This is a genomic window from Telluria sp. ZT3P39 (genome assembly GCF_059685935.1).
Genome location: NZ_JCASIH010000019.1, coordinates 1 through 83,185, shown reverse-complemented (window position 1 = coordinate 83,185; position 83,185 = coordinate 1). Strand labels below are relative to the sequence as shown.

The following is an 83,185-nucleotide window of genomic DNA, read 5'->3' as shown; positions in this document are numbered from 1 at the left end:
CCACGACGACCTGATGGCGCGCGAAGGCGCCTACCACCGCCTCTACGAAGCGCAGGCGCGCAACGTGGACCAGGATCCAGACGACAAGGACGACTAAATGACGACCAATTTTCAACTACGCCGCGACAGTTTCGGCAAGCTGGTGCTCACCACGGCTGAAGGTGAAGAGATTGTGGGCGTCATTCCGGTGCGCGCCTTCCCGATCCAGGCGCCGACCCGCGGCATTTCCCTGGTGCGCGACGGCGGCAAGGAAGCGGCCTGGATCGACGACCTCGCCGAGCTGCCGGAACAGATGCGCAGCCTGGTGCAGGAAGAAATCGAGGGCCGCGAATTCATCCCCGAGATTTTGCACATCAAGGACGTGTCGAGCTTCGCCACGCCCTGCACCTGGTATGTGAAGACCGACCGCGGCGACACCGAGTTCGTGCTGAAAGTGGACGAAGACATCCGCCGCGTCGGCGAAGCTTCGCTGCTGGTGTCGGACAGCCACGGCATCAACTTCCTGGTGCGCGACATGTTCCACATCGACAAGCACACGCGCAAGATCCTCGACCGCTTCCTGTAGCCGCTTGCGGCGGCGCGAATGTTCGCGGTCCCACAGACGCGCCGCCCGATCGCCGCTAGAGTCCTCCCATCGGCCACACCGGCCAGGGGAGACATCATGGATTCAATCAACCGCAACCAGCCCGAACTCAACCGCCGCGACCTGCATGGCGTCGATGCCGTCGAATGTCTCAAGGACATCGTCGACGACGCCAAATCCTGCTTCTTCACCACCCAGGGCGGCATCGGCCCGAGCCGCGGCATGCGCCCGATGAGCGTGCGCGAGATCGACGACGCCGGCCAGTTGTGGTTCCTGAGCGCCAGCGACAGCCACAAGAACGCCGAAATCGCCGCCAACCCGGCAGTGAAGCTCTATTTCCAGAAATGCACGCATTCCGGTTTCGTCGAAGTCGACGGCTATGCCGAGGTGCTGACCGACCGCGCGCGCATCAAGGAACTGTGGAACTTCATGCTCAAGACCTGGTTCACCGAAGGCGAGGACGATCCGCGCATCACCGCGATCCGCGTGATTCCACGCCAGGGCTACTACTGGGACAACAAGCACGGCGATGCGGTTGCCGGCGCCAAGATCGTGGTCGGCGCGGTGCTCGGCAAGACGCTGGACGATTCGATTGAAGGCAGGCTGAGTTTCTAAGCGGCGACATCGCCCCATGAACGCGCCGCCGCTTCACTTCGTGGTGGTCACCATCGGCTCGGCGGGCGACCTGTTCCCCTTCATGCGGATGGCGCTGGCATTGGGCGAGGCCGGGCAGCGCGTCACCCTGCTGGGGGCCGAGCAGCACGCCCCCTATGTGGCGCAGGCCGGGCTGGCCTTCCACGGCCTGCCGGCGGACGAAGCGGTGCTCGACCATCCCGACCTGTGGCATCCGACGCGCGGCCTGGCCGTCGTCTGGCGTGCGACGCGCCCGGCCATGGCGCAGCTCCCGGCCTTCATCGCCGGTTTGCCGCCCGGCGAACGCGTGGTGCTGCTGGTCCATCCACTGGCCCTGCCGGAAGCGGACCTGTGCCGCACACTGCGGCCCGGTCTGAAAATCGCGGCGGCCTACCTGGCGCCCTCGAACCTGCCGACGGTGCACGATCCGCTCATGCTCGGCCCCTGGCCGGTGCCGCGCTGGGTGCCGCTGGGTGCGCGCCGCTGGCTGTGGCGCCGCATCGGCAATGCGCTCATCAACCCGGTGGCGCTGCCAGATGTGAACGCGGCGCGCAGTCGGCATGGCCTGGCGCCCGTAAGCGACCTGATCGGCCACATCGTGGCCGTGCCCGACCTGTCGCTCACCCTGTTCCCCGAATGGTTCGCCCCGACCCAGCCGGATTGGCCGCAGCCTTTGGTTCGCGGCGACTTTCCCCTGTACGACCCGGCGCCGGATGCGCAGCTCGCCCCCGGGATCGCCCGCTTCATCGAAGAGGGCGCACCGCCGGTCGTCTTCACGCCGGGTACCGGCAACCGCCAGGCCGCGCATTACTTCCGCTGTGCGCTGGAGGCCTCGGCCAGGCTCGGTCTGCGGGCGATCTGCTTGAGCCCGCACCGCGCGCAGCTGCCGGCCCACCTGCCGTCGCCGGTGATGTGGCAGGACTACGTGCCGCTGCGCGTGCTGCTGCCGCACGTGGCCGCGCTGGTGCATCACGGCGGCATCGGCACCATGGCCGAAGCCCTGCGCGCCGGCACGCCCCAGCTGGTCGTGCCGCTGGCGCACGACCAGTTCGACAACGCGGCGCGGGCGGAAAGGCTCGGCGTCGGCGCCAGCCTGCACGCGGCGCGCCTGAATCCGGCACGCCTGGCGGCGGCGCTGCGCCGGGTGACCGGGGCGGACGTCGCCGTGCGGGCAAAGGAGGCCAGCGCCCGGTTTCGCGGGCCGGACGGCGTCGCTCAGGTGCGCGACCGCCTGCTGGCCCTCGCAGGAGCGCCATAGCGCTACTGTTCGTGAGCGCACCGTCAGCGTGGCTGGAGGGCACCACAATGGCCCATCGACCATGAGGATGGGATGGCATGCGCAACAAAGACAAAGGGCTGCCCGCCACCGGCGAAGGCCAGAATGGCTACGTCCGGGTGCGCGGCGCCAGAGAACACAACCTGAAGAACGTCGACGTCGACATCCCGCGCGGCGCGCTGGTGGTGTTCACCGGCGTGTCCGGCTCCGGTAAATCCTCGCTGGCCTTCGGCACGCTGTACGCGGAAGCCCAGCGGCGCTACCTCGAATCGGTCTCGCCCTATGCGCGCCGGCTGTTCCACCAGATGCCGGTGCCGGAAGTCGACGAGATCGAAGGCCTGCCGCCGGCCGTCGCCCTGCAGCAGCAGCGCGGCTCGCCCACCGCCCGCTCCTCGGTCGGCAGCGTCAGCACCTTGTCGAACTCCCTGCGCATGCTGTACTCGCGCGCCGGCGACTATCCGCCGGGGCAAGAGCTGCTGTACGCCGAGTCGTTCTCGCCGAATACCCCGGAAGGCGCCTGCACCCAGTGCTCGGGCCTGGGCCGCGTCTACGAAGTCACCGAGCAGTCGCTGGTGCCGGACGATACCCTCACCATCCGCGAGCGCGCCGTGGCGGCCTGGCCGCCAGCCTGGCATGGCCAGAACCTGCGCGACATCCTGGTGACGATGGGCTATGACGTCGATACCCCCTGGCGCGAGCTGCCGAAAAAGGACCGCGACTGGATTTTGTTTACCGACGAGACGCCGTCCGTTCCCGTGTACGCCGGCCTCACGCCCAAGGAAACCAAGGCGGCGCTCCGGCGCAAGGAGACGCCCAGCTACCAGGGCACCTTCACCGGCGCGCGCCGCTACGTGCTGCAGACCTTTGCCAATACCGAGAGCGCGTCCATGAAAAAGCGCGTCGCGCGCTACATGGTCAGTACAGAATGTCCGCTCTGCCGCGGCAAGCGGCTGCGCCAGGAAGCGCTGTCGGTCACCTTTGCCGGCATGGACATCACCGAGCTGTCGCGCACGCCGCTGGCGCGGCTGAGTGAACTCATGCAGCCGTATGCCGCCGGCGAGGCCCTGAAGGACAAGCGCCGCGCCAAGGAGCATCCCGAGCAGATGATCGTCACCCAGCGCATTGCGCAAGACCTGTGCGCGAGACTTGGGGTGCTGCTCGACCTGGGCCTGGGCTACCTGGCGCTGGAGCGCAGCACGCCGACCCTGTCGCCGGGCGAGCTGCAACGCCTGCGCCTGGCCACCCAGGTGCGCTCGAACCTGTTCGGCGTCGTGTACGTGCTGGACGAGCCCTCGGCCGGCCTGCACCCGGCCGACACCGAGGCCTTGCTCGACGCGCTGGCCCAGTTGAAAAGCGCGGGCAACTCGCTGTTCGTGGTCGAGCATGCGCTGGACGTGATCCGCCAGGCCGACTGGATCGTCGATGTCGGCCCGGCCGCGGGCGAGAAGGGCGGCCAGGTGTTATATAGCGGCGCACCGGCCGGCCTGAAACAGGTGGCCGCCTCGCAGACGCGCAGCTACCTGTTCGACGAATTGCCGCTGGCGCCGCGCACCCCGCGCGAGCCCACCGGCTGGCTGCGGCTGGAAGGCGTCACGCGCAACAACCTCAACCAGCTCGACGCCGAGTTTCCGCTCGGGGTATTGAGCGCGGTGACGGGCGTATCCGGCTCCGGCAAATCGAGCCTGGTCAGCCAGGTGCTGGTCGAGCTGGTGGCCCAGGCACTTGGCCATCCCGCACCCGACCAGGATGCGGGCGAGGGCGAGGAGCCCGGGCTGGAGCAAGAGGCGGCGCTGCCGCTGGAAGGCCGCATCGTCTCTGGCATGGAAGGCGTGCGCCGCATGGTGCGGGTCGACCAGAAGCCCATCGGCCGCACCCCGCGCTCGAACCTGGCCACCTATACCGGCCTGTTCGACGGCGTGCGCAAGCTGTTCGCGGCCACGCCGGATGCCAAAAAACGCCGCTACGACGCCGGGCGCTTCTCGTTCAATGTGGCCAAGGGCCGCTGCGAGCACTGCGCCGGCGAAGGTTTCGTGATGGTCGAGCTGCTGTTCCTGCCCAGCGTGTATGCGCCATGCCCGACCTGCGAAGGGGCGCGCTACAACGCGAAGACGCTGGAAGTGACCTACCGCGGCCGCAACATCGCTCAGGTGCTGGGCATGACCGTGGGGGAGGCGATCGACTTCTTCGAAGGCGAACCGCTGGTCGGGCGCGCGCTCGAAGTGCTGCGCGAAGTCGGGCTCGACTACCTGCGCCTGGGCCAGCCGGCCACCGAGCTGTCGGGCGGCGAGGCGCAGCGCATCAAGCTGGCCTCCGAGTTGCAGCGGGCCGGCCGCGGCAACACCTTGTACGTGCTGGACGAGCCGACCACCGGCCTGCATCCGCGCGATGCCGACCGCCTGGTGGTGCAGCTCAACCGCCTGGTCGACGCGGGCAACACGGTCATCGTGGTCGAGCACACGATGCGGGTGGTGGCGGGCTGCGACTGGGTGATCGACGTGGGGCCGGGGGCGGGCGACATGGGCGGCACCGTGGTCTGCGCCGGGCCGCCGGCCGAAGTGGCTGCCTGCAAGGCGAGCCGGACGGCGCCTTATCTTGCGGCCCACCTGGCGGCGCGGCCCAAAGGAAAGCAGGCCCCGCAGGTGGCAAGGAAATGATTTTCATAATGACAATATCTGTGTCAGATTAACATTCAATTGTGCGAATGGAATTTCAGCAATGCATTAGACTTAGGATATTTTTCTCCTAACATTCCCTACGCATGCCCGGCTCATCCATCGATAATTCGCAGTTCCGCCGCATCCTGACGCGCAACGTCGCCTTGCCCCTGGCAATGAGCGTCGTCACGGCCGTGGTGTTCGTAGGCATCATCGCCTACCTGATCAATGTCCTGAACTGGGTCGAGCACTCGGAACGCGTGATCGGCAACGCCCAGGAGGTGAGCAAGCTGTCCGCCGAGATGGAGACGGGCCTGCGCGGCTACCTGATCGCCAACGACGAGGCATTCCTGTCTCCCTACATGCTGGCGCGCCGCCGCATGCAGGACGGCTTGCAGGACTTGGCGCGGCTCGTCTCGGACAATCAGGTGCAGACCGATCGAGTGCGTCGGATCCAGTCGGTGCAGACCCAGTGGGACCAGTTCGCCACCGAGATGATCGCCCTGCGGCGCGAGGACGGCGATTTCGTCGGGCCTGTGCGCGCCGGACGCGGCAAGACCCTCACCGACGACGTGCGCCGCACCTTCGAGCAGTTCCTCGATCTCGAACGCCGCCTGCTGCAGGAGCGTAACGAGCAGGCGCGCCGCGTCACGACCTGGTCGGTGGTCAGCTTCCTGGCGCTCAGCCTCCTGGTCGGCATCGGCCTGGCCCTGTTCGGCCGCCGCCAGCTGGTGTCCCTGTCGGATTCGTACCAGGAGACGCTCGAGCACGAGGCCGAGCATAACGCCCAACTGCGCCATCAGGACTGGCTGCGCTCCGGCCAGGCCGAGCTGGCAGCGCTGAGCACCGGCATCCACACGCTCGAGCCGCTGGCCGACGTGGTATTGCGGCATGTGACCGGCTACCTGGACGGCGTCGTGGCAGCCATGTATTCGCATGGCGAGGACGGCGTGCTGCGCCGGATCGGCGCCTATGGCTTCGCCTACGATGCAGCCGACGACGCGCAGGTGCTGATGCTGCGCGATTCGCTGGCCGGCCGCGCCGTGCTGGAAAACCGCATCCTGGTCGTGAAGGACCTGCCGGCCGGTTACATCAAGGTGGCAACGAGCCTGGGCGAGTCCGCGCCGCGCGAACTGCTGATCGCGCCGGTCCACAACCACGGCAAGATCAAGGGCGTGATCGAGATCGGCTTCCTGCATCCGGTGGGAGCGCGCGACCGCGAGTTCATGGAACTGGTCGCCCCGGCGATCGGCGCCTCGGTGGCCTCGGTGCTGTACCGCCTGCGCCTGCAGCATGCGCTGGAAGAAACCCAGACCCTGAACGAGGAACTGCAGGTGCAGCAGGAAGAGCTGCGCACCGCCAACGAGGAACTCGAAGAGCAGTCGCGCGCGCTGGAAGAATCGCAGTCGGCGCTGGAGAACCAGCAGTCGGAACTGCGCGCCACCAACGACCAGCTGGCCGAGCAGGCGCTCAACCTGGACATGAAGAACGCTTCCTTGAGCAGCGCCCAGGAGCAGCTGCGCGAGCGCGCGCTGGAACTGGAGCGCGCCAGCCGTTATAAATCCGAGTTCCTCGCCAATATGTCGCACGAGCTGCGCACGCCGCTCAACAGCTCGCTGATCCTGGCCAAGCTCCTGTCCGACAACGTACCGGGCAACCTGAACGAGGAGCAGGTGCGCTTCGCCCAGACCATCTACTCGGCCGGCAACGACCTGCTGCACCTGATTAACGACATTCTCGACATCTCGAAGGTCGAAGCCGGCAAGCTCGAACTGGTGCCGGAAGACGTGCCGCTGCGCCGCATGGTCGAGGGCATGGCCCGCACCTTCGAGGCGCTGGCGCGCCAGAAGGCGCTCGACTTCTCCGTGACGGTCGAGGCCAGCGTGCCGGCGACCATCGTCACCGACCGCCAGCGCGTCGAGCAGATCCTGAAGAACCTGATGTCGAACGCGGTGAAGTTCACCGACGCCGGCGCCGTCAACATGCTTGTCTCGGTCACGCCCGAAGGCTGGGTGCAGTTCGCCGTGCGCGATTCCGGCATCGGCATTCCGCAAGAACAGCAGGACAAGATTTTCGACGCCTTCCACCAGGCCGACGGCACCACCAGCCGCCGCTTCGGCGGCACCGGCCTGGGACTGTCGATCTCGCGCGACCTGACCAACCTGCTGGGCGGCAGCCTGACGGTGGCAAGCGTGCCGGGCGAGGGCAGCCTGTTTACCCTGAGCCTGCCGCGCAACGGCACTGTAGCGGCCAGCCCGCCGCCGCCCACGGTGCAGGCGCCGCAGGCCTTCCAGCCGGTGCAGCAGGCGCCCGCACCGTCCGCTCCGGCAGCCGATGGAGCGCCGGCCGCAAGCTTCGCGGACGATCGCGACCAGCCCACCGAGGGCGCGCGTACCGTGCTGGTGGTCGAGGACGACCCCGAGTTCGCCCGCATCCTGTTCGAACTGGCGCACGAACTCGATTACCGCTGCCTGGTGGCGCTGACCGCCGGCGAAGGCCTGGCGCTGGCCGCCAGCCAGAAACCGGACGCCGTGCTGCTCGACATCCGCCTGCCGGACGGCTCGGGCCTGTCGGTGCTGCAGCAACTGAAGGACAACCCGGCCACCCGCCACATCCCGGTGCACATCGTGTCGAGCATCGAGAACGGTGGCGAAGCCCTGCACCTGGGCGCGATCGGCTATGCGCTCAAGCCTACCTCGCGCGAGCAGCTCGAGGAAGTGTTCCGCAAGCTGCAGGAAAAGTCGTCGCAGAAGATCAAGCGCGTGCTGCTGGTGGAGGACGACGAGCGCCAGCGCGACAGCGTGGTCAAGCTCATCGCCGATGCCGACGTCGAGATCAATGCGGTCGGCACCGGCGGCGAAGCCCTCGAGCTGCTGCACAAGCAGATCTACGACTGCATGATCATCGACCTGAAGCTGCCCGACATGCAGGGCAGGGAGCTGCTCGAGCGCATGTCGCACGAAGAGCTGTGCTCCTTCCCGCCGGTGATCGTCTACACCGGGCGCAACCTGACGCGCGACGAGGAGACCGAGCTGCTCAAGTATTCGCGCTCGATCATCATCAAGGGCGCGCGCTCGCCCGAGCGCCTGCTCGACGAAGTCACGCTGTTCCTGCACAAGGTGGAAAGCGAGCTGTCGTCCGAGCGCCAGAGCATGCTGAAAACCGTGCGTGGGCGCGACCGCGTGTTCGAAGGCCGCACCATCCTGCTGGTGGACGACGACGTGCGCAACGTGTTTGCGCTCACCAGCGCGCTGGAGTCGCGCGGCGCCAAGGTCGAAGTAGGCCGCAACGGCTTCGAAGCGATCGCCAGGCTCGACGAAGTGCCGGGCATCGACCTGGTGCTGATGGACGTGATGATGCCCGGGATGGACGGGCTGGAAGCGACGGGTCGCATCCGCGCGGACGGGCGTTTCGACCGCCTGCCGATCATCGCGATCACGGCCAAGGCCATGAAGGACGACCAGGAGCAGTGCCTGGCCGCCGGAGCGAACGATTACCTGGCCAAGCCGATCGACCTGAGCCGCCTGTATTCGCTGCTGCGGGTGTGGATGCCGGCACTGGAGCGGATTTGAGTATTTCCGACAACCTGCCGGCGACGCCGCCGGACGATTTCGACATCGAGCTGAAAATGCTGGTGGAAGCGGTCTACCTGAAGTACAACTACGACTTCCGGGACTACACCGGCGCCTCGCAGAAGCGCCGCATCCTGGTGGCGATGCGCGAGATGGATTGCGCGACCGTATCAAGTCTTCAGGCGAAGGTGATGCACGAGCCGGACGGCTTTGCCCAGCTGCTGCAATACCTGACCATTCCCGTGACCGAGATGTTCCGCGACCCGGACTACTGGACCGCCATCCGCGAGCAGGTCGTGCCCTTCCTCAAGACCTACCCGTCGCTCAAGCTCTGGGTGGCCGGCTGCAGCACCGGCGAAGAGGTGTATTCGCTGGCGATTTTGCTGCAGGAAGAAGGCCTGCTCGAGCGCGCCATCATCTACGCCACCGACATCAACCCGGAATCGCTGGAAGCGGCGCGGCGCGGGGTGTTCGCGCTCGATCGCATGCGCCTGTACACCGTGAACTACCAGAAGGCCGGCGGCAAGCAGGCCTTCTCGGATTACTACACGGCCGCCTACGACGGCGCCCTGTTCAACCGCGTGCTGATCGAGAACGTGACCTTCGCCGACCACAGCCTGGCCACCGACAGCGTGTTTTCGGAAACCCATTTCGTCAGCTGCCGCAACGTGCTGATCTACTTCAACCGCCGCCTGCAGGACCGCGTGCTGGGGCTGTTCCACGATTCGCTGTGCTACCGCGGCTTCCTGGGCCTGGGCAGCAAGGAGAGCATCGATTTCTCGGCCTATGCCGACCGTTTCGACGTGCTGGCCAAGCGCGAGCGCCTGTTCCGCAAGGGGATGCTGTGAGCGTCTCCGAACAGGTGAGGAAAGCGCTGGCCGGGCGCCGCATCGAACTGGTGGTGATCGGCGGCTCGGCCGGCGGCGTCGATGCCCTGGTCGGGCTGCTGCCGGCGCTGACCGAGCGCTTTCGTTCGGCGGTGGTATGCATCCTGCACGTGCCGGCCGACCGCGAGAGCCGGCTGGCCGAGCTGTTCGACCTGCGCACGGGCCTGCCGGCGCGCGAGGCGCGCGACAAGGAAACGGTCGAACCCGGCGTCATCTTCTTCGCCGGTTCGGGCTATCATCTGTCGGTGGAACGCGATCGGACCTTTTCCCTGAGCTGTGAACCCCCGGTGCAGTTCGCGCGCCCGGCGATCGACCTCTTGATGGAATCGGCCGCCGATGCCTATGGTCCGGCGCTGGCCGGCATCCTGCTCACCGGCGCCAACCACGATGGCGCCGAGGGCATGCGCCGGATCCGTGAGCGCGGCGGGCTGACGGTGGTGCAGGACCCGGGCGAGGCCCAGGCCAGCGCCATGCCGGTCGAGGCCATCCGGCGCTGCGCGCCGCATCTCGTGCTGCCCCTGTCCGGTATCCGGGCATTGCTTCCCCTGTTGGAGACCCCATGAGCGTCCATGACCCTAGCAAACTCCTGATCGTCGACGACCTTCCGGAAAACCTGCGCGCCCTCGACGCCCTGATCCGCGGCGAAGAGCGCCTCACGTTCCAGGCCTCGTCCGGCGAGGCGGCGCTGGCGCTGATGCTCGAGCACGAGTTCGCGCTGGCCATCCTCGACGTGCAGATGCCGGACATGGACGGCTTCGAGCTGGCCGAAATGATGCGCTCGACCTCGCGCACCCGCGACATCCCGATCGTGTTCGTCTCGGCCGCGGGGCGCGAACTCAATTACGCTTTCAAGGGCTACGAGACCGGCGCGGTGGATTTCCTGTACAAGCCGCTCGACCCGGACGCCGTGCGCAGCAAGGTGAACGTGTTCGTCACGCTCGACCAGCAGCGCCGCGAGATGCGGCGCCAGATGGCCGCGCTCGAGCGCAGCCGCCAGGAGCAGGAAACCCTGTTGCGCGAACTGAACCAGACCCAGGAAGAACTGCAGCGCTCGCTGCGCATGCGCGACGAATTCATGTCGCTGGTCGCGCACGAGCTGCGCACGCCTCTGAACACCCTGTTCCTGGAAGCGCAGATGCGCAGCCTGCAGCTCAAGCGCGGCACGCTGGCCACCATCGGGCCCGAGCAGTTCGACGCCATGATCAAACGCGACGAGCGCCAGATCAAGGCCATGATCCGCCTGATCGACGACATGCTCGACGTCTCGCGCATGCGCAGCGGCCAGCTCTCGATCCGCCCCAACCAGGTCGAGCTCATGGACCTGCTCGGGCGTATCGTCAGCGACCTGTCGCTGCAGGCCGCCGCCACCGGCAGCACGCTGTCGCTGCGCGAGCACCATCCGGTGCAGGGCTGCTGGGACGAGTTCCGCATCGAGCAGGTGGTGGTCAACCTGCTGACCAATGCCATGCGCTATGGCGGCGGCGGACCGGTCGAGGTCAGCGTGCAGTACAGCGGCGACGTGGTGCGCATCGACGTGCGTGACGAGGGCAAGGGCATCTCCCCCGGCGACCTGGATCGCATTTTCGAGCCGTATGAGCGCGGTGCGCGCAATGGCGAGCCGAAGGGGCTGGGCCTGGGGCTGTACATCTCGCGCCAGCTGGCCATGTCGCATGGGGGCGAGCTGCGGGTCACTAGCCGGCCGGGCGAGGGATCGACGTTTACGCTGGTGCTGCCGTGTTGTGAGCAGACGGAAGCGGCAACCGCTTGACTTCGTAGGGTGGCCGGCTTCGCCGGCCGCGCGTTCAACAGGCTCATGATCTGCCGCGACGACTACTCCCCCGTGATTTGAACGCGCGGGCAAGGTAGTTCAGGCCAATGGCCTGAACTACGAATTGCCCACCCTACGAGCAGCAGGCCAATCGGCCTATCGAAGCACCGGCTTGCACCCCGCTGTCAATTCGTCCACACTGCTCGCCTATGTTTGTTATGACTTCGGTCAAACCTGTCTGATAGTCAAAATCTATAACGAGCATCGAATCAATCAATTTCACAATAGACGAGCAGGGCAGTACACTGGCGTCTATCAAATTCAACCCCAAACAGGAGATTACATGTCCCTCATCAATACCCAGATCAAGCCATTCAAGGCAACCGCATTCGCCAACGGCAAGTTCATCGATCTGACCGAAGAAAACTTCAAGGGCACTTGGTCGGTTGTCATGTTCTACCCGGCTGACTTCACCTTCGTTTGCCCGACCGAACTCGAAGACCTGGCTGCATTCCAGCCTGAATTCGCCAAGATGGGCGTGAACGTGTACGGCGTGTCGACCGACAGCCACTTCGCGCACAAGGCATGGTTCGACACCTCGGAAGCCATCAAGAAGGTCAACTACCCGCTGATCGGCGACCCGACCGGCGCCATGTCGCGCAATTTCGAAGTCATGATCGAAGAAGAAGGCATGGCGCTGCGCGGTACCTTCGTGATCAATCCGGAAGGCCAGATCAAGATCATGGAAGTGCACGACAACGGCATCGGCCGCGACGCATCGGAACTGATGCGCAAAGTGAAGGCTGCCCAGTACGTCGCTTCGCACCCAGGCGAAGTCTGCCCGGCCAAGTGGACCGAAGGCGCCGAAACCCTGACCCCGTCGCTGGACCTGGTCGGCAAGATCTAAATCAGTAGTCGGGTAGTACCTGCCGGGCCGCTGCGGCGGCCCGCTTGTTTTCCAACGTCCTATTCACCGCCAATCAAGGAAAAACACCATGCTGGACGCAACCCTCAAGAAGCAGTTGCAAGCCTATCTGGAAAAAGTGGTGCAGCCGATTGAGCTCGTTGCATCGCTGGATGATTCGCCGAAAGCGCGCGAAATGGATGAACTGCTCCGCGAAATCGCCGCGTTGAGCGACAAGATCACCGTGCGCGAAAGCAGCGATGCGAACGAGCGCAAGCCGTCCTTCGCCATCAACCGCGTCGGCACCGATATCGGCGTGCGTTTCGCCGGCATCCCGCTCGGCCACGAATTCTCGTCGCTGGTGCTGGCCCTGCTGCAGGTGGGCGGCCACCCGATCAAGCTGGACGCCGCTGTCATCGAGCAGATCAGGAACCTGGAAGGCGACTACGTCTTCGAGACCTTCATCTCGCTGTCCTGTCACAACTGCCCGGAAGTCGTCCAGGCGCTGAACTCGATGGCGGTGATCAACCCGCGCATCAAGGTCGTCGCCATCGATGGCGGCGTGTTCAAGGGCGAAGTCGAAGCGCGCCAGATCATGGCGGTACCGATGATGTTCCTGAACGGCCAGCACTTCGGCCAGGGCCGCACCAGCGTGGAAGAGATCCTGGCCAGGATCGACACCAATGCCGGCGCCCGCAAGGCTGCCGAACTGAATAAAAAAGACCCGTTCGACGTGCTGATCGTCGGCGGCGGGCCTGCCGGCGCGGCCGCGGCCATCTATGCCGCCCGCAAGGGCATCCGCACCGGCGTGCTGTCCGACCGCTTCGGCGGCCAGGTGCTGGACACCCTCGCCATCGAGAACTTCGTCTCGATGAAGGAAACCGACGGCCCGAAATTTGCCGTCGCCCTGGAAGAACACGTCAAGCACTACGAAGTCGACATCATGAATACCCAGCGCGCCACCAGGCTGGTCGAGGGCAAGCTGATCGAAGTGCATACCGAAAGCGGTGCGGTGCTGCAGTCGAAGTCGGTGATCATCGCCACCGGCGCCCGCTGGCGCGAAATCAACGTGCCGGGCGAGAAGGAATACCGCAACCACGGAGTGGCCTACTGCCCGCACTGCGACGGTCCGCTGTTCAAGGGCAAGCGCGTGGCCGTGATCGGCGGCGGCAATTCGGGCGTGGAAGCGGCGATCGACCTCGCCGGCATTGTCAAGGAAGTCACCCTGATCGAGTTCGGCGCCGAGCTGCGCGCCGATGCCGTCCTGCAGCGCAAGTTGTACTCGCTGAAGAACGTCACCGTGATCAAGTCGGCCCAGACCCTCGAGGTGCATGGCGACGGCAAGATCGTGGGCGGCCTGTCCTACAAGGACCGCAACAGCGGCGAGGTCAAGCGGATCGACCTGGAAGGCGTCTTCGTGCAGATCGGCCTGGTGCCGAACGCGGAGTGGCTCAAGGGGACGATGGAGCTGTCGGCGCACGGCGAGATCGAAGTGGACGTGCGCGGCATGACCTCGATCCCGGGCGTATTTGCCGCGGGCGACGTCACTACGGTGCCGTTCAAGCAGATCGTGATCGCGGTGGGCGAGGGCGCCAAGGCTTCGCTGGCGGCTTTTGATTACCTGATGCGTCAGCCGGTGGAAGAAGAAACCCGGGAAGCGAAAGCTGCCTGATCGGAGGCGGGCCGCCTGGCCCGCGTTCCAGGAACGACAAAACGCCATCCTCGTCGCCGGGGATGGCGTTTTTTATTGCGACGGTGTGCGCGGCACATAGCGCCGCACGGGGCCGATCAATGGAAAGCCACCATCATCGCGCCGCTCAGCGCTTCGGTTTCAAGCAGCAACCAGGTCGCTACGCTGGCCAGCGCCAGGTGGACTGCGGTCCACGTCATTGGATTGTGGCGGGCCATGATGTTCTCCTGATCGGTAAGATACGTTGTTGATGGAGTCATCTTACGTCCCCGACCCGAGGGTAACTATCGGTCAATACTCCTTAGATCTGTAGGAATTGATGCTGTGACATTTTCGCCACGTTGAAAAGTTGAGCTCCTACGGGAGAGCTAGGCAGTGTCCTATAGTGTGTGCAAGGCGCCGCACATACAGTTGGCGTCACCATGACACGACACGAACCTACTCTCCTGCACCGCGGCCTGATGGCCGTGCGCCGCAATACCATCCGCCGCCTGCTGCGTTCGACCTTCGGGATCGAGCAACTGCGCGACGGCCAGAAACTCATCATCGACAGCGTCCTCGACGGAAAGGACACGCTGGCCATCATGCCCACCGGCGGCGGCAAGTCGCTGTGCTACCAGATCCCCGCCAAGATGCTCGAGGGGATGACCATCGTCGTGTCCCCCCTGATTTCGCTGATGAAGGACCAGCTCGAGAAGCTGGAAGAGCTCGGCATCCGCTCGGTGCAGGTCAACAGCACCCTGAATGCGGAAGAAGAAGCGGCTGCGCTCGAGGCGATTTCCCTGGAGGCCTGCGAGATCGTGTTCTGCACGCCCGAACGGCTGGTGTCGCCGGAGTTCATCGCGCTGCTCAAGACGGTTACCCTGGACATCGTCGTGATCGACGAAGCGCACTGCATCTCGCAGTGGGGCCACGATTTCCGCACCGCCTACATCGGCCTGGGCGCCGCCATCGATGCCCTCGGCAAGCCGCCGGTACTGGCGCTGACGGCCACCGCGACCGACGAGGTGATTGCCGACATCGGCAAGCAGCTGGGCCGCAAGCTCAACGTGATCAATACCGGCATCTACCGGCCCAATCTTCACTACAACGTGGTGCAGGTGACCAATCACGGCGAAAAACTGGCCCAGGCACTGCGCCTGGTGCAGCAGTCCAGCGGCGTCGGCATCGTGTATGCCGCCACCGTCAAGGTGGCCGAGGAGATGCTGGCCGTGCTGGAAGAAGCCGGCGAATCGGTCACCATCTACCATGGCAAGCTGGCGGCGGGCGAGCGCAAGTTGAACCAGGACATGTTCATGAACGGCGAGCGCCGCGTCATGGTCGCCACCAATGCCTTCGGCATGGGAATCGACAAGAGCGACACCCGCTTCGTGATTCACCTGCAGATCCCGGCCAACCTCGAATCGTATTACCAGGAATCGGGCCGCGCCGGCCGCGACGGGCTCGATGCCCAGTGCACGCTGCTGTTCCTGCAGGGCGACAAGCGGATCCAGCAATTCTTCCTGGTGAAGCACTATCCGGCGGCGGCCGAGCTGCAGACCGTGTACACGGTGGTGCGCGAGCTGGCCGAAGACGGCGCCGTCATCTCCGGGCGCCTGGAAGCGGCGCTCGAAGAAGCCGGCGAAGCCAAACTGAAGGTCTGCCTCAAGCTGCTCAAGGACGGCAAGTTGCTGCGCCAGAACCGCAAGCTCGAATTCCTGGTGTCGAACAAGGAGCCGGCGCCCGGCATCTTCGAGCGCCTGGCCGAGGTGTACGTCCAGAAGTCCGAACGGGACCGCGAGGCGCTCGAGCAGATGGTAGGCTATGCCGTGAGTGGCTTTTGCCGCTGGAAACTGCTGCTGGACTATTTCGGCGACGAGGTCGACGGCTTCGAGAAGTGCTGCAAGTGCGACAACTGCCTGAACCCGCCGGCGCTGTCGCTGACCGAGGATATCGAGATCCGCGACGACGAGTTCGACCGCGAGCCTGCGCCGGCGCCGAGCGGGCCGCAATACGAAGTCGGCGGGCGCGCCAAGGCTGCCAAGTACGGCGAAGGCACGGTGCTTGCCGTTGCCGGCGACCAGGTGACGCTGTCCTTCCCGGGCCAGGAGGAACCGCATACCTTCCTGGCGCAATTCCTGGCGCCGGTCTCGCCACAACAAGCGCCAACGCCGGCCTGAGCCAGAAAGGATCCCATGGGAGACATGGTAGTCGTGCGCAAGGAGGGCCTGTATTGCGTGCCCGGCCAGTTCTATATCGACCCCTGGCGTCCGGTCGACCGGGCCGTGATCACGCACGCCCATGGCGACCATGCGCGGGTCGGCCACGGGCACTACCTGTCCACCAGCGCCGGCGTGAACGTGCTGCGTTCGCGCCTGGGTAGCGACATCAATATCGACGGCATCGAATACGGCGAGACGGTCACGCACAACGGCGTGGCCATCTCGCTGCACCCGGCCGGCCACGTGCTCGGCTCGGCGCAGGTGCGCATGGAATGCGGCGGCGAGGTCTGGGTCGCCTCGGGCGACTACAAGGTCGAAGCCGACAAGACCTGCACACCCTTCGAGCCGGTTGTCTGCGACACCTTCATCACCGAATCCACGTTCGGGCTGCCGATCTACCGCTGGGAACCGGAGCAGCAGACCATCGACGAGATCAACGCCTGGTGGCGCAAGAACGCAGACGAAGGCCGCTGCAGCGTGGTGTTCGCCTACGCCTTCGGCAAGGCCCAGCGCATCCTGTCGCGCCTGGACGCGTCGATTGGCCCGATCGTCTGCCATGGCGCGGTCGAACCCTTGAACCGCGTCTACCGCGCCGGCGGCGTGGCGCTGCCCGAGACGGTGATGGTCAGCGAGATCGACAAGGCGGCATTGCGCCGCGCCATTGTCATCGCCCCGCCGTCGGCCGGCGGCTCGCCCTGGATGAAGCGCTTCGGCGACTACAGCGACGCGTTTGCCAGCGGCTGGATGCTGCTGCGCGGCGCGCGCCGCCGCCGCGGCGTGGACCGCGGCTTCGTGCTGTCCGACCATGCCGACTGGCCCGGCCTGATGAGCGCCATCAAGGCGACCGAGGCCGAACGCGTCATCGTCACCCACGGGTCGATTCCGACCATGGTGCGCTGGCTGTGCCAGAACGGGCTCGATGCCAAGGGTTTCGACACCGAATACGGCGACGAAAAAGAGGACGAGTCGGCGGAGCCCGCGGGAGAGCCCGATGCGTGAATTCGCCCGCCTGTACGCAGAACTCGACGAAACCACCTCCACCACCCGCAAGCTCGACGCCCTGCAGCAGTATTTTACCCAGGCAGCGCCCGAAAACGCCGCCTGGGCCGTCTACTTCCTGGCCGGCGGCAAGCCGCGCCAGGCGGTGCCGACCAAGCTGCTGCGCCAGTACGCGATCGAATACGCGGGGCTGGACGAATGGCTGTTCGACGAGTCCTACCACGCGGTCGGCGACATGGCCGAGACCATTGCCCACATCCTGCCGGCGCCCAGCCGGCGCAGCGACATCGGACTGGCGCAGTGGATGGAAGAACGCATCGGCCCCTTGCGCGGCGCCGATCCCGGCACCATCCGCGAGGCGCTGTTCGCGGCCTGGGATGAACTGGATTGGCGCGAGCGTTTCCTGTTCGTGAAACTCATCGGCGGCGGCTTCCGGGTCGGGGTCTCGCGCCTCCTGGTGACGCGCGCGCTGGCGGCGATCGCCGCCGTGGACAGCAAGCTGATTGCCCAGCGTTTGATGGGCTGGACCGACAATTCGGTGCGGCCGACCGCCACCAGCTTCCTGCAGCTGATCGCCGAGCAATCCGATGAAGAGCACAAGCTGCGCGGCGGCCAGCCTTACCCCTTCTTTTTGGCGCACCAGTTGCAGGGCGACCCGGCTGCCTTGGGCGAAGTCGACGACTGGCAAGTGGAGTGGAAATACGACGGCATCCGCGCCCAGCTGGTGCGGCGCGGCGGCCAGAACTACCTGTGGTCGCGCGGCGAAGATTTGATTACCGAGCGCTTTCCCGAACTGGCGAGCGTGCGCATCCCCGAAGGCACGGTGCTGGACGGCGAAGTGCTGATCTGGCAGGCAGGCAGCGATGCCCCGGCGCCGTTCGCCGACCTGCAAAAGCGCATCGGCCGCAAGACCTTGAGCGCCAAGCTGCTGGGCGAGCTGCCGGCGGTGCTGTGCTGCTACGACCTGCTCGAATTCGGCGGCGTCGACCTGCGCGCGCTGCCCCAGCACGAACGGCGCGCGCTGATGGAAACCGAGGTGGCCGCCGCCGCGACCCCGCAGCTGCGCACTTCGCCCGTCATCCACGCCGACAGCTGGGTCGAGCTGGCTACCCTGCGCGAAGAGTCGCGCCGGCGCGGCGTCGAGGGCATGATGCTCAAGGCGCGCAGCGCGCAGTATGGCGTGGGCCGCACCAAGGATGTCGGCACCTGGTGGAAGTGGAAGGTCGATCCGTACACGGTGGATGCGGTGCTGATCTACGCCCAGGCCGGCAGCGGACGCCGTGCCTCGCTCTACACCGACTACACCTTCGCGGTCTGGGATGGCGAAGGCGAGGAGCGCAAGCTGGTGCCCTTTGCCAAAGCCTATTCCGGCCTGACCGATGCCGAGATCGCGCAGGTGGACAATGCCGTGCGCAAGACCACTATCGAGAAATTCGGGCCGGTGCGTTCGGTGAAACCCACCATGGTGTTCGAGCTCGGCTTCGAAGGCATTGCGCTGTCGACCCGGCACAAGGCCGGCGTGGCGGTGCGCTTTCCGCGCATCCTGCGCCGCCGCCAGGACAAGCCGGTGGATGAAGCCGATACCCTCGATACCCTGAAAGGCTTGCTGGCCGCAGCCGGGACATGAGCGCAGCCGCCTAATGCAGGCGGCTGCGCTTGTTGAAATACATCTGTTCGTCTGCCTGCAGCACATAGTCGCCCAGCGTCTGCCGGGCGAGCGGGTCGCACTCCACCAGCCCGGTGCTGATCGACACGGCATAGGGCCGTTCGTGCATCAGGTTGAAGGCACGCAGGTTGGCCGAGATGCGATCGAGGATCGCGCCCGGCTGCTCGTCGTCCAGGGTATAGGCGACGAATTCGTCCCCGCCGAGACGCGACACCACGTCGGCCTGGCGGAACGACTGGCGCAGCACGAAGGCCGCATCGCGGATCAGGCTGTCGCCGGCGTCGTGGCCGAGTGCGTCGTTCACCCGCTTCAGGCCATCGATGTCGGCGAAGATCACGGCGCTGCGCGCGCGCTGGCGCCGCGACACCTTGAAGATCCGTTCCGCCTCCACGAAGAAACCGCGCCGGTTGTACAGGCCGGTCAGCACATCGGTCAGCGACAGCAGGTGCATCTCGGTTTCGGTCTCGTCGCGCCGCGCCAGCTCTGCCGCATGCGCAGAGGACGCGCTGGCGATGTGTTCGCGCTGGTCGCCCACCGTCCGCTCCAGCGCGCTGCGCGCATCGATCTTGCCCAGCGCCGCCGTGGCCAGTTCCAGCAGCAGCGACATGCTCGCCCCATAGTTGTCCTGTGCTGCGGCATCGAGGTCGTGGTCCCATGCGGCGACGAGGGCGGCGACCGCGGAGTGCAGCGGGACCGCGAGGGCCAGCGTGCGCTGCCCGACCTGGCGGCACTGCCAGGCGCCGGGAACGCTGTCGTCCCTGGGACGACCGACGGCCGACAACTGCGCCATCCCGGCCGCGTACATCGGATGGTCCTTTGCGGCGGGCTGCACCTCGCCGTGCCGGTTGAACCCGGTGAGGTCGAGGCGCGCGCCGCGCAGCAGCAACAGTGCGGATTCGGGTTTGATCATGTCGGCCAGGGTCTTCCCGACCAGGCGTAGCGAGCTGCCCGCTTCGTCGGTCTGGAACAGCTCGCGCGACAAGGTCAGCAGCTTGCGCAGTTCCGGCGCGGAGAGCTGGGGCGTCCTGGCATGTTGCTTGCTCATGTGTCGTGTGTCTCCTGCTAGTCGTCGGCAGGGCCGGGAGTCAGGGGGCTGATCGCTTCCGACCGGAGCTGCGCGGCAGTGGGCATGCGGCGCGACGCCGGATGGTCGATCACGCGCTCGATGACCGCTGCGGGGACACGGTGGTAATCCATGTAGTGGCGGGCAACCAGGCTGCCGCGAACGGCCAGGATGTTGAGGCCGCGTGCGACCACGTTCGCTGTAGCGCTATCGGCGCGCTTTTGGCGTAAGTTCATTTTCCAGGGTCTCAACCGGGCCCAGGCATGGGCAAGGTTTGTCGTTATAAAAAACAACAGTACACCCATTACCTGCTGCAATTGCGCTTTATTTTTCCGGGATGTCGAAGGTCAATTGCCCTTGCGCTAGGTTCCGGCGGCGGACGCGGCTGCGGCGTCCGCCTGGACGTGGTCGGCTGCGCCACGCGAAAGTGTCATCTGCTAGACTCGGCCGGCATCCGGCGGTCGCAGCCGCGGCAACTTTGAGCGAACCCGAGCATGAGCACGAATCACAAGCGCAACAGATCGACACGCATTCCCGTCCGGACCATCCGGCCGACCGCGCTCGCGGGTGCATGAGCGGGCCTACGCCTACCGTCGTCAAGGACTGGTTCGCCGCGCGCGGCTGGAAGGTGTTCCCGTTCCAGCGCGCGGTCTGGAAAGCGGCGCTGGCCGGACAATCCGGCCTGCTGCACGCGAACACCGGGGCCGGCAAGACGTTTGCGGTGTGGTTCGCGGCGCTGCAGCGCGGTGCGCTTGCCAAAGGCAGGAAGTCGAGTGGCCTGCGCGTGTTGTGGATCACGCCGATGCGCGCGCTCGCTGCCGACACCCAGCGCGCGCTGGAACAGTCGGCGGCGGAGCTGGCGCCCACATGGACGATCGGCGCGCGCACCGGCGACACCGGATCAGCCGAACGCGCACGCCAGACGCGCAGCATGCCGTCCACCCTGGTGACCACACCGGAAAGCCTGTCGCTGATGCTGAGCCACGCAGCTGCAAGCGAGCAGTTCAAGCACCTCGACATGATCGTCATCGACGAGTGGCACGAACTGATGGGCAGCAAGCGCGGCGTGCAGGTGCAGCTTGCGCTGGCGCGGCTGCGCCACTGGCGCCCGGAACTGCTGGTCTGGGGCGTGTCGGCCACCATGGGCAATCTCGACCTGGCGCGCCAGGTGCTGCTGGGAGGCGACGAGGGCGTGCTGGTCGAGGGCGACATGCGCAAGCAGATCCAGGTCGACTGCCTGATTCCCGAGAACGTGGCGCGCTTTCCCTGGGGCGGGCACATGGGCCTGCAGATGCTGCAGCCGGTGATCAAGGAGATCGAACACTACAACGCGACCCTGGTGTTCACCAATACCCGGGCTCAGTCCGAGATCTGGTACCAGAACATCCTGGAGGCGCGGCCCGACTGGGCCGGCGTGATCGCGCTGCACCACGGCTCGCTCGATCGCGAGGTGCGCGAATGGGTGGAGCAGGGACTCAAGAAGGGCGAACTCAAGGCCGTGATCTGCACCGCCAGCCTGGACCTGGGGGTGGACTTCCTGCCGGTCGAGCGCGTGCTGCAGATCGGCAGCGCCAAGGGCATCGCGCGCCTGCTGCAGCGGGCCGGGCGCAGCGGCCACGCGCCGGGCCGCATCTCGCGCGTGACCCTCGTGCCGACCAACAGCCTGGAACTGCTGGAAGCGGCCGGCGCGAAAAAAGCGGTGGCGGCGCGCCGCATCGAGGGCCGCTACGTGCCGAATAAACCCTTCGACGTGCTGGTGCAGCACCTGGTCACGGTGGCGCTGGGCGGGGGCTTCGTGTCGAAAGAGCTGTACGAGGAAGTGCGCCGGGCCTGGTCCTACCGCAACCTGGATGAGGAAGAATGGCAGTGGGCGCTCGATTTTGTCGCGCGCGGCGGCCAGAGCCTGACGGTGTACCCGGAATACCGGCGCGTGCTGCCGGACGAAGAGGGCGTCTACCGCGTGCCCGACAGCGCCATCGGGCGGCGCCATCGCATGGGCATCGGCACCATCGTGTCGGACGCCTCGATCTCGGTGAAATACATGAGCGGAGGCCGCATCGGCAGCGTCGAGGAATCCTTCATCTCGCGCATGAAGCAGGGCGACCACTTCCTGTTCGGCGGGCGCATCCTGGAATTCATCCGGGTGCACGAAATGACCGCTTTCGTGAAACGCGCCACCGGCAGCCGCGGCGCGATCGCGCGCTGGGGCGGGGCCAAGATGCCGATGTCGTCGGAACTGGCGGCTGCGGCGCTCGAAGAACTGCGGCTGGCATCCATGGGCATCTACGACAGTCCGGAGATGGAATCGATCCGCCCGCTGATCGAGATCCAGTGCCGCTGGTCGGCGCTGCCCACCAACGAGACCCTGGTGCTGGAGCACATGAAGAGCCGCGAAGGCTGGCACCTGTTCGTCTACCCGTTCGCGGGACGCTCGGTGCACATGGGCCTGGCCTCGCTGTTCGCTTACCGCGTCGGGCGCATGCAGCCGTCGACCTTTTCGATCGCGATCAACGATTACGGCTTCGAGCTCATGAGCCCGGAGCCGGTCGACTGGCCGGGCATCTTCGAGGCCGAAGCCGGCGCCGGGGTGGACTTGTTCAGCACCGACTGCCTGCTCGAGGACGTGCTGGGCAGCCTGAACGCGACCCAGCTGTCGCAGCAGCGCTTCCGCGAGGTGGCGCGCATCGCCGGCCTGATCTTCCAGGGCTATCCGGGCCAGCCGAAATCGAACCGCCAGCTGCAGGCTTCGTCCTCGCTGTTCTTCGAAGTCTTCCGCAAGCACGATTCCAGCAACCTGCTGCTCACCCAAGCCCAGCGCGAAGTGCTGGAGCAGGAGCTGGAACTGACCCGCCTGCGCGAGACACTCAGTGAGCTGCACGGGCGGCGCGTGGCCTACCGTGAGGTCAAGCGCGCCACGCCCTTCGGCTTTGCGCTGATGGTCGAGCGCTTCCGCGAGAAGGTCAGCACCGAGAAGCTGTCCGACCGCGTCTCGCGCATGGTGCGCGAACTGGAAAAAGCGGCTGCCGTATGAGCACCATCGCCAAGACCGCCAGCCTGGCGGTGCGCATCGCCGGCGAAACCATGCTGCTGCTGCCCGAGAAGGCGCTGTACTGGCCGGCGGAGAAGATGCTGGTGATTGCCGACATCCACTTCGGCAAGGCGGCGGCGTTTCGCGCGCTCGGGGTGCCGGTGCCGCGCGGGACCACCACCGAGAACCTGGCCGGGCTGGACGCGCTGATCGACGCCCACGGGGCGCGCCAGGTCGCCTTCCTCGGCGACTTCCTGCACGCGCGCGCGGCCCATGCCAGCGCCACCCAGCAGGCGATGCTGGCATGGCGCGAGCGCCGCCGCGAGCTGGACCTGATCCTCGTGCGCGGCAACCATGACCGCCATGCGGGCGATCCGGCCAGGGCGCTCGGTATCGAACTGGTGGACGAGCCGCATGCGCTCGGGCCCTTCGCCTTCTGCCACCATCCGGACCTGGCCACGGCCGGCTACGCCCTGGCCGGCCACATCCACCCGGTCTACGTGCTGGCGACCCGCTTCGATTCGCTGCGCCTGCCGTGTTTCGTGGTCGGGCAGGAGCGCATGATCCTGCCTTCTTTTGGTTCCTTCACCGGCGGCCATGCGATCCGTCCGGAAGCGGGCGACACCATCTACGTCAGCTCCGGCGAGGCCGTCCACTGCGTTCGTTAGCGAACGGACTCTTGTTGAGCTTGGGCGTACCTTGCACGTATTGACGTACAAGCTCGTGCCTGCATTCAAAAACGGAGGAAATACCATGCAATGTCGTAATCTGCTACAAGCCGTCTTCGCCACCATCGTGGCGCTCGGCCCCGTCGCCCTGGGCGGCGCCGCTGCCCAGGCCCAGCAATACCAGGACCGCGATGTCCGCGACAGCCGCGACAGCCGCGACCGCCGCGCCTACGGCCCCGTCATCAATGGTTTCAACGTGGAAGAAGTGCGCCGCCTGACGCCGGGCGTCGAGCTGCATTTCGACCTGTACGGCAGCCCGGGCGGCAACGCCATGCTGCGCATCGACGGCGCCACGCGCAACCTGAACCTGACCGAAGTCGAGCCGGGCCAGTACACCGGCACCTATACCATCGGCACCCGCGACCGCATCAGTGCCAGCAGCGGCGTCACCGCCAACCTGCGCCTGGGTAACCAGGTCGCCACCAGCCTGCTGAGCGAATCGGTGCTCGCATCGAACGCCCAGCGGGGCGAGCGCCGCGGCCAGATCGCCTCGAACCTGGTGATCCAGCGCTTCGACGTGCAGGGCGCACCGGACCTCGGCCCAGGCAACGAGCTGCGCTTCATGGTGGTCGGCACCCCCGGCGCACGCGTCGAAGTGGCGATCGCCGGCACCCGCGGCGTGTTCTTCCTGCCGGAAGTGCGCCCGGGCGAATACGAAGCCATCTACACGGTGCGCAACCGCGACGCCGTCACCCCGAGCAGCCGCGTCACCGCGACCATCCGCGCCAACGGCCGCTACACGACCTCGGTGCTGGCCCGTCCACTGCTGATGGAAACCCGCGGCGAGCAGGCCCGCGTGGCGCGTTATTGCAGCAATTGCGCCACCGTGGAAGCGGTCAACGTGATCGAAGTGTCGGGTAACGGCAACTACCTGGGCACCGTCGGCGGCGCCGTGGTCGGCGGCCTGCTGGGCAACCAGGTCGGCAGCGGCAGCGGCCGTACGGCAGCCTCGGTGGCCGGCGCGGTGGCTGGCGGCCTGGCTGGCCGCAGCATCGAGCGCAACATGAACAAGGCACAGCGCTTCGAGGTCGTGGTGCGCTACGCGAACGGCGGCACCCAGACCCTGCAGTATGAAAACGACCCGGGCTTCCGCCAGGGCGACCGCGTGCGCGTGAACAATGGCGTGCTGGCGCGCGACCAGTAATAGGTAGGGTGGGCGGGTCCTCCCGCCCGCGCGTTCAATCAGAGCTAGAGATGCCCGTTCGTCCGCCTCTGCTCCACCGATCCTTGAACGCGCGGGCGGGAAACCCGCCCACCCTACAAAAAAAGGCCGGCACCTGTGAAGGAGCCGGCCTTTCTATTTGTGGCGGAGGTTCAGGCAGTGGCGAGCACCTGGCTGTCGCCGGCCTGGTCGAGCTCGGCCTTCTTGGCCGCACCCTTGGTGCGCGAGCGCGATGGCGGCAGGCGGCGCAGGGTCTTGAGCGCTTCGGCGTCCTTGATGCCGATGGTGCGCTGGTCGACGGTGATCAGGCCGATTTCGTTGAAGGCCGACAGCGTGCGGCTGACCGTTTCCAGGGTCAGGCCCAGGTAGCTGCCGATCTCGTGGCGGGTCATGCGCAGGTTGAACAGTTTGCTGGAGTAGCCCATCGCGGCGAAGCGGTCGGCCAGCGAGACCAGGAAGCGGGCCACCCGGGCTTCGGCCGACAGGGCGCCGAGCATGCCGATCATGGTCTGCTCGCGCACCAGTTCGCGGCTCATGACGCCGTACATCATGTTTTCGAGTTCGGCGTGCACGCGGCCGAGGGCGGTGAGCTTCTTGAACGGCAGCAGGATCAGGTCGCAGTCCGACAGCGCGACGGCTTCGGAGGCGTAGTGGCGGGTATGGATGCCGTCGACGCCGAGCATGTCGCCCTTCATGGGGAAGCTGAGCACCTGCTCGTTGCCGAACTCGTCGATGAGCACGGTCTTGAGGAAGCCCGAGTTGACGATGTAGAGGGTGTCGAAGGCCTGGCCGATGGTGTGAACGCGCTGGCCGGTCTTGAATTGCACGTGCTGGAACAGCAGTTCTTCCGAGGTGACCGATACGCTGGCGGGGATGCGCAGCAGGTCGCAGACTTCCTTGAGGTTGGACCAGAGACGTCCCTGGCGCTGGCGGCCGGCTTCCATGGGCGAATGCAGGGTGGGCGTGTTGACGTTGCGTTGTTCTGACGTTGGCTGGGACTGCATGCTCATCTCCAGGTGAAAAATCTTGGGTTTCAGGCGGCGACCACAGGGCGGAGACCCAACCGGCACTGTAGAGGCGGACCGCACCGCAGGCTGGCTCACGCTGGGACTTGGATCGCAGGCAAGTCGAAACGTTGAATTCAGTATGCCAACACGAGTCCGGCACGCATATCAGCGGCTACTGAATCTGTAGGTAGGAGGGATGACGGCTTTGTAGGAATCGTCTGACGCTCGACGGCGGCGCCAGAGGGAGAGACAGGGCTGGAACAGGAAATGCGGGGGAGGGCAAGGGCGGGGAGCAGGCGACGGTTTGCGCCAGAGAGTGGCACAAACACCGCAGCCGCTTGTCTAAAGCTGTTTGTCCTACGCTTTCATTGGTGAAAGCAGGCGGTGGGCGACCGCGTATTGCACCATTTCCGACAAGGACGTCATGCCCATTTTTTGCATGATGCGGGTCTTGTGGGTGCTGACGGTCTTGACCGACAGGTGCAGGCCGTTCGCGATTTCCGTGATCGACTTTCCGCCGACGAGTAGCGAAAATACCTCGAATTCGCGGTCTGACAGCTGTTTATGGAGCAATTGTTCATTCGGCGCCATGATGTTCAGCGCCAACTGCTCGGCCACCTCGGTACTAATATAAGGGCGCCCCGAGGCCACCTTGCGGATCGCCCCCACCAGTTGCGTGCCCGCGCTCTCTTTAGTCAGGTAGCCCTGGGCGCCGGCGCGGATCGCGCGCACCGCGTATTGCTCTTCTTCGTGCATGGTCAGGATCAGAACCGCCAGCTTGGGCGCTTCGCTGCGCACCTGGCGGATCAGGTCGACCCCGCTGCGTCCCGGCATCGACAAATCGAGCAGCAGCAGGTCGAAGCCGCCCTGGCGCACCTGGGCCAGCACTTCGAAGCCATTGGTGGCCTCACCGGCAATCTCGATATCGGGCGCGCCGTCGAGGATGCGCTTGAGGCCCTCGCGCATGATGGTGTGGTCGTCGGCAATGACAATTCGGATCATAAATCACCCTTCTAGCGGGAAGCGATAGTAACGAGCGAAGGCTAACACGGAATTACAAGACAAATTGTCATCGAAGCAGATCTGACAGGTTGGCGCCGGCAGCGGGGGGCATGCGGCGGCCGTCATGTGGCGGCCGGCTCGCTGATCAGGCGGTGCACCAGCACCGGCTTGGCCGTGTGCGACAAGACCTTGTTGGTGACGCTGCCCAGCAGCAGCTGGCCCCAGCCGCTGCGGCCGTGCGAGCCCATGAAGATCAGGTCGCAGCCTTCCTGTTCGGCGACGTCGACGATCTTGAGGGCCGCGGTATCGGAGAAGGCGGTCATGCACGCATGCTTGAGGCCGGCATTTTCGGCCGAGCGCATGATCTTGCCCATGTATTCCTCGCCCAGGCGGCGCATCTGGGCGATGTATTCTTCTTCGCTGGGGTAGGACGGCGGAATGATCTCCACGTACACGGGATACTGGTAATCGGGCGCGACGAACAGGGCCAGCACTTCGGCGCCCATCTGTTGCGCGAATTTGACACCGGCGCAGGCCGTGTGCTGCGACACGGCCGAACCGTCGGTAGCGATCAGGATTTTGCGATACATGGTTGACTCCTCCAATGGCCACGCCATTCTGGGCTGTCCGGGACGTGGCGGCTATTGCGGGAACGCAAACTGTTGAGCTCGATCAAACATCAGGCCGCCTCCTCGGCGCACGACAACATGCGGGAAACAAAGGATCGCGATTACGAAAAACAACACCAAGCTTGTGTAAACACTCAGGAATCGTGCATTTTGATTGTCGCGGAATTAAGATTCCTTGTCCATTTTGTTGCGTTGCTTTCGCCGACATTTACCTACGGCAACCACGCTGCTACACTCCCGTGCAGACTCTCACCATCTGTCACATCGCGCCTTCGCGCGGACCGGATGGCCGCAGCACACACCGACGCACACGCACATCGCGAACCAAACACCATGGAGAAGCAGGGATTATGACTGACGCCGCTGACGATTTCGACGCACTATTCGAGGAAGTGGCGGCCCAGCGCGCCAGCGCGCCTGCTGCCGCCCCGGCGCCTGCCGCCGCCGCTCCCGCCATTGACGAAGACGACCTCGAGTCGCTGTTCGACCAGGTGGCCTCCAGCGCCGCTCCCGTAGCCGCCGCACCGGCGGCGCCGGCCCCGGCCCCGGCCGGCGCCGCGAGCGTCTCCGCCGCCGACGGCGAAAACAGCGGCATGTTCGAACGCCTCGGCGGCATCGTGCGCCTGCTGCACGATTCGCTGCGCGAACTGGGCTACGACAAGGCGCTGACCGAAGCCTCGTCGGCCATAGTCGACGCCCAGGACCGTCTGGAATACGTCGCCACCCTGACCGAACAGGCCGCCAACAAGGTGCTCAATACCCTGGACGACGGCATGCCGGCCCAGGACCTGCTGTCGAAGCAGGCCAAGGACATGGAAACGCGCTGGGCCGACCTGTATGCGGGCAAGCTGAGCCTGGACGAATTCAAGGCCCTGGCCGGCGACTCGCGCCAGTTCGCCACCGTCGTGAACGAAGCGACCGAAGCCGAAAAGGCGCGCCTGCTGGAGATCATGATGGCCCAGGACTTCCAGGACATCACCGGCCAGCTGATCAAGAAAGTGGTCAAGATCACCCAGACGGTCGAGCAGGAACTGGCGCAGCTGCTGCGCGACCACGCGCCGGCCGACCTCAAGGAAAAGCTGGCCAAGAAAGAAGCGCCGCCGCCACCGGCGCCGCTGATGTCGGGCCCGTCAGTGCCGGATTCGGCACTGAATCAGGACAACGTTGACGACCTTCTCGCCGATCTGGGGTTCTAATGGACGATATGCTCAAGGACTTCGTCGTCGAGGCGATGGACCTTGCAGTAAATGTTGAAGAACATTTGCTGCGCCTCGAACGCGATCCGGATAACAAGGAAACGCTCAATGCGGTGTTCCGCTCCTTCCACACCATCAAGGGCGGCGCCGGTTTCATGGGCCTGCCCGCGCTGGTCGCCGCCTGCCACCTGACCGAAAACCTGTTCGACGCCTTGCGTACCGGCCAGGCGCCGGTCACGCCGCTGGCGATCGAAGCGGCGCTGGAAGCCTCGGGCTTCGTGGCCGACCAGCTCAATGACCTGAACAACGGCACGCCGCCGGAAGGCCTGGCGCAAATGCCGGCCGCCCTCGAGCGCATCTTGACGGATGCGATCGAAGGCAAGGCTGCCGCCGCACCGGCGCCTGCCGCTGCCGTGCCGGTAGTGGCGGCCCCCGCCGCAGCTCCCGTGGGCGACGATGGCCTGGACTGGACCGCCATGTACAACGCCGTGGTGCCGGCCGGCGCCGCCATCGCCGCCGGTTCGAGCGCCGATGCGGCGCCTGCCGCCGCCCCGGCCGAAGCCGCAGCGCCGGCACGCGCGGGCGGCTGGGATGGCGTCGATCGCCGCAGCGACAAGGTGGCCGATGCACGTGCCGCCGCCGCGCCTGCGAAAGACGAAAGCATCCGTATCGATGCGGTCAAGCTCGACGCGCTGCTGGAAGTGGCGGGCGAATCGGTGCAGGCCGCCAACCAGGCCGCCGTACTGCTCGAGCGCCTGCAGCAGTTCAAGTTCGAAGGTCCGGCCGCCGCCCTGATGGCCACGCTGACCGAAACGCTGGAACGCGCCTCGCGCTATTCGGCCGAACTGCAGCGCGCCACGCTGGCGACCCGCATGCAGCCGGTGGGCCGCCTGTTCCAGAAATTCCCGCGCCTGGTGCGCGAGCTGGCCAAGGACCTCGGCAAGGACGTCGAGCTGACCATCGAAGGCGCCGAGACGGAAGTCGACCGCGTCGTGGTGGACAGCCTGTACGATCCGCTGGTGCACATGCTGCGCAATGCGCTCGACCACGGTGTCGAGTCGCCGGAAGAGCGTGTCGCCAACGGCAAGCCGGCCAAGGCCTTCATCTTGCTGAAAGCCTGGCAGGAAGCCAACAGCGTCATGATCGTGCTGCAGGATGACGGCAAGGGCATGGACCCGATCAAGCTGCGCAAGAAGGCTATCGACAAGGGCCTGATCGGCGAGAACGGCGCCCAGAGCGACGAAGACGCTTATCAGCTCGTGTTCCTGCCGGGCTTCTCGACGAAAGAAGTCGCGTCGTCCGTCTCGGGCCGCGGCGTGGGCATGGATGTCGTGAAAACGGCGGTGGAAAAGAACCGCGGCGCGATCCGCATCGATTCCTCGCTGGGCAACGGCACCAAGTTCGCGATCCGCCTGCCGATCGAACTGTCGATCGTCCCGACCATGCTGGTGTCGACCTCGAGCGCCTCGCTGGCGCTGCCGATGGCCGTCGTCGAGCGCGTGGTCGAGCTGCCGGAAGAGTTCCAGTGCGTCGGCGGCGCCCCGGTGCTGAAAGACCAGGGCCGCCCGCTGCCGGTGCGTTCCCTCGCCATGGCGCTGGGCTACGAAGCCTGCTCGGAACGCGTCGGCATCGTCATCAACGCACCGCAGCCATATATCCTGGCGGTGGAAGCGGTCGATGGCACGGCCGACCTGGTGATCAAGCCGATGACGGCGCTGTCCGTCGAAGGCATCACCGGTACCGCCCGTTCGGCCGAGGGCGAGCTGGTGCTGGTGGTGGGGCTGTCCTTCCTGATGGATGGGTGCCGCAGCAACGTACGACTGGCCGCGTAGGGCGGTCGGCTTCGCCGACCGCGCGTTCAAATCACGTTTGAACAGCGTCGCGGCAAATCTTCAGCCGGTTGAACGCGCGGTCGGCAGAGCCGACCACCCTACGGTGCAGTGCGCAATACGCACTATCCGTGCCTAGCGTGACAAAAGCGCATACAAAAGCCTGTGCAAGCCGCGCAGGCTTTTTTTATTTGCATATTGACTTGTCTATGCAAATTATATTTGTATGAGTTCACGTTGATTGGCAGAAAAATGCGCCGTCCCCTCTTGGTGCGGCACTGCACAATTATGGCATAATCAAAATCCGGCTCCGCGCAAGCGGTGCGCGCTTACGGATTGACCATGCAAAAAACGCTCTACGACAAACTCTGGGATTCGCATGTCGTGCGTGCCGACCCTGACGGCACCACCGTCCTCTACATCGACCGCCACCTGGTACACGAAGTGACCAGCCCCCAGGCCTTCGAAGGCCTGCGCGAAGCGGGACGGGGACTATGGCGCGCATCAAGCAGCCTGGCGGTGGCCGACCACAACGTGCCGACCACCGACCGTGCCCAGGGCATCCTGGATGCGACTTCGCGCCTGCAGGTCGAGACCCTCGACGCCAACGCCCGGAGCTTCGGGCTGACGTATTTCAACATGAACGACAAGCGCCAGGGCATCGTCCACGTGATCGGGCCGGAGCAGGGCGCCACCTTGCCCGGCATGACCGTGGTCTGCGGCGATTCGCATACCTCGACCCACGGCGCCTTCGGCTGCCTGGCCCACGGCATCGGCACTTCGGAAGTCGAGCACGTGCTGGCCACGCAAACCCTGCTGGCCAAGAAATCGAAGGCGATGCTGGTGCAGGTCGACGGCGATCTGCCGCCGGGTGTCACCGCCAAGGACATTGTGCTGGCCGTGATCGGCAAAATCGGCACCGCCGGCGGCACGGGCTACGCCATCGAATTCGGCGGCTCCACCATCCGCGCGCTGTCGATGGAAGGCCGCATGACGGTCTGTAACATGGCAATCGAAGCGGGCGCCCGCGCCGGCATGGTCGCGGTGGACGACACCACGATTCAATACGTGAAAGGCCGCCCGTTCTCGCCCAATGCCGCGCAATGGGAGCAGGCCGTCGCCTACTGGCGCACCCTCCACTCGGACGAAGGCGCTCGTTTTGATACCGTCGTCACCCTGGATGCCTCCGGGATTCGCCCGCAGGTCACCTGGGGCACCTCGCCCGAGATGGTCACCTCGATCGACGGCCGCGTGCCCGACCCGGGCCTGGAAGCGGACGCCGTGCGCCGCGGCGCGATGGAAAAGGCGCTGGCCTACATGGACCTGGCGCCGAACACCCCGATCGGGCAGATTGCGATCGACAAGGTCTTCATCGGCTCCTGCACCAATTCGCGCATCGAAGACCTGCGCGCGGCAGCCGACGTCGTGCGCGGCCGCCGGCGCGCCGCCAGCGTCAAGCTGGCGATGGTGGTGCCGGGCTCGGGCCTGGTGAAAGAGCAGGCCGAGCGCGAAGGGCTGGACCGCATCTTCCTGGACGCCGGTTTCGAGTGGCGCGAGCCAGGCTGCTCGATGTGCCTGGCCATGAACGCCGACCGGCTCGAGCCGGGCGAGCGCTGCGCCTCGACCTCTAACCGCAATTTCGAGGGACGCCAGGGGCAGGGCGGCCGCACCCACCTGGTCTCGCCCGCGATGGCGGCTGCCGCAGGAATCGCTGGCCACTTTGTCGACGTACGCGCACTTTGATACGTTAATACCGTTTTAACCGTTCTATCGAACCACAGGATCATCATGAAAAAAGTCATCGCTCTCGCAGCACTCGCCGCCTTTGTCCTCACCGGCTGCAACACCATCTCGGGCTTCGGCCGCGATGTGCAGAAGGTCGGCCAGGTCGTCACCGGCGCCGGCGGCAAATAAGTCAATCTACCCGCAAGGGGGGCACGATAAGGCAAGGCAGATGGACAAATTCACCGTACACGAAGGACTGGTAGCGCCGCTGGACCGCGCCAATGTCGATACCGACGCCATCATCCCGAAGCAGTTCCTGAAGTCGATCCGCCGCACCGGCTTCGGCCCCAATTTGTTCGACGAGTGGCGCTACCTCGACCACGGCGAGCCGGGCCAGGACTGTAGCAACCGTCCGCTCAACCCGGACTTCGTGCTGAACCAGCCGCGCTATGCCGGCGCCTCGATCCTGCTGGCGCGCAAGAACTTCGGCTGCGGCTCCTCGCGCGAGCACGCGCCCTGGGCCCTGCAGCAGTACGGTTTTCGCGCCATCGTCGCGCCGAGCTTCGCCGACATCTTCTTCAACAACTGCTACAAGAGCGGCCTGCTGCCGATCGTGCTGGCGGAAGACGCGGTCGAGGACTTGTTCCGGGCGGTGGAGCGCACACCGGGTTTCAGCCTGGTCGTCGACCTGGAGCAGCAACGCATTGGCTCGAAGGACGGCAGCCTGTCGTATGGCTTTGCCATCGACGACTTCCGCAAATACTGCCTGCTGAACGGCCTGGACGACATCGGCCTGACCCTGCGCCATGCCGACGAGATCCGCACGTTCGAGCAGAGTCACCTCGCGGCCCAGCCCTGGCTGGCCAACACCATCTGAAAGAGACTGCATGAAAATCGCAATCCTGCCGGGTGACGGCATCGGCCCCGAGATCATGAACGAAGCGGTCAAGGTGCTCGATGCCCTTGGCGAACCGTTCGAGATGGAGACGGCGCAGGTCGGCGGCGCCGGCTACGCGGCCCACGGCCATCCGCTGCCGGAAGGCACCTTGAAGCTGGCGAAACAGGCCGACGCGGTGCTGTTCGGCGCGGTGGGCGACTACCGGTACGATTCGCTCGAGCGCGCGCTGCGCCCGGAGCAGGCCATCCTCGGATTGCGCAAGGAACTTGGTCTGTTCGCCAACCTGCGCCCGGCCATCCTGTATCCGGAGCTTGCAGGCGCCTCCACATTGAGGCCCGAGGTGGTGTCGGGCCTGGACATCCTGATCATCCGCGAGCTCACCGGCGACATCTATTTCGGCAAGCCGCGCGGCGTGCGCGAATGCCCCGACGGCCCGTTCAAGGGCCAGCGCGAAGGCTTCGACACCATGCGCTATGCCGAAGGCGAGATCCGCCGCATCGCCCACGTCGCCTTCCAGGCCGCGCGCAAACGGAGTCGCCGCGTGACCAGCGTCGACAAGGCCAATGTGCTGGAAACCTTCCAGTTCTGGCGCGATATCGTCACCGAGGTCCACAAGGAATACGCGGACGTCGAGCTCGAACACATGTATGTCGATAACGCGGCCATGCAACTGGTGCGCGCACCGAAGAAATTCGACGTCCTCGTCACCGGCAACATGTTCGGCGACATCCTGTCCGATTGCGCCGCCATGCTGACCGGTTCGATCGGCATGCTGCCCTCGGCTTCGCTCGATGCGAACAACAAGGGCCTGTACGAGCCCTCGCACGGTTCGGCGCCGGACATCGCGGGCAAGGGCGTGGCCAATCCGCTGGCGACCATCCTGTCTGCCGCGATGATGCTGCGCTTTACTTTTGGGCGCGTCGAGCAGGCCGAGCGCATCGAGGCCGCCGTCAAGCGCGTGCTGGCCCAGGGCCTGCGCACTCCCGATATTTACGAGGCCGGCACCAAGCGGGTCAGCACCCGCGAGATGGGCGCTGCGGTGGTCGCCGCCCTCCAGTAAAATATTCGCAAATTTTGATACCTGAGAGAAGACAATGACTTTAGTAGGCCTGGTAGGTTGGCGCGGCATGGTGGGTTCGGTCCTGATGCAGCGCATGCAGGAAGAGGGCGATTTCGACCACATCGAGCCGGTGTTCTTCACCACCTCGAACCCGGGTGGCGCCGCGCCAGCCATGGCGAAGAACGAAACCACCTTGAAAAGCGCCAGCGACATCGCTGAACTGGGCAAGTGCGAGATCATCATCTCCTGCCAGGGCGGCGACTACACCAGCGAAGTCTTCCCGCAGCTGCGCGCCAGCGGCTGGAACGGCTACTGGATCGACGCCGCCTCGACCCTGCGCATGAACGAAGACGCGGTCATCGTGCTCGATCCGGTCAACAAGGACGTGATCAAGAACGCCATGGCGCGCGGCGTGAAAAACTACATTGGCGGCAACTGCACGGTGTCCTGCATGCTGATCGGCCTGGGCGGCCTGTTCGAGCAGGGCCTGGTCGAGTGGATGACGTCCATGACCTACCAGGCGGCGTCCGGCGGCGGCGCCCAGCACATGCGCGAGCTGCTGACCCAGTTCGGCACCATCAACGGCGCCGTCAAGCCGCTGCTGGACAACCCGGCCTCGGCCATCCTCGAGATCGACCGCACCGTGCTGGCGACCCAGCATGGCTTGTCAAGCGAAGAGACGAAGCAGTTCGGCGTGCCGCTGGCCGGCAACCTGATCCCGTGGATCGACAAGGACCTGGGCAACGGCCAGTCGAAAGAAGAATGGAAGGCCGGCGCCGAGACCAACAAGATCCTCGGCCGCGGCGAAGGTTTTGGCTCGCGCGCGATTCCGGTGGACGGCCTGTGCGTGCGCATCGGCGCCATGCGCTGCCATTCGCAGGCGCTGACCATCAAGCTCACCCGCGACGTGCCGCTCGACGAGATCAACGACATCATCGCCTCGCACAACCAGTGGGTGAAGGTGGTGCCGAACACGCGCGAAGCCTCGATGCGCGAGCTGTCGCCGGCTGCAGTCACCGGTCGCCTGACGATTCCCGTGGGACGCCTGCGCAAGATGTCGATGGGCGGCGACTACCTGTCGGCCTTCACCGTCGGCGACCAGCTGCTGTGGGGCGCGGCCGAACCGCTGCGCCGCATGCTGCGCATCGTGCTCGACAAATGATGTAGAAGCAGGCGGGCGCAGCCATGCGCCCGTGCCGGGTTCCGCGGCCTTGTCGCGGGACCGTATTGGAACATCATCGGTGGCGGGTTTTTCCGCCAATCTGGCCACACTTCCCCTCTCACGGGAAGGAGTTGTGCGCGGAGAGCTTGCATGCTCCAGAGCATGATGATATGTTGAGACTCCCGGGGACTTTCTTGCCCAGAGCCAACTATTTCACTGCCAATTATGCACCTTCCTCACCGTCCTGCGCTCATGGCGTTTGCGCTGAAAACAGTCACCGCGGCAGTCGCCAGTGCCGTGCTCCTGTCGCCTGCCGCCTCGGCTGCCGGCCTCGGCAAGCTGTCGGTGCTGTCGGCCCTCGGCCAGCCGCTGCGCGCCGAGATCGAACTGACGACCACGGCGGGCGAAGATGCGTCCAGCCTGGCAGTGAAACTGGCCTCGCCGGAAGCCTTCCGCGCGGCCAATATCGAATTCAATCCGGCGCTGCTGTCGCTGCGCTTCAACGTCGAGACCCGCGCCGGCCGCCAGATCATCCGCGTGAGCTCGACCCAGCCGCTCAACGAGCCCTTCGTCGACATGCTGCTCGAGCTGTCCTGGAATAACGGCCGCCTGGTACGCGAATACACCTTCCTGCTCGACCCGGCCGAACTGCGCACCACCCAGCCGGCCCAGGTCGCCGCCGAGGCCCCGCGCCCGGCAGCCGCCACGGCGCCTGCCGCTGCTGCGGCCCAGCCGCGCGCGGCGACGGCGCAGCCGGCCCCGGTGCAGGAGCCGCGCCGCGAGACGGCAGCCCCGAGCCCGCGCGCCGCGCCGGCCGTCGATGCGCCGTCGAGCTATCGCGTGCGCCAGGGCGACACCCTGAGCAAGATCGCGACCAGGCTGAAACCCGCCGACATCTCGCTCGACATGATGCTGGTGTCGCTCTACCGCGCCAATCCGGATGCCTTCATCGGCAACAACATGAACCGCCTGAAGTCGGGTCAGATCCTGTCCGTGCCGGATGCCGGCGCACTGCGCGGCGGCGGCGAGGGCGAGGCCAATGCCGTCGTCGTCGCCCACGCCGCCGATTTCAACGCCTACCGTAACAAGCTCGCCGGCCAGGTGGCCAGCGCCGCGCCTCAGCGCACCCCGCAGGCAGGCCAGAGCGCGACCGGCAAGATCACCGCCAAGGTCGAGGAACGCCCGACCGCGGCCAACGAATCGCAGGACCAGCTGCGCCTGTCGAAGGCGACCCAGGCCGCGGCCGGCGCCGCAGGCGCCACCGCCAGCGCCGAAGACCGCATCGCACGCGAACGCGAACTGGCCCAGGCCCAGGCCAGGGTCACGGAACTCGAACGCAACGTCAGCGAACTGGAAACGCTGATGACGGTGAAGAGCCGTACCGGGACCGACACCCAGAATGCCGCGGCAGCCGGCGCCGCCGGAGCAGCGGCAGGCGCCGCGGCCGGCAAGATCGCAGAAACCACGCCTGTGCCTGCGCCGAAGCCGGCCGACAAGGCCGTGGCCAAGCCGAAGAAAAAAGCCAAGCCTGAGGAAAAGACCCTGGCTGACACGCTGATGGACAACATCAACCTGGTCGCCGCCGGCGCCGCCGTGCTGCTGCTCGGAGCCTTCGGCCTGTCGCGCCGCAAGAAAAAGAAAGACAACGAACGCATCCTGGACGCCGAGCCCTCGGTGCTGGGCGTGCCCACCAAGGCCGCGCACTCGCTGTTCGCGGAAGCGGGCGGCCAGAGCGTCGATACCAGCAACAGCGTGTTCAACTCGAGCTTCGCGCCTTCGGCTTCGCAGCTCGACACCAATGAAGTCGACCCGGTCGCCGAAGCCGACGTGTATATCGCCTATGGCCGCGACGCCCAGGCCGAAGAAATCCTGAAGGAAGCCCTGCGCAACCATCCGGAGCGCCATGCGGTGCGCCTCAAGCTGCTCGAGATCTATGCCGCGCGCAAGGACACGCGCGCGTTTGAAGCCCAGGCCAGCGAACTGTTTGGCATCACGCGCGGGCAGGGCGACGAATGGGCGCAGGCGGTGGCGCTGGGCCAGAGCATCGACCCATCCAACCCGCTGTATGCCAGCGCCAGCGGCGCAGCGCCCGTGGCGCACGTGCCGAGCCCCCAGGAACGCGACCAGCAGTCGCTGCTCTCGCAGCAGCTGGAAGACGCCTTCCGCAGCGGCGGCCCGGGCTCGGCGTTTGGTGCCGGCGCGGCTGCCGGCGCACTGGCCGGTGGTGCGGCTTATGCCGCGATGGACCACGACCAGGATGCAACGGCAGTGCCGGCAGCAAGCAACGTCGCCGAGCAGCGCGCCGACGACAATGCGCTCGACTTCGACCTGGGCGGCCTGAGCTTCGAGCCGGTGAGCAGCAGCGAGCCGATCGCGATGGGCGGACCGTATTCGCCGGAGCAGGACGAGACTGCCGTGCCCGACCTCGATTTCGCGCTCGATCCCGTTACCCCGGCCGACATCACCGCGGCCCCGGCCCCGGCGTCGGAAGAACCCTTTGACCTCGCCTTCGACATGAGCTTCGGCGAGCCGGATGCGCCGCAGGCGCAAGCGGCCCAGGCTTCGAGCAACGCGCCGGGCATGGATGTCGACCTGGCCGGCCTGGCCGCCGACTTCGACCTGCCGCCGCTGCCTGCCGTCACCGAGGACGAGGTGCCGATGGCTGCGCCTTCCGCTGCACCGGCTGCCAACCAGGATCCGCTGTTCGACCTCGACATGATGGACTTCGGCCTGCCCGCCACGCCGGCCGCGCCGGCGGCGGTCGCCGAGGCCACGCCTTTCCACGACGAGCTGCCTGCCATCGTCGCCACGCCTGCAAGCTCCGGGGTGGCGGACGATCCGCTGTTCGACCTCGATACCATGGACTTCGGCAGCCCGTCCGACTATGCCCAGGCGGCACCGGCGCCGACCGAGGCTCACGTCGAACCTTTCGAATTCGACGCGCCACCGGCCGCCGAGCAGCCACGCGTAGCGCCGCAGGCCTTCGGCCAGCAGTTCGCATCCGATGAAGATCCGTTCGCGCTGCCGGACATGCCGATGGCGGCACCCGCCGAGGCCGCGCCATCCTTCGACTTGACCGACATCGACCTCGACCTGCCGGCAACGAGTCAGCCGGCGGTGGCCGATGCCGATTTGCCTGAGCCGGGCGAGGCGCTGGCGCCGGGTGCGATGTCGCCCGAGCACATGGAAATGGAAACCAAGCTTGATCTCGCCATCGCCTACCAGGAAATCGGCGACAAGGAAGGCGCGCGCGAGCTGCTCGATGAAGTCATCAAGGGTGGCAACAGCGAACAGGTGAGCAAGGCCAGCTCGATGCGCACCCTGCTCGCGTGAGGCGCATCGCACTAGGTCTCCAGTACGTCGGCACGGGCTGGAACGGTTACCAGAAACAGCCCGACCGGAACACCGTCCAGGACCGGCTCGAGATCGCACTCGAGAAGTTCGCCTGCACGCCGCTGGCCACGACCTGCGCCGGCCGCACCGACGCCGGCGTGCACGGCCTCGAGCAGGTCATCCACTTCGACACGGAACTCGACCGCGCCACCCAGAGCTGGGTGCGCGGCGTGAACACCTTCCTGCCCGATTCGATCGCGGTGCGCTGGGCCCATGAAACCCAGCCGGAGCTGGACGGCCTGGAATTCCACGCGCGCTTCTCGGCGCGCTCGCGTACCTATCACTACGTGCTCTACAACCATCCGACCCCGTCGGCGCTGCTGGCCGGCCGGGCAGGGTGGGTATTCCGCCCGCTCGACCTGGACGCCATGCGCGAGGCGGCGCGCCACCTGGTCGGCGAACACGATTTTTCGGCCTTCCGCGCGGCCAGCTGCCAGGCCAATACCCCGGTCAAGCTGATGCACGAAGTCGGTATCCAGCGCTACGGCGACGTGATCGTCTTCACCGTGCGCGCCAGCGCCTTCCTGCACCACATGGTGCGCAACATCGTCGGCTCGCTGGTGTATGTAGGCACCGGGCGCCACAAGCCGGAGTGGATGGCCGAGGTGCTGGCCAGCCGCTCGCGCGACGTGGCCGCGCCCACCTTCATGCCGGACGGCCTGTATTTGGCCAAAATCGATTACGATCCACGCTGGGGACTTCCGCAGGAGGCGGTCTCGCCCTTGCCCTGGCTATAGAGCCTTCCTTAGGATCGTTATGCAACGCACCCGTATCAAAATCTGCGGCATCACGCGCGAGGAAGACCTGCGCGCGGCCATCGACGCCGGCGCCGATGCGCTGGGTTTCGTGTTCTACCCGAAGAGCCCGCGCTACGTGACGCCCGAACGGGCAGGGGAGCTGTGCGCCGCGCTGCCGCCTTACGTGAGCGCGGTGGCGCTGTTCGTCAACGCAAGCATCGATGAAGTGCGGGCGGTGGCGGCGAACGGCCCGCTGTCGCTGATCCAGTTCCATGGCGACGAAACGGCCGAGGAATGCGCGGCGGTGGCGGCGGCGGTGCAGCGGCCCTTCGTGCGCGCCTTCAGGGTGCGGCCGGACACGACCCAGGATGAACTGCTAGAATACGAGCGTGCATACCGCGCCGCCAGCACCTGGTTTTCGGGCCTTTTGCTCGACACCTGGGTCGATGCCTACGGCGGCACAGGAAAGGTTTTCGATTGGTCTCTCATCCCAAAAGAGCTCGCGCCTCGGGTCGTTTTGAGTGGTGGCTTGAACGTACAAAACGCGACTGACGCGGTGGTACGTGTTCGTCCCTTCGCGGTCGACGTCAGCAGTGGCGTCGAAGCGCAGAAGGGCATCAAGGATGCCCGCAAGCTCGCCGATTTCATCAAGGCGGTGCGGGCGGCCGACGCTATCCATTCGAGTGAGACATCCCATGAAAGAACTGCCTAGCCGCGGCACTGCCGCCCTGTTCAAGAACACCGCTTACCAGCTGCCCGACACCTCGGGCCATTTCGGCCCCTACGGCGGCAGCTTCGTCGCCGAAACCCTCTCGCATGCCCTGGCCGAGCTGAGCGAAGCCTACGCCCGCTACTCGCAAGATCCCGAATTCCTCGACGAATACCGCTACGAGCTGGCCCATTTCGTCGGCCGTCCCTCGCCCGTGTACCACGCCAAGCGCTGGTCCGAGCAAACCGGCGGCGCGCAGATCTTCTTCAAGCGCGAAGACCTGAACCATACCGGCGCCCACAAGATCAACAACGTGATCGGCCAGGCCCTGCTGGCGCGCCGGATGGGCAAGAAGCGCATCATCGCTGAAACCGGCGCCGGCCAGCACGGCGTGGCCACCGCCACCATCTGCGCCCGTTTCGGCCTGGAGTGCGTGGTCTACATGGGCAGCGAAGACGTCAAGCGCCAGGCCCAGAACGTCTACCGCATGAAACTGCTGGGCGCGACCGTGGTGCCCGTCGAATCGGGCTCCAGGACCCTGAAGGACGCGCTCAACGAAGCGATGCGCGACTGGGTCACCAACATCGAAAACACCTTCTACATCATCGGCACGGTGGCCGGCCCGCATCCTTACCCGATGATGGTGCGCGACTTCCAGTCGGTGATCGGCGAAGAGTGCCGGGTGCAGATGCCGGCCATGACCGGGCGCCAGCCCGACTACGTCATCGCCTGCATCGGCGGCGGCTCCAACGCCATGGGCATCTTCTATCCGTATATCGACGAGCCGGGCGTGAAACTGGTGGGCGTCGAGGCGGCGGGCGAGGGCCTGGACTCGGGCAAGCATGCGGCTTCGCTCACGGCCGGTTTTCCGGGTGTGTTGCACGGTAACCGCACCTATTTGCTGCAGGACGCGAACGGCCAGATCATCGAGACGCATTCGGTGTCGGCAGGCCTGGATTATCCGGGCGTGGGGCCCGAGCACGCATGGCTGAAAGATTCGCTGCGCGCAGAATACGTGTCGATCACCGACGACGAAGCGCTGCAGGCTTTCCACGACTGCTGCCGCATCGAGGGGATCATCCCGGCGCTCGAGTCCTCGCACGCGATCGCGTATGCGGTGAAGCTGGCCGCCACGCTGCCGAAGGACCAGCTCATCCTGGTCAATTTGTCGGGCCGCGGCGACAAGGACATGCACACGGTGGCGCAAAGGATGGGGCTCGATTTCAGCTGACGCGCGTCGGCCGTCGTTCCCCTCCCTTCGTGTAGCTTGAATGAAAGAACCGCATGTCCCGTATCGAATCGACCTTTGCTGCGCTCAAGGCGCAGGACAAGACCGGCCTGGTCACCTTCATCACCGCCGGCGACCCGGCGCCCGAACTGACCGTGCCGCTGATGCACGCCCTGGTGGAGGGCGGCGCCAACGTGCTGGAGCTGGGCGTCCCCTTTTCCGACCCGATGGCCGAAGGCCCGGTCATCCAGCGCGCCTGCGAACGCGCCCTGAAATTCGGCATCGGCCTGCCGGACGTATTTAACTTCGTGCGCGAGTTCCGCCGGAAGGACAGCACCACGCCGGTGGTCCTGATGGGCTACGCCAATCCGATCGAGCGCATGGGTCCCGACAACTTCATCCGCCTCGCCAAGGAAGCCGGCGCCGACGGCGCCATCGTCGTCGACTACCCGCCGGAAGAGTGCGCGTCGTTTGCCGAGGCCATGCGCGCCAACGGCCTGGACCTGATCTTCCTGTTGGCCCCGACCTCGACCACCGCGCGCGTGCAGCAGGTGGCGCGATACGGCAGCGGCTTCAGCTATTACGTCTCGCTCAAGGGCGTGACCGGCGCCGGCACCATCGACACGCAAGACGTGGCGCGCCGCGTCGCCGCCATCCGCGAGCACGTCAAGCTGCCGATCGGCGTGGGCTTCGGCATCCGCGACGGCGCCACCGCCCGGGCCGTGGCCGAAGTGGCCGACGCCGTCGTCATCGGCAGCCGCATCATCCAGGAACTCGAATCGGTGCCGAAAGACCAGGCCGTGGATGCCGTCCGCGCCTTCACCACCACCATCCGCACCGCCCTCGACGCTTGACCCCTGGGGTCAGAGTTGAATTGTTGGACAACTTTCAAAAGTTTCCTGCAATTCGACTCCGACCCTATTTATCAGCAGGCGTACCCAGGCACTAATTAATTAGGGTCAGAGTCGAATTATTGGGAAACTTCACAAAGTTGCTCAACAATTTGACTCTGACCCTCATTATTTTCCGAACCTACTTATAGTTGACTGGTTGTTTTTGCGCAGTGCAACTCTTGCGTTGCGCCGCGTAAAGGTATGGAAAGTTCGCTTACATTGAGGTCGTATTTCCAACCTTCAACTAAAAAGGATACTCAATGAAAATACAAGTCACAAAGGTTTCCGTTGGCCAGTCGGCCAAGGTTATGGCGATGCTGTACTTGTTGTTATCCATACCGATCGTGGCCGTCATCGCTGTATTCGCCCTCGCTGGTGGCCAGGGCAACCTCGTCTTCTTGTTGCTCCTGGCACCTGCGTTCTATGCCGCGGCCGCATTTGTTGGCACAGCTTTTTCGGCCTGGCTTTATAACCTTGCAGCCAAGAAGGTCGGCGGTTTCGAATACACCACTTCCGAGATCGCGGAAGCTTCCTGACCATCGTTCAGCGTCTGGCAAGCAAGAAAGCTAATTAGGGTCAGAGTCGAATTATTGGGAAACATTCTAAAGTTTCCTGTAATTCGACTCTGACCCTAATTATTTTGCAACAGACCTGCTCACCGGCAATTAGGGTCGGAGTCGCATTGTGGGAAATTTCGGGAAATTGCTCAATAATTTGACTCTGACCCCAAGGTGGGGGAGATGATGTCAGGATGCTAATTGGTAGCCAGACATGATTCGACAAGCGGGTTCTGAGCGGCTACACTACCGCCACCTCGAAGAACTGCCGCAAGGAGAAAAAGATGAGTTGGCTAGAAAAACTGCTGCCCCCACGGATCCAGCGCTCCGATGCCGCCAACCGCAAGACCATGCCCGAAGGGCTGTGGGTCAAGTGCCCATCGTGCGAAGCGGTGTTGTACCGGGCCGACCTGGAGTCGAACCTGCACGTGTGCCCGAAGTGCGACCATCACATGCGTATCCGCGCCCGCGAGCGCCTCGACGGGCTGCTCGATGCCGGCGGCCGCTATGAAATCGGCCAGGAAACCCTGCCGGTCGATACGCTGAAGTTCAAGGACAGCAAGAAATACCCGGACCGCCTGAAGTCGGCCATGGAAGCCACCGGCGAGACCGATGCGCTGATCGTCCAGGGCGGCTCGATCATGAGCCTGCCGGTCGTCGTCGCCTGCTTCGAATTCGAATTCATGGGCGGCTCGATGGGCTCGGTCGTAGGCGAGCGGTTCGCTAGAGGCGCCCAGGTGGCGCTCGAGCAGAAGGTGCCCTTCATCTGCATTACCGCCACGGGCGGTGCGCGCATGCAGGAAGGCCTGCTGTCGCTGCTGCAGATGGCCAAGACCACGGCCATGCTGACCAAGCTGTCGGAAAAGAAGCTGCCATTCATCAGCGTACTGACCGACCCGACCATGGGCGGCGTGTCCGCCTCGTTCGCCTTCATGGGCGACGTCGTGATCGCCGAGCCGAAAGCGCTGATCGGCTTTGCCGGCCCGCGCGTGATCGAGAACACCGTGCGCGAAAAGCTGCCGGAAGGCTTCCAGCGCGCCGAATTCCTGGTCCAGAAGGGCGCCGTCGACATGATCGTCGACCGCCGCAAGATGCGCGAAGAAATCGCGCGCCTGCTGGCCCTGCTGCAGAACCAGGCGGTCGAAGTCCTCGCCTGATCCCGTTCGCGGAACGGATGCCACGCATCCGTTCCGCGCATGTGCGCGTCCATCGCGCATGAGTACCGTGCCCCGCACGCACCATCGAAGTCCATCCATGCCCACTACCCCGACCACCTTGCCCGACTGGCTGGCGCTGCTCGAGTCACGCCATGCCGAAACCCATATCGACATGGGACTGGACCGCGTGCGCGCCGTCAAGGAGCGCCTGCAGCTCGCCTTTGCCTGCCCCGTGATCATGGTGGCCGGCACCAACGGCAAGGGCTCGACCTGCGCGATGCTGGAGGCCATGCTGCTGCAATGCGGCTACCGCGTGGGCCTGTACATCAAGCCGCACTTCCTCGACTTTAACGAGCGCGCCCGCATCAATGGTGAGATGGCCTCGAACGAAGCCCTGGTGGCAGCCTTCGATGCGGTGGAAAGCGTGCGCGGCGACGTGTCGCTCACGTACTTCGAATTCACCACGCTGGCGATCATGCACCTGATCTCGCAGTCGAACGTCGACGTGGCCATCCTCGAAGTCGGCCTGGGCGGGCGCCTCGATGCGGTCAACGTGGTCGACGCCGACGTGGCGATCGTCACCAGCGTCGACATCGACCACACCGACTACCTCGGCGACACGCGCGAAAAAATCGGCTTCGAGAAAGCCGGCATTTTCCGCGCCGGCAAAACGGCCATCTGCAGCGACCCGGTACCGCCGCAATCGCTCATCGACCATGCGCAGGCCATCGGCGCCGACCTGTGGCTGCTGGGGCGCGACTTCAACTACCAGGGCGACCAGCAGCAATGGAGCTACGGCGGGCGCGGCCAGCGCCGCAATTCGCTGGCCTATCCGGCCCTGCGCGGCGCCAACCAGCTGCTCAATGCCTCGGCCGCGCTGGCCGCGCTCGAAGTGCTGCGCATGCAGCTGCCCTGCGGCGCCCAGGAAGTGCGCGCCGGCCTGGCGCTGGTCGAGCTGCCGGGACGCTTCCAGGTGCTGCCGGGACGCCCGACCCAGGTGCTCGACGTCGCCCACAATCCGCACGCCGCCGCGACCCTCGCGCAGAACCTCGGCAACATGGGCTTCCACCGCTTTACCTATGCGGTGTTCGGCATCATGGAAGACAAGGACATCGATGCGGTCATCGCGCCGATGGCCCAATACATCGACCACTGGTGCGTGACCGCGCTGCCCTCGCCACGCTCGGCACAGCCTGCACAACTGGCGGAAAAACTGGAAGCATTGAAGCCCGCAGGCGCGAAAACCGACGACTTTTCGGTCGCCACTTTCGCCAATCCTGCCGAGGCGTATGCGAATGCGGTGAGTCGGGCAGGGGAGAATGATAGAATTGTGGTCTTTGGTTCGTTCTACACGGTCGCCGGCGTGATGGCGGCCCGTAAATCCTCTCTACACTGATACCTGAAACGCATGGGCTTGTTCTCGTTAGGCAGCAAAAACAAGCAAGACACCGCCCGCGACAGCGGCCATTTCGTCAAGGATGACGACGCCGCCTATGGGCAGCAGGCCCGCGCCAAGCGCGCGACGCACGCCGGCGAAGGCGCACGGCGCAGCCGCGGCCCGGATCCTGTCCTCCCCGAGAAAAAACGTGCACGCCGCCGCCTGGTCGGCGCGATCGCACTGGCGCTGGCGGCGGCCGTCGGGCTGCCGATGCTGCTCGATTCCGAGCCCAAGCCGCTCGGCACCGACATCGCCATCAACATCCCGGACAAGGAAAAAGCCGCGCCCCTGCCGGTGCCGGCAGCGGCCACCGTGGACAGCGGCGAGGAAATCGTCGAGCCGGTGGATGTGGGCACGCAGCCCGCAGCAGGCGCCGCGATCGCGGTGCCGCCGGCCGACCCGCCGCCGATGCGCACCGTCGACACCGGCCGCGCGGATTCCGTGCCGGCGCTGAAGGCCGAGCCGAAGCTCGAGCCCAAGCTTGACGCGCCCAAGCTTGAACCGAAGCGTGCGCCCGCCATCGATACCGCTCATCCAAAGGCCGCCGACCTGGCCCTGAAGAAGCCCGAGCCAGCCGTCGCCAAGCCCCTGGAAGCCAAGCCGAAGGCCAAGGAAGACGCCGCCCGCGCGATCGCCATCCTCGAGGACAAGCCGGCCGTGAAGGTCGAAGGCCCGTCGCAGAAATACGTGGTGCAGGTCGCCGCGCTGACGACCCCTGAAAAAGTCACCGAGCTGCAGGGCCGCCTGCGCGCCGCCGGCGTGTCCTCGTTCACCGAGAAGTCCGGTGACCTGATCCGCGTGCGGGTAGGACCGTTCAGCAAGGAGGACGCGGACAAGGTACGCTCGAAGCTGATCGGCATCGGCCTGTCGGGCAAGATGGTCCCGCTCTGATGGGCGCTTTCAAGCAGGGCAGCGCGGCGTGACGATTTTCGATTACCTGGTCCTGTTCGTCCTGATTTCGTCGGTCATCATTTCCACCCTGCGCGGCCTGGTGAAAGAAATCCTGTCGCTGCTGGGCTGGGTGGTCGCCTTCGTGGTGGCCAACATGTACGGCGCCAAGCTGGCGCCCATGCTGCCCGACCTGGTTCCCGGCGAGACCGCGCGCCTGATCGCGGCCTTCGTCATCCTTTTCCTCGGTGTGCGCGTATTGATGGGCCTGCTGTCGCTGGCGATCGGCGCCCTGATCACCGCGAGCGGCCTGAGCCTGGCGGACCGGGGGCTGGGCGGATTGTTCGGATTGGGCCGCGGCATTGTATTCGTGCTTGCCGCCGTCATATTGTGTGGGATGACTTCCATCCCGCAACAGGATTTCTGGAGAAATGCGCTGCTCTCGCCAATGGCGGAAACCGGGGCGCGCACGGTCAAGCCTTTCTTGCCTGCAGCACTGGCGCAGCATGTGAAGTATTGAACACATTGAATTCTTTTTTGTAATCAGCAGGCCAGTTTTAGGAGCGCACCATGTGTGGCATCGTCGGCGTCGTCTCGCACAATCCCGTCAACCAGCTCTTGTATGACGCGTTGCTGCTCTTGCAGCACCGCGGCCAGGACGCTGCGGGCATTGCGACCAATCACAGCAGCATGTTTTCGATGTACAAGGCCAATGGCCTGGTCCGTGACGTGTTCCGCACCCGCAACATGCGCTCGCTGCAAGGCAATACCGGTATCGGCCACTGCCGCTACCCGACCGCCGGCTCCTCGAGCGAGGAAGAAGCGCAGCCCTTCTACGTCAACGCGCCCTTCGGCATCACGCTGGCGCACAACGGAAACCTGACCAACCAGGCGGTGCTCAAGGACGAACTGTTCCGCAACGACCGCCGCCACATCAACACCGATTCCGATTCCGAGGTGCTGCTCAACGTGCTGGCCCACGAGATCCAGGAAGCGGCCGACGGCTTCAACCTGAACAAGGAAGCGGTCTTCAAGGCCGTCGCGGCAGTGCACCGCCGCGTGCGCGGGGCGTACGCCGTCGTGGCCCAGATCTCCGGCCACGGCATGCTGGCCTTCCGCGACCCCTTCGGCATCCGTCCGCTGTGTCTGGGCATGAACGAGACCGAAGGCGGTACCGAATACCTCGTCGCCAGCGAATCGGTGGCGCTGGAAGGCCTGGGCTTCCGCTTTGTGCGCGACATCGCGCCGGGCGAAGCGGTCTACATCGATAACGACGGCAATTTGTCGGAACAGCAGTGCGCCGAGAACCCGTCGCTGAATCCATGCGCCTTCGAATACGTCTACCTGGCGCGCCCGGACTCGGTGATCGACGGCGCCTCGGTGTATGCGACCCGCCTGCGCATGGGCGAATACTTGGCCGACAAGGTCCGCGCCGAGATCCCGGACGGCGAGATCGACGTGGTCATGCCGATTCCCGATTCCTCGCGTCCCGCCGCGATCCAGCTCGCGCTGAAGCTGGGCATCGAATACCGCGAAGGCTTCATCAAGAACCGCTACATCGGCCGCACCTTCATCATGCCCGGCCAGGGCATGCGCAAGAAGTCGGTGCGCCAGAAGCTCAACGCCATCGCCTCCGAATTCAAGGACAAGAACGTGCTGCTGGTGGACGACTCGATCGTGCGCGGCACCACCAGCCGCGAGATCGTGCAGATGGCCCGCGAAGCCGGTGCGCGCAAGGTGTTCTTCGCTTCGGCCGCGCCGCCGGTGCTCTACCCGAACGTGTATGGCATCGACATGCCGACCCGCGACGAGCTGATCGCCCACGGCCGCACCACCGAAGAAGTCTGCCGCGAGATCACCGCCGACCGCCTGGTCTACCAGGACGTCGACGCGCTCAAGCGCGCCATCTCGGACGTGAACCCGGCGCTGAAGAACTTCGAGGCGTCGTGCTTCGACGGTATCTACGTGACCGGCGACGTGACCCCGGAATACCTCGACCGCCTGGAGTCGGCACGCCACAAGCCGAGCCCGAAGCGCGACGAGGACGACGTGACCACGCACCTGCACCTCAAGGCCCCGGCCACCGAATAAGCCTGATGGTTCAAGCGAACTCCCATGAGCGATAGCAAGTACGGCTTCACCACCACCATCCTGCACAACGACCGCCGCAAGACGGTCGAGCAGGGCTCGCTGCACAAGCCGGTGCACACCTCGGTGGCCTTCGGCTACAACGATGCGCGCCAGCTGGCGGCGGTCTTCCAGGGCAAGGAGCCGGGCTTCCGCTACGGCCGCCAGGGCAATCCGACGGTCAGCGCGCTCGAGGACAAGATCACCACGATGGAAGACGGTGTCGGCACCATCTGTTTCGCTACCGGCATGGGCGCAATCGGCGCGCTGTTCCAGGCGCTGCTGCGCGCCGGCGACCAGATCGTGTCCTCCTCCTTTTTGTTCGGGAATACGAACAGCCTGTGGCAAACGGTGGCAGCTCAAGGCGTCGATGTCGCTTTTGTCGATGCGACCGATGTGGCGAACGTGGAAGCGGCGCTGACCCCGGCCACCCGCATGGTGTTCGTCGAGACCATCGCCAATCCACGCACGCAAGTGGCCGACCTGGCTAGAATCGGCCAGTTGTGCCGCGAACGCGGCATCCTCTACGTGGTCGACAACACCATGACCACGCCCTACCTGTTCCGCCCGAAGGCGGTCGGCGCGGGCCTGGTGGTCAATTCGCTGACCAAGTCGATCGGCGGGCATGGCAATGCGCTGGGCGGCGCCCTGACCGACACCGGCTTGTTCGACTGGCGCGGCTACCCGCACATCGCGCCGAACTTCCGCAAGCAACCGAGCCAGGCCCAAGGACTGGCCCAGCTGCGCGCGAAAGCGCTGCGCGACTTCGGCGCGGCGCTCGGCCCCGAGGCGGCCCACCATATCGCGGTCGGCGCCGAGACCCTGGCGTTGCGCATGGACCGCACCAGCAGCAATGCGCTGGCGCTGGCCCGGCTGCTGGAAGCGGACGAGCGGGTCAGTGCCGTCCACTATCCGGGCCTGGCTTCGCATCCGCAGCACGCCATCACGCAAGAGCTGTTCCGCGCCGCCGGTTCGCTGCTCAGTTTCGAACTGGTCGATGCGATCGATCCCTTCGATTACCTGAACCGCCTGACGCTCGCCATCCCGGCCAGCAACCTGGGCGACACCCGCACCCTGGTGATCCCGGTGGCGCACACGATCTTCTTCGAGATGGGGGCGGAGCGCCGTGCCAGCATGGGCATCGCCGAGTCCTTGATTCGTGTCTCGGTGGGCATCGAGGACACGGACGACCTGCTCGCGGACTTCCGCCGGGCGCTCGACGCGTAGGCACGATGCCGCTATGATGGGGATTCGATTCCTCATCCGTAAGCGCCCATGAAGACCACGCTGTTCTGCCTCTCCCTCCTGTTCTGCGGCAGCGCCTTTGCCGGCGAGCTGGAAGATGCCCACGCCCTGTTCGCGAAGAAGGACTACGCCCAGGCCATGAAGCTGTACACCAGGCTGGCCAATGGCGGCAATGCCGAGGCGCAGCAGGCGCTGGGCCAGATGTACTGGTATGGCGAAGCAGGGCAGGTTGACGAGGCGAAGGCCGAAGCGCTGTTCAGGAAATCAGCCGCCAAGGGCAACAAGGTGGCCGCCGCCTCGCTCGAGGTGATGGACCAGCGCGTCAAGCGCCGCAAGGAGATCGATTACTGGGTCAGGGGCTATGACGGCGAAGACCTCAAATCGGGCGAGTTCCGCTGCACCGCGCCGCGCATTCCGGCCATGTCGAAGATTAACGCCGACATCGACCGTATCGGCGCGGCCGTCACGAGCTGGCAGGAGTGCTACAACAAGTTCGTCACCAACCTGAACGCGGCCACGCCGCTGACCAAGCGCATTCCCGCGGATATCGCCAAGCTGATGACCAAGGACGAGACGGAGAAGTCGAGCGCCTACCTGACGCAGTTGCAGTCGAACCTGACCGAGGAAGCGAAGGTGAGCTCGCAGCTGGTGCTGGCCGACTTCGCGGCATGGCGCACGGCGACCGAGGCCTATGTGTCCGAGCACAACGCGATGGTGAAGAGTTCTTCGGATGCGAAGAAGTTGAAGTGATGGGGTAGGGTAATGCGAACCTGGATCCCGGCCGGGATCCAATTCGGATGTGCAAGGTTAGCGCAATTAGTGCCAGCTACGCATCAAGCCCACCGCCAGCCCCTCGAGCGCAAACTCGTCTTCGGGGGTGACCTGGATGACCTTGAAGTCCGGGTTTTCCGGCAGCAGTTCGACCACGTTGCCGGTCTTGCGGTAGCGCTTGACCGTGACTTCGTCGCCCAGGCGAGCGACCACGATCTGGCCGTTCTTGGCGCTGTCAATCTTCTTGACCGCCAGGAAGTCGCCGTCGCAGATGCCGGCATCGCGCATCGACCAGCCCTTGACCTTCAGCAGGAAGTCGGGCCTGGCCGAGAACATGGCGGCATCGACGTTATAAGTGGCTTCGACGTGTTCCTGGGCCAGGATCGGCGAACCGGCGGCGACCCGGCCGACCAGCGGCAGCGACATCATGAGCGCGGCAGGCACCAGCGGGACCTGTTCGACGGAAGCGCCGATCAGGCGGATGCCGCGCGAGGTGCCAGGCGAAATCTCGATGGCGCCCTTGCGCGCCAGCGCCTGCAGGTGTTCTTCGGCGGCGTTGGCCGACTTGAAGCCGAGTTCGGCCGCGATTTCGGCGCGGGTCGGGGGAAAACCGGTGTTCTCGATCGCTTCCCTGATCAGGTTCAGGATCTGTTCTTGCCTTGCAGTGAGCTTGAGCATGGGTGTGTTAAGGCAATCCGTTGTGTGAGTAGACTGTATTTTTGTACAGTATTCTTCTGCGCGCAAGGGAAAACACGGGAAATATGTAAAAAAATTGTGCAGCGCGGTCCCGGGCGTGGCAAAAACCGCGCGCTCTGCCGGACTCATCGCGGCAGCGAACCACACCCGGCTTTCCAAACCGGCCAATCTCGGGCTATAATGTCCGGCTTTCCCTTCCCACACTCGTCTTGACGCCGAGGTGGGCATTTGTTTAAACGTCCTTAAGGAGTAATGCATGCGTCATTATGAAATCGTTTTTATCGTCCACCCGGACCAAAGCGAGCAAGTCCCGGCGATGATCGAGCGTTACAAGGCCACGGTGTCGAGCCGCGGCGGTAACATTCATCGCGTGGAAGACTGGGGCCGTCGCCAGATGGCTTACCAGATCCAGAAGCTGCCGAAAGCCCACTACATCTGCCTGAACATCGAGTGCGACAACGAGACCCTGGTCGAGCTGGAAACCGCATTCAAGTTCAACGATGCCGTCCTGCGTCACCTGACCGTCAAGATGAAGAAGGCTGAAACCGCACCGTCGCCGATGATGAAATCGGTCCAGCGCGAAGACGCAGCCAAGAGCCACCGCGCCGAAGCCGCAGCACCAGCTGCCGCTCCAGCCGCAGCGGCCTGATTGTTGAACCGGTTTTTCCAGGGAATCCCGAACACAAGTGAACCAGTAGCGTGAACGAACTGCGGCTCGTGGCGACCATCGCCGAGCGTGACGTGTTGCGTTACACCCCGGCCGGCGTCCCCATCGTGGGCGCCATCCTGATGCACAGTTCGCAGCAGGAAGAGGCAAGGGTAGCGAGACTGGTCGAGTTTGAAGTCACCGCGCTGGCCGCGGGCGAGATTTCAGGCAGGTTTGCCGGCGCCGAACTCGGCGCGGCCTACCAGTTCACCGGATTCCTGGCACGGAAGAACCGCAACAGTAAAGCCCTGGTGTTTCACATCATTGATTTCAGTGCCGCCTGAAGCGGCATTCATTTAGATAGATACAGGAGCCTAAAATGGCATTCGGTAAAAAGTTCGACAAAAACAAAGCCAAAGAAAAACTGAAGCGCAAACAGCAGAACCCGCTGTTCAAGCGCAAGAAGTTCTGCCGCTTCACCGCAGCAAACGTGGAACAGGTCGACTACAAAGACGTCGACACCCTGAAGGACTTCGTCCAGGAAAACGGCAAGATCATGCCGGCACGCCTGACCGGCACCAAGGCGCACTACCAGCGCCAGGTCGACACCGCGATCAAGCGCGCACGCTACCTCGCGCTGCTGCCGTACACCGACCTGCACCACGGTTAATCCGCGGCATACAGATCAGAATTTCTGGAGAAAAATATGCAAGTTATCCTTTTGGAAAAAGTTGTTAACGTCGGCAACCTGGGCGACGTGGTCAAGGTCAAGGACGGTTACGCACGTAACTTCCTGATCCCGCAAAAGATGGCACGCCGTGCTACCCAGGCCGCTGTGGCCGAGTTCGAAGTCAAGCGCGCAGAGCTGGAAAAAGCGGCAGCTGAAAAGCTGTCGGCTGCCCAGGCGCAAGGCGACAAGCTGAGCGGCATGACCGTCACCATCGGCCAGAAGGCCGGCGTTGACGGCCGTCTGTTCGGTTCGGTCACCAACTTCGACATCGCCGAAGCCCTGACCAAGCAAGGCTTCGCGGTCGAGAAGTCGCAGGTTCGCCTGCCGGCCGGCCCGCTGAAGACCACCGGTGAATTCCCGGTTGCAGTCGCCCTGCACACCGACGTCGTGTCGGAAATCACGGTTGCTGTGGTTGGCGAAGCTGCTTAAGTTTCAGCTTCAAGCAGTTGTTGCATAAGTGAAAAAGCCGGGTTCGCCCGGCTTTTTTTTATTGCCAGAATCTACCCAATTATTTCAGCCGCGTGACCGGAAAAGGTATAATGCCCGCCATGAATTCCCCATCCGATCCGCAAGTCGACTCGCTGCGCATCCCCCCGCATTCCATCGAAGCAGAGCAGTCCGTCATCGGCGGCCTCCTGCGCGATAACGCCGCATGGGACCGCATCGCCGACTTCATGCACGCGGACGACTTCTACCGCTACGACCACCGCATCATCTTCGAACAGATGGTCCGCCTGATCAACGGCGGCAAGCCGGCCGATGTGATCACGGTCTACGAGGCGATGGTCTCGCTGGGCAAGGCCGACGATGTGGGCGGCCTGCAATACCTGAACGCGATGGCGCAGAACACGCCGTCGGCGGCCAACATCCGCCGCTATGCCGAGATCGTGCGCGACCGCGGCATCCTGCGCAAACTCATTACCGTCGCCGACGAGATCTCGGGCAATGCCTTCAACCCGCAGGGCAAGGAAGTCAAGCAGATGTTGGATGAGGCCGAGTCGAAGATCTTCGCGATCGCCGAAACCGGCGCCCGCGGCCAGCAGGGCTGGAACCCGATCCAGCCGCTGCTCACGCAAGTGGTCGAGCGCATCGACGAACTGTATTCGCGCGAGAACCAGGGCGAGATCACCGGCGTGCCGACCGGCTTCATCGACCTCGATCGCATGACCTCCGGCCTGCAGCCGGGCGACCTGGTGATCGTGGCCGGCCGTCCGTCGATGGGCAAGACCGCGTTCTCGGTGAACATCGGCGAGAACGTCGCGATCGAAGCGGGCCTGCCGGTGGCGGTGTTCTCGATGGAGATGGGCGGCACCCAGCTGGCCATGCGTATGCTTGGCTCGGTCGGCATGCTCGACCAGCACCGCCTGCGTACCGGCCGCCTGAACGACGAGGACTGGCCGCGCCTGACGCACGCCATCCAGAAGATGAACGACGCCCAGCTCTACATCGACGAGACGCCGGCGCTGAACCCGATCGAGATGCGCGCGCGGGCGCGCCGCCTGGCCCGCCAGTGTGGCAAGCTCGGCCTGATTATCGTCGACTACCTGCAGCTGATGCAGGGTAGCCAGCCGGGCGATAACCGCACCGCCGAGATCTCGGAGATCTCGCGTTCGCTCAAGGGCCTGGCCAAGGAATTGCATTGCCCGGTCATCGCCCTGTCGCAGCTGAACCGCTCGCTGGAGCAGCGCCCGAACAAGCGCCCCGTCATGTCCGACTTGCGCGAATCCGGCGCAATCGAGCAGGATGCGGACGTGATCATTTTCCTGTATCGCGACGAGGTCTATAACCCCGATTCGCCCGATAAAGGAACCGCCGAAATCATCATCGGCAAGCAGCGTAACGGTCCGATCGGGGCGATTCGCCTGACCTGGATCGGCCAATACACCAAGTTTGGTAACTACAGCGGCAACCTCGCCGTCTACCAAGGCGATTAAGCCGATATTGCGCCGCGGCCGGCTTGCCGCGGACCACGCAGACCCTAGAGTTTTACAACGGAGAACTACATGTTTGGACGCCTGATGCCCCAGGAGGGGAAGTTTTTTGACCTGTTCAACCAGCACGCCGCATTGTGCGTGAAGGGTGCGCAGGAGATGGTTGGCCTGATGACCAACTTCGACGACCTGGAAATCCGCACCCACGCGGTCGAAAGCATCGAAAAACAGGCTGACAAGATCACCTACGCCTGCGTCGACCTGCTGCACAAGACCTTCATCACCCCGATCGACCGCGACGACATCCACAAGCTGATCACCCGCATGGACGACATCCTCGACATGATGGAAGACGGCGCCCAGACCGTGTCGCTGTACGACCTGCACGCGGTGACTCCGGAAGCCAAGCGCCTGGCCGAACTGTGCCTGTCGTGCTGCCTGAAGGTGCAGGAAGCCGTCGGCCTGCTGCACGACATGGGCAACGCCCAGAAGATCGTCGCCATCTGCGAAGAGATCGACCGCTTCGAATCCGACGCCGACCACGTGATGCGCGCCGCCATGTCGAAGCTGTTCCGCGACGAGCCGGACGTGCGCAACCTGATCAAGATGAAGGCCATCTACGAGATCCTGGAGACCGTCACCGACCGCTGCGAGGATGTCGCCAACATCATCGAAGGCATCATCGTCGAGAACGCGTAACGCGGTCCCGGAACAAGAACAATCATGGAAACTTTAAACATCAGCATTTGGGTGCTGGGCATGCTGGTGCTGCTGGCACTGGTGTTCGACTTCATGAACGGCTTCCACGATTCGGCGAACTCGATCGCCACCGTCGTGTCGACCGGGGTACTGAAGCCGCAAACCGCGGTGGCGATGGCGGCCTTCTTCAACTTCATCGCGATCTTCGTGGTGAGCATGAAGGTGGCGCAGACCATCGGCAAGGGCACGATCGACCCGCACATCGTCGACCACTACGTCATCTTCGGCGCCCTGGTCGGGGCGATCACGTGGAACGTCATCACCTGGTATTACGGCATCCCGTCCTCGTCCTCGCATGCGCTGATCGGCGGCCTGGTGGGCGCCGCGGTGGCCAAATCCGGCACCGGGGCGCTGATCGCCGGTGGCCTGATCAAGACCGTCGCTTTCATCGTGGTGGCGCCGCTGCTGGGCTTCGTGCTGGGCTCGACGATCATGCTGATGGTGTCGTGGATCTTCGTGAAGTCCACCCCGCGCAAGGTCGACGTCTGGTTCCGCCGCCTGCAACTGGTGTCGGCGGCCGGGTACTCGCTCGGCCACGGCGGTAACGACGCGCAGAAGACGATGGGCATCATCTGGATGCTCCTGATCGCAGCCGGCGTGACCAGCCCGAACGACGCCCTGCCGCCGATCTGGGTGATCATCTCCTGCTACGCGGCGATCGCCTTCGGCACGCTGTTCGGCGGCTGGCGTATCGTCAAGACCATGGGCCAGAAGATCACCAAGCTCAAGCCGGTCGGCGGCTTCTGCGCCGAAACCGGCGGCGCGATGACGCTGTTGATGGCGAGTTTCTTCGGCATCCCGGTGTCGACCACCCACACCATCACCGGCGCCATCGTCGGCGTGGGCGCCTCGCAGAAGGCCTCGGCCGTGCGCTGGGGCGTGGCGGGCAATATCGTGATGGCCTGGGTCGTCACCATTCCGGCATCGGCCTTCATGGCGGCGGTGGCGTGGTGGGTCGGCACCAAGATCATGTAAGCGCATCCCGTCGCCAGGATCGCTCCAGGAAGCCCGGCATTGCCGGGCTTTTTTTCGCGCACTGTCCTTGCCGCCGCGTATATTGATTTGGGGCACTGTTATTACCCGTGTGCGGCCCGAGAAATGCTACAGTTGCCTTCCTATCGCCCCGGAGTCCCCATGTTTAACGATTTGAGCATCAAGAACAAACTGATACTTGGCCTGGGGGCCATCGTCGCCATCATGCTGTTCCTGCTGGCGCTGGCGTACAACAACTCGCAAAAGCTGGCCGACGCCAACAAATGGGACCGCCACGCGCTGGAGGTGCTGGTCCAGTCCAATCACATCGCCACCTCCGTGCTGCAGGTCCAGAGCGCTATCCGCGGCTTCCTCCTGACCGGCGATGAGGGGCTGATCGCGCCCCTGAATGCCGAGTTTGCCGAGGCAAAGCGCCACCTTGCCACCGCTACCTTGCTGGTGGCGGACAATCCGCTTCAGCACGACCGTCTCAAGCAGCTCGCGCCGATGCTCGACGACTGGCTGGCCCAGGCGGTGCTGCCGCAAATTGCCTTGCGCCGGGCCCAGGATGCCGGCGCCAAAACCGCCGGTACGGCCGGCATCGACGCCGCCGTGCTCGCCGGCGCGCGCACGGTGGCGATGATCCGCAAGCAGATCAACGATATCGCGGCCGAGGAAACCCGCCTGATGACCCTGCGCTCGCAGAGCTCCGCCGCGCTCCAGGAAAACATGTCGCTGCTCCTCACGGTCGGCAGCGCCGCCACCATCGCGCTGGCGGTGCTGATCGCCTGGTTGCTGATCCGGGCCCTGCTGGCGCCGCTCAACAGCCTGAACCACACGCTGGGGCGCATTGCCGCCGGCGAGCAGTCGGCCCGCGCGCGCATCGATTCGAACGACGAGCTGGGCAAGGTGGCACGCGAATTCAACCGCATGGCGCAGGCGATCCAGGACAGCCAGGCCAAGGAGCAGGCAGCCAATACCGACCTGCGCGACAAGGTCGATGCGCTGCTGGCCGTGGTCTCGCGGGCCGCCGCCGGCGACCTGGGCGGCCGGATCAGCATCGACGGGACGGATGCCATCGGCCAGCTCGGCCAGGGCTTGTCGACCATGTTCGACAACCTGCGCAGCCACCTCAACAACGTGCAGAAGGCCGGGATCCAGGTCACCACCTCGGCCACCGAGATCGCGGCCTCGTCGAAACAGCAGGAAGCAACCGGCATCGAACAGGCCCAGACCAGTGTCGAGATCCTGTCGACGACCAGGGAAATCTCGGCCAATACCACCCAGCTGCTGCGCACCATGGAGCAGGCCACGGCGGTGGCCGATTTCACCACCAGCGCCACCGCCGAAGCCCAGGGCAACCTCAAGCGCATGGACGCCACCATGCAGCACATGGTCAGCGCGACCGACTCGATCAATGCCAAGCTGGCGGCGCTGTCGGAAAAGGCCGGCAACATCAACAGCGTGCTGGTCACGATCACCAAGGTGGCCGACCAGACCAACATCCTGTCGCTCAATGCCGCGATCGAGGCCGAGAAGGCGGGCGACGCGGGCCGCGGCTTCTCGGTGGTGGCCACCGAAATCCGCCGCCTGGCCGACCAGACCTCGGTATCGACCTGGGACATCGAGCAGATGGTCAAGGAAATGCAGTCGGCCGTGTCGGCCAGCGTCATGGGCATGGACAAGTTTTCGGAAGAGATCCGGCGCAGCGTGGGCGAGGTGCGCCAGGTGGCCGAACAGCTGTCGTCCGTGATGGACCAGGTGCGAAAGCTCGCGCCGCAGTTCGACCTGGTGCTCGAAGGGATGCAGTCGCAGGCGGTGGGCGCCTCCCAGATTTCGGAAACCATGCTGCAGCTGAGCGACGCGACGCAGCAGACGGTCGAGTCCCTGAAGGCGACCAGCGAAGCGGTGCGCCAGCTCCAGTACGCGGCCGGGGACCTGCAGTCCTCGGTCGCCACCTTCTCGGTCAACAGCTGACACGGCCATGAAAGTGCTGGTCTTTCACATCGGCGCCCAGCGCTACGGCTTGCACCTGGCGGGCATCCGCCAGGTGCTGCCGGCGGCGGCGCTCAGGGAGCTGCCGCTGGCGCCGCCCTGTGTGGCCGGCCTGCTCGACCTGCACGGCACGCCGGTACCGGTGATCGACCTGGACCGGCTGGCCGGCATCGGACCGTCGCCGCCGCACTACGATACCCGCATCGTGGTCGCCGACTATGCGCCTGGTGACGGCAGCCTGCGCGCCCTCGGCCTGCTCGCCGCGCGCGTCCAGGGCGTCCAGCAGCTGGCGCCTGGCGTGCTTGCCGATGCCGGGGTGCGCGGCGCGCCCTTCCTGGGCCAGGTGGCGCTGGACGGCGGCGCCATGCTGCAGCTGGTCGAGGTCGACCAGTTGCTGCCGCCCGAAGTGCGCGCCTTGCTGTTTCCCGAGGGGCAGGCATGAGCGCCCGCCGCCTGCTGCACCAGGCCACCGGCCTGAACATCAGCGAGGCCGACGCCGAACGCGCGGTGCGCGAACGGATGGCCCGGCTGGGCGTGGCCGACAGCGGCGCCTACCTGGACGCGCTGCCCGCCGGCGAACTCGACGCGCTGACCGAACTGGTGGTGGTCCCCGAGTCATGGCTGTTCCGCGACGCCGGCGCCTTCCGCGCCGCGACCGGTTTCGTCCAGCGCGCCCTGGCGCTGCAGCCGGCGCGCACCCTGCGCATCCTGTCGCTGCCCTGCGCCGCCGGCGAAGAGCCGTATTCGATGGCGATGGCGCTCGACATGGCGGGGGTGGCGCCGGCATCGGTGCGGATCGACGCGGTCGACCTGTCGCACGCGGCGATCGGGCGCGCCAGGGCCGGGCACTACACGCGCAATGCCTTCCGCGGCGCCGATCTGGCCTTCCGCGCGCGCTACTTCAGGGCCGAGGACGACGGCTACCGCCTGTGCGACGCCATCCGCGCCAGGGTCGGCTTCACGCAGGGCAACCTGTTCGCGCTCGACACGGCGCTGCTGGCCGGCGGCTACGACCTGGTATTTTGCCGCAACCTGCTGATCTACTTCGACGATCGGGCCGCGCATGCGGCGGCGCAGGTCTTGCGCAGCCTGCTGGCGGACGACGGCCTGCTGTTCGCCGGCTACGCCGAGGTGCCGGCCTTGTGCCGCCATGGCTTCGCGGCGCTGCGCCTGCCCGGGGCGTTCGCGCTCGAGAAAACCGCGGCGCTGCCGGCGCTGCCGCTTCCGGCCCTGCGGCGCGCCCTGGCGGTGCGGCCAGTGCCCGCCCTGGCGTCCATCCCCGGTGCGCCGGCGCGCGCCCGGCCGGTAATGCCCGCGGCGGCGGCGCCAGGGGCACTGGCGCAGGCGCGCCACTTGGCCGATGCCGGTGACCATGCGGCGGCGGCGCGGCTCTGCCACGACTGGCTGGCGGCCAACCCGGCCTCGGCCGACGCCTATTTCCTGCTCGGCCTGGTCAGCGAGTGCGCCGGGCAGCTGCAGCCGGCCGCCGATTACTGGCGCCGCTGCGTCTACCTGCAGCCGGACCACTACGAGGCGCTGTGCCACCTCAGCCTGCTGGCCCGGCGCGGGGGCGACACGGGCGGCGCCGATGCCTACCAGGAGCGCGCCGCGCGTGTCTACGGACGCCGCCAGGCCGGGCGGAGGACCGGATGAGCGGGCCAGGCGAACAGGCGGCCACCGGCTGCTGGGCTGAAGTCGGGGTGGCGGGCGACCTGAGTTGCGCGCGCCTGGCCGAGCACGTGCATTGCCGGCATTGCCCCGTGTATGAAGGCGCGGCGCGCCGCATCCTCGAACGCCCGGTCGATGGCGCCTACCGCGCCCACTGGGCGGAGCGCCTGCGCCAGCCGCCCGCGGCGGTCGAGGCGCCGGATGCCTCGGCGCTGGTGTTCCGGGTGGGCGCGGAGTGGCTCGCGGTGGCCGCCGCGATGGTGGAATCGGTCGCTCCCGTGGCCCCGGTGCACCGGGTGCCGCACCGCAGCGGCGGCGCGCTGCTGGGCGTGGTGAACGTGGGTGGCCGCCTGGTGCCGGCGCTGTCGCCGGCAAGCCTGCTCGGCATCGACGAGTCCAGGGGCGCCGCCGTCAGCGGCCGCCATGTGTTCGCCCGGCTCCTGGTGCTCGACTGCGCCGGCCAGCCGTGTGCGTTGCCGGTCGCCGAAATCAAAGGCATGGTGCGCTACACCAGCGCCCACCTGGCGGCGCCGGCCGCCACCATCGACAAGGGCCTGGGACGGCAGCTGGCGGGCGTGCTGTCGCACGACGGGCTGCTGGTGGGCGTGCTCGATCCGGTCCTGCTGGCCGGACATTGCGCGGGATGGCTGCAATGAGCCACGAACCCGACGACCTGAGCCAGTTTTCGCTGCTCGACCTGTTCCGGATGGAAGCCGATGGCCAGGTGCGCCACCTGACCGAAGGCTTGCTGCGTCTGGAAAGCGGCGGCGCCGGCGCCGAGGTGCTCGATGGCCTGATGCGCGCGGCCCACTCGATCAAGGGGGCGGCCGCCATCGTCGGGCTGCAGGTGGTGGTCGAGCTCGCGCATGCGATGGAAGATGCGTTCACCGCGGCCCAAGCCGGAACGCTGGTGCTGGAGCCGGCCGGCATCGACGTGCTGCTGGGCGGCGTGGACCTGGTCGCGCAGGTGGCGGCTGTGACCGAGGCAGGCCTGGAGGACTGGATGCGCGAGCACCGGACCGCCATCGATGCGGCCGTGACGGCCATGCGCGCCCTGGGCGCACCGGCCGTCGCCGCGGGCAAGGCCGCGCACGGTCACGCCGACGGCTTCGCGCAAGCGCCTGCCGCTGCGCCATCGCTTGCCGCCGCACCCGATCCGGGGCCGCCGGCGTCCGCGCCCGCGAGTGCGGCCCGCGCCGCCGGCGCCGCTGCCGACGCATTGCTGGCGCAGGCAAGCCAGACGCGCGTCAATGCCCACAAGCTCGCCGGCTTCAACGCCTCGCTGCAGCGCTTCAAGCGCCAGCAGGCGGCCATGCTGGCCGCGCTGGCGCAGCTGCACGAAGCCGTCGTCGCCCGCGACGACCCTGTGCTGGCCGAGCAGTCGGCGCTGGTGCTGGGGCGCGCGGAACCGCTCAAGCTGCTGCTGCAGCAGCACATGGCCGAAGCCGAAACCCATGAGCGGCGCGCGACGCAGGTCGCCACCCGGCTGGTGGACCAGGTGCTGGCCCTGCGCATGGCCCCGTTCAGCGAAGGCGTGCATGCCTTCCCGCGCATGGTGCGCGACCTGGCGCGCAAGCTCGGCAAGCAGGTGCAGCTGGTCATCGAAGGCAGCACGATACCGGTCGACCGGGCGATCCTGGCGCGCATCGAGAACCCGCTCAACCATCTGCTGCGCAATGCGCTCGACCACGGCATGGAAAGCCCGGAGGAACGCAGTGCGGCGGGCAAGCCGGCGCAGGGCACGATCCGGCTGGCGGCGCGCCACCGCGGCGGCATGCTGGTGATCGACATCAGCGACGACGGCCGCGGCATCGATCCCGAGCGGGTGCGCGGCGCGGTGGTCGAGCGCGGACTGGGCAACGCGGCAATGGCGGCGGCGCTGTCGCCGGCCGAGCTGATGGAATTCCTGTTCCTGCCCGGTTTCAGCCTGAAAGCGGACGTGACCGATATTTCCGGCCGCGGCGTGGGCCTGGACGTGGTGCAGCAGGTGGTGCGCGAGCACAACGGCAGCGTGCGCGTCGACAGCAGGCCGGGCCAGGGCTTGCGCACGTCGATCACGCTGCCGCTGACGCAATCGATCGTGCGCGCGCTGGTGGTGATGGTGGCGGGCGAAGCCTATGCCATCGCGATCGCCAAGGTGCAGCAGGTGCTGCGGGTGGCGCAGGACGCCGTGCACACGCTGGAAAACAAGCAGTTCTTCGAGCTCGGAGGGGTGCATTACGGGCTGGTGGCCGCGGCCCAGGTGCTGGAGCTGGGCCAGCCGGCGCCGGCGGCGGAGCTGGCGGTGGTGGTGCTGGGCGAGGGCGCGGCGCGCTACGCGCTGGTGGTCGACGCCATCGCCGGTGAGCAAAGCCTCACCGTGCAGGCGCTCGATCCGGTGTTCGGCAAGCTGCGCAACGTGGCGGCCGGCGCGCTGCTCGACGACGGCGCGCCGGTGCTGGTGCTGGACGTGGCCGACCTGCTGGTATCGATCGACAGGCTGCTGCATGCCGGCGACCTGCAGCAGCTGCCGCGCCAGGGCGAAGGCGTGGTGCGCGCGGCGCGCCGCGTGCTGGTGGTCGACGATTCGCTGACGGTGCGCGAAATGGAGCGCCAGCTGCTGGCCGCGCGCGGCTACCGGGTCGATACCGCGGTCGACGGCGTGGACGGCTGGAACATGGCGCGCGCCGGCGACTACGACCTCCTGGTGACCGACATCGACATGCCGCGCATGGACGGCATCGAGCTGGTCGGCCTGGTGCGCCAGGATGCGCGCCTGCGCACGCTGCCGGTCATGATCGTCTCCTACAAGGACCGCCCGGAAGACCGCGCGCGCGGGATGGAGGCGGGGGCCGACTATTACCTGGCCAAGGGCAGCTTCCATGACGCGACCCTGCTCGACGCCGTGTTCGACCTGATCGGGCCGGCCGCGCCATGAGGATCGGCATCGCCAACGACGTCGTCCTGGCAGCGGAAGCCTTGCGCCGCGTCGTCACGGCCGGGACCGGGCACCAGGTGGCGTGGATCGCGCGCACCGGCCTGGACGCGGTACGCCTGTGCGCCGAGGACCGCCCGGACCTGGTCCTGATGGACCTGAACATGCCCGGCCTGGACGGGGTCGAGGCCACCCGGCGCATCATGCTCGCGTCGCCGTGCGCCGTCCTGGTGGTCACCGGCCATCCGCAGGACAACGTCGGCCAGGTGTTCCGCGCGCTGGGCGCGGGAGCGCTCGACGTGACCGCCACGCCGGTGCTCGCCGGGGACGGACAGGGCGCGGCGGAACTGCTGGCCAAGATCAAGACCATCGGCAAGCTGATCCGCTTCGACCGGACAACCCCCGCCGCAGCCGGCGCCGGGCCCGGCCACCCGTCCCCGCCCGCGGGGCGGGTGCGGCACCTGCTGGCCATCGGCGCTTCCACCGGCGGCCCGGCTGCCATTGCCGCCGTCCTGGCCGGGTGGCAGGCGCCGCCCGACACGGCGGTCGTGGTGGTGCAGCACATCGACGCCAGCTTCGCCGGGCATTTCGCGCGCTGGCTCGGTGAACAGCTCGCCATGCCGGTGCGGGTGGTCGCCGAAAACGACGCCTTGCAGGGCGGGGTGGTCCAGGTCGCGCAGAGCAACGACCACCTGGCGCTGAGTAACGGCCAGCGCTTCCATTACCGGCCCGAGCCCCGCGATTATCCCTACCGGCCGTCGGTGGACGTGCTGTTCGGCTGCGTTGCGTCGCACTGGGCGGGAACGGCGACCGGCGTGCTGCTGACCGGGATGGGGCGCGACGGCGCCGAAGGCTTGCTGGCGATGCGCCGGGCCGGGCATGCGACCATCGCCCAGGACCAGGCCAGCAGCGCCGTGTACGGCATGCCACGCGCCGCCGCGGAAATCGCCGCCGCGGCGGAAATTTTGCCACTTGGAAACATCAACGCCGCGATCCGCGATAGAATCCGTGCCTGACTTTGGGGTCCAATAAGCACTGACCCTCACTTTTCATTACCAGGTTCACCATGTCTGAAACCGTTTCCATGGAGGTCGACCAGCAAGACCCGTCCCGCCATCGCGTCCGGGTCCTGCTGGTGGACGACCAGCTCATCATCGTCGAAGCGATCCGCCGCATGCTCGTCGCCCAGGCCGATATCGAATTCCACTTCGTGACCGATGCCGCCAGGGCCCATGCGGCCGCGGCCGTGCTGCGGCCGACCGTGATCCTGCAGGACCTGGTGATGCCGGGGACGGACGGGTTCGACGTGATCCGCCAGTACCGCAACGACCTGGCCCTGCGTTCGGTGCCGGTGATCGTCCTGTCGGCCAAGGAAGACCCGAAACTCAAGGCCCACAGCTTCGCCGTCGGCGCCAACGACTACCTGGTCAAGCTGCCCGATGCGCTGGAGCTGCTGGCGCGGATTCGCTACCACTCGGCCGCCTATATCAGCCGGCTCGAACGCGACGAGGCCTTCCGTTTCCTGCGCGAGAGCCAGCAGAAACTTGCCGATGCCAACGTCCAGCTGCAAAAGCTGGCGGCCCTGGACTGCCTGACCGGCATCGGCAACCGCCGGGCGTTCGACGACACCGTGCAGCGTGAATGGCAGCGTGGGCAGCGCACCAGGAAGCCGCTGTCGATGCTGTTGTGCGACGTCGACCATTTCAAGCTGTACAACGACGAGTTCGGCCATCCGGCGGGCGACCTGTGCCTGAAGAAAGTGGCTGCCGTGCTGACCGAGCAGCTCAAGCGTCCGGCCGACCTGGCGGCGCGCTACGGCGGCGAGGAATTTGCCATCGTCCTGCCCGAAACCGACCTGGACGGTGCGTTGAAGCTGGCCGAAGCCTGCCGCGCCCGCCTGGCAGACCTGGCGCTGGAGCATCCCTGCACCGAGGCCGGCGTGGTGACGATCTCGATCGGCGTCGCCTCGCTCGTGCCGGCTCCCGAGCACAAGGCGGAACACCTCATCGCCAGCGCCGACCAGGCCTTGTACGCCGCCAAGGCCGCGGGCCGCAACTGCGTTCGCCAGGGCTGAGCGGGCGCAACTCCGGGGCCGGTCCGGGCCGTCGGTGCCCGGCGGCACGGCCGCCGGTTCGATCCGGCCGATCGCGGCGACGGTTTCTTGTTTTGCGCGCTCCGTACGACGCGGCGCGGCCCGGCGGCAAGCTCGTGGCATACTTTGCCCGTGGCTGCCCATCCCGTGCCGGAGCGTGAATGAACCAGCAGCATGTCGACAAGGCGAACTCCCGCGCCACCCCAATCGGCCTCGGGGTGATCGCCCCCCTGCGACCCTTCCTGGCCTTCCTGCGCCGGCACGTGGCGCTATTGCTGCTGTGGCCGGCGATCGCCCTGGGCGCCGCGGCCGTGCTGTGGAGCGTGGTGCTGTTCGACCTCAAGCACGAACGGCATGACCGCGAGGCCGAGCTCGAACAGCAGGTCGATTCCTATACCCGCAGCCTGATAATCCGCACCCGCCGTTCCATCGGCGACGCCGACCGCCTGTTGCTGCTGTTGCGCCACAACTGGGCCAGTTCCGGCCAGCGCCTCGACCTTACCGGCACCATCGAGGCCGGTATTTTTTCGCAGCAATTCATTTCGGCGGTGGCCCTGATCGACCGCAATGGCATCGTCCTGAGCAGTTCGCATGCCGACGCGCCCCGCCAGGATTTCAGCGGCAAGGCCTATTTCACCGTGCAGCAGCGCGCCAGCGCCGACCAGCTCTACATCAGCGCGCCGCTCCACGGTCAACTGTCGAAACGCGAGATCATCGCCTTCTCGCGCCGCTTGCTGACGCCCGACGGCAGCTTCGACGGCATCGTGCTGGTGTCGGTGTATCCATCCTTCTTCACCCAGCATTACGCCGAGCCTATCCTGCGCGACTACGGCATGGTCGGCTTCATCGGCGAGGACGGGGTGGTGCGCGCCACCCGCACCGGCAACCTGGTGCATTCGGGCCAAACGCCTTTCCTGCGCGCGCCGCTGCCGACTGATCCTCCCGAGGGCGTGGCGCGCTTCGAGGGCAGCCGCTGGTTCGCCGACGGCCGCACCCGCGTGCTCGGCTGGCAGCGCATGCCCGAACACGCCCTGGTCGGCGTGGTGGGGGTGGACGAATATTCGGCCATGGCGCCTTTCCGCGCCCACCGCCAGTCGGCGCTCGACAACGCCTGGTGGAACACCGCCTGGCTGGCGCTGGCGGCGCTGGCTGCCACCACCTTCTACCTGCACGCCAAGTGGAAGCAGCACCAGATCGAGACCATCCGCTCCACCTATCGCCTCGCCACCGAAGAGGCGGGGGAGGGCTTCTTCATCAACCGTCCGCTGCGCGACGCGCACGGGAAGGTGCGCGATTTCGAGGTGGTCGACTGCAACCAGTACGGGGCCGACATGTTCGGCATCGAGCCCGGCCGGCTGATCGGACACCGCCTGTCCGAGTTTTACCAGGGCAAGCTGTTCGAGGCCGCCTGCGCCCGGCTGGTAGAAGCGCTCGACACCGGCCTGCACGACAGCGAGCTGCAGGTGACGGCGGCGAACCAGCGGCTCAAGCCGAAATGGATCCGCTACAAGGCGGTGCGCGCGGGCGACAACCTGGCGGTGACGATCCGCGACATCAGCGAAGCGAAAGCCCACCTGAGCGAGCTCGAACAGCGCAGCAATTCCGATGCGCTGACCGGCCTGCCGAACCGCCACTGGATCCAGCACTACCTGCCGCAGGCGATCGAGGCCGCGCGCTCGGGCAGCCACGGCCTGGCGGTGCTGTTCATCGACCTCGATGGCTTCAAGACCGTCAACGACGCGCTCGGGCATGCGGCCGGCGACGAACTGCTGCGCACCGTCGGCAAGCGCCTGAAGCTGGCGGTGCGCCCGCGTGACCACGTGGTGCGCCTGGGCGGCGACGAATTCGTGGTGGTGCTCGAGCGCGCCGACAGCGCCGCCGACGTCGAGCACGTCGCCGGGCGCGTGCTCGAGTCCTTCCACAACGGCTTTCATTTGCAGCACTCCACCCACGTGCTGGGCGCTTCGATCGGGATCAGCCTGTTTCCCGAACATGGCGACGACGCCCAGACCCTGCTCAAGAATGCGGACATCGCGATGTACTCGGTCAAGACCGAAGGCAAGGGCAGCTTCCGCTTCTTCCAGTCGCGCTTTTTCGAAGCGATCCGCACCCGCTTGGAAACCGAGCTGGAACTGCGGCGCGCGCTCGACCACCACCAGTTCGTGGTGCATTACCAGCCGCGCGTCGACCTCGCCGCCGGTACCGCCTCGAGCATGGAGGCACTGGTGCGCTGGGATCATCCCGACAAGGGGCTCATCGGGCCGGACAGCTTCATCGCCCTGGCCGAAGAGACCGGCCTGATCGTGCGGCTGGGCGAGCAGGTGGTCGACAGCGTCTGCCGCCAGCTGGCCCTGTGGGCAAAGGACGGCGCCGACCTGGTGCCGGTATCGGTGAACATCTCGCCGCGCCAGTTCAGCCAGTGCGACGTGCCGGCGCTGTTCCGCAGCGCCAGCGCGCGCCATGGGATCGACCCTTCGCTGCTCGAAATCGAGGTCACCGAGTCGTCCATGATGCAGGAGGGGATCGGCGAATCCGACGTGTTCCGCCAGCTGCGCGGCCTGGGGATCAAGCTGTGCATCGACGATTTCGGCACCGGCTACTCGTCGCTGTCCCAGCTGCAGAAGCTGCGCTTCGACGTGCTCAAGATCGACCGCGCCTTCGTGCTGCGCATCGAGCAGCCCGAGGGCGACACCCTGATCGCCTCGATGATCGCGATGGCGCATGCGCTGGGCATGCGGGTGGTGGCCGAGGGCGTCGAGAACCGCCGGCAGATGCAGCTTCTCAAGGCGCTCGGCTGCGACGAGGGCCAGGGCTATTTCTTCTCCCGTCCGGTCGCACCTGGCGAGCGCCAGCCGCAGGGCGGCCGCGAATTCCAGCCGGCGATCTCGCCCAGATCCTGACATTGTTGTAATTTAGGCACAGTCAGCATGTCCCTGCTGTTTGTGTACGTGCACGCGCATATTGACGGGTGGTGGTAGTAATATTACATGGTGGCGCTCGCCACCATTGCCGCCGGCGGTCCTTCGCGAGGCGAGCATGCCAATGAAAATAAAGACAAAGGGGACAACATGCGCAACAGACGTAGTTTGACTTCACGGCTGCGCCTCACCGTGGCGGCTTGCGGAACGATGCTGCTGGTGGCGGGCTTTGCCCTGCCGGCCTCCAGCGCCGCTGCCCAGACGGCGGCGGCCAGCGCCGCCGCACCGGTCGCGGCCGGCACCATCCGGGTGCACTTCCGCCGCGTGCAGAACGACACCAGCCAGTGGGGCGTGTATTCGTGGGACGGCCCGGCAAATCCCAGCTCGGCCTGGATCACCGACCGCTTCATGTTCACCCAGGTAGATGCCTTCGGCGGCTATGTCGACATCGCGCTGGCATCTGGCCGGACCGCACTGTGGTTCCTCGTCACCGACGGCAGCGGCAACAAGAACTGCGGCGCCGACCAGGGCGCGCCGCTCAACCCGGACGTCGCTACCCGCGGCCACGAGATCTGGCTGCTCGAGGGCGACTGCACCGTCTACACCGCGCCGCCCGCCATCAGCTTCGGCAACCTGGCCAATGCCAGCGCCCACTGGCTGGCCGCGAAAACCATCGCCTGGCCCGGCGTGCCGGCTGCCGGCAGCTACAAGCTGTACTATGCCGCGAACGGCGGACTGGGTTCCAGCCTGTCCGGCGTGACCGGCGCCGACGGCAGCATGGCGCTCACACCAAGCAGCTTGCCCGAGGCGCTGCGCGAAAAATTCCGTCACCTGGCCGGCGCCACCGGCCTGGCGCTGTCCGGCGCCGATGCCGCCAGGCTCCCAGGCCTGGCCAGCGCGCAGTTCGCCGTGGCCCAGTTCGATGCCGCCGGCCAGCTGGTGCAGGTCACGTCGCTGCAGAACGCCGGCATGCTCGACGAGGTGTTCGCCGAGCGCGCCGCGACCGCCAGATTGGGCGTGAGCTTCAGCGCCCAGGGCGTACCGACGTTCCGCCTGTGGGCGCCGACCGCGAAATCGGTGGCGCTGGACATCTATCCGGATGCGAACGCGGCATCCAGCACCCAGGTGCCGATGCGCCTGGACGCCGCCAGCGGTATCTGGAGCTATACGGCGCCGGATGCCGCCTTGGCCAACCGCGCCTATTACACCTATACCGTGAAGGTGCTGTCGCGCTGGGCCAACAACACCCTGGTGACGAACACCGTCACCGATCCGTATTCGCTGAGCCTGAACGCGAACAGCGGGCGTTCGTTTGTCGCGAACCTCGACAGCCCGGCGCTCAAGCCACGCGGCTGGGACAGCCACCAGATCCCCAAGCTCGAGCACCCGTCCGACATCTCGCTGTACGAGCTGCACGTGCGCGATTTCAGCGCCGGCGACGACTCCGTGGCGCCCGCCAACCGCGGCAAATACCTGGCCTTCACCGAGCGCAATTCGCGTGGCATGCGCCACCTGAAGTCGCTGGAAACGGCGGGCCTGACCCACGTGCACCTGCTGCCGGCCTTCGACTTCGCCAGCGTCAACGAAGCCGGCTGCAGCGCCCCGGTCATTCCGGATGCGGCGCCGGATTCCGATGCGCAGCAGGCGGCGGTGGACGCAAGCCGCGACAGCGACTGCTTCAACTGGGGCTACGACCCGGTGCACTACAACGCGCCGGAAGGCAGCTATGCGTCCAACGCCAACGACGGCGCGGCGCGCATCCGCGAGTTCCGCGCGATGGTGCAGGGGCTGCACGACGCTGGGCTGCGGGTGACGATGGACGTGGTCTACAACCACACCAGCTCGTCCCAGCAAGGCCCGCTGTCGGTGCTCGACAAGATCGTCCCGGCCTACTACTACCGCCTGAACGCCAACGGCGCCAACCTGAACGACAGCTGCTGCGCAGACACCGCCGCCGAACACGCGATGATGGGGAAACTCATGATCGATTCGGTGTCGCTGTGGGCATCCGAGTACAAGGTCGACAGCTTCCGCTTCGATATCATGGGCTTTGCGCCGCTGGACCTGATGAAGCGCCTGAAAACCAGCGTGAACCGCGCCGCGGGCCGCGAGATCTACCTCTACGGCGAAGCCTGGAACTTCGGCGCGGTGGGCAACGACCAGCGCTTCGTGCAGGCGCGCCAGGCCAACATGTTCGGCAGCGGGATCGGCTCGTTCAACGACCGGCTGCGCGACGCGGTGCGCGGAGGCGGCTGCTGCGACGGCGGCGACAACCTGGTCAGCCAGCAGGGCTTCATCAACGGCGTCTGGTACGACCCGAACGCCTTGAGCAACCAGTCGCGCGACGATGCGCTGCGCCTGGCCGACCTGGTGCGCGTGGGCCTGTCGGGCACCTTGCGCGACTACCGCTTCACGGACCGTTTCGGTTCGCTTCGCTCGAACGCCCAGATCGATTACTTCGGCCAGAACGCCGGCTTTTCCGCCAGCCCGGCTGAAACCATCAACTACATCGAGGCGCACGACAACCAGACCCTGTTCGACATCAACGCCTTCCGCCTGCCACAGTCGACCAGCCTGGCCGATCGTGTGCGGGTGCAGAACCTGGGCGCGGCCATCGTGCTGCTGTCGCAGGGCGTGCCCTTCATCCACGCGGGGCAGGAGATCCTGCGCTCCAAGTCGCTCGACCGCGACAGCTATAACGCGGGCGACTGGTTCAATCGCCTGGACTACAGCTACACGTCGAACAACTTCGGCGTCGGCTTGCCGATGGCTGGCCCGAACGGCGACAACTGGGGCCGCATGGCGCCGGTGCTGACCAATCCCTTGATCAAACCGGACACGAAAGCGATCCTGTCGGCCAAGGCGGCGGTCGAAGAGCTGCTGGCGATCCGCAAGGACAGCAGCCTGTTCCGCCTGCGCACGGCGAAGGACGTGAGCGAGCGCTTGGTCTTCCACAACACCGGTCCGGACCAGCAGGCGGGCCTGGTGGTGATGCGCATCGACGGCGATTCGCCTTATCGCTACCCCGACGCGCAGTACCGCAGCGTGGTGGTGCTGTTCAACGTGGACAAGGAAGCAAAAACCATCTCCATCCCGGCGCTCAAGGGTCTCAAGCTCAAGCTGCACAAACTGCAGCGCAAGTCGGACGATCCGGTAGTGACGGCGTCAAACTACCAGGACGCGAGCGGCAGCTTCACGATCCCGGCGCGCACCACGGCGGTCTTCGTGGAAGGCGGCTCGGGCGACTGAGCGGTATCGACGCTGTAAAGGAAAGGCCGGCGACGCGCGACGCGTTGCCGGCCTTTTTGCCGTGCGGGAGCGGGTGCCGGCGGGGGCTTCCAGGTGCCCGTCGGGGTGGGCTGTCCCGAGTCCATGTTGCGCTGGTTCTCGAGATCGTCCTTGTTGACGGTGCCGACGTTGGTGGTTCCCACGCCCTGGCTCTTCTTGCGCGGGATGATGGTCCCGGTCGGGACATAGGCTTCTTCGCGCGCCAGCTGCTGGCCGCCCTGGGTTGGCGTGGACCCGTTCACAGCATCACTTCCAGCCCTTCGTAGGCCAGCTGCACCTGCAGGCTGCCCAGGCGGTCGCGGTGGCGCGCCATCACGCCGGCGAACACGGCTTCGAGGTCGTCGTCGCCGCGGGTCGGCTCGTGGTGGGTGCAGTAGAGGGCGCGCGCGCCGACGCGCAGCGCCATGTGGATGGCGGCGTCGAAGGTGCCGTGGCCCCAGCCGGCCCTGGCCGGATATTCCTCGCGCGTGTACGAGCAGTCGACGATCAGCGCATCGACCCCGCGCATCGCGGCGTCGATCGCGCGCTCGCGCTCGTTCAGGTGCGCCTCATAGGCGTCGAAGGCCGGATCGCCCGGCGGATAGGGGTTATGCCAGGGTTCGTGGTCGCCCGTGAAGAACAGCGCCCGGCCGTTGCAGGCGATGCGGTAGCCCAGGTTGGTCACCGGATGGTTCATGACCACGTTGCCGACGACCGCGTCGCCGACCTCGATCGGCACGCCGATGTCCAGCGTGCGGTATTCGATGGTGGCGTCCATCTGGGTTTCGCTCACCGGAAAATAGCTGTTCTGGAGCTGCACGCCCATCACGTGCTCGATGCCCTGTTTCGTCACCGGGTCGTAGGCGCCGTGCAGGCGCACCCGGCTGCCCTTGATGAACAGCGGGGTGAAGAAGGGCAGGCCGTGGATGTGGTCCCAGTGGCTGTGGGTGATGAAGATGTTGGCGCTGACGGGTGGGCGCTGCGGCTGGGCCAGCAGGTGCTGGGCCAGCGGGAACAGGCCGGTGCCGCCGTCGAGGATGAGCAGGGTGCCGTCGTCCGTGCGCACTTCGATGCAGGTGGTATTCCCGCCGTAGCGCGCGGTACGCGGACCCGGGGACGGTATCGAACCGCGCACTCCCCAAAAGCGGAATTTCATCTCTACTCCCAGCCGGACAGATTGTTATTTTTTGGCGAACATCGAACATGATAACGAAGTTGCATGCCAAACAGTCCAAAATTTGTCATTTATCCGACATGGCGCCGCCGGACGGGGATTGGGCATGTACAGGCAGCCGTAACAAAGCTACACTTCCAATTATTACCACCCGGCAAAACTGCTGGGCCGCGCGTCCCCGGCATGCGCGGCTTGCGTCTCCGAGCGACCACCATGCAAGAGCTGAACCCCTCACAAATCGCGCAACGCCTGCACCAGCTGACGGAAGTGAGCGTCGCGCTCGGGGACATCCATGGCACGCCCGCGCTGCTCGACCGCATCCTGCGCGTGGCCAAGGGCATGACCGACGCCGACGGCGGCACCCTGTACCGCCCGAGCGAGGACAGGCAGAGCCTGTGCTTCCATATCTCGATCAACGACAGCCTGGGGATCTACCAGGGCGGCGTGAGCGGCCAGCCGATCGACATCGCGCCGGTGCCGCTGTACGACGCCGGCGGCGACAAGAACCTCGCCTCGGTGGCGGCCTACGCGGCGAACTGCAACCAGTCGGTGAATATCGAAGACGTGTACCGCGCCGATGCCTTCAATTTCTCGGGCATGCGCAGTTTCGATGCGACCTTCGGCTACCACTCGCAGTCCTTCCTGACGGTGCCGATGACCGACCACGAGGGCGAGCTGGTGGGCGTGCTCCAGCTGATCAACGCCCGCGACCCGGAGACCGGCGCGATCCGCGCCTTCACCCAGACCGACCAGCGCTTCATCGAAGCCCTCGCGGCCCAGGCGGCGTCGGCGCTGACCAAGCAGCTCCTGATCCAGCAGCTCGAGGTCCTGCTCGAGTCCCTGGTCAACCTGATCAACATCGGCATCGACGAAAAATCGCCCTATACCGGGCGCCATTGCCAGTTCGTGCCCGAGCTGACGATGCTGCTGGCCGAGGCGGTGCACCAGACGCTTGATGGCCCGCTGGCGGCCTTCCGCATGACGGACGCCGACCGCAAGGAGCTGTGGCTGGCCGGCCTGCTGCACGACTGCGGCAAGATCACCACCCCGGTGCACATCGTCGACAAGGCCACCAAGCTCGAGACCATTTTCGACCGCATCCACCTGGTCGATACGCGCTTCGAGGTGCTGCTGCGCGACCGCGAGATCCGCGCGCTGCGCGAGAAATGCCGGCCGGGCGCGGACCATGCGGCGATCGATGCGCGCTGCGAGGAAGAGCAGGCGCATATCCGCGCCGACCGCGATTTCCTGCGTCACGCCAACCTGGGCGGCGAGGGCATGTCCGAAAACGACCAGGCCCGGGTGCGCCGCATCGCCCGGATCCGCTGGACCGGGCCAGGCGGCCAGGAACAGGACTTCCTGAGCGAGAACGAGATCCTCAACCTGACGGTGCGCTTCGGGACCCTGACCGAGGCCGAGCGCAAGGTCATCAACAACCACATCGACGTCTCGGTGCGCATGCTCGAGTCGCTGCCCTGGCCCAAGCACCTGAAAAACGTGCCGGAATACGCGGGCGGCCACCACGAGCGCATGGACGGCAAGGGCTATCCGCGCGGATTGATGCGCGACCAGATGTCGGTGCAGGCGCGCATCATGGCGATCGCCGACATCTTCGAAGCGCTGACCGCCGCCGACCGCCCCTACAAGAAGGGCAAGCGGCTGTCCGAGTCGCTCAACATCCTCGGCAAGTTCGCGCTCAACGGCCACATCGACCCGGACCTGTTCGACATTTTTGTCCGCAACAAGGTGTACATGGAGTTCGCGCGCAAGAACATGGACGCGCACCAGATCGACGCCGTGGACGAGTCGGCGATCCCCGGCTACCGGCCGTAGGCCCCGCGGTCATGACACGTCTACGCCAGCTGGTGTCGCGCCATGGCGCGCGCTGGGCGCTCGGACTCTTCCTGACGCTGGCCGCCGTGCTGTACCCGCTCGACTTCTGGACCAGCCACACGATCGCGCGCCAGGACACCATCATCTCCGACCTGCGCATGCGCCTCGAGCCGTTCGAGCTCGATCCGGGCATCGTCATCGTCGACATCGACAGCAAGAGCCTGAACGAGATCGGGCGCTTCCCCTGGAGCCGCAACGTGCTCGCCAGACTGGTCGGGCAGCTCACCACGCATTACGAGGTCGGCGCGGTGGGCTTCGACGTCTCTTTTCCCGAGCCCGATACGAGTTCCGGCTATGAGGTGCTGGCGCGCCTGGCCGGGCGCGAGCTGAAGGACATCCCCAGGCTGCAGCAGCAGCTCGGCTTGCTCAAACCCGCGCTCGACTACGACGGCATGTTCGCGAGCGCGCTGCAGGGACAGCCGGTGGTGCTGGGCTTTAACATCTCGGACGGCCAGGCCAGGGGCCTGCTGCCCGAACCCGCCTTCACGACTGACTTCCTGAACGGGCGCGAAGGCCATGCCTATACCGCCAGGGGCTATGAAGCCAATATCGCGCGGCTGCAGCAGGCCGCCGCCGGCGCCGGCATCTTCACCGCCGTGACGGACGCGGACGGCATCGTGCGCTCCTCGCCGGTGCTGTTCCGCATCAAGGACGGCTATTATCCTTCGCTGTCGCTGGCGACCCTGGCGGCCTTCCTCGACACCGGCTCGATCAAGCCGGTGCTCAGCGGGACCGTCGACACCCTGTCCGAGAACGAGCGCCGGGCTTCGGCCTTCGACACCCTGCAAATGTTCACGAAAAAGGCCGGCCGGGTGGTGTTCCCGGTGGGCGAAGCGATGACGTCGACGGTGCAGTTCCGCGGCCGCGGCGGGCCCGATGGCGGCGCCTTCCGCTATGTGTCGGCGGCCGACGTGCTGGCGGGGCGGGTGGACAAGGACGTCCTGGCGGGCACGATCGTCCTGGTCGGCACCACCGCCCCCGGCCTGCAGGACTTGCGGGCCACGCCGGTGAACGCCGAATACCCGGGTGTCGAGATCCACGCCAACATGATCAAGTCGATGCTCGATGGCCGCTTCAAGACGCGCCACTGGTCGGCCCAGGTGGTCGAGGCGATCCAGCTGCTGGTGGTGGGTGTGGTATTGAGCCTTGCGCTGGCGGTGCTGGCCCCAAGCTGGTCGGTGCTGCTGGCTGCCTGCGCTTTTGTCGCCTGCGGCGCCTTCAACTATTACATGTACAGCCAGCACGACGCCATCCTGAATGTCTTCGCCTGCCTGCTGCTGGTGGCCACGCTCTTCGTGCTGAACCTGGCCTGGGGCTATTTTTTCGAAGTCCGCAAGGGCAGGGCGCTGGTCTCGCGCTTCGGCGAATACGTGGCGCCCGAACTGGTGCAGAAGATGGCCGACAACCCGGAAGCCTACAGCATGGATGGCGAAAGCCGCGAACTGACCGTGATGTTCGTCGACGTGCGCGGCTTCACCACCATCTCCGAGGGCCTGGACCCGAAGGCGCTGCGCGAATACATCAACCTCTACCTGACGGCGATGTCCGAGGACATCCGCTCCAGCCACCAGGGCACGCTCGACAAATACATCGGCGACGCCGTGATGGCCTTCTGGGGCGCGCCGGTGGCGTTTGCCGACCATGCCAGCCGCGCCGTGGCGACCGCGCTGCTGATGCAGCAGAGCGCGGCGCACCTGGATGCGCAGTTCCGCGCGCGCGGCTGGCCTGCCCTGAAGATCGGCATCGGCCTGAACAGCGGCGTCATGCACGTCGGCGACATGGGCTCGGCAATCCGGCGCGCCTATACGGTGATGGGCGACGCCGTGAACCTGGGCGCGCGCCTGGAAGGCATCACCAAGGTCTATGGCGTGGGCATCGCGGTGGGCGCCGCGACGCGCCTGGGCGCGCCCGAATTCGTCTACCGCGAGCTCGACCTGGTGCGCGTGAAAGGCAAGAGCGAGCCGGTCGCGATCTACGAACCGCTCGGCAAGCCGGAGGCGCTCGCGCCTGGATTGATGAACGAACTGGCCGAGTGGGACGCGGCGCTGGCGCTGGTGCGCGGCCGGCAGTGGGAGGCCGCGCAGGCCGCGCTCGAGCGCCTGGCATCAAGCCAGCCGGAGCGCGCGCTGTACCGGCTCTATCTGGAGCGCGTCGCCCGTTTCCGTGCCCAGCCTCCCGGCCCCGACTGGGATGGCGTCACCAGCTTCGACACCAAGTAAGGCCTGGCACGCGGGCCGGTGTGTTGTCCGTACAACGCCGGCTTTGCGCTTTCCCCGGTCCGGTGGACGAAGTTACTTACTTTAATGCAATTTTTCTCCATTGCAACAAAAACCTCGGTAGACTTCGACACTGCAGCGCCGCGGCCTTGCTGCCGCGTGCCGCCAGATCAGAAGACAATCTTATAAAAACAACTACCCGTAAAGCAAATCTAATGAATCAACGTTTCGCACGCCTGCTGCTCGGCTCCGTGCTCGCCATGGCAGTGAGTGCGGCCTGGGCCCAGGATCCGGCGCCAGGCGCGGCGCCCGACGACATCGTCCGTTTCGACATCAGCCGCTTCGAGGTGACCGGCAATAGCCTGCTGCCGGCTCTGGAGGTCGAGCGCGCCGTCGCTCCCTTCACCGGCCCCAAGCGCGACTTCGGCGACGTCCAGCGCGCGCTCGAAGCGCTCGAGGCCCGGTACCACGAGCGCGGCTACAAGGTCGTGACGGTGCAGCTGCCGGAGCAGGAACTCGATGGCGGCGTGGTGCGCCTGAAGGTGGTGCAGGCTACGGTCGGCCAGCTCAGGATCGCGGGCAACCGCCACGCCGGCACCGAGAATATCCGCCGCAGCCTGCCGTCGCTGCGTATAGGCGCCACGCCGAATCTGGAGCAGGTCTCGAGCAACCTGAAACTGGCCAACGAGAACCCGGCGAAGAAGATCAAGCTGAGCCTCGAGAGCGGGCAGGCCGAGGACACAGTGGACGCGCGCGTGGACGTGCTCGATGAGCGTCCCTGGACCGTGATGGCCAACTTCGACAACACGGGCACGCAGGACACCGGCAAGACCCACGCCGGCCTGGTGCTGCAGCATGCCAATCTCTGGGGGCGCGACCACGTCGCCAGCCTGCAGTACACCACCACGGTGGAAGAGCCTTCGCAGGTGGCCGTCTGGGGCATGGGCTACCACGTGCCGTTGTATGCGCAGGGCGCCTCGGTCGACCTGTACGCGAGCTATTCGGACGTCGATTCCGGCCTGGTGACCGCCGGCCTGTTCGACCTGGCCGTCAGCGGCCGCGGCGCGGTCTACGGCGCGCGCTACAACAAGGTGCTGGCCAAGCGCCTGCTGGCCGACCGCGAACTGGAAGGGCGCATCGTCTATGGCGTCGAGGTCAAGGCGTACAAGAACAGCGTCGTGTTCTTCAACCAGGACTTCGGCAACGACGTCACCGTGCGCCCGGTCAGCATCGGCTACCAGGGCCGGGTGGCGCTCGACAACGGCGAAGCGAACTTCACCGCGACCCTGCTGCGCAACGTCTCGGGCGGCTCGCGCGGGGACCAGGCCGCATTCACGGCCGTGCGCGCCGGCGCCAAGGACGGCTATACCGCGCTGCGCTTTGGCGGCGCCTGGGCCCGTGCCCTCGGCAGCGGCGACTGGCAGACCCGCGTGCTGGCCAATGGCCAGTACACGCCGGACGCGCTGGTGCCGGGCGAGCAGTTCGGCGCCGGTGGCTCGACCAGCGTACGCGGCTTCGACGAACGCGAACTGTCCACCGACTCGGGCCTGGGCCTGAACCTCGAACTGTATACCCCGAACCTGTGCGCTGGCAGTGGCTGGCAATGCCGCCTGCTGGCGTTCCATGACACCGCCTGGGGCAAGCGCAATCATGCGCTGCCGGGCGAACTGCGCAGCACCAGCATCGCCAGCGCGGGCCTCGGCCTGCGCGTCGCGATGGGCAGCGCGGTCAGCCTGCAGATCGATTACGGCAATGTGGTGAAAAAAGGCGCCTTGACGGGCGCCGGCAAGGACAAGCTGCACGTGCGCGTCGGCCTGGCCTACTAGGAGAACAAATGAGCAAGATGAGAAACGGATTGATCAGGCTGAGTCGGGCGGCGCTGTGCGTTGCCGGCTGCTTCGCCGTCGCGCATGCCGCACCCACACTGCCGCAGGTCGTGGCGGGGCAGGCCAGCTTCTCCCAGCAGGGCAAGGTGTTCTCGATCACGAACACGCCGGGCACCATCATCAACTGGCAAAGCTTCTCGGTGAATGCGGGCGAGATCACGCGCTTCATCCAGCAAAGCGGCGACAGCGCGGTGCTCAACCGCATCCTGGGGCAGGACCCGAGCCGCATCCTGGGCGCGCTGCAGTCGAACGGCAAGGTCTTCCTGATCAACCCGAACGGCGTGGTGTTCGCCCAAGGCGCGCGGGTCGACGTGGGCGGCCTGGTGGCCTCGACGCTGAATATGAGCGACGCCGATTTCCTGGCCGGGAAGAAGAATTTCACGGCCGGACCGAACGCCGGCGCCGTGCGCAACGAGGGCGCGATCACCACGCCTTCCGGCGGCAAGGTCTTCCTGGTGGCGCCGAACGTCGAGAACACCGGCATCATCAGTGCGCCCAACGGCGAGGTGGTGCTGGCGGCCGGCCGCAGCGTGCGCCTGGTCGATTCGAACAATCCCGACCTGCAGGTGGTGGTGTCGGCGCCGGACGACGGCGCGATCAACCTCGGCCAGGTGGTGGCGCAGGGCGGCCGCATCGGCATCTACGGCGCCCTGGTCAACCAGCGCGGCGTGGTCAACGCCAATAGCGCCGTGGTCGGCCAGGACGGCAGGATCGTCCTGAAGGCGAGCCGCGACACGGTACTCGAAGCGGGCAGCGTCACCAGCGCAGTGGGAGCGGGCAAGGGCGGCGAGGTCCAGCTGCTGGGCGCGCGCGTCGGCCTGGCCGGCAACGCAGTGGTGGACGCCAGCGGCCAGCTCGGTGGCGGCACCGTGCTGGTCGGCGGCGATTATCAAGGCAAGAATGCCGCGCTGCCCAATGCCCAGCAGACCTGGTTCGGCAAGGATGCCAGCATCCGCGCCGATGCGCTCACCGCCGGCGACGGCGGCAAGATCGTGCTGTGGTCGGACGGCGCCACCAGCGCCCACGGCAGCATCTCGGCGCGCGGCGCCGGCAATGGACACGGCGGCCTGGTCGAAACCTCGGGCCACGACCTGGACACCGCCGGCGTCAAGGTGGACGCGGGCGCCGGCAACGGCAAGAGCGGCACCTGGCTGCTCGACCCCTGGAACATCTCCGTGCGCGCCGACGGCACCGCGCCGGCCGCGGCGGTCGACGTGTTCGCCAAGCCGCCCGGCAGCGGCGACACCGTTGTGTCGCCGGCGACGCTGCTGGCGACCAATGCCAACATCGTGCTGCAGGCGCAGAACGACCTGACCTTCAGCGACAACCTCGCCGCGGTCAAGAGCGTGCGCGCCGAGGCGGGCAACAACCTGAACGTCAATGCACAGGTCAGCTCGAGCCAGGGCGACCTCGATTTCCGCGCCGGGAACCGCTTCACCCTCGGTGCGGCCGGTGCGCTGGCCAGCCCGAACTACATCGACCTGAAAGCCGAGCGCATGACGCTGCTCGGGAATATCGGCGGTGTCGCCGGTACCCTGCCGGTCGTCTCGTTCAACACCTTCAACAATACCACCGGCATCGCCGTCAGGGGCCTGGAAGCGGGCGGCATGCTCACGCTCGATCCGGCCCGCCTGGGCGCCTTCGGCGCCTATGGCATCAACATCGGCAACAGCGGCCACGTGGGCGCGGTCAACATCGACGCCGCCCTCACCATGCCGGGGCACCTGCAGATCGACTCGGCCGGCATCGTGAACATCGGCGCGCCGGTGGTCCTGACCGGCAGCACCAGCCAGTTCGGCGGCACCCTGCATCCGCACCTGGGCGGCGGCGCCATCAACGTGACCGGCGCGGGCGCATCGATCACCGCGCCGGGCAAGGTGGCGCTGACCGGTGGCCGCATCGTCGTCGACGGCGCGCTCAAGTCCGGCGCGATCGCGCTTGCCGCCGGCAATGAAGGCATGAAGCTGGGCGGCGTGCTCGAATCGAGCGGCCTGATGACCCTCAGCTCGACGGCCGACATCACCCAGCACAACGGCTCGGTGGTGAAGGCGGCCAGCCTGCTGGTCGATGGCGGCCAGGTGGACATGAAATACGCTAACCAGGTCGGCACGCTCGCGGGCGCGGCGTCAAACGGCAACTTCCGCTTCGGCTGGACCGGCGCCCTGCAGGTCGGCACCGTGGCCGGCGTGTCCGGCATCGCGACGAGTTCCGAACTGGATCTCGCGGGCGGCGCATTCAATGCCAACGCCAATCTGCAAGGCATGGAGATAGTTATCGAGGCCGCTTCGATCTCCGGCAGCGGCACCCTGAGCGCCGATTTCGTCTCGCTGGCATCCGGCGGCGGTATCGGCACCAACAGCGCCCCGCTGCGCACCAACGCACAGGTGCTCAGCGCCACCAACACCGCGGTCGGCAATGCTCCGATCAACATCCTCAGCAGCCGCGCCGTGATCCTGCAGGACGTGGTGCAGGCCGGCCCCGGCAACACCGGCGGCATCACGATCGACAGCGCCGCCGGACTGACCGTTTCCGAGACCGGCGTCGAAGGGCAGGGCGTGAAGACCGGCAGCGGCGCCATCAGCCTGCTGACCCAGGGCCCGCTGACGGTCCAGGGCAAGGTGCGCTCCGGCAGCGGCAACATCCGCCTCGACGCCGGCAACAGCGGCGCGCTGACCGTGACGCCGGGCGCCCAGGTCGCCTCGACCTCGGGCAGCGTCCAGCTCAAGGCCGGCAGCACCGCCATCGCACCGGGCAGCATCGTCGTCGCCAGCCCGGACAAGCTGACCGTCACCACGCCTGCCGGCCCGGCCGAACCGGTACCGCCGGCGCCCGTTCCGGTGCCGACCCTCGAGGTTTGCCTGGCCAACCCGGCCGCCACCGGCTGCGGTCCGGTACTGCAAACCGCGACCCAGGCCTGCATCGTCAACCAGGACGGTCCGAACTGCGGCCAGGTGCTGCCGGCGCCCGCCGCCTGCCGCGCCAACCCGTCGACCAACGGCTGCGCGGTCGTGCTGGAACGCGCGGCGCTGCTGGCCTGTATCGCCGAACCATCCGGCGCCGGCTGCGCCAGCGTTCTGCCTGCGCTGGAAGTCTGCGTGGCCACCCCTGGCAAACTGGGCTGCGTCCCGGTGCTGGCGGCGCGCGCCGCCTTCGAGGCCTGCCTGGCCAACCCGGCCGGCAACGGCTGCCAGGCCGTGCTGCCGTCGCTGGCGGTGTGCAAAGCCACCCCGGGCATCGCAGGCTGCGCCCAGGTGCTGCAATTGACCTTCAATGCCTGCCTGGTGAACCCAGGCGATGCGGCCTGCAGCGGTGTGCTGCCGACCGTGTCGCAATGCGTCGTCAGCCCGACGCTGGCCGGCTGCTCGGTGATGCTGCCGACCCTGGCCCAGTGCGTCGCCAATCCATCCTTGCCAGGCTGCTCGGTCACCTTGCCAACCCTGGCCCAGTGCGTGGGCAGCCCTACGCTGCAGGGCTGCGCGGTCGTGCTGCCGACCCTGGCCCAGTGCGCAGCCTCGCCGACGCTGCCGGGCTGCGTGGCGGTGCTGCCTAGCGTGTCGGCCTGCGTGGCCAATCCATTGCTGCCGGCCTGCCAGGTCATCAATCCCCCTGACGGCGGCGAGACCCAGACGCCCGTATCCCTGGCCCAGCAGACCACGGTCAACCTGATCAACTCGCGCACCCCTGCAGCAAGCCTTGCACCAAGCGTGGCCGCAGGCAGCGGCGAAGGCGGCAAGGGCGGCAGCGATGCGCCTTCGGACAAGACGGAACAGCAGGCCGGTCCTGCAACGGGTACCACCCCAGGAGTGAAGAATGAAAAGCCAGCTGCAAAAATGTACTGCAATTAAAGCGGCGCTGTTCGCGGCGCTATTCATGCTCGGCAGCGCGGCCTGGGCGGCGCAGGTGGCCGGGCTCGTGGCGCGCCTGAGCGGCCCGCTGATGGCGAAGAAGCTCGATGGCAGCGTCAAGGTGCTGGCGCTGCGTTCGGAAATCGAAAGCGGCGACACCCTGGTGTCCGAGAAGAACACCTACGCCCAGATCAAGTTCATCGACAACAGCGAGATCACGCTGCGCCCGGGTACCACCTTCAAGGTCGAGAATTTCGCCTACGACGCCGCCAAGCCGGACGAGGACAACGCGAGCTTCAGCCTGGTGAAAGGCGGCCTGCGCTCGATCACGGGCCTGATGGGCAAGCGCAACAAGGAGAAGTTTTCGCTGAAGACGCCGAGCGCCACCATCGGCATCCGCGGCACCACCTTCGTCGCGCAATACGTTCCGCCGCCGCCTGCGGGGACCAGCGGCTTGAACCTGGCGAACGATGTGACGGGGCTGAACCAGCAGGCGGGCGGCAAGGTCGCGCGCGGTCCGGACGGCCCGCTGGGCATGCCTGGCGCCCCACAGGGCAAGCTGCCATCCCCGAGCGGTGCGACCGGCTTGCCGCCGGGCCTGCACCTGCAGGTCAGCGACGGCATGATCATCGTGACCAACCAGGGCGGCGCATTGAACTTTGCCGCCGGCCAGTTCGGCTATGTGCCCAACGTGACCCAGCCGCCGGTGATCGTGCCGAACAACCCGGGCCTGAAGTTCACGCCGCCTCCGGTCTTCAACCTGAACGGGCCGACCACGCCCAACGGCACCGGCCCGGCCGACGCCAACGCTGTCGACTGCATCGTGCGCTGACCGGCACGGATGCATTGCGCCCCGCACGCCCCTGGGCCTGCGGGGCTTTTTTACGCCCTTTGTGCGCGGGCGCGCGCTTGGCCGCCTTGGCCGTCTTACCTTGTTCAATCAGTGGCGGTGGCGGCGTTCACGAAGGTCCAATCGGGCAAGTAAGGCAGAGGTCGTGTCCGAATGTCAGACCTCGTATATTGAACAAACCGAGTCCCCGACTGATAATGAAGGCGATGCGGCCGGGTGAGGTGACTTCGTTCAGACTGAGTGCCTTGAGCACGTGGGTCAGATAGAT

The 83,185-nt window shown here is 66.2% G+C and carries 65 protein-coding genes; 57 read left to right on the top strand and 8 right to left on the bottom strand.

Annotation, left to right across the window (positions count from 1 at the left end; genetic code table 11):
* The first annotated feature begins 97 nt into the window (after positions 1–97).
* The 13 genes from AC56LR_RS16720 to AC56LR_RS16660 all read left to right on the top strand — a co-directional run bounded on the left by AC56LR_RS16720 (position 98) and on the right by AC56LR_RS16660 (position 18,794).
* Positions 98–565, top strand: coding sequence for a cyanophycin metabolism-associated DUF1854 family protein (locus AC56LR_RS16720; protein ID WP_497131948.1), 468 nt, complete (start codon positions 98–100; stop codon positions 563–565).
* A 96-nt stretch (positions 566–661) separates the two neighbouring features.
* On the top strand, positions 662–1,198 hold the full coding sequence (locus AC56LR_RS16715; protein ID WP_497131947.1) for a pyridoxamine 5'-phosphate oxidase family protein: 537 nt from the start codon (positions 662–664) through the stop codon (positions 1,196–1,198).
* Positions 1,199–1,214: 16 nt separating this feature from the next.
* Positions 1,215–2,474 (top strand): glycosyltransferase, encoded by a 1,260-nt coding sequence (locus tag AC56LR_RS16710; protein WP_497131946.1) that lies wholly within the window; start codon positions 1,215–1,217, stop codon positions 2,472–2,474.
* 77 nt (positions 2,475–2,551) lie between these two features.
* Positions 2,552–5,146, top strand: coding sequence for an excinuclease ABC subunit UvrA (locus AC56LR_RS16705; RefSeq protein WP_497131945.1), 2,595 nt, complete (start codon positions 2,552–2,554; stop codon positions 5,144–5,146).
* A 104-nt stretch (positions 5,147–5,250) separates the two neighbouring features.
* Entirely contained in the window at positions 5,251–8,718 is a 3,468-nt protein-coding gene (locus AC56LR_RS16700) for a response regulator (protein WP_497131944.1), read from the top strand.
* Positions 8,719–8,774: 56 nt separating this feature from the next.
* On the top strand, positions 8,775–9,566 hold the full coding sequence (locus AC56LR_RS16695; RefSeq protein ID WP_497131949.1) for a CheR family methyltransferase: 792 nt from the start codon (positions 8,775–8,777) through the stop codon (positions 9,564–9,566).
* A complete protein-coding gene (locus tag AC56LR_RS16690) occupies positions 9,563–10,168 on the top strand; it encodes a chemotaxis protein CheB (protein WP_497131943.1) in 606 nt (201 codons plus the stop codon). The genes AC56LR_RS16695 and AC56LR_RS16690 overlap by 4 nt, the downstream gene beginning before the upstream one ends.
* Positions 10,165–11,373 (top strand): hybrid sensor histidine kinase/response regulator, encoded by a 1,209-nt coding sequence (locus AC56LR_RS16685; RefSeq protein ID WP_497131942.1) that lies wholly within the window; start codon positions 10,165–10,167, stop codon positions 11,371–11,373. The genes AC56LR_RS16690 and AC56LR_RS16685 overlap by 4 nt, the downstream gene beginning before the upstream one ends.
* Positions 11,374–11,716: 343 nt before the next feature.
* Entirely contained in the window at positions 11,717–12,280 is a 564-nt protein-coding gene (gene ahpC / locus AC56LR_RS16680; protein WP_497131941.1) for an alkyl hydroperoxide reductase subunit C, read from the top strand.
* An 88-nt stretch (positions 12,281–12,368) separates the two neighbouring features.
* On the top strand, positions 12,369–13,949 hold the full coding sequence (gene ahpF / locus AC56LR_RS16675; protein WP_497131940.1) for an alkyl hydroperoxide reductase subunit F: 1,581 nt from the start codon (positions 12,369–12,371) through the stop codon (positions 13,947–13,949).
* Positions 13,950–14,389: 440 nt separating this feature from the next.
* Positions 14,390–16,126 carry a RecQ family ATP-dependent DNA helicase gene (locus AC56LR_RS16670; protein ID WP_497131939.1) on the top strand — a complete coding sequence of 579 codons (1,737 nt, stop codon included), beginning with the start codon at positions 14,390–14,392 and terminating at the stop codon, positions 16,124–16,126.
* A 15-nt stretch (positions 16,127–16,141) separates the two neighbouring features.
* The gene (locus tag AC56LR_RS16665) at positions 16,142–17,167 is read left to right on the top strand and encodes a ligase-associated DNA damage response exonuclease (protein WP_497131938.1); all 1,026 of its coding nucleotides are present in this window, start codon (positions 16,142–16,144) and stop codon (positions 17,165–17,167) included.
* A complete protein-coding gene (locus tag AC56LR_RS16660) occupies positions 17,160–18,794 on the top strand; it encodes an ATP-dependent DNA ligase (protein ID WP_497131937.1) in 1,635 nt (544 codons plus the stop codon). Before AC56LR_RS16665 ends, AC56LR_RS16660 begins: the two co-directional genes overlap by 8 nt.
* A gap of 10 nt (positions 18,795–18,804) precedes the next feature.
* Here the strand turns inward: AC56LR_RS16660 and AC56LR_RS16655 are convergent, their stop codons facing one another.
* Positions 18,805–19,878: a GGDEF domain-containing protein gene (locus tag AC56LR_RS16655; protein WP_497131936.1), complete on the bottom strand. Its 1,074-nt coding sequence runs from the start codon at positions 19,876–19,878 to the stop codon at positions 18,805–18,807.
* Between the two features lie 17 nt (positions 19,879–19,895).
* A complete protein-coding gene (locus tag AC56LR_RS16650; RefSeq protein WP_497131935.1) occupies positions 19,896–20,132 on the bottom strand; it encodes a hypothetical protein in 237 nt (78 codons plus the stop codon).
* Positions 20,133–20,467: 335 nt separating this feature from the next.
* Here AC56LR_RS16650 and AC56LR_RS16645 point away from each other — a divergent pair, with 335 nt between their 5' ends.
* From AC56LR_RS16645 to AC56LR_RS16635, 3 genes are all read left to right on the top strand, one after another.
* Entirely contained in the window at positions 20,468–22,927 is a 2,460-nt protein-coding gene (locus tag AC56LR_RS16645) for a ligase-associated DNA damage response DEXH box helicase (protein WP_497131934.1), read from the top strand.
* Positions 22,924–23,592: a ligase-associated DNA damage response endonuclease PdeM gene (gene pdeM, locus AC56LR_RS16640; protein ID WP_497131933.1), complete on the top strand. Its 669-nt coding sequence runs from the start codon at positions 22,924–22,926 to the stop codon at positions 23,590–23,592. Before AC56LR_RS16645 ends, pdeM begins: the two co-directional genes overlap by 4 nt.
* An 85-nt stretch (positions 23,593–23,677) precedes the next feature.
* Positions 23,678–24,796, top strand: coding sequence for a glycine zipper 2TM domain-containing protein (locus tag AC56LR_RS16635; protein WP_497131932.1), 1,119 nt, complete (start codon positions 23,678–23,680; stop codon positions 24,794–24,796).
* 170 nt (positions 24,797–24,966) lie between these two features.
* On the opposite strand, the gene AC56LR_RS16630 is transcribed toward AC56LR_RS16635, so the two are convergent.
* The 3 genes from AC56LR_RS16630 to AC56LR_RS16620 all read right to left on the bottom strand — a co-directional run bounded on the left by AC56LR_RS16630 (position 24,967) and on the right by AC56LR_RS16620 (position 27,413).
* Entirely contained in the window at positions 24,967–25,758 is a 792-nt protein-coding gene (locus tag AC56LR_RS16630) for a Crp/Fnr family transcriptional regulator (RefSeq protein ID WP_489873594.1), read from the bottom strand.
* Between the two features lie 420 nt (positions 25,759–26,178).
* The gene (locus AC56LR_RS16625; RefSeq protein WP_497131931.1) at positions 26,179–26,823 is read right to left on the bottom strand and encodes a response regulator; all 645 of its coding nucleotides are present in this window, start codon (positions 26,821–26,823) and stop codon (positions 26,179–26,181) included.
* A 122-nt stretch (positions 26,824–26,945) separates the two neighbouring features.
* Entirely contained in the window at positions 26,946–27,413 is a 468-nt protein-coding gene (locus AC56LR_RS16620; protein ID WP_497131930.1) for a universal stress protein, read from the bottom strand.
* Between the two features lie 389 nt (positions 27,414–27,802).
* On the opposite strand from AC56LR_RS16620, the gene AC56LR_RS16615 reads away from it, so the two are divergent.
* The 20 genes from AC56LR_RS16615 to AC56LR_RS16520 all read left to right on the top strand — a co-directional run bounded on the left by AC56LR_RS16615 (position 27,803) and on the right by AC56LR_RS16520 (position 50,444).
* Positions 27,803–28,648, top strand: coding sequence for a protein phosphatase CheZ (locus tag AC56LR_RS16615; protein ID WP_497131929.1), 846 nt, complete (start codon positions 27,803–27,805; stop codon positions 28,646–28,648).
* Entirely contained in the window at positions 28,648–30,480 is a 1,833-nt protein-coding gene (locus AC56LR_RS16610) for a chemotaxis protein CheA (protein WP_497131928.1), read from the top strand. Before AC56LR_RS16615 ends, AC56LR_RS16610 begins: the two co-directional genes overlap by 1 nt.
* A gap of 339 nt (positions 30,481–30,819) precedes the next feature.
* Positions 30,820–32,220: a 3-isopropylmalate dehydratase large subunit gene (leuC, locus tag AC56LR_RS16605; RefSeq protein WP_497131927.1), complete on the top strand. Its 1,401-nt coding sequence runs from the start codon at positions 30,820–30,822 to the stop codon at positions 32,218–32,220.
* Between the two features lie 45 nt (positions 32,221–32,265).
* The gene (locus tag AC56LR_RS16600) at positions 32,266–32,391 is read left to right on the top strand and encodes an entericidin A/B family lipoprotein (protein WP_497131926.1); all 126 of its coding nucleotides are present in this window, start codon (positions 32,266–32,268) and stop codon (positions 32,389–32,391) included.
* Between the two features lie 40 nt (positions 32,392–32,431).
* Positions 32,432–33,079, top strand: a complete 648-nt coding sequence (gene leuD, locus AC56LR_RS16595; protein WP_497131925.1) for a 3-isopropylmalate dehydratase small subunit — start codon at positions 32,432–32,434, stop codon at positions 33,077–33,079.
* A 10-nt stretch (positions 33,080–33,089) separates the two neighbouring features.
* Positions 33,090–34,160, top strand: coding sequence for a 3-isopropylmalate dehydrogenase (leuB, locus tag AC56LR_RS16590; protein ID WP_497131924.1), 1,071 nt, complete (start codon positions 33,090–33,092; stop codon positions 34,158–34,160).
* Between the two features lie 34 nt (positions 34,161–34,194).
* Positions 34,195–35,322, top strand: a complete 1,128-nt coding sequence (asd, locus tag AC56LR_RS16585; RefSeq protein ID WP_497131923.1) for an aspartate-semialdehyde dehydrogenase — start codon at positions 34,195–34,197, stop codon at positions 35,320–35,322.
* A 225-nt stretch (positions 35,323–35,547) separates the two neighbouring features.
* A complete protein-coding gene (locus AC56LR_RS16580) occupies positions 35,548–38,655 on the top strand; it encodes a motility hub landmark protein FimV (RefSeq protein WP_497131922.1) in 3,108 nt (1,035 codons plus the stop codon).
* Entirely contained in the window at positions 38,652–39,452 is an 801-nt protein-coding gene (gene truA, locus AC56LR_RS16575; RefSeq protein ID WP_497131921.1) for a tRNA pseudouridine(38-40) synthase TruA, read from the top strand. The genes AC56LR_RS16580 and truA overlap by 4 nt, the downstream gene beginning before the upstream one ends.
* A gap of 19 nt (positions 39,453–39,471) precedes the next feature.
* Positions 39,472–40,164: a phosphoribosylanthranilate isomerase gene (locus AC56LR_RS16570; RefSeq protein WP_497131920.1), complete on the top strand. Its 693-nt coding sequence runs from the start codon at positions 39,472–39,474 to the stop codon at positions 40,162–40,164.
* Positions 40,148–41,392 carry a tryptophan synthase subunit beta gene (trpB, locus tag AC56LR_RS16565; protein ID WP_497131919.1) on the top strand — a complete coding sequence of 415 codons (1,245 nt, stop codon included), beginning with the start codon at positions 40,148–40,150 and terminating at the stop codon, positions 41,390–41,392. Before AC56LR_RS16570 ends, trpB begins: the two co-directional genes overlap by 17 nt.
* A gap of 53 nt (positions 41,393–41,445) precedes the next feature.
* Positions 41,446–42,243: a tryptophan synthase subunit alpha gene (trpA, locus tag AC56LR_RS16560; protein ID WP_497131918.1), complete on the top strand. Its 798-nt coding sequence runs from the start codon at positions 41,446–41,448 to the stop codon at positions 42,241–42,243.
* Between the two features lie 299 nt (positions 42,244–42,542).
* Positions 42,543–42,818: a hypothetical protein gene (locus tag AC56LR_RS16555; RefSeq protein ID WP_497131917.1), complete on the top strand. Its 276-nt coding sequence runs from the start codon at positions 42,543–42,545 to the stop codon at positions 42,816–42,818.
* A 305-nt stretch (positions 42,819–43,123) separates the two neighbouring features.
* Positions 43,124–43,996, top strand: a complete 873-nt coding sequence (gene accD, locus AC56LR_RS16550; protein WP_497131916.1) for an acetyl-CoA carboxylase, carboxyltransferase subunit beta — start codon at positions 43,124–43,126, stop codon at positions 43,994–43,996.
* A gap of 97 nt (positions 43,997–44,093) precedes the next feature.
* Positions 44,094–45,392 carry a bifunctional tetrahydrofolate synthase/dihydrofolate synthase gene (folC, locus tag AC56LR_RS16545; protein WP_497131915.1) on the top strand — a complete coding sequence of 433 codons (1,299 nt, stop codon included), beginning with the start codon at positions 44,094–44,096 and terminating at the stop codon, positions 45,390–45,392.
* A gap of 12 nt (positions 45,393–45,404) precedes the next feature.
* Complete coding sequence (locus AC56LR_RS16540) at positions 45,405–46,325, top strand: SPOR domain-containing protein (protein ID WP_497131914.1); 921 nt, start codon at positions 45,405–45,407, stop codon at positions 46,323–46,325.
* 28 nt (positions 46,326–46,353) lie between these two features.
* Positions 46,354–46,842 (top strand): CvpA family protein, encoded by a 489-nt coding sequence (locus tag AC56LR_RS16535; RefSeq protein WP_497131913.1) that lies wholly within the window; start codon positions 46,354–46,356, stop codon positions 46,840–46,842.
* Between the two features lie 50 nt (positions 46,843–46,892).
* On the top strand, positions 46,893–48,413 hold the full coding sequence (purF, locus tag AC56LR_RS16530; protein WP_497131912.1) for an amidophosphoribosyltransferase: 1,521 nt from the start codon (positions 46,893–46,895) through the stop codon (positions 48,411–48,413).
* Positions 48,414–48,437: 24 nt separating this feature from the next.
* Positions 48,438–49,676, top strand: coding sequence for a cystathionine gamma-synthase family protein (locus tag AC56LR_RS16525; RefSeq protein ID WP_497131911.1), 1,239 nt, complete (start codon positions 48,438–48,440; stop codon positions 49,674–49,676).
* Positions 49,677–49,724: 48 nt separating this feature from the next.
* A complete protein-coding gene (locus tag AC56LR_RS16520; RefSeq protein WP_497131910.1) occupies positions 49,725–50,444 on the top strand; it encodes a tetratricopeptide repeat protein in 720 nt (239 codons plus the stop codon).
* Positions 50,445–50,510: 66 nt separating this feature from the next.
* Here the strand turns inward: AC56LR_RS16520 and lexA are convergent, their stop codons facing one another.
* Positions 50,511–51,143 (bottom strand): transcriptional repressor LexA, encoded by a 633-nt coding sequence (gene lexA, locus AC56LR_RS16515; protein ID WP_497131909.1) that lies wholly within the window; start codon positions 51,141–51,143, stop codon positions 50,511–50,513.
* Between the two features lie 274 nt (positions 51,144–51,417).
* On the opposite strand from lexA, the gene rpsF reads away from it, so the two are divergent.
* The 16 genes from rpsF to pulA all read left to right on the top strand — a co-directional run bounded on the left by rpsF (position 51,418) and on the right by pulA (position 71,035).
* The gene (rpsF, locus tag AC56LR_RS16510; protein ID WP_497131908.1) at positions 51,418–51,810 is read left to right on the top strand and encodes a 30S ribosomal protein S6; all 393 of its coding nucleotides are present in this window, start codon (positions 51,418–51,420) and stop codon (positions 51,808–51,810) included.
* A 50-nt stretch (positions 51,811–51,860) separates the two neighbouring features.
* Entirely contained in the window at positions 51,861–52,151 is a 291-nt protein-coding gene (priB, locus tag AC56LR_RS16505; protein WP_497131907.1) for a primosomal replication protein N, read from the top strand.
* A gap of 35 nt (positions 52,152–52,186) precedes the next feature.
* Positions 52,187–52,477 (top strand): 30S ribosomal protein S18, encoded by a 291-nt coding sequence (rpsR, locus tag AC56LR_RS16500; RefSeq protein ID WP_091874943.1) that lies wholly within the window; start codon positions 52,187–52,189, stop codon positions 52,475–52,477.
* Between the two features lie 36 nt (positions 52,478–52,513).
* Positions 52,514–52,966, top strand: coding sequence for a 50S ribosomal protein L9 (gene rplI / locus AC56LR_RS16495; protein WP_497131906.1), 453 nt, complete (start codon positions 52,514–52,516; stop codon positions 52,964–52,966).
* 119 nt (positions 52,967–53,085) lie between these two features.
* A complete protein-coding gene (locus tag AC56LR_RS16490) occupies positions 53,086–54,471 on the top strand; it encodes a replicative DNA helicase (RefSeq protein WP_497131905.1) in 1,386 nt (461 codons plus the stop codon).
* A gap of 69 nt (positions 54,472–54,540) precedes the next feature.
* Positions 54,541–55,167, top strand: coding sequence for a DUF47 domain-containing protein (locus tag AC56LR_RS16485; RefSeq protein ID WP_497131904.1), 627 nt, complete (start codon positions 54,541–54,543; stop codon positions 55,165–55,167).
* Positions 55,168–55,191: 24 nt separating this feature from the next.
* Positions 55,192–56,202 carry an inorganic phosphate transporter gene (locus AC56LR_RS16480; protein ID WP_497131903.1) on the top strand — a complete coding sequence of 337 codons (1,011 nt, stop codon included), beginning with the start codon at positions 55,192–55,194 and terminating at the stop codon, positions 56,200–56,202.
* A 159-nt stretch (positions 56,203–56,361) separates the two neighbouring features.
* On the top strand, positions 56,362–58,176 hold the full coding sequence (locus AC56LR_RS16475) for a methyl-accepting chemotaxis protein (protein WP_497131902.1): 1,815 nt from the start codon (positions 56,362–56,364) through the stop codon (positions 58,174–58,176).
* Positions 58,177–58,183: 7 nt separating this feature from the next.
* The gene (locus AC56LR_RS16470) at positions 58,184–58,636 is read left to right on the top strand and encodes a chemotaxis protein CheW (RefSeq protein WP_497131901.1); all 453 of its coding nucleotides are present in this window, start codon (positions 58,184–58,186) and stop codon (positions 58,634–58,636) included.
* Positions 58,633–59,847 carry a CheR family methyltransferase gene (locus AC56LR_RS16465; protein WP_497131900.1) on the top strand — a complete coding sequence of 405 codons (1,215 nt, stop codon included), beginning with the start codon at positions 58,633–58,635 and terminating at the stop codon, positions 59,845–59,847. The genes AC56LR_RS16470 and AC56LR_RS16465 overlap by 4 nt, the downstream gene beginning before the upstream one ends.
* Complete coding sequence (locus tag AC56LR_RS16460) at positions 59,844–60,518, top strand: chemotaxis protein CheW (RefSeq protein WP_497131899.1); 675 nt, start codon at positions 59,844–59,846, stop codon at positions 60,516–60,518. The genes AC56LR_RS16465 and AC56LR_RS16460 overlap by 4 nt, the downstream gene beginning before the upstream one ends.
* A complete protein-coding gene (locus AC56LR_RS16455) occupies positions 60,515–62,779 on the top strand; it encodes a hybrid sensor histidine kinase/response regulator (RefSeq protein WP_497131898.1) in 2,265 nt (754 codons plus the stop codon). Before AC56LR_RS16460 ends, AC56LR_RS16455 begins: the two co-directional genes overlap by 4 nt.
* Complete coding sequence (gene cheB, locus AC56LR_RS16450) at positions 62,776–63,792, top strand: chemotaxis-specific protein-glutamate methyltransferase CheB (RefSeq protein ID WP_497131897.1); 1,017 nt, start codon at positions 62,776–62,778, stop codon at positions 63,790–63,792. Before AC56LR_RS16455 ends, cheB begins: the two co-directional genes overlap by 4 nt.
* Positions 63,793–63,842: 50 nt before the next feature.
* The gene (locus AC56LR_RS16445) at positions 63,843–64,850 is read left to right on the top strand and encodes a diguanylate cyclase (protein ID WP_497131896.1); all 1,008 of its coding nucleotides are present in this window, start codon (positions 63,843–63,845) and stop codon (positions 64,848–64,850) included.
* A gap of 179 nt (positions 64,851–65,029) precedes the next feature.
* Positions 65,030–67,768 carry a bifunctional diguanylate cyclase/phosphodiesterase gene (locus AC56LR_RS16440; RefSeq protein WP_497131895.1) on the top strand — a complete coding sequence of 913 codons (2,739 nt, stop codon included), beginning with the start codon at positions 65,030–65,032 and terminating at the stop codon, positions 67,766–67,768.
* Positions 67,769–67,936: 168 nt separating this feature from the next.
* Positions 67,937–71,035 carry a pullulanase-type alpha-1,6-glucosidase gene (gene pulA, locus AC56LR_RS16435; protein ID WP_497131894.1) on the top strand — a complete coding sequence of 1,033 codons (3,099 nt, stop codon included), beginning with the start codon at positions 67,937–67,939 and terminating at the stop codon, positions 71,033–71,035.
* Here the strand turns inward: pulA and AC56LR_RS16430 are convergent.
* Positions 70,957–71,316, bottom strand: coding sequence for a hypothetical protein (locus AC56LR_RS16430; RefSeq protein WP_497131893.1), 360 nt, complete (start codon positions 71,314–71,316; stop codon positions 70,957–70,959). The genes pulA and AC56LR_RS16430 overlap by 79 nt on opposite strands.
* Positions 71,313–72,209, bottom strand: a complete 897-nt coding sequence (locus tag AC56LR_RS16425) for an MBL fold metallo-hydrolase (protein ID WP_497131892.1) — start codon at positions 72,207–72,209, stop codon at positions 71,313–71,315. Before AC56LR_RS16425 ends, AC56LR_RS16430 begins: the two co-directional genes overlap by 4 nt.
* Before the next feature lie 231 nt (positions 72,210–72,440).
* Between AC56LR_RS16425 and AC56LR_RS16420 the strand changes: the two genes are divergently transcribed.
* The 5 genes from AC56LR_RS16420 to AC56LR_RS16400 all read left to right on the top strand — a co-directional run bounded on the left by AC56LR_RS16420 (position 72,441) and on the right by AC56LR_RS16400 (position 82,899).
* Positions 72,441–74,060 (top strand): GAF and HD-GYP domain-containing protein, encoded by a 1,620-nt coding sequence (locus AC56LR_RS16420; protein WP_497131891.1) that lies wholly within the window; start codon positions 72,441–72,443, stop codon positions 74,058–74,060.
* Positions 74,061–74,071: 11 nt separating this feature from the next.
* Positions 74,072–76,339: a CHASE2 domain-containing protein gene (locus tag AC56LR_RS16415; protein WP_497131890.1), complete on the top strand. Its 2,268-nt coding sequence runs from the start codon at positions 74,072–74,074 to the stop codon at positions 76,337–76,339.
* A 212-nt stretch (positions 76,340–76,551) separates the two neighbouring features.
* Positions 76,552–78,162, top strand: coding sequence for a ShlB/FhaC/HecB family hemolysin secretion/activation protein (locus tag AC56LR_RS16410; RefSeq protein ID WP_497131889.1), 1,611 nt, complete (start codon positions 76,552–76,554; stop codon positions 78,160–78,162).
* Positions 78,163–78,170: 8 nt separating this feature from the next.
* Positions 78,171–82,067, top strand: a complete 3,897-nt coding sequence (locus AC56LR_RS16405; protein ID WP_497131888.1) for a two-partner secretion domain-containing protein — start codon at positions 78,171–78,173, stop codon at positions 82,065–82,067.
* The gene (locus AC56LR_RS16400; protein WP_497131887.1) at positions 82,033–82,899 is read left to right on the top strand and encodes a FecR family protein; all 867 of its coding nucleotides are present in this window, start codon (positions 82,033–82,035) and stop codon (positions 82,897–82,899) included. Before AC56LR_RS16405 ends, AC56LR_RS16400 begins: the two co-directional genes overlap by 35 nt.
* Positions 82,900–83,185: the final 286 nt, after the last annotated feature.

What these genes read in the sequence shown, in the direction of transcription:
- AC56LR_RS16445 (WP_497131896.1), top strand. Translation starts at nt 63,843, where the DNA reads ATGTCTGAAACCGTTTCCATGGAGGTCGACCAGCAAGACCCGTCCCGC.
- AC56LR_RS16420 (WP_497131891.1), top strand. Translation starts at nt 72,441, where the DNA reads ATGCAAGAGCTGAACCCCTCACAAATCGCGCAACGCCTGCACCAGCTG.
- AC56LR_RS16400 (WP_497131887.1), top strand. Translation starts at nt 82,033, where the DNA reads ATGAAAAGCCAGCTGCAAAAATGTACTGCAATTAAAGCGGCGCTGTTC.
- AC56LR_RS16485 (WP_497131904.1), top strand. Translation starts at nt 54,541, where the DNA reads ATGTTTGGACGCCTGATGCCCCAGGAGGGGAAGTTTTTTGACCTGTTC.
- leuD (WP_497131925.1), top strand. Translation starts at nt 32,432, where the DNA reads ATGGACAAATTCACCGTACACGAAGGACTGGTAGCGCCGCTGGACCGC.
- AC56LR_RS16685 (WP_497131942.1), top strand. Translation starts at nt 10,165, where the DNA reads ATGAGCGTCCATGACCCTAGCAAACTCCTGATCGTCGACGACCTTCCG.
- AC56LR_RS16695 (WP_497131949.1), top strand. Translation starts at nt 8,775, where the DNA reads ATGCTGGTGGAAGCGGTCTACCTGAAGTACAACTACGACTTCCGGGAC.
- AC56LR_RS16480 (WP_497131903.1), top strand. Translation starts at nt 55,192, where the DNA reads ATGGAAACTTTAAACATCAGCATTTGGGTGCTGGGCATGCTGGTGCTG.
- AC56LR_RS16410 (WP_497131889.1), top strand. Translation starts at nt 76,552, where the DNA reads ATGAATCAACGTTTCGCACGCCTGCTGCTCGGCTCCGTGCTCGCCATG.
- trpA (WP_497131918.1), top strand. Translation starts at nt 41,446, where the DNA reads ATGTCCCGTATCGAATCGACCTTTGCTGCGCTCAAGGCGCAGGACAAG.
- AC56LR_RS16625 (WP_497131931.1), bottom strand. Translation starts at nt 26,823, where the DNA reads ATGATCCGAATTGTCATTGCCGACGACCACACCATCATGCGCGAGGGC.
- AC56LR_RS16670 (WP_497131939.1), top strand. Translation starts at nt 14,390, where the DNA reads ATGACACGACACGAACCTACTCTCCTGCACCGCGGCCTGATGGCCGTG.
- rplI (WP_497131906.1), top strand. Translation starts at nt 52,514, where the DNA reads ATGCAAGTTATCCTTTTGGAAAAAGTTGTTAACGTCGGCAACCTGGGC.
- AC56LR_RS16525 (WP_497131911.1), top strand. Translation starts at nt 48,438, where the DNA reads ATGAGCGATAGCAAGTACGGCTTCACCACCACCATCCTGCACAACGAC.
- leuB (WP_497131924.1), top strand. Translation starts at nt 33,090, where the DNA reads ATGAAAATCGCAATCCTGCCGGGTGACGGCATCGGCCCCGAGATCATG.
- AC56LR_RS16415 (WP_497131890.1), top strand. Translation starts at nt 74,072, where the DNA reads ATGACACGTCTACGCCAGCTGGTGTCGCGCCATGGCGCGCGCTGGGCG.
- AC56LR_RS16470 (WP_497131901.1), top strand. Translation starts at nt 58,184, where the DNA reads ATGAAAGTGCTGGTCTTTCACATCGGCGCCCAGCGCTACGGCTTGCAC.
- AC56LR_RS16600 (WP_497131926.1), top strand. Translation starts at nt 32,266, where the DNA reads ATGAAAAAAGTCATCGCTCTCGCAGCACTCGCCGCCTTTGTCCTCACC.
- AC56LR_RS16465 (WP_497131900.1), top strand. Translation starts at nt 58,633, where the DNA reads ATGAGCGCCCGCCGCCTGCTGCACCAGGCCACCGGCCTGAACATCAGC.
- accD (WP_497131916.1), top strand. Translation starts at nt 43,124, where the DNA reads ATGAGTTGGCTAGAAAAACTGCTGCCCCCACGGATCCAGCGCTCCGAT.
- AC56LR_RS16460 (WP_497131899.1), top strand. Translation starts at nt 59,844, where the DNA reads ATGAGCGGGCCAGGCGAACAGGCGGCCACCGGCTGCTGGGCTGAAGTC.
- purF (WP_497131912.1), top strand. Translation starts at nt 46,893, where the DNA reads ATGTGTGGCATCGTCGGCGTCGTCTCGCACAATCCCGTCAACCAGCTC.
- ahpC (WP_497131941.1), top strand. Translation starts at nt 11,717, where the DNA reads ATGTCCCTCATCAATACCCAGATCAAGCCATTCAAGGCAACCGCATTC.
- AC56LR_RS16440 (WP_497131895.1), top strand. Translation starts at nt 65,030, where the DNA reads ATGAACCAGCAGCATGTCGACAAGGCGAACTCCCGCGCCACCCCAATC.
- AC56LR_RS16650 (WP_497131935.1), bottom strand. Translation starts at nt 20,132, where the DNA reads ATGAACTTACGCCAAAAGCGCGCCGATAGCGCTACAGCGAACGTGGTC.
- rpsF (WP_497131908.1), top strand. Translation starts at nt 51,418, where the DNA reads ATGCGTCATTATGAAATCGTTTTTATCGTCCACCCGGACCAAAGCGAG.
- ahpF (WP_497131940.1), top strand. Translation starts at nt 12,369, where the DNA reads ATGCTGGACGCAACCCTCAAGAAGCAGTTGCAAGCCTATCTGGAAAAA.
- AC56LR_RS16655 (WP_497131936.1), bottom strand. Translation starts at nt 19,878, where the DNA reads ATGAGCAAGCAACATGCCAGGACGCCCCAGCTCTCCGCGCCGGAACTG.
- AC56LR_RS16405 (WP_497131888.1), top strand. Translation starts at nt 78,171, where the DNA reads ATGAGCAAGATGAGAAACGGATTGATCAGGCTGAGTCGGGCGGCGCTG.
- cheB (WP_497131897.1), top strand. Translation starts at nt 62,776, where the DNA reads ATGAGGATCGGCATCGCCAACGACGTCGTCCTGGCAGCGGAAGCCTTG.
- AC56LR_RS16455 (WP_497131898.1), top strand. Translation starts at nt 60,515, where the DNA reads ATGAGCCACGAACCCGACGACCTGAGCCAGTTTTCGCTGCTCGACCTG.
- folC (WP_497131915.1), top strand. Translation starts at nt 44,094, where the DNA reads ATGCCCACTACCCCGACCACCTTGCCCGACTGGCTGGCGCTGCTCGAG.
- AC56LR_RS16570 (WP_497131920.1), top strand. Translation starts at nt 39,472, where the DNA reads ATGCAACGCACCCGTATCAAAATCTGCGGCATCACGCGCGAGGAAGAC.
- AC56LR_RS16425 (WP_497131892.1), bottom strand. Translation starts at nt 72,209, where the DNA reads ATGAAATTCCGCTTTTGGGGAGTGCGCGGTTCGATACCGTCCCCGGGT.
- AC56LR_RS16615 (WP_497131929.1), top strand. Translation starts at nt 27,803, where the DNA reads ATGACTGACGCCGCTGACGATTTCGACGCACTATTCGAGGAAGTGGCG.
- AC56LR_RS16700 (WP_497131944.1), top strand. Translation starts at nt 5,251, where the DNA reads ATGCCCGGCTCATCCATCGATAATTCGCAGTTCCGCCGCATCCTGACG.
- AC56LR_RS16645 (WP_497131934.1), top strand. Translation starts at nt 20,468, where the DNA reads ATGAGCGGGCCTACGCCTACCGTCGTCAAGGACTGGTTCGCCGCGCGC.
- AC56LR_RS16715 (WP_497131947.1), top strand. Translation starts at nt 662, where the DNA reads ATGGATTCAATCAACCGCAACCAGCCCGAACTCAACCGCCGCGACCTG.
- AC56LR_RS16665 (WP_497131938.1), top strand. Translation starts at nt 16,142, where the DNA reads ATGGGAGACATGGTAGTCGTGCGCAAGGAGGGCCTGTATTGCGTGCCC.
- leuC (WP_497131927.1), top strand. Translation starts at nt 30,820, where the DNA reads ATGCAAAAAACGCTCTACGACAAACTCTGGGATTCGCATGTCGTGCGT.
- AC56LR_RS16475 (WP_497131902.1), top strand. Translation starts at nt 56,362, where the DNA reads ATGTTTAACGATTTGAGCATCAAGAACAAACTGATACTTGGCCTGGGG.
- AC56LR_RS16705 (WP_497131945.1), top strand. Translation starts at nt 2,552, where the DNA reads ATGCGCAACAAAGACAAAGGGCTGCCCGCCACCGGCGAAGGCCAGAAT.
- AC56LR_RS16635 (WP_497131932.1), top strand. Translation starts at nt 23,678, where the DNA reads ATGCAATGTCGTAATCTGCTACAAGCCGTCTTCGCCACCATCGTGGCG.
- AC56LR_RS16490 (WP_497131905.1), top strand. Translation starts at nt 53,086, where the DNA reads ATGAATTCCCCATCCGATCCGCAAGTCGACTCGCTGCGCATCCCCCCG.
- AC56LR_RS16520 (WP_497131910.1), top strand. Translation starts at nt 49,725, where the DNA reads ATGAAGACCACGCTGTTCTGCCTCTCCCTCCTGTTCTGCGGCAGCGCC.
- asd (WP_497131923.1), top strand. Translation starts at nt 34,195, where the DNA reads ATGACTTTAGTAGGCCTGGTAGGTTGGCGCGGCATGGTGGGTTCGGTC.
- AC56LR_RS16630 (WP_489873594.1), bottom strand. Translation starts at nt 25,758, where the DNA reads ATGGAAGCCGGCCGCCAGCGCCAGGGACGTCTCTGGTCCAACCTCAAG.
- AC56LR_RS16540 (WP_497131914.1), top strand. Translation starts at nt 45,405, where the DNA reads ATGGGCTTGTTCTCGTTAGGCAGCAAAAACAAGCAAGACACCGCCCGC.
- AC56LR_RS16580 (WP_497131922.1), top strand. Translation starts at nt 35,548, where the DNA reads ATGCACCTTCCTCACCGTCCTGCGCTCATGGCGTTTGCGCTGAAAACA.
- lexA (WP_497131909.1), bottom strand. Translation starts at nt 51,143, where the DNA reads ATGCTCAAGCTCACTGCAAGGCAAGAACAGATCCTGAACCTGATCAGG.
- AC56LR_RS16555 (WP_497131917.1), top strand. Translation starts at nt 42,543, where the DNA reads ATGAAAATACAAGTCACAAAGGTTTCCGTTGGCCAGTCGGCCAAGGTT.
- AC56LR_RS16620 (WP_497131930.1), bottom strand. Translation starts at nt 27,413, where the DNA reads ATGTATCGCAAAATCCTGATCGCTACCGACGGTTCGGCCGTGTCGCAG.
- AC56LR_RS16610 (WP_497131928.1), top strand. Translation starts at nt 28,648, where the DNA reads ATGGACGATATGCTCAAGGACTTCGTCGTCGAGGCGATGGACCTTGCA.
- AC56LR_RS16660 (WP_497131937.1), top strand. Translation starts at nt 17,160, where the DNA reads ATGCGTGAATTCGCCCGCCTGTACGCAGAACTCGACGAAACCACCTCC.
- AC56LR_RS16710 (WP_497131946.1), top strand. Translation starts at nt 1,215, where the DNA reads ATGAACGCGCCGCCGCTTCACTTCGTGGTGGTCACCATCGGCTCGGCG.
- pulA (WP_497131894.1), top strand. Translation starts at nt 67,937, where the DNA reads ATGCGCAACAGACGTAGTTTGACTTCACGGCTGCGCCTCACCGTGGCG.
- AC56LR_RS16720 (WP_497131948.1), top strand. Translation starts at nt 98, where the DNA reads ATGACGACCAATTTTCAACTACGCCGCGACAGTTTCGGCAAGCTGGTG.
- rpsR (WP_091874943.1), top strand. Translation starts at nt 52,187, where the DNA reads ATGGCATTCGGTAAAAAGTTCGACAAAAACAAAGCCAAAGAAAAACTG.
- trpB (WP_497131919.1), top strand. Translation starts at nt 40,148, where the DNA reads ATGAAAGAACTGCCTAGCCGCGGCACTGCCGCCCTGTTCAAGAACACC.
- pdeM (WP_497131933.1), top strand. Translation starts at nt 22,924, where the DNA reads ATGAGCACCATCGCCAAGACCGCCAGCCTGGCGGTGCGCATCGCCGGC.